Here is a 109,509-nt window from a genome sequence, read left to right on the forward strand (position 1 = left end):
GAGCGGCGCTTCCAGAGCAGGAAGAAGGTCTCCTGCACGACGTCCTCCGCCTGGTCGGCTTGGACGAGGAAGCTCCCCGCGGCCCGGTGGACCGCGCGGCCGTGCATCCGGAAGAGAGCATCCAGCGCCGAGGGGTCGCCGCTGCGAAGACGATCCACCAGCGTCAGCTCAGCAGCACCGACCACCGACATCACCCCCCTCAGTAGTGAATGCCCCCAGAGCACGGTTTCGTCTCAGACTTCAGGGAGCGATTGCAGACGACTCGGCGATACGTCCGGGCTCCTCCCCTGAGGGGAGGCCCGGTCGCCCACGGGCGGCGTTGCATTCGCTGAGCGGGCGTGTTCGACTGAACCGACATCAACGATCGGAGATCACGATGTCCGAAGCACTGCTCATCATGGCCTTCGGCCTCGTCATCGCGGTCGGCTTCACTCTGGGACTCCTCCGACGCTTCCGAGAAGCCGTGGCTCCCGCCGGCGCCGCAGCCAGTGTCCTCCGCGACGTGTATGCGGGCCGTGGAACCCAGGAGCGCTCAGCAGACGAGTTCGCTGGCGACCCGAGCACGTCCATCACTCTCGACGGCCCCGACCCCCTCCGCACCTTCGGCCTGGACCCGGCGTCGCGCATCGAGCACCAGTAGAGGCGCAACGGTGGGAGCTGCCTTCAGGACATGGCTGCGCGAGAACGAATCGACCTGCTGACCACGACCGGAGCGGTTCTCGCTCCCCTCGGAGTGATCGTGGCCGTCGTGTTCCTCTTCCAGCCGTGGCGCACCTGCGCCGACGACGACGTGGCCGCGGCCTGCGCGATGCACCCCGCGGACGCGACGGTGATGGCACTCGGAGCCGTCGCGGCGATCGTCGGAGTGCTGCTCCTCTGGATCGGCGCTCACCGCGGGCACCGGTGAGCCGATGATCGATGATCAGGCGAGACGGCCGATGCGCTCGTTCCGGCTCGAACCGATAAGCGACAACGGTCGCACCGCAGTCACGGCAGGGTGAAGACACGAACGTCCGCTCGCGCTGACGCTCACCACTCACAGACCGTCCCGGCCGAGCGACCCCTGCAGGAGACGATGCCCGCTCGAGCGGGACACGTTCTCGACTGATTCCCTCTTCGTGTCGTCAGTTCGGGGTCCTGCTGGACATGTACAGAGTGAAGGCCAGTCGAGCACCCAGGAGCAGATCATGACGACCGAACCTCACGACGCCGCCAGCGATCGGGCGATGAAGGCGCTCCTCGACGAATCGGTGCCACCGACTCCACTGGCGGATGCAGTCCCCGACGACGCCCTTCGAGAGATGGTCCGCGGGGCGGAGCGGGAGACACGACGCGGCCGGCGGCCAGTCACGCCTCGTGCCGCCGTGATCGGCACCGTCGTCGCTCTCACGCTGGGCGGCGCGGGTGCGGCCGCGGCGACGACGCTCTCCGGGTGGGAGCCGTGGGTGACGAATCCGGACTCCGTCGTCCACTTCACGCTGCCCAGCGGAAGAGAATGCGAGTTCCGCAGCGTCGCCAGGGAAGGCGACCCGGAGGACGTCAAGGAGGCGCAGGACGTGCTTCGCACCACCGATGTGCTCGCCCTCGCGGACATCGACGGCGAGCTGGCCCGGATCGTCGCTCGGGACGTGACCGTCCGCGGCGACGACGGCGACACCGTGGTGCCCGCGACCGAGTTGTACTCGGGAGACGAGCTGTACCGCCAAGCGGTGGTGGGCGCGATCATCAACGTCGTCTGGGACGAGCTCGAAGACCGAGGAGTGGTCGATCCCGTCACCGGATCAGATCTCTCCTTCGGAAGCCAAGACGACTGCGCAAAATTCACCCAGGCGAACCTCACCCAGTGAGCCGCCGCGACACGCAAGCCGATCGCATCGTGGCCATCCTCGACGCCACAGCCCGTGACCTTCTGAACTACCTCGAACGCCGAGTCGGCACCGATGACGCTGCCGATGCGCTCTCCGAGACGATGACGATCGCGTGGCGCCGGTCGTCGTCCATGCCCTTGCCGGACGAGGACGCCCGCCTGTGGCTGTTCGGGGTAGCGCGGAACGTCGCGCTGAACACCAGTAGGACGCGCAGGCGCCAAGACCTCCTCGCCGAGAAGCTTCGCGGCATCGTCGACCCCATCGGCGTGATCGGAGAACCTTCCGACGTCGTCCTCGACGTTCGAGCAGCGCTGAGCAAACTCACTCCGGAGCTGGCAGAGGTCGTGCGACTCGTGCACTGGGAGGGCTTCTCTCTCAGCGAGGCGGCCCAGATCCTCTCCGTCCCACCGTCCACGGCACGCAGTCGATACCAGAAGGCGAAGCGCGAACTCGGTGACCTGCTGTCCCCGCTGCCCTCGGAACAGGCACTCGGATCTGGAGAGATACGCCGGGTGTGACGCGTGAGGCGATTGCCTTTCGGGACAGACGACGCATCGTCGACGTTCCCCGGACATGCAGGGGTCTGGTCGCGTTGGAACTGCTCAGCGCGTAGCAGCACCGGCGCGAGCGTGCTTTGCTCAGCCGAACGGAGCGCGCCGCTCCACCCGCCGGGAGTCCACATGCCTCGCACCATCTCACTGCTCTTCCAGAGACAGACGGGATCATTGCGCACCCGGCGTTTCGCGAAGGCAGAATCGAGTTGTGTCCACTCACCGAAGCCATGGTCTCTCGAAGGTCCTGCGCATCACCGCACTGACGGTGGCAGCCGGAGCGAGCCTGTGGCTCCTCGGGGACTACGCGGGCAGGTGGCCGGACCGGGTGCCCTCCGCCGGCGCACCGACCGCCGCACCGACTTTCTCCCCCGCGGGCGCGGTGTACCGATACGGCTACTGGGGTGGACTGAAGAATCCGACCTCGAGCCGGCCGATTCAGTGGCTGGAGGACGGGAGCACCTTCACGATGACCACGGGCGGGAGCGGTCAGTGCCTGAACGAACCCGTCGCTCTCGAGGTCGTCGCGCCCGACCACCTACGGATCGAGTCGAAGCTGCAGGAGGACCCGCAGGAGGAGGGGTGCTCGGAGAGCTACGTACTCGCCAGCTATGTCCTCGATACACCCGCCGGACTCGACCCGACCCACATCGTGAAAGTAGAGCGAACTCAGGCGGGCCGAGCCGGGAGCTCGAGTGTCTACGTCGCCCCTCTGCCCTGACCCCAGCCTTCGCGTCCGTCAGACCATCCCCTTTCGGGACGGTCGGCCTGCGCTGTTACGGCTTGCTCGCCGAGCCTCAATCACGGCGTCAGTCGAAGATGTCCGGCAAGTTACCGGTGTCGCCCCACCGGCCGATGAGAGCACCTGTCTTCGCATCGATGACGAAAATCATCCAGTCGAGGGGAACCGCGATGGCGCCGAAGCTGTTGCGGATCTCGCCGGTGACACCGACGAGCCAGAGATCGTCGGCGGAGGGGCTGTCCGACGGCGGAGAGAAGCCAGCGAGCAGTCCTTCGCTGCCATACGCCTCCTCCGAGGTGGTCCTGACGGCATCGGTGCTCGTGGCGACTTCGATGGACGCTTCGTCCTGGAGGGCGAGGGCGATCGCGGCATCAGCCGACTCCACCGGCGCCCTTTCGGCACCGGGAGCACCGGGCTCGAGCGACGGCGTTTCGGTTGGTGCGGATGCTTCCCCGCTGTGCAGCGTGCCAGGAGCGATCGTCGCCACGACTTCGCTCGGAAGGGTGACCGTGCTGGGCGTCGCACTGGGCACTGCCGGGGGTGCGGCCAGTGCGATACCCGCGCCGGTGACGGTCGCTCCAAGAAGCACCAACGAGGCCAGAACGAGGACTGCCTGCTTGCGTTGCATGGTTGATCCGATCGTCATCAGGGCATCGCCGGCCCGGGCTCACAGGACACTGCGGACTCGACGCTCTGGCATCCACCCGACAGCGCTCCTCAGTATCGACCCCGGCATCTCGGTAGACCATCCCCATACGGGACGACCCGGGCCTAGTTCAAGCGCCGCGAAGCATCGATCGAACGGCCTCGATCGTGAACCCCATCGTGACGGCGAGCTCGTGCTCGTTGGCACCGAGAAGAGCAGCGGAGCATGCAGCGGAGACGACTCTCTCCCTCCCCCCGGATCCCGAGGGCCGACTCCGAAGAAGTGCACTCTCCTCCGACGCGCGCACGAGAGCTGCCTCCGCTTCGCTGCACAGAAGGCTCGGCGGCTCGTTGAAATCGATTCGCCACCCTCGAGCGGACGGCTCAGTGGGTTCATCCATGTCCCGAAGCTACCCAACGTCGACGTCGAGCACCCGTCGCCCCTCCACTCGCGTTCAGCGCCCCCAACATGCTGTGGGCCCCCTGCTCACGTGGGCAGGTCAGAGGAGAGATCGAGGCCCTCTGAGGTGGCCCCACCCGAACGAGCTCTCCGCAACAGGCGTGTGAAGGAGCACCAGGCGGACCAGAGCACCCGGAGTCAGGACCGGAGCCGCCGCGGAGGGGTGCGGCGGACCGACTTCGAGTCGCTTGCGCGGACGTGTTCGCGGCTCCTCCGTTCGAGGCCTCGAGAAGGGCGTATGGTCCGGCCATGACCGCACTCATCAGCACGGCGCCGACGACCGGATCCCCGATGACACGCCTCCCGGTGGCACCTCGACCGCGCACCGCCGTGCCGGTCGTCCCCGCGGACGATCTGCGGGAGGAGGCGGCTCGCCACACGCGGTTCTGGGCCTCGTACGACGCCGCACCCGGGTCGGTCACCGCCTGGGCCGACGCCGCTCTGTCGACGTGGCGGCGCCCCACCCCGGCCCCCCGGTCGCCCGCCCGCGAGGGTCTCGACCAGTGGGACGAGGAGGGCGGGTACGACCCCGCCTGACCCCCGATGCCACCGACACGCGCCGCCCTCGACTCGCGCGGCGCGCGTCGGTGACGCCTCGACACCACCGCCGGGGGCGCGGTGGTCGAGTGCTGTCGATCTCCGCGGTCCGGGCGCCCCGCTCGGACCGAGCGGAACTCCCGGCGGTCACTCCCCGCTGGTCTGAACGCTCGCCACGCCGTCGCAGGTCGCCGTCATCGCCGCGACGACCGCGGGGTCGTCCTGCGCGAGGTCGTCGCCGCCGCTCGTGACGGCGCCGTTGGTCGCGGTGCGCCCGTCGGCCGAGAGCTCCACCTGCGTCGAGGTGATGCTGTAGCGCCCATCGGCGTCCCGCGCGGCGAGGACGCCGGAGATCGAGTGGTAGCCGTCGGCGTCGGCCGTGCCGCAGGTGACGCCCGTGCCGGCGTCGCCGAACCCGGCGAGCACGAATCGGTACGGCTCCCCGTCGACGCCGACCGGCGTCACGAACGCGCAGTCGGTGAAGGCGAAGAGCGCGGCGGTCCTGCCGTCGCTGAGGACGGTGGCCGCGAGGGTCGGGCTCACCGCGACCGTCCAGCCGCTGTGGGTCGCCGGGCCCGCCAGCGTGTCCTGCTGCAGGAAGGTCGCGCCCGAGGCGGTGCGGATGCCGTAGTCGAAGCCGCCGTCCTCGTCGTAGAACGCCTGGTCCGCCCGGCCGTCGCCGTCGACGTCGCCGATCTCCGCCGTCGTGACGCCGGCCGGGACGGGGGTGTCGTTCGGGTTGCAGCCGGCCGAGGACGCGGGCGGTGCGGACGACGGTGCGGACGCGGAAGGGCTCGCCGGTGCGGCCGTCGCGCTGGACGCAGCCGTCGACGTGGACGCCGAGGGCGCCATCGACGCCTGCGTCTCCTGAGCCGTGCCCGTCGAGCAGCCCGTCACGCCGGCGAGTCCGCCGATCACCGCGACGGAGAGCACGAGCAGACGGGGCATGAACGGACGGGTCTTCCTGCTTGCCGAACGAACCATGATGACCTCCTCCATCACGATAGGACTGCCGGGCCGCTGGCGCCTCCCCGGGTTGTGCCTCACGGTCTCCCGGCGCCGGCTCAGCGCCCCGGCAGGGTGTCGAGCGCCCGGGACCGGGCGGCGAGGAGCTCGGCGTAGGTGCCGTCCCGCTCGGCCCAGCGCAGTCGCTGCGCGGCCCGGACGACGATCTCGTCCGGGGTCGGCTCCTGCGTCAGCAGCTCGAGGACCTCGTCGAGGTAGGCGTCGAGGGGCAGGGCCGCCGGGTTGACCGCCTCCTGACCCGCGGTCGCGACGGCCGGCGGGACGAGCTCGGTCACCCGGACGCCCGTGCCGGCGAGCTGCGCCCGCAGCGACTCGGTGTACGCGTGGACGCCCGCCTTCGACGCGCCGTAGCTGGGCATCAGCGGGAACGGCAGGAAGGCGATCCCCGAGGACACCGTGACGATGTCGCCGCCGCCCCGGCCGAGGAGGTGCGGGGTGAAGGCGTCGACGGCGCGGATCGTGCCGAGCAGGTTGACGGCGACGGTCCGCTCCGCGGTGGCGAAGTGGGCGGGGTCGCGGAGGTCCTCCTGGAGCAGGACCCCGGACATGGTGACGACCGTGTCGAGGCCGGGATGCGCCGCCAGCACCTCGTCCCTGGCGCGGGTCACGGAGTCGGTGTCGGTGACGTCGATCCGGACGGTCCCGAGGTCCTCGACCCGGTCGGTGTCGCGTCCGCCGACGACGACGGTGCTGCCGGCGGCGGCGAACCGGCGGGCGAGGCCGAGGCCGATGCCCGAGGTGCCGCCGATGACGAGGACGGTGCGGTCGGTGATGTCCATGGTGTCTCCTCCTGGGGGAACGGGTCCGCGGTGAACGGCTCGGCTCGATGGTCGCCGCCGGCGCCGGGGGCAGCCAGGTCCCGGCGGATCCGGGGAGTGGCAGGGCCTCTCTCCGCGCGCGACGGGGTGGGTATCGTCGGCCCCATGGATGTCGACGCACCGGCGAACGCGCTCGGCGAGTACCTGCAGGCCCGGCGCGCGCTCGTCGCTCCCGAGCGGGTGGGCCTGCCGTCGGGGACGCGGCGGCGGGTGCCGGGCCTTCGCCGGGAGGAGGTCGCCCTCCTCGCCGGCATCAGCGCCGACTACTACGTCCGCCTCGAGCGCGGCCGCGACGACAACCCCTCCGCGCAGGTGCTCGAGGCCATCGCCCGCGTCCTGCAGCTGGACGACGTCGAGACCGCCTGGCTGCACGACCTCGCCGCGCCGAAGCCCCGCGTGCGGCGGCGCGCGCGGCCGGCGGAGCAGGTCCCCGCGCGGCTGCACCACCTCCTCGCCGCACTCGAGGTCCCCGCGTTCGTCGAGGGCCGCTACTTCGACGTCCTCGCCTCGAACCGGGCGGCCGTGTCGCTCTCACCGCGACTCGCTCCCGGCCACAACCGCCTGCGGTCGCTGCTGCTCGATCCGGAGGAGCGCCTCTTCCACCGCGACTGGGAGACAGCGGTCGAGTCGTTCGTCGGCGTCGCCCGGCAGACCCTCGGCCAGGACGCGAGCGACCCCCGCGCGGTCGAGCTCGTCGGCGAGCTGTCCCTCGCCAGCGCCCGCTTCCGCACCCTCTGGGCCCGGCACGACGTCCGCCCGCTCCGCGGCGGCACCGCGACGATCGACCACCCCCGCGTCGGTCCCCTCGACCTGCACCGCGAGAAGCTGCCGGTCGACGGGCTCGTCCTGGTCATCTACTACCCCGACGAGCAGGGCGACAGCGCGGACCGCCTCCGCCTGCTCGCGGCCTGGGACGGCAGCACATCCGAGTCCGCCCTCGGGGCGCGCGACTGACGGTCCCCGGGACGATGTCAGAGCCGCGGCGCCCGCGGGGACGATGCCGGAGTCACGGTCCTCGGCGGACGGTCCCCCTCGGGTTCCGGGTCGTCGGTGAGGCGCAGCCCGCCCGGGGCGTAGGAGTCCGCGATCCAGCGCCGCACCCAGGCCTGGTTGAGGACGACGCGATCGGCACTGGCGTACCGGAAACGGAGCGCGCTGGCGGGATGCAGCCAGATCGAGGTGCGACCGCTGCCCACGGCCGGCAGGTCCTTCCAGGAGAGGTAGAAGCTCTCGCCCCGGCCGAGCTTGGTGCCGATGACGACCTGGAGGTGACCGAGGAGGCGGTCCTCGAAGTCCACGTCGAGCCGCGAGTCGTAGACGAGTCGTCCCATGGGGATCCTGACGTCGGGTGCATCCGGAATGGATGCCGTGGCCACGCGAAAGGGGTCCGGATGGGGTCGGAACGGAGGCTACGCCCGAACGGGCCGGAATCCTCACGCTTCGTCGATATCGGTGCGACATCCCGCTCCTGGCTCCCCCGAGCGCTTCCCAGAGCGACTCGGGAGGTCTAGGTTGCAGACACACGGGGTTCCGGATCCGAATCGGAGGCCGTGAGGAGAGGGCTCACTGTCCTGGCGGCGCCGCCTCTGCGCGGGTTCCCGTCGGCTGCGCGCACTCCGGCGTGACCGACGGGCGCCGCAGTGCGGAGCCGGCCCGACCTGCGCGGCCGCCCGGAGCGCCTCGCTCCGCAGGACGAGCGGCGGTCGGCTACCTCCTGCTCGCCGGTCCGGCAACCCCGTCGCCGCTCGGGCGTCGGATCGCCGACCATGGAACGGTGCAGCAGCTGAGCAACTCCCTCCGGAGCTCCTTCCCGGCCGGCGGCGGAGACCGCCGTGACTGAGCCGGGCCCCTTCCTGTCCTGGGTCGGCGCGCTCGAGGAGGTGGGCGACGACGACGTGCCGGTCCTGCAGGCGGTCGGCTTCCTCAGCGTGAGCCTGCGCCTGAGCGCGGACGCGGCGTTCGCCGCTCTGCGCGACGAGGCCCGAGCGCTGACCCTCGACCTGCGGGAGGTCGCTTCCGAGGTGATCACCTTCCGCCGGACCATCCCTGCACCCGAATGAGGGGTCGGCCCCCGGCACTTCTGTCCGCAAGCGGACATGTCCGCTAGAGGATCTTGCCGCGGGCACTCCCCCACTGCGACACTCGCCCCGATGAGCACACACGGCGTCCGCGACCCCCGCCCCTCCGACGTCGCGAGGCGCACCGTGCTCGGGGCGGCCTGGTCGACCCCGGTCGTCGCGGTCGCGACGGCCGCGCCGATGGCCGCGGCGAGCACAGCCGGGCTCACGGCCCGCCTGTCCTGGGACGGCCCGAGGGGCGTCCAGACGGAGTCGTCCCTCCTGTTCCTCACCCTGGAGTCGCCCCCGCGCGGCACTCCGGTCGTCCGCGGGACCGGCACTCTCACCCTGACCGTCCTCGAGCAGTACGCCTTCTCCCCGGCGAAGTCGGTCGTCGCGCCGGCGGGGTGGACGGTGATCAACGACAACGGCCGGACGATCACGATCCTCGCCCCCGACGGCGTGAGCGCGGGGACCAAGGGCTTCAACGTCGAGTGGGGTGAGCTGTCCGGCAACTGGACCACCACGGCCACCTGGACCGAGAGCGAGGTCACCGGCTCCGTCTCGTCGACCATCGAGGTCGGGCCGCGGGGCTTCCCCGTGCTCGAGTGGCTGACGAACCCCGCCGTCTTCGGCGGGACGTCGACGCTCCGGCTGCTGGTGCCCGCCGACTGCTACGCCATCGGCTACCCCGGGCTCCTGCTGATCCCCGCCGAGTTCTTCGACGCGTCGACGATCGCCCTGCCCGCGGGCTGGACCGTCGTCGACGAGGACAGCGCCGCGTTCGCGTACCTCACCGGTCCGACCGTCGCCGGTGCGGCCGACTTCGCCTTCACGTTCGGCCCGGGCTCGACCACGACCAGCCCGGTCGTGCAGTGGATCTCCCCGATGGCACCGGGGACGACGCCGATCCAGCCCCGCCCGCCCCTCCGGCTCACGCCCGCCTGACGCGGCGCCGCCGGCGTGCGGCTGCCGGCCGGTCTCGATACGCGCCTGCGGCGCTACTCGACCAGCATGCAGAGGGCTCCGCCTCCGCCTGCTGCGGTGCACCGCTCCGCCGGCTAGGCCGGGTTCGACTTCAGCAGCCGGGTCACCGAGATCATCGCGCCACCCACCACTGCGGGGATCCCGCCGCCGGGGTGCACCGATGCTCCGACCCGCCACAGCCACGGCCGCAGGCGGTCCTGGTAGGCGGGCCGGTGGAAGGGCCCGCTCTGCCAGGAGGGCCGCGCCGCGCCGTAGAGCGCGCCGTGCGGTTCGCCGCCCTCGCCGTAGTACTGCGGATCGAGCACCGTCTGCTCGTCGAGGAGGTCGGTGAGGAGCCCGTCGAGCCCCATCGCCCGCGAGACGCGCTCGACCTCGCGCCGCACGAAGGGGTGCTCGGCGGTGTACCGGCCGCCGTCGGCGGGCGCGGTGAGCAGGACGCCGAGGGTGCTGTGCGGATTCGGGTACACCTCGCCCGCGCGGTACTGGTTGACGAAGACCATGGTGTCCGCCGGCTCGTCGCCCGCCTCGAGGCTGCGGTGCAGCGCGGCGGGCCGGGTCGGCAGCACCACGCTGTGCGTCGCGATGCTCGCCGGCAGCTCCTCCCGCAGCACGCCGTACAGCGCGATCGCCGAGCAGGAGAGGGTGCGGGGGCGCAGGCGGGGCAGCGCCGGGATCCGCGACGGACCCGTCAGCGCCTCGAGCCGGTCGGCGTCCAGGGCGCTGACGACGAGGTCGGCCGGATAGCGCCCGGTATCCGTGGTGACCGACCCGCGCTCGATGCGGACGACCGCCTCGCCGGTGCGCACCTCGACGCCGGCCGCCTCGGCCAGCCGGCTCAGCGCCAGCACGATCTCGTACACGCCGCCGCGGGGCACCCAGGCCCCGGTCTCGGCCATGATCGCCGGCATGCTCGCGTAGAGGGCGGGGGTGCGCGCGGGAGAGACGCCCGCGTTGAGGGTGTGGATCGCGATGATCTCGCGCAGCCCCTCCGGCAGCCAGGGCAGGCCGTCGAGGTAGGCGCGCGTGGTGAGCCGCGAGCCGTAGACGGCCAGCAGCCGGCGCAGCGCCGGGAGCGCGGCCCGGTCGAGCGGGTCGGCGAGCAGCAGCTCGGTCACGTCGTCGGCGAGGGGCGCGTGCAGCTCGGAGAAGCGCCGCCAGGCCGGGTACCAGGGGTGATCCGGCGCGACCGGCAGGGCGGTCTCCTCGCCGTCGTAGTAGTAGCGGCCCACCTCGGGCATCCGCACCAGGTCGAGCCGGCCGGCGTCCCGGACGCGCTCGGGGGCGCGCTCGCCGTCGCCGAGGCGCCGCAGCAGCTCGTCCCACACCGCCGGGAACGTCACGAGGGACGGTCCGGTGTCGATGCGGTCCTCGCCCAGCTGGAGGCGGCGGCTCTTGCCGCCGAGCTCGGCGGAGGCCTCCAGCAGGGTGACCCGGTGGCCGGCGTGCGCGAGCAGCGCGGCCGCGGTGAGCCCGCCGATCCCGCCGCCGACGACGACGACGCGGCTCATGCGGAGCCTCCCAGCACGATCGAGACCAGCAGCAGGACCCCGGTGAAGGAGCCCGCGATGTACGGGAAGGCGACCGACAGGCGGTAGAGCCGGTGACCGGTCTCCGGCGTCGGGTGGCGCAGCAGGCGCACGACGAGGACGCCGGCGATCAGGAGGTTGACCGCGGCGACGGGCACGCTCACCAGGGCGAACAGCACCGTGGAGACCATCCACCAGGCTCCGCTCCACAGGGCCGTCCCGCGCGCCCCGAGCCGCACCGCGGTGGTGGTGATGCCCGCGTCGCGGTCCTCCACGATGTCCTGCACCGCGTCGAAGGCGTGCTTGGCCACACTCCAGGCCATCAGCCCGAGGGCGGCCGGCCAGACCGGCGACACCTCGAAGGCGGCGGGCACGATGACCAGCGGCAGCGCGTAGGCCGCGTTGCTCAGCGAGTCGAGGAAGGGCCGCGCCTTGAAGCGCAGCGGCGGTGCGGAGTAGAAGACGAAGACGCCGGCGTAGAGCAGGATCGCGGCGTTCGCGAGCGGCGGCAGCGCGAGGAGGAAGTAGACCAGGAACGGGACGTTGGTCGCCGCGACGGCCCAGGTGATCAGCCGCACCTCGGACTGCCGGATCCTGGCGCCCTCGATCGAGCCCTTGCGGGGGTTGGACGCGTCCGTGTCCTGGTCGTAGACGTCGTTGACGCCGTAGATCAGCAGATTGAACGGCAGGGTGAGCCACAGGATGATCGGCAGGGCCCGCAGGTCGAACAGCGCGCCGGTGAGCCACACGGCGACGAGGCCGGAGCCGATGGTGTTGATCCAGAGCACCGGGCGCGAGATGTGCACGAGGCGGCGCACGACCGCGCCGATCGCGAGCGGTGCGGTGCTCGCCGTCCGCTCACTGCGATCAGTCACCCGCCCGAGGCTACCGGCCCCCTCGACGCGGGGTGATGACTTGCGGGCCACACTGGGGGGATGCGTATGATGCTCGCCACCGCCGGCACCCGGGGCGATGTGGAGCCGTTCGCGGCCCTCGCCCGGAAGGCCGTCGCCCGCGGTCACGAGGTCCTGCTGGCCCTGCCCGACGACGCTGACGCCCCCGAGGGCGTGGACACCGTGGCCCTCGGGCTGGACGCTCGGCGGGTGCTCTCCCCCGCCGGCCGCACCCCGTGGGCGCTCGCGAACCACCTGCGCCGGGAGGTGCGCCCCGCGATGCGGCGGATGCTCGCCAGCGCGGTGCGGGAGACGATCGCCTTCGAGCCCGACGTGGTGGTCCACCATCCGCTGATCCTCAGCGCGCCGATGGCGGCGGACGCGCTCGGCGTGCCTCGCGTGCTCGTGGAGTTCGCGCCGGTGGCCACTCCGAGCGAGCGGTTCCCCGCCGCCGGCGGTCCCACGGCCACCCGCGACCTGGGCGCCTACAACCGGCACACCTACGCCGTGCCGCGCAGCGCCGCCCGGCTCTTCGAGGCCGACGTGGCCCGTGCCGCCAGCGAGCTGCCGGGCGGTCGTCGTCCGGAGCACCGGTCGCCGTCGCGCGCGACGCTCATGGCGGTGAGCCCCGCGCTGCTGCCGCGTCCCGACGACTGGCCGGAGCGGGTGCATCAGACGGGGGCGTGGTTCGCGGAGTCGGCCGCGTCTCCCGACCCGGTGGTCTCCGAGTTCCTGGCCGGCGGACCCTTCCTCGTCGCGTCGTTCGGCTCGATGCCGACCGGAGACGCCTCGCTTCGCGGGGACGCGATCGTCACGGCCGCCCGCGCCCACGGCCTGCGGGTGCTGCTCGTCACCGGGTGGGGCGGACTCGCGCTGCCGGCCGAGTGCCGTGGCCCGGACGTGCTGGCGGTGCGGTCGGCGCCGTTCGACGCGGTCCTGCCGGGCGCCGCGCTCGCCGTGCACCACGGCGGGGCCGGCACCTCGCACGCCGTCGCCCGGGCCGGCGTGCCCGCCGTCGTCGTGCCCGTCACCGCCGACCAGCCGTTCTGGGCCGCCCAGCTGCACCGGCAGGGTCTCGCCGCCGCACCGGTCCCGCTGCGCCGCCTCTCGGCCGGAACCCTCGTGCCCGCGATGACCGACGCCCTGTCGCGCCGGGAGCGCGCTGCCGAGGTGGGCCGTCTCCTGCGGAGCGAGCACGGGGTCCAGCGGGCGGTCGAGGTGCTCGAGGCGCTCTGACTCAAGGCGGCCCGGTCGAGGACCGCGCGGAGGATCGGCTCGTGGACAGCGACAAGACCGAGGGCGATTCTCGGTGACCTGAGTGAAGACGACGGCGCGGGTCCGCCCGGAAGAATGGACGCGTGGATCAGGACAGCGTCAGCATCTCCTCCGAGCTCGCCCAGGTGTCGTCGCACTGGACGCCCCGGGTCGTCGGGCAGGTGAACGACCAGTACGTGAAGGTGGCCCGGCTCCTCGGCGAGCTCGTCTGGCACTCGCACGACGAGGAGGACGAGATGTTCCTCGTCGTCTCGGGCCGACTGCGCATCCAACTCGAGGACCGGCCCGACGTGCATCTCGCTCCCGGGGAGTTCTTCGTCGTCCCGCGCGGCGTGCGGCACAATCCCGTGGCCGAGGAGGAGGTCGAGATCGTGCTGATCGAGACCGTCACTACCGCACACACCGGCGACGTCGTCGTCGCCGGCACCGTGCCGATCGCCGCGCAGCTGAGCGGCTCCTCCCAGCCCGGGACCTGACCGCTCACTCGACGCGGGCGGAGCGGCTCGGCGGCGGTCCCTTCCCAGGACGGTCGCCGTCGGACCGCTCACGCTCCGTGTGCGCCGGATCCGCGCGGCGAAGGCCGACCCCCGGGGACGCGGCCGGGCAGGCGTCCGTCGGGCTCCACCCCGGCAGGGCCGGCCCGGGCTGCTCGCTCGAAGCGGGCGCCCCCCCCTGCTCGACGCCGTATTCCGATCGCCGGGACTCCGCCCGGGTGTACTCTCTCCTCATCTGAGGTAAAAAGCAGTCCGCGCTCGTCCGCGGTCTGTGCGCACACGCGGCATCGAGTGATCCGCCACTTCTTCCCCGTGAAGGAGTGCGCCCATGGTGATCGACGCCCCCGATCCGCCCCGCGAGGCACGGCCCCACGCCGCCTGCGCGAGGACCGGATCGCCCTCACCGGCCGGTCGGCCGCGCCCCTGCTCGGGATGCTCGACAGCTCGATCCTCACCGTCGCCCTGCCCACCCTCGGCCGCGACCTGCACGCGTCGACCGCGGGCCTCCAGCCGGTGACCGGCGCCTCCTCGGTCGAGACCGGCGGCCGCCGTCCTCGCGGGGACCGGCTTCGTGATCCGTCAGCGCACCGCCCGACCTCCTCCGCTTCCAGGACGCGATCACCGTCGCCGCCCCGACCCTCGCTCTCGCCGCCGCGGTGCTCGTCGCCGCCGGCGCCCTCCGTTCCCGCACCACCTCGACCCAGGAGACCACCGATGTCCGACACCCTCACGCCGCCGCCCTTCGACCCCGAGCTCGCGACCTTCCTCGACCGGCTGCAGGAGCGCGGACCCTTCACCCTGACCACGGCGATGCTCCCGCGCATGCGCGAGCTGGAGACGACGGAGCAGGAGCTCGACGACGCACTGCGCGCCCGCGGCCTCGAACGGCGCACCGTCACCGTCCCCGGGCACGACGGTGATCCGATCGACCTCGGCATCCTCCGGCGCGCCGGTCGCACCGGCACCGCCCCCTGCTTCTTCACCATCCACGGCGGCGGCATGATGTTCGGCCACTACCTCGGGAACCTCGACTCCTACGACGACTGGCTGCTCACCCACGACGTCGTCCTCGTCACCGTCGACTACCGCCTCGCCCCCGAGCACCCCGATCCCTACCCCGTGGAGGACTGCTACGCCGGTCTCGTCTGGACCGCCGAGCACGCCGACGCACTGGGCGTCGACCCCGACCGCATCGTCCTGGTCGGCCAGAGCGCCGGTGGCGGACTCGCCGCGGGCACCGCCCTGCTCGCGCGCGACCGCCGGGGACCGTCGATCCTGGCCCAGATCCTGATCTCCCCGATGCTCGACGACAGCGATTCGACCGTCTCGACGAGGCAGATCGACGGGATCGGCGTCGCCGACCGAGCCATGACCCGGTTCGGCTGGGACGCCTACCTCGGCGCCCGGCGCGGCGGCGAGGACGTCTCCGTCTACGCCGCGCCTGCACGAGCCGGCGATCTGTCCGGACTCCCCCAGGCCTACCTCGACTGCGGCAGCGCCGAGGTTTTCCGGGACGAGACGGTCGCCTACGCGAGCCGCCTCTGGGAAGCCGGAGTCCAGGCGGAGCTCCACGTCTGGCCCGGAGCGTTCCACGGCTTCACCAGCATGATGCGCGGCGCCGAGCTGTCCCGCGCCGCCGTCACCGCGCTGGCCCGGTGGACGACCCGCCTCCTGGAGGGACGACCGTGAGCGGCGAGCGGGCGGGGCGCTGAGCGGTTCGCGCGCCGCCCGTCCGCCGGGTCGGGCCGCGTCCCGCAGCGCGCGCCCGTCCTCCGCGGGGACTGCGACCTCAGGGGGAGGCTCGCGCCGAGCCCCGCGGCTACCGTGAAGGGATGGCTTCGAACGAGAATCCCGCCTCGCCGGTCGCGGTCTGGTACTTCGTGGGGGCGACGTTCGTCGCCGCCCTGCCGATGATCCTGTTCCCAGATCTGCCCTGGCCGCTGCGCCTGTGCAGCATCGCGCTCGCCCTCGCGCTGATCGCGGGCGGCGGCGCGCAGCTGCGCCGCGAGAAGCGCGGCGCCGACCGCGGCGTCGACCAGCCGCCCGAGGCGTAGCGCCGGCTTCCGCAGCAGTTGAGCGCCGCCGCGCGGAGCTTCTCGGGGTCGAGAGCGTCGACTCCCTCGTCCCGGACCCTCTCGACCCCCCTGTCCGAGACGACCGGGGCGGGGCGGATGATGGTCGGGTGAACCGCACCGATCGTCTCTACGGGCTCGTCGAGGAGCTGCGAGCGGTCTCGCCGCGGCCGCGGAGCGCACGCCGCCTCGCCGAGCGGTTCGAGGTGTCCGTGCGGACCATCGAGCGGGACCTGTCCGCGCTGCAGCAGTCCGGACTGCCGATCTGGGCGGAGCCGGGCCGGACGGGCGGCTACGTCATCGACGCGTCCGCGACCCTCGGCCCGGCGGGATTCACACTCGACGAGGCCCTCGCCGTGCTGATCGGCCTCAGCGCGCTGGAGCGCAGTCCCTTCCGGCACGCAGCCCGGACCGCTGCCCGGAAGACGCTCGCGGTCCTGCCGGACGGGGAGGCCGCCCGTGTCGGCGCGGTCGCCTCGCGGGTGCACTTCCTCGAGAGCGAGGAGGAAGCGGTCGTTCCGGCGGAGTTCGCGACGGCCCTCCGAGCGGATCGGGTCGTCCGGCTCCGCTACCGGGACAGCAGCGGTGCGGAGTCCGTGCGCGAGGTCGAACCGCTGGGCTCGATCGGGAAGGAGGAGCACTGGTACCTGATCGCCTGGTGCCGGCTGCGCGAGGGGGTCCGCGCGTTCCGCGGCGACCGCATGCTGTCGGTCGAGGTGACCGAGGAGCGGACCCCGCAGCGCACCCTCCGAGCCGAGGACCTCGCGCTCCAGTACGGACGGCTGCGGTCCGTCCTCGACGGCTGATCCGGCGCGCGGATCTCCCGGAGACGCCGACGATCGCCGGAAACACCGACAGGACGGTGTCGCGACGACCGACGAGCCTGGTGCGACGGCCTCACCCTCACCGGCCTCACCCTCACCACTGAAGGAGCTCCATGTCGTTCACCTCCCTCCGCATCGTCACCGACGACCTCGAAGGCCTCGTCGCCTTCTACGAGAAGGTCATCGGCCGGCCAGCCGAGCGCCCGGCGCCGGTCTTCGCGCAGTTCACCGGAGCGGGCGCGACCCTCGCCATCGCTCACACCGCGACGGTCGGGATGCTCCACGGCGCCGTCGCCCCTGCGTCGAACCACTCCGTCCTGCTCGAGTTCGAGGTGGCCGACGTGGACCGCGCCTTCACCGAGCTCGGACCCGGGAGCGAGGACGTGGTGCTCGCGCCGACCACCATGCCGTGGGGCAACCGCTCCGCCCTCGTCCGCGACCCGGACGGCAACGTCGTCAATCTGTTCAGCAGGCCCGCCCGCCCCGGACCTCCTCCGACGCCCTCTTCCGGACATGACCGCTAGCGCCGGAATCGAACCTCGAGGCGCGCATTCTCCGCGCCTCGACGACCGACCACTCATCGGACGCCGGAAGCATGGACGCGCCCGCCGCCCGAGACCGCAGACGAACAGGACAGTGGAAGCGGCGACGTGACGGAAGGATCCGTGTCCGTATCAGCAGTTCACCGGGTGGCGGGGCGGCGGCCGGCCTCACCCTTCAGGAGGCGTTCCGCCGCACTCTCGACACGACACCGATGGCCTACCTCCGGCGGCAGCGGCTCGAGCGGGTCCGCGAGGAACTGCTCGTCGCCGCGCCGGGAGCTGTCAGCGTGACCGAGGTGGCCACTCGATGGGGGTTCATCCACCTCAGCCGATTCGCCGCCGGCTATCGCGCAGCGTTCTCCGAGAACCCCTCCGACACCCTCCGCTCGCAGCGCGCGTCGAGCAGAGGCCGACGTCACAGCATGGGCAGCCGGCGCGGTCGCGGGCCGCGGGGGAACGCGGCGTCGATCCGGTCGAGTTCGGCGGTGCTGAGCTTCAGCGCGCCCGCCCCTGCATTGTCGGCGGCGTGCGCGGCGGTGGAGGCCTTGGGGATGGCGAAGACGGCCGGCCGGCGCACGAGGAAACGCAGTGCGACCTGCCGGACGCTCGCACCGTGCTCCGCCGCGATCTGCTCCAGCACGCGGCCCCCCGGCGTCCGCGGATCGGGGAAGCGGTCGTGACCGAAGGGACTGTACGCGACGACGGCGACGCCCTGCCGCTCGCACCACGGGAGCACGGCGTGCTCGATCGCGCGCTCCTCGAGGTGGTACAGCACCTGATTGCAGGCGAGGTGTCCTTCCCCGCCCGACCGCCAGGCCTCCTCCAGATCGTCGACATCGAAGTTGCTCACGCCCCAGGACCGGATCTTGCCCTGCTCGCGCAGCTGCTCGAAGCCGGCGAACGTCTCCTCCAGGGGGTGCGAGCCGCGCCAGTGCAGGAGGTAGCAGTCCAGCGTGTCGGTGCCCAACCGCGTCAGCGTGCGCTCGCACGCCGCCACCACTCCGGCACGCGAGGCGTTGCTCGGGAGCACCTTCGAGACGAGGAAGACCTCGTCCCGCCGGCCGTTGATCGCCGCACCGACCACCGGCTCGGCGTCGCCGTACATCTCGGCGGTGTCGATGTGCGTCATGCCGCTGTCGATCCCGTGACGCAGCGCGGCCACGGCGGTCGGGCGGTGGGCATCGTCGATGTACCAGGTGCCCTGCCCGATCACGGAGACCTCCGACGGAGGGCGGCCGAAGGGGCGGTGCTCCATGAGCGTCGTCCTGCCGCGCCTACGCGGGCTGCTTCTCGGCGACGACATCGACCTCTTCGACGGTGGGCTCCCCGAACAGGACCCCGGTGTTCTCGCCGAGCGCTCGGCCGACCTCGCCCGACAGGTGCGCCTGGCGCCCGGAGTCGTCGGGGAACGCGTCGAAGATGCCGAACGACGTGGGTCCGAACTCCAGCGCGAACCACCGGACCGTCTTCGGCTCCCCTTCCACGATCGTCAGCCCCTGGTTCAGGAACGCCCGCAGGTCGTCCGCCTTGCCGGGCATCGCCTCCAGACGGACGAGGAGTGCCTTGCTCACCTGGGTTGCCATCATCGGTCTCCCTTGCTCATTCGGGTCGCCATCATCGGTCTCCCTTGCTGGTCGGCGCAACCGGCACTGGATCACGTCCACCCGGTGACGGAACCGCCCCTGCTCCTCGGATGGAGCTGGGGGCGGTTCTCCGAGGGTCAGGGTCGGAAGACCGCCCGCACGCACCCGTCGGTCTTCTCCTTGAACATGGCATAGCCGGCGGGGCCGTCCTCGAGCGGCAGGACGTGCGTGGCGAGGTGCTCGGTGACGATCTCGTCCCGCGCCATCCTCTCGAGGAGCATCGGGATGTACCGGTGCCCGTGCTGCTGAGCGGACCGGAGCGTGAGGCCCTTGTTCATCACCGCCCCCAGGGGGAACTTGTCGACGAAGCCGCCGAAGACGCCCAGCACGAAGACGCTGCCGCCCTTGCGCGCGGCGAAGATCGCCTCACGCACGGCGGTGGGCCTGTCCGTCTGCAGCCGCAGCTGCTGCTTCAGCTGGTCGTAGGCGAAGTCGGGTCCGTCGCGGTGCGCCTCCATGCCGACCGCCTCGATGCACACGTCGGGACCGCGTCCGCCCGTCAGCTCGCGGAGCTCGGCCGTCACCTCGCTGGTCTCGTAGTTCATGGTCTCCGCGCCGATGACCTGCTCGACCTGGGTCAGCCGCTCCTGGAAGCGGTCGATCACGATGACGCGCTCGGCGCCGAGCAGCAGCGACGCGCGCGCCGCCATCTGCCCGACACCGCCGGCGCCCCAGACCGCGACGGTGTCTCCGGGCCGGACGCCGCCGAGGTCCGCTCCCATCCATCCGGTCGGAGCGGCGTCGGAGGCGAAGAGCGCCCGCTGGTCACTGATCCCGTCGGGAACGGGGAAGGCGCCCTGGTCCGCGTACGGCACGCGGATGTACTCGGCGTGGCTGCCGGCCCACCCGCCCAGCGCGTGGGAGTAGCCGTAGTAGCCGCCGGGCGCCTGCCCCCAGAGCATCTCGGGGATCCCCGCGTTCGGGTTGCCGTTGTCGCACAGGGAGTAGAGCTCGTTGCGGCAGTACCAGCACTTCCCGCAGCTGATGAACGAGCAGACCACGACACGGTCGCCGACCCGGTGCTTCGTGACGGCGGATCCGACCTCGACGATCTCGCCGATGAACTCGTGCCCGAGCACGTCGCCCGCTCGCATGGTCGGGACGTACCCGCCGAGCAGGTGGAGATCCGAGCCGCAGCTCGTGCTCAGGGTCACCTTGACGATCGCGTCCTGAGCGTTGAGGATCCCGGGATCCTCGACGGTCTCGACCGAGAGCTCGTTCACTCCGGTCCAGCACAGAGCCTTCACAGCACACCCTCGCCCTTCGCCTCGTCCTCTGCCTTGTCGACCGCGCCACCGAGCAGGGTGCGCGGTCGTTCTCCGTGCGGTCTCGGGGTCGCCCGCAGGACCTCACCCGTCTCGAAGATCTGCTTGGCGTCGCGCAGAGCCGCGCGCAGCGCCTTGCCCGGGTCGTCGCCCACCCCGGCATCGGCACCCTCGCGGACCCGGGCGTGCACCTCGAAGCCCTTGTCCCCGGGGGCCGGATCGATCCGGATCTCGAGCAACTCCGCCAGACGCGCCAGCGGCTCGGGATACCCGCCGACGGCGAAGTCTTCGGCGTCGCCCAGCACGGTGACGGCCTTCCACCCCTGGGGATGCGCTCCGTCCCCGTCCGACTCGCGCTCCTTCTTCACCAGGGTGCGGGCGACCAATCCCGCTGCGACGCTCACGACACCGACTCCGACTGCCGCAGCCGCTCTTCCGGCCATGATCACGCCGCCTTTCCGGGCTTGAGGACGACCTTGGTCCAGCCGTCGTCGCGGTTGTCGAAGTGCTCGTACGCGTCCGGTGCCTGCTCGAGCGGCAGCTCGTGACTGACGAGGAACGACGGCGTCGCCTTGCCCGCGGCGATCAGGTCGCGGAGCCGGCGGTTGTACTTCTTGACGGGCGCCTGCCCGGTTCCCATGGTCTGGCCCTTGAACCAGTGCAGGCCGATGTCGAAGGCGATCCGCCCCTCCTTCGCTAGCTCGTCGGGGCCGCCGGGATCCTGCGGCACGAAGACGCCGACGGTGCCGATCCGCCCGGTGAAGCGCACCGACTGGACCAGGCGGTTCAGCGTGAGGTTCGGCTGCTCGTCGCCGTCGGGGTCGTGCGCCTGATAGCCGACGCACTCGCAGCCGTTGTCGGCGCCGAGCCCCATCGTGTGCTCCAGCACAGCCTCCACGGGATCGACCTTCGAGTCGTCGATCGCGATCGCGCCGAGGGACTCCGCCAGTCGAAGACGATCCGGATGCCGATCCACGACCATGACTCGGCTCGCACCCTTGATGGTGGCGGACAGCGCGGCCATCAGGCCGACGGGGCCGGCACCGTAGATCACGGTCTGGTCCCCCGGCTTCACCCCCGCCATCTCCGTCGCGTGGTAGCCGGTCGGGAAGATGTCGGCCAGCATCACGTAGTCGGCGGACTTCTCCTCCGCGTCCTCTCCCAGGCGGAGGCAGTTGAAATCGCCCCAGGGCACCCGCAGCAGCTCGGCCTGGCCGCCGGCCCACGGTCCCATGTCGGCGAATCCGTAGGCCGCACCGGCCCACTCGGGGACGGGCTGAGCGGTGAGGCAGTAGTTGGTCAGCCCGCGCTCGCAGTTCTTGCAGTGCCCGCACGCCACGTTGAACGGCAGGACGACGTGGTCCCCCACCGCGACCTTGTCGACGCCGTCGCCGACCTCGATCACCTCGCCCATGTTCTCGTGACCGAACCACCGCCCCGTCTCGAAGCTGGTGCGCCCCTCGTACATGTGCAGGTCGGACCCGCAGATGTTCGTGGTCGTGATGCGCACCAGCACGTCGGTGGAGCGCTCGATCCGCGCATCCGGGACGTCTCTCACCGCGACCGTGCGCGGCCCCTCGTAGACGACTGCTCTCATGCTCGTTTCCCTCCCGTGCGCGACGTGCTCTCGAACGCTCCGCGGCCCGGTCGACCGCGACACGCCCATGTCACGCCCTGCGGAGAGGGGAGCACCATCGGCAGACCTGCCGATGCGGTCTTCCGCAGAGGGGGTGCCCTTGAAGGGGCTCCTGGTGGTACCCCAGTAGCAACGGTCTTCGGACAATCCCTTCGTTTGCCCTGCCCCCGGTCCTGAGGTGGTCGAGTCCCGTGTCACGCACTGCTGCGCTCCAGCTCGCCGAGACGGCCGCGCGCCCCGGCCCGGTCCGCGAGCGTGCTCAGGCGATGCTGGACGAGCTGCACCACCACCTCCCCTTCGACGGCGCGTGGCTGGCGCTGGCCGAGCCGAACGGCACGGGGTACCGCTCGGTCGCGAGCACCGACCTCGACGAGTCCTGCGTCCGCTACCTCAGCGGTCCGCAGATGGCGCACGACATCGAGAGGACCGGTGCCGATCGCGAACGGCCCCCCACCAGCCTGTCGGACGTCCCCTACTCGCCGCGGGACCTGCAGACCTGGGCGGAGTGCCTGCTCCCCGCGGGATTCCACGAGACCCTGTCCGTCGCCCTGTTCGAGGACGGGGGCCGGCACGTGGGCTTCATGACGGTGCTGTTCCGGAGTGCGGAACCGCCGTCGTCGGCGATCCGCCGACGCCTCGCTCGACTCCTGCCGACGCTCACCTCGGGAATCGACCCCGTCCGCTCGCTCGCCGCGTCGGCCTCGGTCGTCGGCGGAGCCGGAGCAGGCGTGGTCCTCCTCCCCGACCACGGCGTCACCTCCCTTCCGGGCCTCTCCGCGGACGAGCTGCTCACCGCCGATTCGGCTCTGATCGACGCCGCGAGGGAGGCCCTCGCCGAAGGGCAGAACTACGCCTCGTTCCTCTGGCCCCGCGGACGCCGGAAGTCGCCGGACGGCTACGTGCGGGTGACGGTGCTGGCCTGCGAGAGAGAACTGGCCGCAGTGACCCGCGGAGTCGTCGTGCTCTCCCCCGCGACACGCCTGCGGGGCCTGACACCGCGGGAGCTCGAGGTGCTGGGCCACGTGATCGAGGGGTGCTCCAATCTCGAGATCGCCCGGGCGCTGAGAGTCGCTCCCCGCACGGTCGCCGCTCACCTCGAGCACATCCTGGTCAAGCTGGACGCCACGTCGCGCACGCTCGCCGCCGTCCGCGCCGAGCGCGCCGGCCTCTACGTCCCCCTCTCGCGAGCCCGGCGGGGGTGAGCTTCGCGCAAGGCATCACTGCGATGCGCGACCGGACGACGAACCACCGTTCAGAAAGGAACCGTCATGTCCCACCTGTCCGTCAAGGCCGGTGTCGCCGCACTCGTCGGGGCAGCCGTCGCGGCGATCACCGCGCTCCTCGGTGTCCCCGATCTGTCGCCTCTGCTCGGCTGGGCGATCGCCGCGGCGGTGTTCCTCGTCTGGGCCTGGTCGACGGCGTGGCCGGCCGACCCCGAGCGCACCCGCGACCTCGCCCGCCACGAGGACCGGTCCCGGAAGCTGGTCGACTCGCTCATCATCGCCGCCACCTTCCTCAGCCTCGTCCTCGTGGTCATCGCACTCCTCCGCAGCCAGCAGAAGGACCCCGTCGGATCCGCGGCCGCGATCCTCGCGGTCGTCGGGGTCGTCGCGGCCTGGGCGCTCATCAACACCGTCTACGCCTTCAAGTACGCGCGCATGTACTACCTCGACGACCGCCACCGCTTCGACTTCGACCAGGACGAGGACCCGTCCTACAGCGACTTCGCCTACACCGCCTTCTCGATCGGCATGGCCTACAGCGCGAGCAACATCACCCAGTCCTCCACCCCCTCACGCCGCATCGCCCTCGCCCACGCCCTGCTGTCCTACTTCTTCGGCACCTTCGTCGTCGCCGTCGCCATCAACCTGATCACCGGCCTCACCCAGGGAGGGTGAGGAGCGCGGTGTTCGAGGTCGAGAAGGAGCGACGGTCGGCCGCGGACCGAGACCGAGGCCTCGACCTCCGGTCCCTCGGCCGGCCGGCGGTCACCGGGTCGGAGGAGTGCGAGATGCCGGGTGCCCCGCGTTCGTGACCATCATGACGCCGCGCCGCCGCGTCCTCTCCCTCACCACCGAGACGCGAAGCGGGTTCGCCGCTCCTGGGAGAGATCACCTGGTCCGTAGGGGGAAGAGCGTGCTGATCGAGCAGCCCGCGCAGCGGACGCATCCCTTCCATGTTGATCGAGTAGCCCGCGCAGCGGGCGTATCGAGATCCACCACCGTCAGAACGCGAGTCTGCAGACCCGCCCTGCTGATGACGTCGGGTCTCGATACGCCCCTGCGGGGCTACTCGACCAGCATGGGCGGGGCGGGGTCGCCGCCCCACCCCGCTCAGCCGAGCAGGTCGAGGCCGCCCTCGGTCACGACGGCCCGCACCTCGGTCAGGTAGCGCCGGGCCTGCTCGGTGAGGGGGATGGCGGAGTGCCCGATCCAGCCGATCTCGATGCGCTCGTCGACGTCGAGCGGGACCGCGACGATGGCCGGGTCGAGGTCGTCGCTGATGATCCCGGTCGAGATGGTGTAGCCGTCGAGGCCGATCATCAGATTGAAGATCGTCGCCCGGTCGGACACCCGGATCTCCCGGTCGCTCGACAGCGTGGACAGGATCTCCTCGGCGAAGTAGAAGGAGTTGTCCGCCCCCTGGTCGAAGGTGAGCCGCGGCAGATCGGCGAGATCGGCGAGGGTCACGCGCTCGCGCGAGGCCAGCGGGTTCCTCCGCGAGACGAAGATGTGCGGCAGGGCGAGGAAGAGGGGATGGAAGGCGAGCCCCGCGTCCTTGAGGATCTTGTCGATGACGTCCCGGTTGAAGTCGTTCCGGTAGAGGATCCCCAGCTCGCTGCGGAGAGTGCGGACGTCCTCGATGATGTCGCGGGTGCGGGTCTCGCGCAGCGAGAACTCGTACTTCTCCCCCTCCGTGCCCCGAACCATCCGCACGAAGGCGTCGACGGCGAACGAGTAGTGCTGGGTGGAGACCCCGAGCAGGCGACGCGACGGCGGACGCCCCAGGTAGCGCTGCTCGAGGAGCGCCACCTGCTCGATGACCTGCCGGGCGTAGCCGAGGAACTCGGTCCCCTCGGTGGTGAGCGTGACCCCGCGCGCGACGCGGACGAGGAGGGCGCGTCCCACCCGGGTCTCGAGGTCCTTCATCGCCGCGGACATGGTCGGCTGGGCGACGTAGAGCAGGTCGGCGGCGGCGGAGATCGACCCCTCGGAGGCGACCTCGACGAAGTAGTGCAGCTGCTGGAGCGAGATCCCGCCCGTTCGACGTGCCATAGGTCGGGACTATACCTCGGCATAGTCGCGCCGGATTCTTCGATGCCTCCCGGTGACGGGCACTCTGGTCCCGCACGCTTCCACCAGGGCCGGTGCGGCCTGCTGATCATCGGATTGGGCGCTCATGGCGAACGACGTCACCTTCAGGATCACCACGACCTGCTTCGACGAGCACTACTCGCCGTCGTCGAGCTCCCGGGCCACCACGAACTTCGCCAACCTCGCCCGGGGCGAGCACCGCCGGCAGAACCTCCGCAACGCCCTGACGATGATCGACCGCCGGTTCAACGACCTCGCCCACTGGGACAACCCCGGCGGGGACCGCTACGCCGTCGAGCTCGAGATCGTCTCGGTCGAGGTGCGGTTCCCCGCCGAGGAGGCGGTCCGCGACTTCCCTCTCCTCGAGGTCCTCGACGTCACGATCTGCGACACGCTGACCGGCGTGCGCCACCGCGGGATCGTCGGCAACAACTTCTCCTCCTACGTCCGCGACTTCGACTTCAGCGTGCGGCTGCCGGCCGCGAACAAGGGGGCGGCGGAGTTCACCGTTCCGGACGACTTCGGCGATCTGCACGGCGCCCTGTTCCAGAGCTTCCTCGACTCCGACGCCTATCGGGAGCGCTTCTCCGCGCCGCCCGTCATCTGCATCAGCGTGTCGACGAGCAGGACCTACCACCGGACCTCGAACCACCACCCGGTCCTCGGCGTCGAGTACCGGCAGGACGAGCGGTCCCTGACCGACGAGTACTTCGGCCGGATGGGACTGCAGGTCCGGTACTTCCTGGCCCCCGGCTCCGTCGCGCCGCTCGCGTACTACTTCCGCGGCGACCTGCTCAACGACCACTCGAACCTCCAGCTGGCCGGCACGATCAGCACGATGGAGACGTTCCAGAAGATCTACCGCCCGGAGATCTACAACACGAACTCCGCCGCGGCGGACGTCTTCCGGCCGAGCCTCCAGCAGCAGGACTACTCGCGGACGCAGATCGACTACGACCGTGCCGAGCGCGATCGGCTCGCCGTCGAGCAGGGCGCGTACACGGCGGAGCACTTCATCGAGCCGCACCGGGAGCTGCTGGACGCCTGGGTGTCGAAGCACCGGACCCCCGCCCGCTGATCAGAGAAGGATCGCCACCCGTGAACACTCTCCTGCCCACCTCCATCGCCGGCAGCCTGCCCAAGCCCTCCTGGCTCGCCGAGCCGGAGACCCTCTGGTCCCCCTGGAAGCTCGAGGGCGACGAGCTGGTCGAGGGCAAGCAGGACGCCCTGCGCATCGCCGCCCACGAGCAGCACCGGCGCGGCATCGACATCATCAGCGACGGCGAGCAGACCCGGCAGCACTTCGTCACGACCTTCATCGAGCACCTCGCCGGAGTGGACCACGTGAACCGCGAGACCGTGCGGATCCGGGACCGGTACGACGCGAGCGTGCCGACCGTCGTCGGCGCCGTGAGCCGCGAGCGGCCCGTGTTCGTCGACGACGCGGCGTTCCTCCGCCGGCACACGTCGCAGCCGATCAAGTGGGCGCTCCCCGGTCCGATGACCATGATCGACACCCTCGCCGACCGCTACTACGGGAGCCGGGAGGAGCTGGCGTGGGAGTTCGCGGCGATCCTCAACCAGGAGGCGCGGGAGCTCGAGGCCGCCGGCGTCGACATCGTCCAGTTCGACGAGCCGGCCTTCAACGTCTTCCACGACGACGTGCGGGACTGGGGGGTCGCGGTCCTGGAGCGGGCGGCGGAGGGGCTGCGCGCCCAGACGGCCGTGCACATCTGCTTCGGCTACGGGATCAAGGCCAACACCGACTGGAAGCAGACCCTCGGGCCGGAGTGGCGCCAGTACGAGACGTCGTTCCCGCTGCTGCAGCGCTCCACGATCGACATCGTGTCGCTGGAGTGCCACCACTCCCGCGTCCCGATGGAGCTTATCGAGCTCCTCCGCGGCAAGAAGGTCATGCTCGGCGCGATCGACGTGGCGAGCGAGACCGTCGAGACCCCGGAGGAGGTCGCCGACACCCTCCGCAAGGCACTCCGTTTCGTCGACGCGGCGGACCTCCTGCCGAGCTCGAACTGCGGCCTGGCTCCCCTGCCGCGCGGGGTCGCCCTCGGGAAGCTGAGCGCGCTGACCGCCGGTGCCGCGATCGTCCGCGCGGAGCTCGCCGGCTCGGCGGCCTGACCGCCGGCGCCTCGAAGGGGAGGAGCGACCCGGGCGGTGACTCAGCGGGCGATCTTCTCCTCGAGGACGGTGCGCTCCGCCGCGTTGGTGCAGAGCGCGAGCGCCCGCGTCCACTCGGCGCGCGCGTCGGCGGTGCGACCGAGCCGGGCGAGCAGCTCTCCGCGCACAGCGGGGAGGAGGTGGCTGCCGGCCAGGCCGCCGCCGGCCTCGAGGGCGTCGACGAGGGCGAGCGCGTCCCGGGGTCCGGTCGCCATCGCGACGGCGACCGCCCGGTTGAGCTCGATGATCGGCGAGGGCGTCAGCCGGCCGAGCGCCTCGTAGAGGACCACGATCCGCCGCCAGTCGGTCTCCGCGACCGACGGGGCGACCGCATGGCACTCCGCGATCGACGCCTGGAGACCGAAGGCACCGAGACCGCGCGGCGAGACGGCCTGAGCGAGAGCGGCGCGCCCGCGCCGGATCGCGCTCCGATCCCAGAGCCGCCGATCCTGGTCCTCGAGCAGGATCGCGCGCCCGTCCGCCCCGAGCCGGGCGGGGAACCGGGCGGCGGTGAGCTCGAGCAGGGCGAGGAGCGCGAGCACCTCGGGCTCGGGTGCGAGGGCGACCAGTCCCCGCGCGAGGCGCCGGGCCTCGTCGGCGAGGTCGGTGCGCATCCAGTCGTCCCCGGCGGTGGCGGACGAGCCCTCCGTGAAGATCAGGTAGACCACCTGCAGCACCGAGCCCAGTCGGGCGGGGCGCTCCTCCGCGTCGGGGACGGCGAACGGGATCCGGGCGGCGGAGAGGGTCTTCTTCGCCCTCGTGATCCGGGCCTGGATCGTCGCCACCGGAACGAGGAACGCCTGCGCGATCTCCGTCGTGGTGAGCCCGCCGACCAGCCGCAGCGTCAGCGCGATCCGGGCCTCCTTCGCCAGCAGCGGATGGCAGGCCGTGAACATCAGCGCGAGCACGTCGTCCTCGATGGCGTCGGGATCGAAGAGCGCATCCGGACCCGGGCCCGCCTCGTCGAGATCGCGGGCGAGCAGCGCGTACCGCGCGTCGCGCGCCCCGCGCCGGCGGAAGGCGTCGATCGCGCGGCGCCGGCCCGTGGTCAGCAGCCAGCCGACGGGCTCCGCCGGCACGCCGCCGACCGCCCAGGAGACGAGCGCTTCCGCGACCGCCTCCTGGGCGAGATCCTCGGCGAGGTCGACGTCGCCGGTGTAGCGGGCGAGGGCGCCGACGATGCGGGCGGACTCCATCCGCCAGACCGTCTCGACGGCGGCCCTCGCGTCAGAGCTGGCCGGTCTGCTCACGCCAGGCGCGCTCCCGCTGCACGTACTCGTTGTCCTGCGGGAACTCGTCGATCGAGGGGATCCGGCGGATCTCGGCCTTGCCGCCGCCGGTCATCGGCGCGCGCTTGGCCCACTCGACCGCCTCCTGGATCGAGGCGACGTCGAGGACGTAGTAGCCGTTGAACAGCTCCTTCGTCTCCCCGTAGGGCCCGTCCGTGACGACCGGGGTCTCGCCGCTGAAGTCGACGACGACCCCCTGGCTCGGGTCGTCCAGCCCCTCCGCGGCCAGAAGCACTCCGGCCCGGATCAGCTCGTCGTTGAAGCGGCCCATCGACTCCAGCATCTGGCTGAAATCGGTGTTCATCATCGCGGCCAGCGACTCGTCGGTCGCGCGCCAGATCAGCATGTACTTCGGCATCAGGGGATTCCCGTCTCTCGGTGATGGAAGGAGCGTCTCGCGACCTTCTCACCTCGAGGTCGAACGGCGCGATCCCGGATCGACACCCGGCCCGAAGAAAGTCCGGCCGGTCCTTCCGTGGTGTCGATTCTCGAGGGTCAGCGGCCGCCGCGCATGCCGCCACCTCCGGCGGCGGCCGTGCCCGCGGTGACGGTGGCGAGGGTCGTGCCGTCGGCGGTGAGGGTGTAGCTCTCGCCGGAGGTGATCTCCGGGCCGGCGTAGACGACGCCCGCTATCGTCTTCGACGTCGTGAACGTCGTGACGGTGGTGCCGTCCGCGTCGGTGATCGTCACATCGGTGCCCGCGGGGAGGGTGCTGCTGAGGGCGGAGGAGATCCAGCCCTCGGTCGAGGACGCGTCGGGCGAGACCATCATCCCGGCGCTGCCGGTGGCGAGCACCTCTCCGCCGGTGACGACGAGGGTGCCGTTGACGTCGAGTGCGCCGTTGCCGCTCTGCTCGGGGCCGTTCACGACGAGACTGCCGCCGCTGATCGTCGCACTGCCGTTCGAGTCGAAGCCGTCGCCCTCGGCATCGATGGTGACCGTGCCGCCGCTGAGGGTGATCACGGAGCCGTCGTCGCCCTCGCCGCCCATGCCTCCGCCGGGGCCGCCCGTCGTGCCGGTCGCGTCCCCGTCGGAGTCCGTGCCGGTTCCGCCGGAGGCGTTCAGGCCGTCGTCGCTGGAGACCACGGAGACGTCGCCGTCGGTGATCCGGATGTCGGCGCTCTCGATCCCCTCGACCGAGTCGGTCACGGCGATGTCGGCTCCATCGAGGAGCAGGGCCGAATCGGCGTGGACGCCGTCGTCGCCGGTGGCGAGCGTCAGGGTTCCGGCGGTGGTGTGCACCCAGGTGTCGGAGTGCACGGCGTCGTCGGCGGAGTCGATGGTCACGTCGCCGCCCTCGAGGTCGACGATGATCCCGGCCTTGAGACCCTTGGCGGAGGCGTCGGTCGCGAGCTGCGCGCCGCTCCCGCCTCCCGCGGTGAGGTTCAGGGTGCCCCCGGTGACGACGATGTCCGTGACGGCGACGACGGCGTCGCCCTGCGCGTCGACGGTGATGTCGCCGCCGGTGATCGAGACGAAGCCCGCGGTGGCGTCCTCCTCGTTGTCGGAGGTGAGTCCGTCGCCGCCGGCGGTGACGGCGAGGGTGCCGCCCCGGACGACGAGGTAGTCCTTGCCGCGGATGCCGTCGTCGACCGCATCGACGGTGATGGTGCCGGAGAGGATGACGAGGCCGTCCTTGCCGGTGATGCCGTCGTTGCCGTTGCCGTGCACCTCGAGCGAGCCCTCGCCCGTGACGGTGAGGTCGGCGGCGCTGTAGAGCGCGGCGTTCGACTCGGCGTCCTCGGCGTAGGAGGCGGTGTCGCTGAGGGTGTTCGTCGATCCGGTGGCGAGTTCGACGACGACGTCGGAGGCGGCGGTGACCGTGATCGCGGAACCGGTGGAGCTCGTGATGTCGACGCCGTCGAGCACGAGTCGCACGGTTCCTTCGGCGGTGGTGTCCACCACGACCTGGCCGTCAGTGAGGGTGCCGCTGAGGACGTAGGTGCCGGCGTCGGTGATGGTGACGGTCGAGCCGTCGACGCGCACGGCGTCCCCGTCTGCCGCGACGCTGTCGCCGGAGAGGGTGATGCTCGTCGAGGCGGCGTCGGCGGCCTGGTCGGTGGCGTGCACGGCGGTGTTCGCCGCGAGGATCTGCGTGGCGGTGGAGTCGAGGGAGGTGCCGACGGCCTCGACGGTGGTGCCCGCCTCCGCGTCGTCGGTGCTCGTGCCGGTGGGGGCGGTGGAGCTCGAGTCGGTCGCGGTGCCGAAGGCGGAGCCGGCGACCGCGGCGGCGCTGCAGCCGGTGAGGAGAGCGCCGGTGAGACCCAGGACGGCGAGGACGGACAGCGGGCGGGAGTGGTTGTTCATGGTGGTCCTATCGGGGAGAGACGACTCGGGCGGGGGCCCGGTCGAAATGACGGTCGAGGGTGCGGGTCCACTTGTTGGCGGGGAGCCCGGAGTGGAACGCGGCCATCCCGGTCCCGTACTTCGAGAGCGAGCCGGGGCGGTGGCCTTCGGCCCAGAGCGCCCGGTCGACCTCGGACGGGCGGGAGGCCGACTTGGTCTCGACGACGACCACGGCCGGTCGATCCAGCACTCGGGCCGGTGCACTGCGCAGCCGCCAGACGAGGCGGGTGTCGATCGTGGCGCGGGTGGCGGATCCAGGGAGGAAGAGCGTCGTCCGGGCGTACTCGGTGGACAGCACCGGGGCGAGTTCTCGGGAGTCCAGGGCGATTCCCGTCGCGGCGAGGGTCTCGTCGATGTAGGCGAGTCCCTCCGTGGTGAGCTCGTCGCGACGTCCGGCCGGGTGGTCGATCCGCTCCTTGACGGTGCTGCTGCGGGATCCGCGCGTCTTCACCTCGAGGTAGCTCGTCGCGGAGTCCAGATAGGAGCGGGTGCGGATCTTGAAGCGCCGCCGGCGGCCGCGCACGGCGAGGTGGTAGCTGTCCAGCTGCGGGGTGTCGAAGTAGACCGATTCGTAGTCGCAGTCGCGGCGCCCGCCGATCTCGAGCACGCGCGTGCTGTCGTCCAGCCGGGCGAGCACGGCGTCCAGGCTGCCGGCGGGAATCAGGTACTTGCGGTCGATGCGGGTCTGCAGCGACGCCTGACCGACGAGCTCGGGAAGGCTGATCGCTTCGAGCGACTGCAGACGCGACGTCGTCACGGCGGTCATCGCGAGACCGGGACGCCGACGGCGGAGGTGGCCGGGGCGAGCTCGTCGTGCTGCCCGCCGCGGATGCGGCGCTCCGCGACGTCGAAGCGGACGTCGACCTGCGTGGTGTCGTTGACGAGATCGAGCTGACGGACCTGCACCGAGCGGATGCGGCCGCCGAGCAGCGCGGCCAGGTGAGCGGTCAGGGCGCCCTCGTCGGTGAAGGCGCTGTCCAGAGTGATCGTCTGCTGACGGGTGCGCGGGAACAGCCGCGGGTGGTCGGCGATGAACAGGACCGCGATGATCAGCGCGATCAGACCGACCGTCAGCGCGGACGGCGCGGTGCCCAGGCCGCTGATGAGGCCGATGGCCAGAGCGGAGAAGTAGTAGGCGACCTCGTGCTGCTCGATCTCGTCCGAGCGCAGACGGATGATCGAGAGGACCCCGAAGAGGCCCAGCCCGAGTCCCGCTCCGACCGTGCTGGAGGCCAGGACCAGCGAGACGGCGAGGACGCCGACGTTCACGCCGAGGAACGCGGCGACGAGGTCCCGCCGGCGATGGCGGGGGAAGTAGATCCCGAACGTCAGCAAAGCGATGGCGACGAGGTCGATGGCGACGGTGGCGAATGCGAGCACGAGAACTCCTGAAGACGGGCCGACCCGAGGTCGGCGAGCGAGGTGTCCCCATTCAGCCGCCGCGTCCTTTGCGCTTCCTATGACCCGTCTATGACGCTCGCCTGCATCGTCGGGCGGGCGCTGATCGCCGCGCGGAGCCGGTCGGAGACCAGCAGGTCTCCCCCGGTGCCGCAGGCGAGGACGTCCACGTCCCAGCGGGAGAGGACGCGGTCGAGGGTCGGCTCGCCGCCGGCGAGGACCGCGGTGGCGAGGACGTCGGCGGTGAGGATGTCACCCGCGAGGACGGTGACCTGGCGGAAGCGCACCCCGTCCGCGTCGTGCGGGCGCCGCCAGACGTGCTCCCCGCGCTCCGCGGTACCCGACGTCGCGACGGCGCGCCGGTCGCCGGCGATCGGGACGGCGCACAGGAGCGATCGGCGGTCGTCGGGGTCGACGATCCCGATCCGGACCGGATCGGCGTGGGTGTTGGCGTCGACGGCGCGGGATCCGAGGACGTCGCCCCCGACGGTCAGGAGCCACGGCGCGTCGCCGCCGCGCTCCAGCAGCCTGCCCGCCGCCGCGATCGCGCGGGCCTTGACCGTGCCGGCGAGGTCGAGCACGCCGTCCGGGCGGTGCGGGGTGAAGGCGCCGTCGGTGGCGGTCCGCCACTCGAGGGCCTCGGCGTAGGCGTCGCGCATCTCCGCGCTCGCGTCGGCGAGGCGGAGGCGGCCGTCGGCGATCCTGCTCGCCTCCGACTCCGGCCGGTACAGGCTGAACCGCTCGTCCGCGGACCGGAAGACCGCCCGGATCGCCGCCAGCGGCGCCTCGGCCTCGGCCCGGAGGCTCGCGACCGTTCCCATCGTGGGGAAGGTCGAGATCACAGGCCGGCCTGATCGATCGCGGACTGCAGCGAGTCGAGGTAGGCGTCGCTGGTGTAGGTCGCGCCGCTGACCGAGGCGACGTCGGCGCTCTGGGCGGCGAGGACCTCGCTGCGCAGGATCGGTGCGGCACGGTTCGAGATCGAGACCGACCGGTTCTCCTTGTCCGTCAGCTGCAGCGCGGTCACGTCCGTGATCGCGCCACCGGCGACGGTGATCGCGACCTGCACGTCGCCGTAGCGGGTCGAGACGGCGGTCCCCGTGTAGGTGCCGTCCGTTCCGCCGGTGCTGTCGGTGCCGCCGGTGCTGTCGGTGCTGTCGGTGCCGCCGCTGCTGTCGGTTCCTCCGGTGCCGGCGGGCGCCGAGGGCGTCGACGGGGTGGAGCTCGGCGTCGGCACCTCGAACGTGCTCGAGCCGCTCGAGCCGCTCGAGGAGGTCGGAACCGGAGTCGGAGTCGAGACGGCCGGCGCTGCGGCCTCCGGCGCCGGTCCGGCGGGAGTGCTCCCCGCGGCGCCGAGGTCCCAGCCGATGACGAGGACGGCCGTGGACGCGAGGACGCTCGCGAGGGCGGCGCGTGTCCTCACCAGCTGAATCTCTCGACGTGGATCCGGTGCTCGGGGAGGCCCGCGCTGCGGGCGTCACGGAGGACGAGCTCGGTCCAGGCATCCGGTCCGCAGACGTAGAGGTCGGAGTCGAGCAGCCTCGGGAACACCGAGGTCAGCGTGACGCCTCGCGAGAGAGCCTCGGCGGACAGCCAGGTGTCGCTGCCGGACGGGCGATGCCCCTGCATCCAGTAGAGCGTGCCGCCCCCGCGGCGCACGAGCTCGCCCGTCTCGTCCCAGAGGCGGTCCTGCGCGTGGTCCGCCCCGCGCAGGAGGACGGTGGCCTCGCCCGGCTGCAGGGCACTGTGCTCGAGGAGTGCGCGCGCGGGGGTGATGCCGATGCCCGCGGCGACGACGGCGAGGAGTGGAGCGGTGCGCGCCGTGTCGGTGAAGATCCCGTAGGGGCCCTCGATCGACACGGCCGTGCCCGGCCGCAGTCGAGCGAGGCGTGCGGTGCCGGCGCCCAGCACGCGGACGGTGATCCGGGCGGTGCGGTCGGTGGGGACGGCGGAGAAGGAGACGGGGTGGGCGTGCCACCAGGTGCCGGCGCTCCAGAACCGCCAGATCGCGTACTGACCGCCGACGGCGCCGAGGGAGCGCATCCGTCGCCCGGTCAGGTGCAGCGAGAACACCCCGGGTGCGATCGTCTCGACCGCCTCGACCCGGATGCGGTGGCGGACGGTGCGCACGACGGGCACGGCGAATCGGAACCACGCGACGGAGCCGAACGCCGCGACGTAGAGGGCGATCCAGTAGGCGCGCTGCACGGACCCCTCGGCGAGGACCTGACCGGCGGAGAGCTGATGGGGCACCGCGACGAGCACGGCCGCGTAGCTGAGGAGGTGGATCGCGTGCCACGCCTCGTAGGCGAACCGGCGGCGGACCGCGACCAGCGAGGTGACCACGACGAGCAGCAGCAGCGCGGTCGCGAGCAGGGCGAGCAGCAGGTCGCTGCCGGAGTAGAGGGCGAGGCTCTCCTGCACGAGGTCGAGACCGTCCGTCATCGCGTAGCCGACCGTGAGGAGCAGGCCGTGACCGAGGATCAGCAGGAGGGCGGGCTTGCCGAGCCGCCGGTGCAGCGCCGTCGCGACGTCTTGACCGAAGGTGCGATCGATCCACGGGATGCGCGCGGCGAGGACCAGCATCAGCAGGAGCAGGTCCGTCCCCACCAGCCCGGCGACGATCCCCGCCGCCGAGAGCGCGGTCGGAAGGTCGGTCACGGCCTCGGGACCACCGGAGGCGAGGAACAGCGCGATCGCGACGGCGACCGAGACGACGCACGCGGTCACCAGCGCATCGGCCGAGCGCCTCCGCCGCCGGAGGGCCCGGCGGCGGCGCTCACCCGAAGAGACGTCCACCCCCGGGCCGCCCGCCGCTGCGGGCGCCGGTCGAACTGTTCGCAGCACCGTGCTCATCGCATCGACCTTCCCTGAGCGTCACCCTTCGCGGGGTCCCCGCCGGGAGATCAGGATCGGCGACGACGCTATGCACTCCCGATGAGCCCGCCATGGCCTGCATCGGAGTCGGCCCGCGCCCGGGCCGGCGCCGCAGCGCGCCGACGCTGAGGTTCTCCGCGATGCCGGTGCCGGCGACCTCGACGACGGTCTGCCAGGCGGGGAGGAGGTCGTCGTTCGCCGTGTCGACCGTCAGTGCCGCGCCTGCCATTCCTGCCTCAAGTCCGCCAGTGCCCGCAACCCGCCGCTGCGCTCGCGGGTGTCCGAGCCGGCTGCGAGATCCGCGGCGATGACCGCCACGGGCATCACATCACCGTCGTAGTCGAAGGGGAGAGTGTTGGCGTAGATCGTGTCGCCCCCGGAAGGCGACACGACCATGAAGCTCTTCCGGGCGTAGTCCTCGACGCTCCCCTGTCGCGTGTACCCGCACACCCGCCGAGCATCATCCATGAGGCCGACGTTCAGAGCGCTGCCGGCGGCGCGGCCGGTCGCGATCAGGCCGGCGGCCGCCTTGGCCGGGTTGGCCGCCGTGAAGGAGTAGGCGCGCGTCCGACCGGCGACCGCGCGCGCGATCTCGTCGGGAGTCATCTCTCGGATGCGCCCTCTCACGCGGGAGCGGGTGCTGGGCTGGAGCCAGGTCGCCCCGAGACCGCTCAACTCCCACAGCAGCCCCCAGGCGGTCGCCGGATCCATCGTGCGGCCCTTGCCGCGGCGAGCACTGGCCTCATAGCGGACGACCGCGTCACTGTGGGCCAGCCACACGCCCGACGAGAGTCGACGGCCACCGATGGACCCGGAAGCCACGAGGTCCGTGGCGTGGCGCCGCGAGATCTCGAGGCGCGCGGCGAGCTCGGATGTCGTCAATTCGGCCATTGCAGATAACCTCCCGTCGAGGAACTCTTCTGGCATGCAGCGGTGACGGCAATCCGGCGCTGCACGCGACGACGCTCAGCGCGATCCCGTCCCCCACCGTCGCTCACCTGCCCGCGCGCCTTCACGGACATCCGGTCGAGCCGGACGAAGCGGATCAGCGCGCGTGCGCCGTCGCCAGCTCCCCCCAGTGGGTCGTGGCGCGCAGCGACAGCGCGCCGCGCTTCATCGTCCACACCGGCCCCTTGCGGATCCCGGCGAGCCCGAGGCCGACGGCGGAGCGGCCGTGGCGCTTGGTCACGGCGTCGATCGTCGCGCCGAGGCCCTTGCTGTCGAACGCGGTGTCGAACACCTCGAGGAGGGCGTGCGAGTCCCGCGGCGACAGGTTCGTCAGGATCACGCCGGCCCGCACGTAGCGCGCGCCCTCCCGCAGCCGCGGCCGCAGCGTCCCGATCGCGGCCTTGACGATCGCCACCGGGTCGTCGGTGGGGACGGGGAAGCCGGCCAGTCCGCCCGCGGACTCGTACGGCGCGTCCGCGAACGGCGACGTCGACGCGAAGACGCTCATCGTCTTCGTCACCGACCCCTGCGCGCGCAGCCGGTGCGCGGCGCGCTGCGCGTAGACGGAGAGCACCTGCTCCATGTCGGCGATCGTCGTCACCGGAGTGGCGAACGAGCGCGAGAAGATCAGCTGGTCCCGGACGGTCCGCGCCGCCTCGAGCGGGATGCAGTCGACCCCGCGCAGCTCGTAGACGGAGCGCCGCAGCACCACCGAGAACTTCTTCCGGATCAACGCCGGGTCGGCATCGCGCAGGTCCCGGATCGTGTGGATGGACAGCTCCGCGAGGCGCTTCCCGGTGCGGCCGGCCACTCCCCACAGCTCGGTGACGTGCTGCGACGCCATCAGCGCGTCGAGCTGCGCCGGCGTGTACCAGTCGGTGTCGCAGACCCCGCCCAGGCGCGGGTGCTTCTTCGCGCCGCCCTTGTTGACGAACTTCGCGAGCGTCTTGCTCGGCCCGAAGCCGACGCAGACAGGCAGCCCGACGTTCTTCGCGACGGCCGCCCGCATCGCCCGCCCGATCCGCGCCCGCTCCGCCACGTCGCCGTCGACGCCGAGGAAGCTCTCGTCGATCGAGTACACCTCCTGCCAGGCCGAGTAGCGGCCCAGCAGCTCCATCACCCGCGCGGAGAGCTCCCCGTACAGCTCGTAGTTGCTGGAGCGGGCGATCACCTCCGGGAGGCGCCCCGAGCGGATGAGCGGCTCGACCGTGAACCACGGCGTCCCGTTCTCGATGCCGAGCTTCTTCACCTCGTCCGAACGGGCGACCACGCAGCCGTCGTTGTTCGAGAGGACGACGACCGGCCGCCCCTGCAGCTTCGGGTCGAACAGCCGCTCGCAGCTGACGTAGAAGCTGTTCACGTCGACCAGGCCGATGCGCCGCTCAGAGCGCACGGTGCAGCCGGTGCAGACAGACGGTGACGACGCCCCAGATCTGGAGGTCGCTCAGCTCCGCGACGAGGATCGGCGGGTAGTCCGGGTTCTCCGCGCGCAGCACCACTCCCCCGGGGCTCAGCTCGAGCCGCTTGACGGTCAGCTCACCGTCGAGGATCGCGATCACGACGCTGCCGTGCGTCGGGGTCAGCGAGCGATCGACCACCAGCTCGTCGCCGTCGCTGATGCCGGCGCCGGTCATGCTCTCGCCCGAGACGCGGACGATGAACGTCGAGGTCTTGTCCCGGATCAGGTGGTCGTTGAGGTCGAGGGAGCCGTCGAAGTAGTCCTGCGCGGGCGACGGGAAGCCCGCCGCCACCGCATCGGCGGGGACGAGGAGGGAGACGGCCACGGCGTCCCGGGCAGGGGTCGCGATGCGGTCCACCACGGTCACGCTCATTCTCGGCCCTCCTCACGGGATCGAACATGTGTTCGAACATGTCCGAGTGTAGGTCGACCCCACCGACATCGGCACCGGAGGCTCCTCGCTCGCGGCCGCCTCCGATGCGCGAGGATCGGACCCGTGGATGCGGAGCGGGTTCTCGGAGACGGTCGTGCCGACGGGGTGTGGTGCCGGCTCGGCGAGCCGCTGACGGTGGCGCAGATCGCGCGCGGCGGACCCGCCTGGCTCTGCCTGGACGCGCAGCACGGCGCCTTCGACGACGCCGCGGTGCTCGCGAGCATGCGCGCGCTGGCGACCGTGAGCGAGCGTCCGCCCGTCGCCGTCCGCGTCGCCGGGCTCTCGGACCCGCTGATCGGGCGGGCGCTCGACGCCGGAGCGGACATCGTCGTCGTCCCGATGATCGAGTCGGTCGAGGACGCGGCCTCGGCGGTCCTCGCCGCGCACTACCCGCCGCTCGGCCGGCGCAGCTGGGGTCCGATGACCGACCTCTGGGGCGCCGCGCCCCCGTCGGCCGCCGAGGCGCGGCCGGCCCTCTGGCTGATGATCGAGACGCAGGCCGGCCTGGACGCGGTCGAGGAGATCCTCGCGGTGCCGGGGGTCGCCGGCGTCTTCGTCGGCCCGTTCGACCTCGCGATCGGACTCGGCCGGGAGCTGCCCGAGCTGCTCGCCGCGGACGGACCCGGGGACCCGCTGCCGAGGATCGCCGCGGCCGCCAGGAGCGCGGGCATCGTCGCCGGTGCCTACGCGGGCGACCCGGAGCGCGCCCGGCAGCTGCGCGCGCTCGGCTTCCCGCGGGTCGCCGTCGCGACCGACCAGTCGCTGATCGCGCTCGGCACGGCGGCGGCGCTCGGTGCGGACGGCTCCGGCTGCTGAGCCTCCGAGGGATGCGACGACGGCGATGACGACGACTCCGGGGTGACCGCGAGTCCGAGGCCGCGCCGCTCGCCCTCTCGCCCGTCGGATCTCGGACTCCTGGCCGCACACCTCGGCGCTCGGCCGGGACGTGCTCGCCTCCGTGCAGGCGCTGCGGCGCTGAGGCGCGGGCGTGAGCGGACGCCGCAGCGGGCACGACGTCAGCAGCCGGTCTACGGCGATCGACGTCGGGGGCAGGGACCGATCGTCCGATCCCGCGGAGACGCTGCTGGCGTACTCGCGGGGCACCCATCGGCCACCGAGCAGGTCGCTGCCCGCCAGGGCACATTCGGAGGACTGCTACCAGCGGCCGGCGATCCGCTATTTCGATACGACGAGCTGAACCACGCGTTCGAGCGGACGGTACAGCTGGTCGGCTGACGGCGGCGTCCTGCGTTCAGACGATCCGCTCCCCCGCTAGGTCGGGATCGGAACGCATCTGTGACTCGGGGGTGACGAGCACCTCAGCTCGGGTGCGCGCCCTTGACTTCTGATCCGCCGTCGAAGTGTCCCGAAAACCGCCCCGTCACCGGGCGATTCATCGGGCGGGTCCTACGGGACGCTTCCGCCCGCGCCGATGCGGGGTGCATCTCGCTTTCCGGAGTGATGCAGTGAGCGCCCGGCTATCGGACACCAGCGTGAGCCTGACGCGGCCAATGTCAGACTGTCTCGGTCCGAATCAGCTCACGCGAGATTTCCTAGGGAGACCGGCCATGACAGACACTCTCGATGCGCGACTGGACAGGATCTTCGCCGCCCGGAACCGGGAGGACATGCGTCCCACGATCGACGCTCTTCGCCCCCTCTACGACGAGCACCCCGAGAATCCCCGAGTCGTCTACGAGGTCGGCGGCGCGTACGACACGGCGGGAGAGGAAGCGACCGCTCTCGGTTTCTATGAGCGGGCGATGGAACTGGGGCTGAGCGGAGACATCCGCCGCCGCTGCTACCTCCAGTACGGCAGCACCCTCCGCAATCTCGGCAAAATCGAGGAATCTCGAGCATTGTTCGCACGCGCGCGAGACGAGTTCCCGGAGTCCGTCTCCCTCGGAGTGTTCGAGTCCCTGACACTCCACGCCGCCGGCCAGGTGAACACCGCGCTCGCCAGCCTGCTCACCCTCCTGGCCGACCACGTCGACGCGACCGAGCTCGACCGGTACAAGCCGGCGATGCGAGGCAACGCCGAGTACCTCACGTCACTCGACGCGCACTCTAACTGAGCGTCCCCGACGCCCTGATCGAATTCGGAGTCATCGCCGCCCTCGTCCGATGACGGATCCACTGGATGTCTCGCCAACGATCCCCGTCCGGAACTGGTCGAGGCCTGTCGTGGCCGAACTGGCCGCTCTCGGTAGTGTGTGGCGATCGAGCAGCAGGAACGTCCCGCTGGGGAGGTGTGCGCGGTGGAGCTGCTGAATGTGCTGGTACTGCTCGTCGTCGCGGCGGGTGCCGCCTGTCAGGTGCTCTCCGGTGTCGGCTTTGCTCTGGTCTGCACCCCTTTCCTCGTCCTCACGGTCGGTCACGATCAAGGCGTGCGAACCGTTCTCGCGATGTCGATCCTGCTCAACATCGTCATCCTGCTCCGGTCGTTTCGGCAGGTGCGCCTCGGAGACGCGTTCCGCCTCCTGCTGCCCGCGGCGGTGCTGGTCGTACCGGCGATCACTCTCGCGAACACTGTCCGAACACCTTTTCTCTCCGCCTTGGCCGGGGCTGTCATCCTCCTCGCGACGGCCCTGATAGTTGCGGGGCGCGCACTCCCCTGGCTCGAGGGGACGCGGGGAGCTGTCATCGCCGGGGCAACGAGCGGCGTGTTCAACGTCCTCGCAGCCGCCAGCGGGCCGCCCGTTGCGCTCTTCGCTGCTCAACGTCGATGGCCTCCGATCGTTGCCACTGCGACGTTGCAGGCTTTCGCACTCCCTCTCAACGTCGTCACTCTTGCGCTTCTACGGCCGATCTCGAGCGACGCCGCAGGACTGGGATGGGCACTGACCGGGCTCGTTCTCGGAACCGTCATCGCCTCTTTCTTCTCAACTCGGGTTCCCCCTCGTGCGGTCCGTTCCGTCACCCTGTCGATCGCAGGACTCGGAGGAGCAACGCTGCTCATCACCGGGCTCATGACGATCGCCTGATTCCGACCAGCTGCCAATTCTCACCGATGAGACGAATGCTGGGTGGGGCTGGTTGGATTCGGCCCGCAACCTGACCGCGCCGGAGTCCGGTAGGGGATCTCCTTGCGGGACGGGTGCGATGAGCCGGATGTGCGGATTGAGAGGAACTGGGTATTGCCAGGCCTTGCGACACAAGGCATAGTGTGTCCATGGCGACCGACACCGAGAAGATCCTCACGAACCTCCGAAAGGGGGTTCTGGAGTTCTGCGTCCTCGCGGCGATCTCCGGCGAGCCGAAGTACGGGCGGGATCTCGCGCACACGCTCAGCGAGCAAGGGATGCTCGCCGGCGAAGGCACCCTCTATCCCCTTCTCTCACGACTCCGCGATACGGGCTTCGTGTCGACCGAGCTGACCGAGTCGAGTCAGGGACGACAGAGGCGCTACTACTCCCTCGCTCCCGCGGGTCGCGCCCGGCTCGAGGAGTTCCGCTCGGCCTGGGCGCCGTTCCGGACCACCGTCGACACCCTCTTGGAGACGCACTGATGACCACCACACAGGCCCCTCAGACCCGCCGCCCGTACCAGGCCCAGTTGCGGCGCGAGCTGGCCGTGCTGCCGCGGCGATCACGCCGCAGCCTCCTCCAAGAGGCCTCCGAGCACGCTGCCGACACAGCCGACACAGCCGACCATCCCGGAATCGACAGCTCCTTCGGCGATCCCGTCATGATCGCTCGGACCGCGCTGGAACAGCAGGACACGAACGCTCGACACCCAAGCCGACCCAGTCCACTCATGCCCTCGAAGCTCCTGCAGCTCGTCGCCGCCGTCCTTGCAAGCCCGCTCGCAGTGATCGCCGTGATCGACCTCCTCGCCCGAGACTCCTCCGTCGACTCCTTCAGCGACTCCGGCCCGGATCTGGTGCGGATCCTGCTCTGGGCTCTTCTCGCACTGCCGCCCCTCTTCGCTCGGTGGACGACGTGGTGGAGGACCTCGGTCGCCTGCACGACGCTGTACGCCTGCTACCTCACAATCGCTCTAATCGTCTTCCTCGGAGGATGGAACGTGCCGAGCGCCGGGATCGTCTTCCTGATCAGCGGACCGCTCGCCATCAGTCACGCGCTCGCGCTCGCCCTCTCACTCATCGCTCTCTTCCGAGCCCCCAGGGCCCTCCGCCTCCGCTGACCACCTCGCGTCCACGTACCCGGCAGCCGCTCAACGGACCTGACGCGATGAACGATCGCCATACGGGACGGCGTAGCGAGAACTCTGCATCGCAGAGTAGATTGCTCTACATCGCAGAGTGATCGGAGCAGCATGTCATTGACGCGCACCCCCTGGAAGAACGAGTCCGGGCTGCCCGACGGGTATCTTCGCTGCCGCTCATCATCTCCGGCGTCGGGGTCATCGCGGCCGGACTGGTGCCCCTCGTCGGGCCGAGGCTGTTCTTCGTGAGCTTCCTGGTTCCTGCCGTCACGAGCATCGTTCTCTGGGCCGCGTTGAAAGCGGCTGCCGGTCGTGCGGGTGTGGGGATGGGGCGGGAGCGGATCGGGCTTGTCACCGCGATCATCGCCGCGGTCTCGGTTCTGACTCTCTTGATCACGATGTTCGCCGGTCCAGCCTTCCTCGTCGGAGTGCTCCTGTTCGTGGTCGGTTGGCGACTCGAGAACCGTCTTCAGTGGATCGCCGGCCTCGCGATAGCGATAGCGTCCCCTCTCCTCAGCTACAGCTTCATGCAGAACGCTGCCTACGGATTCGGCTTGATCCCGGTCGACTCCTACCGCTTCACTCCTCTGTCCGTCGATGACGTCGTACTCGCGGCCATCGGCCTCGCCCTCACCCTGATGGGTATCCGCGCCTTCCGGCAGGAGACGGCACGTGTCCGCAATACCAGGCGCTGAGGAGTCGGCTGACGACGAGTTCGCGTCCCTGGACGATGCGGTCCACCAGCGGACACGTCTCGCGATTCTGACCATCCTTCACGAGGCCGGCGAAGCCGATTTCCGCTTCCTACGCACCACCCTCGACCTGACTGACGGGAACCTCGGGCGGCACCTCGAAGTCCTGCTCGGCGCCGGCTACATCACCACGCGGCGGGGGTACGACGGGCGCCGGGCGAAGAACTGGGTGGCTCTCACCCCTCAGGGTGCCGCCGCCCTCCGTATCGAGATCGAGGCGCTACGAGCGATCGTCGCGCGTGTCGATCGCGACCGTAAGTAACGCGGATCAAGCCCGCGACGATGGGAGAAGTGACATGACCGCTGTAAGTACGCAGACCACCAACACGTCGACGGGCGGTACCGCTCCGCGCAGCTACCTCCGCTCGGTGCTGCTGGGTGCTCTCGGCATGATCGTGGTGCCGGTGCTCATCGTGCTCGCGACGACCTCGTGGTCCTCCCCCGGCCCGGAGGATCACGTGCGGATGGCGCTGGCCTCAGTCGTCGCCGCATGCGTGTCGGTGGTCGGATCTTGGTGGCTCGCGTTCGACCGGCGCAGCGCCGGAGCACCGGGCCGCACCTGGTTCTGGGGCATTGCGTGCCTCTTCACCCTCGCCGCGGTGTCGACTATCAACACCGCTGCGGAGCGACTCGAAGGCCTGATCACCAGCTGAACGAGTCGAGACGGTCTCGATGACCTGAGCAAGCTCCGGACGCGACTGCACGATTCGCCTCTTCGCGTAGCTGGCGGCCGGGTGTGGTCAAGCGGATCCCGAGGAGTACGAGCCCCGCCGTCACCGCGGCTGCGCCGAAGGCGACGGCGGCAGTGGCGCCCACCGACCCTGAGGTGAGCGAGCCGATGAGGGTCAGTGCCGCGCCCACTATCAGGAGGACGGCTGTGTACGCGTTGCCGAGCGTGCGAGTGGTCATGCCCGGAATGTAGTGCCGAGCGTTGCGCGCGAGAATCACGGCTCGCTGAGCGTCTGCGCTCGGTTCGCGAAACTGTCTGAGGCTTCGCATTACGACGGAGCGTTGTCCGGACATGTCCACAGTGAAGGGCAATCGCTGAGGGGGAACGACATGGATGACATCGATGAGCTGGTGCGTCGAGCTGCACCGCCGGCGTTGGGATCGGATCCGGGGAACGCAGCGCAGGCGCGTGCGATCGCGCGAGCCGTCGCGGACGAGCGCCGTCCGCGACGCTTCCGGCTGCGGTCCGGTCTCGGAGTCGCGGTCCTGAGCATCGGGCTCGTGGGCGTCGGAACGACAGCTGCGGTCGCCGGGCCGGCTCTGCTGAGCTGGGTCGGCTGGGCTCCGGATGCTGCCGTGCAACGCACCTTCGAGCTCAACGCAGGAAGCGACGTCGGTCTCTGCGCCGTCGTCGCGCGCGTGGTCCCCGAGTACGGCGGACAACTCTCGGACGCTGAGGTGAACGAACGCACCGAGCAGGCGCGCGAGTTCCTGGCCGGCTTCGACTGGTCTCCCCTCGTGGCGGCGATCACCGCCCAGGACATCGAAGCCGGACTGGTCGAGGAACAGGCCGAACGGCAAGCGTTGAAGGATCGCATCACGGCCGAGGGCGGGAACCCGGGAGACGTTCCCGACGCAGATCGGGGGATCGTCGCGAGCACGCTCATGAGCGACGAGATGTCCCGCGTCTTCGAGGAGGCGGGCCACCTGGCCGGCGGGGTGTCTCTCGAGATGGCTGGCCAGTGCGGCGCTGGAGGTGCCGAGTGATGGGCAGGAGGCGCCGCGATCACCGGGAGGCGACTCTCGAAGGTCTGCACGACGCCAACGCAGCCGACCTCCTCAGCTACTTCGGCCGGCGCGTCAGCGTCCCGGCCGACGCCGCCGATCTGCTCAGCGAAACATTCGTCGTCGCCTGGCGACGCATCGACCATCTGCCCTCCGACCCGGAGCAGGCGCGAATGTGGCTGTTCGGAGTCGCCCGCCGACTCCTCGCGAACGCAGCCCGCGGAACGCTCCGACACGCTGACCTGACCCTCAAGCTGCGTCAGCACCTCGAAACCCAGCCCATCGAATCGACCGATACCGCAACCCTCGACGTGCAGGACGCACTCGACCAGCTGCCACCCGACCAGAGCGAGCTCGTGCGTCTGATCCTCTGGGACGGCTTCGCCCTCCCCCAAGCCGCCGCGATTCTCGGGGTCAGCACCTCGACTGCACACGGCCGACACCAACGCGCACGCAACAGGCTCCGAGAACTCCTCTGCCCCGACACGGCTCAGACGGTTGCGACCGCGCCGCGGCCCGGGACGAGGACGGCGTGAAATGTGAGGTGGGCGCGGTAGCCGGCCGAACAACGACTCCGCGCGGGACAGGCTCGCCCCTCGTGAATCGATAGTGCAGACGACCGTGGGCATCTCGATGTTCACGGTCGTCTGCACGACTGCCGTCGCATCGCGAAAGTTGTGCAGGTGACTACGAAAAACGACATATGCCGAGACGCCGTCTTCGGCGGCCGGACGACGACCCCTCATCGGACGCCCGCAGCGGCGGCCATGGCCGGTACGGTGACCGCATGAACGACGACGAAGAACGTCACAACCTGGTGGCACTCACCGAGATCCTCAACGGCTACATCAGAGCGATCGAGAACCCCGAGAAGCTGTTTCAGGTGTGCGCGAACGTCTCGGGAGGTCGCGACGACGAGAGGGCAGCCGTCGCCGCGGCATTCGAGGTCAGCGACGTGGTGGCCAATGCGATTCTTGACTTGCAAGTGAGGCGCTTCACGCCGAGGTCGATCGAGCAGATGCGGAACGAACTGGCCGACTACAACCGTCGACTAGCCGAACTCAACCGACCGTAGGCGATCCCCATACGGGACGAGCCGCCGGCGTGGCCGGTGTAGAAGTCACGCCGACCTCAGGAAGCGTTGATGTCTCCGTGGATCGTCAGGAACCAGGCCGTGTCGCCGTCCGCGTTTGACGCGGTGGCCTCGACAGTCGAAATCGGCTTCTCGCCGAGCGACGCCGGGTCGATCTCGTGCGGGCCATCGGCACAGTCGATCGCCTCGAGGGTCGTCGTCGTCCTCGTCGTCGGGCCTCCTGCCGTGGACAGCGATCCGATCTCGAGATCGATCACTCCGTCGCCGAGACATTCAAAGGTGATCGCTGTCGGCAGGGCGGGTCGCGCGAGAGTTGCTTCGACGTGGCCACCATCATCGTCGGCGTTAGCGTTCAGCGAGAGAATCGCAACAACGTCACGGTCCGTTTCCACATCCGCTTGGCGCTCTGCACGCCACTGAGTGATGCGAGGGTCCTCCCCAGATATCGGGGCGCAGCCTGCGAGAGACGCCACGAGAACAAGACCAACTACTGCGCTGACGGGACGGTGCCTCATCGCTACACAGTAGGGGCAGGCGATCGCAGATGGACGAACTTCTGACCCGATCGCGAGATAGTGAAGCTCAGCGCTGAACAACCTCGCCTCTGTGCCCACGTCGATCGGATCTGTGCCTTGCGGTCCCACTCTCCCCGCTGTCGCGTTCAGCACTACGGATCCTTGGCGGAACCGTGCCGGTGAACGATCCCCCTACGGGACGCCAGAAGCGATGAGAGTGAGGCGGAGCGCGCGACGGCTTGGCCATGCGCTCGCTACGCTCACGGAATGTTCGGCCTCTCGCGTTGGCGCCCGCGAGCTGACGCTCGCCGTTCGCGCCGCGCTCGGTTCCGCTCCCTACTCGCTGAGGCCTGTAGCGCGTGCTCTCACCCCTGGGTGGAGCACCTCGCGGATGCCGGACCGGCCGGCGGTCACGTCTGCTCGGAGTGCGTCTACGAGCTCGAGCACGGGTTCAGCCACGGGCCGACCTGTCACCGACCGGTTCCGATCGACGTGTTGAGTCGCGCTGACGCCGCCGCCGCGACAACAGCGCGGGGCGGCAACGAGCGACTGGTCGGAGGAGGTCGGATGCGAGACGGTGCAGAAGACCGCGATGACCCTTCGATCCCGACCCTGCGCGAAACGACAGCCGCTCTCCTCTTCGGGCTGGTCCAGCCCCGAGACGTGATCGCTCTGGCAGCGGATCTCGTGGCAGCAGGGAGCGACAGCGAGTCCCTTGTCGCTCTCGCGTCCCTCTACTCCAGCGCCACTCCCGCCGATGTCTTCGACCTCAGCTCGGCGGCACTCATCGAAGCGGGCGCGCGGCCATTGGATCGGGACGGTGAGGAGATCCCGCTTCTCGCGCTGCGCGTCGCGTGCCGTCGTTTCCTCACCGGCGACTGGGATCTCCGCGCCTTCTCCTCCTGGGTGCACGACCGGATCGGGCACGACGGACCGGCAGCTGCACAGTTGCTTGTCGAGGTCGATGACCAGCTCGGCGCGCGAGGCATCGGAGCCGGTACCCGATACCGCCAGAAGGTCGCTCGACTCGCCGTCGCCTTCCTCGCAGACACAGAAGGACCGGCGAGCGAGGACCACTAACGAATCCGTTCGGTGCACGATCCCCATTCGGAATGAGGGAGCTCGCGCTTTTCGCTCCGGCGATGAGCAGGCGAAGTAGGGTGAGCGAAACGCAACGGGGGACGCGATGGGCCACGAACGACCGACCTACAGATTCAGGATCAGTGCGGTCGCGGTCGCGCTCATGGCCTTTCCTCTTCTCGCCGGGTGCGCGCAGCAGGACACCAGCGTCTACGACGACCCGACCGTGTACTCGGACTACGACAGGGCGCAGCAGGAGCAGGACGTGCTCCCCTCGCTTGGCAGCGTCGGAGACAAGCTCGATCCCGACTCGATCCGGTTCGCTGGTTCGGTCGAGGGCTACGACTTCTACCTCGCCTTACCTCGCGAGGGAGCGGGGCATTGCGTCATCGTCAATGAGGGTGACGAGCCGGCGAGCGGCTGCGGCGAGAAGCTGTCGAAGCAGAACGACTGGACGGTGCAGATCCACCCCGATGACGCCGTGCCGGATGAAGCAACCGGCGAGGGCTGGACCCAGCTAGGCAAGAACCTGTCGGTCCGCGCGAGCTGACGACGGGAACGCTCTCGCACTTGACCACAGCCCCTGGCCGAGAGCAGCAGCCCGACGACTTTGCGACCCGATGAACGATCCCCTACCGGACGCCCGCTGGACCAGCCCTACACGAGACGACCGCACCTTGCCGCTGAGCAACGGAGGCCCAGGCGCTGGGTATTCCAAGCTGCGGTCATGGCACCTGAGCTCGGGACCGGTCAAGACGACGCGAACAAGTACCAGCCGTCGGATAAGCGGCGGACGTGGCGGTCTTGGTGGACCGTCTTGGCATTGAGCTGCGCCGCGGTCGCGTGCCCGCTGATCGGGTTTGCGCTCGGAGAGCCGGCGCGTGACTGGGTCAGGTTTGTAGGCTTGCTTCTGCTGTTCGCCGCGATCATGCTCGGTGGGTGGCTGGCGAACGAGGCGCGGCCGCGAAATTAGCGACCGGCCAACGATCCCCCTACGGGACGCACCGAGTGTCTTCGTCTCCGCGAGAACAGGCCGGTGTCGAAGCAGAAGAAGATCCGGAAAGTACTGCTCACCGCGCGCGCGGAAGACTCGGCCGTCAGGATCCAGCGAGGCTGGAAGCGGGCCGAAACGATCGAAGGGTTCGTCGTAGGAGTCGGTCGCAAATGGACGCTCATCGCAACAACGACGACAGGGGGCTTCTTCGACGGCTACGCCACGATCCGCCTGACCGACATCACCCGCGCGCGACCCTACGACTCCTGGGAGCACCGCTTCTTCCAAACACTGCCCGAATGGCCGCCGCGACCACCCGCCGGCAGGTCTGCAATCGATCTGGACACCACGTCGGGCATGCTGGCGACCTTCCTCGAGCCGGGCGTCCTTCTCTCCATCGAACGCAGGAAGAAGCACGCGATGTGGGTCGGCGTACCGAATGAGCTCACACGCAACTGGTTCTACCTCTGGGAGGTCGATGCGAACGCCGTGTGGGACCCCGCACCGCGGGGCTACAGACCCCGAACCGTCACCCTGGTCCGGACCGGCCACCTCTACCTCCAGGGACTGGCCGTGGTCGCCGACAGTCCCCCGTCCGAAGATCTCCCGCACCACTGGACGGCCCGCTCGAAAGCATCGCGCCGAGAGAACCGAACGGCGACGCACTGAGCCATGGCCTGCCGGTCGCTCACCAGGCGAGCCGGTGGTCGTCCTCGAAGACCGCGCCGGTCGGGCCGTCGGCGGGCAGGGTGGCCAGGCGGACGGCGACCGCCGCGCCTTCGTCCGGCGTCCTGCTGCCGCGGAAGTCGTTGAAGTCAGTGGCGACGTGACCCGGGGCCGCGCCGTTGATCTTCAGCGTCGTGGCGGCGAACTCGCGGGCGTAGTGCACGGTCAGCGCGTTGAGGGCGGTCTTCGAGCTGGAGTAGGCCATGGAGGGCTGCCCCACCCAGGCGCCCTCCTCGCCGAGCGAGCCGCGCTTGCTCGTGACGTTCACCACCCGCGCATCCTCCACTCGGGTGAGGAGCGGCAGGAACGCCGTCATCATCCGCACGACGGCGAAGACGTTGACCTCGTACACGCTCCTGATGTCGTCGACCGTCTCCTCGGTCGGCGTCGGCAGGTGATCCATCGGGTGGAAGGTGAGCGTGTTGACGCCGGCATTGTTCACCAGCACGTCGAGATGCCCGAACTCCTCCGCGACGCGCGCCGCGAGGGCATCGACGTGGTCCTGCCGGGTGACGTCGAGAAGGACGGGCCGGACGTCGCCGTCGAGGGTCCCCGCCGCGTCCCGGCCGGCGTCGACGCTCCTCGCTCCGAGCAGGACGGTGAACCCCTGCCGTGCGAGGCCGCGCGCGATGGCCAGGCCGATGCCCTTGTTGCCGCCGGTGACGAGGGCGAGCTTCGTCGCAGAAATTCTAAGTGTTGTCATGTCAACACTCTGCGCTCCGCCCGTTGTCGTGTCAACACCGGCACCGTAGGCTGGGCGGATGACCGCACCGCTGAGCGAGCAGGACCAACTTCTCTGGCATGCGTGGAAGATCGCAGCGGACCAGGTCCGGCAGCGCGTCGCCGAGGAGATCAAGACCGGCACGGGTCTCTCCGACCCGGACTTCGGTATCCTGACGCGCCTGGTCGAGCTCGGCGGCGGGGAGCTCCGCCAGAGCGACCTCGCCACCTCGATGCAGTGGCACCGCAGCCGGCTCTCGCACCAACTGACCCGCATGGAGCAGCGCGGTCTGCTCGGTCGTCGGAGCGCGGACGCCGGCGTTCACGTGCAGATCACCGATGAGGGGCGGGATGTCGTCCGCGCTGCCCGGCCGATCCACGCCGCCGCTGTCCGCAGGCACCTCGTCGATCGCACTGACGGCATCGATCGCGCGACCCTGATGCAGGTGCTCGAGCGGCTCGCGCAGGGCTCCTCGCCGTCCCGATGAGGAATCCCCTCACGGGACAAGCGCGCCGGCTTGGACCGGGGTGACACGTTCTCATCGGACTCGCTTCGCCCACCGCTCGACTCGACAGACGCGCGGCCCTGAGCTCGCTGGTCAGAGGTCTCGCCGGGCGGTGAGTGGCTCGGAGCCGATGACCTCCAGCAAGGCGAGGTTCTCGGCGTCGCGTGAGCCCGCCGGCGCGGTGTAGAGCACGAGGTGCTGGTCGCGTTCGGTGATGGCGAGGGAGTCGCAGTCGACGGTGATCGCCCCCACCGGTGTGCGGCGGAACGTCTTCCGCAGGGGTGGCGGCGTCTGGACGTCGTGCCGTTTCCAGAGCCGTGCGAACTCGGCGCTGCCGGTCCGGAGGTCGTCGATCAGTTCCGCGACGACGGGGTCCGAGGGGTACGTGGCGTGAGCGTTGCGGAGCTGCGTGACGACGCCCTCTTGGAATGCGATCTCGTCCGAGATTCCGTAGATCGCTTCCGGTGGCTGCTCTGCGGCGAGGAAGGTCTTCCTCGCGAGGTTGCGGTCGCGCGGCGGCAGCAGCGAGAAGTCCTCCATGAGGGCTGCTGCGAGCTCGTTCCACGCGAGCACCTCGAAGGTGGCGGACAGGACGATGCCGGCGGTGTGCGGGAGTCGTTCGAGGAGCGCGAGAACGCTCGGTCGAACGTCGCGACGGTGCAAGCCCGACGGGGTCGGAGCGGTGCCGGCGAGCCGGTGCAGGTGGTCGGACTCCTCGGACGTGAGACGGAGAGCACCTGCGATACCACCGAGGACGACGTCCGAGGGTCGAGGAGCGCGGCCCTGTTCGAGACGGGCGTAGTACTCGGTGGAGATGTGCGCGAGAACGGCGATCTCCTCCCGGCGCAGTCCCGGTGTTCTGCGGCGTGGTCCCGACGGTAATCCGACGTCCTCCGGCCGAAGACGCTCGCGGCGACTTCGGAGGAACGCTGCAAGCTCACCCTTGTCCATGCTCCCCAGTGTGCGCCTGAGCCGGCGATGGATCCTCGTACCGTTTGTGCCTGGATGCGGATTCTTCGGGCGGCGACGGTGTTCGTATGACACACACCAACGAATCCACACCGATCGGCCTGCTGACCGGCAAAGTCGTCTTCATCACCGGAGCCAGCCGTGGCATCGGCGCCGCAGCGGCTCGCCTCTTCGCCGGCGAGGGTGCCGCTGTCGTGCTGGCGGCCCGCAACACGAAAGCGCTCGGCTCGATCGTCGACGAGATCCGCGGTCAGGGCGGCACGGCTGATGCCGTCGCCATGGACCTCGCTGACCGGGCGAGCATCCGCGCCGCCGTGGACCACGTCGAGGAGCTCCACGGACGCCTCGACGGCGCCTTCAACAACGGCGGTGTGAACCAGCAGAACGTCGGTCCCCTCGACACCACTTCCGACGACGACATCGACGAGCAGTTCGCGGTCAACTTCCGTGCTCACTGGGTCGCGATGCTTGCCGAAGTAGCCCTCATGAGGAAGTCCGGAGGAGGTGCGATCGTCAACACCTCCAGCATCGGCAGCCGCCGCGCCGTTCCGCCCCTGCCCGCCTACGGGGCGATGAAGCGAGCACTGAACAGCATCACCGAGACCGCGGCCGTGACCTGGGCCGGGGAAGGCATCCGCGTCAACGGCATCACGCCAGGGGGAACCGCAACCGAAATGATGGACGAGTGGGAGAAGAAGACGCCGGGCATCATCGACGCGAACAACGCAGCCAGCCCCCTCGGCCGCATGGCGACCGCCCTCGAAGTCGCCGAAGTCGCCGGTTTCCTCCTGAGCGACCGAGCCTCGGCCGTGACGGGCGCCATTGTGCCCGTCGACGGCGGCGCCGGCGCCTGAGGCAGGGGGAACGCACATGACCGACACAACCACCGCCGGCCTCGCTCGCGCGAGAGGACTGACTGAGGGTTACCCATGCAACGGACGAAGCGTCAGAACCTCTGGCTCGCGCTCATCGTGCTGTACGTGCTGGGCAGCGTCGCCGCCATGATCGGCCTCATCCCCATCGCGCTCGGCTACGACGAGCCGATCTTCAAGGCGACGTGGTGGGTGCTGCTGCTCCTCTGCTTCGCAGCAAGCCTCGGTCACCGACTCAACGAGATATTCGGGTTCGCGTCTCGCCGGAAGCGACAGGGGCGACCCGCGAGCGGTTTCGAGCAGCTGCGTGGGTACTTCTTCGGCTACCCGTCCGCAGAAGACGACGCCGCGGAGCAGGCGCCTGATGCCGACGGATCGGCGATGTCTGGCCGACGTCACTGATACCGCGCCGCCGACCGATCCCCTCTTGGGACGCGGTTGCTCGACCGTCATCTTCCCTGCACGCCCGGAGATGACGGTCTGCTCGTAACGTTAAGGGATGAAGGATCGTTGGCTGTTGGTGACGGGGGTCGCGGTGACCGCACTCGTCTGCGCTGCCGCGACATGGTTCCCCCGGTCATCGCCGCCGCCTCAGTTCTCCGTTTCGGGCGTCGTCGTCAATGAGGCTGGTGAGCCGATGGGTCGATGCCTCCTCGATTCCTTGACGGGAGAGGAGTCGGGTATGTTCACCCGCCGGGACGGCACGTTCCCATGGCCGTTTCGAGTCTTCGGATTCCGGGAGTACGACGTGGGAGCCACGTGCGAAGGCGGCAAGGTAGCCAGCGACACCGTTTTCGTCACCGGAGACATGTACATTCGCCTCGTCGCGAGGTGAGCCGCGGCCAGCTTTCCCTCTTGAAGTCAGCATTGCGGAGCGAGAGGCCTCCACTCACCCTCGAGCCGCGCCAGTCGCGCACGGCCTGTAAGGGACCGAAATCACAGACCGAGCGTGACCGACTCGACGCGTCCGGTCACCGATCCCCCTACGGGACGAAGGAGACGGGTCCGATTGACGCCGATCAGTTTGCGGGTCGTTCGTCCCAGACACCGTCGTAGGGCGTGATCGTCTTCATGAACTCTGCGCTTCCCCACGCCGGATCGCCGGGGATCAGAACAAGGGTCGCCTCGTCGCGCAGCATTGGATCTCCGTTCGGGTAGGGCGCTCCGCTGGTGCAGCTCGCTGGCGTCGACACGACGTCGAGGACGTCACCTACCGCTGCCTCCCCGCCGAAGACCTGGGTGACGGTCGCGCGGTGAAGCGACGCCTCTTCGCCGTACATCGTCACTGTCGTCTCAGTCGGCTCGAGCTCGGCTCGCACTATGAAGTCGTGTGAGCCAGCGGCCTCCTCCAGAGAGTCGTACGCCCTCCAGTCCAGGCAGGCCGGCTCACTGAACTCCGACACGAAGTCAGAAGTGCACCCTGCCATCGCACTCGTGACCAGGAGCAGGCCAGCACAACGCAGCACGGCGGCCTTCATCGTTCCTCCTCTGCGCGGCATACCCAACACCGATCAGCCTAGGTCGGAGCGGAAAGGACTATAGGGCTGCACAGCGCGCAGACCTGCACGGGGACGACCCCGCCTCTATCGGTTCCGGCAATCAAGCCGCGAAGCACCCGGAGCACCATCCCCAGACGGTACGACGATCGATCGACCCTCCGACCAGCGCGCCCGAGCGCGAATTGCATGTCAGCGGCCGCGAGCATCAACGATCTGATGACGTTCACGGTACTCACGATGCAGGCGGCGGCGAGCAGTGGTTCACTGACCCGCATGATGCAGGGACGGCGAAGACGAGTGACATCCATTCTCGTCGTTGCCGCCATCGCGCTCAGCGCCGGCGGCTGCACCGGAATCACGTCGAGCTCGGCCGGATCCTGTGCCGTCAAGGTGATCGAACTCCAGGAGTCGTCCCTCCACCCCGGCGGAGTCGTCCACCTCAGCGCCGACTTCATCTGGGAGACCTGCGAGGACACCGGAGGCACGAGCCGCGCCGCTTCAGATGTCACTGTCACCATCACCCCCTCCGCGAGCGGCGAGGAGATACTGCTCGGTCGACCGATCCCTCAGGGCGAACGGTCGACGGTCGACGCGTCCTTCGACCTCCCCGCCGATCTCCCTACCGGCCCTGCCGTGCTTGCCCTGCGCACACAGAGCAGTGACCCGATCTACGTCGAACTACCGATTGGGATCACGCGATGAGTTCCCCTGTTCATCTGCGTGCGCAGCGGATCGTGTGGGGGTCGTTTCTTCTCGTGGTGGGGCTGCTCTTCGGCGCAGGACAGATCTGGGTGAGCCAGTACCAGGGAGCGACCTACAAGTGCATGGTGGATGGGCCTTTCTCGCCGGACGCGGAGGTCTCGGAACGTTCCGGCATCGTGGTGGGTTCCGCGGCGCTGTGGCCGCTCGGTCGCGCGTGCGCGTGGGCGCGCGCCGATGGTGAAGGGACCGTCACGACTTACTCCGGGCGCTGGCCACGCACGCTTGCGGCTCTGGGCCTGACACTCGGCGGGCTCGCACTCGCCGTCGCGCCGGCGAAGCGGCGAGGGCAACCCGACCCACACTCGTCTCACTGATCGATCCGCTGACGGGACGCATGCTGTCCGAACTCACATGAGTAGATGATGCGGTGAGTACTTGGGTCCACATCGCATCGGGCCGGTACGGTGACCGCATGGACGACGACACCGAACGTCAGAGCCTTGTGACGAGTATCGAGATCCTCAACGCCTGCATCAGAGCTGTCGAGAACCCCGAGAAGCTGTTTCGGGTGTGCGCGAACGTCTCGGGAGGTCGCGACGACGAGAGGGCGGCCGTCGCCGCGGCATTCGAGGTCAGCGACGTGGTGGCCGGTGCGATTCTCGACATGCAGGTGAGGCGCTTCATGCCGAGGTCGATCGAGCAGATGCGGAACGAGCTGGCCCGCTATGCCCGTCGACTTGCCGAACTCGACAGTCCGTAGGCCGACGTCGCCGCAGCACTCGCCACGTCCGCGAACGACTGACCACGCGTCCGGATGACCATCCGCTTATGGGACGGACTTCGGGTTGAACCCGTCGTCCTGCCTTGAGGTCAGACCGCGGCTTCTTGCCGTCGCGTAGCCTCATGGTGCAGTCAACCAAGGGGGACCTGATGAAGCGCGCCATCGTCATTACTGCGAGCGTTCTCGGGCTGAGCATCGCCGCACTACTCCTGGTGATCGCCTACGTGTCGGTAGGACGAAGCTTCGGCCAGGAATGGAGCAGCCTCGACGGCCCGCAACCCGTCTGGCCGGCCGTCGTCGGCTTCGGATCGATGAACCTGGCCGCACTCAGCGGAGCCACTCTTGCTGTCCTCGTCCTCGTCGTCGTCGGACGCGAGTTCAGCCGAGGACGGAACGCGAAGAGTCGGCGCTGACCCTCTCTCAACCATCCGCTATCGGACGGTCGGAACAGGAGGTCGCGCCGGTCGACCTACTATCGGGATGTGACCCACGATCTGCTTCTGCCTGAGCACGTCTCGCACTACACGAGCATCGCCGGGCTGATCGGGATCATGAAGTCGTCAGCGCTCTGGGCCACTCATATCACGCAGCTGAACGACCCGAACGAGAATCAGACGGCCGTCGGCGTGCTGGAAAAGGTACATGCGATCGACGAGCAGCTGTACGTGCAGACATACAAGGTGCGAGACAGGGATGACCTGTTCGTCAGTTCACTCAGCGCCGCACAGGACCACCTCGGGATGTGACGCCCTTACAACTCTCGAATCGAGATCGTCTTCAATACCGAGCGGCTGGTCGCGACGGTCGAGGAGCTGAACCGCGACGTCGGTGCCCGCTTCGCACAGACAAGCTACGAGGAGATCGACCTCGAAGAACGGCTCAGCACGCTCCTGGCACCCGACAGCACCGACCCCGCAGGCCCCTACCAGGTGGCGATCCTGGCGGCAAGCCATAAGAGCGCCCACTGGTCCGACGAGAAGGAGTACAGGTTCGTTGGCCTCGTGCACTCGCACGATGGAGGCCGCGAGGCGGCCCGAGTGCAGTTCCGGGAAGGGGAGGTGGGCCTCTCCCCCTACATCGAGTTGCTTCTCTCACCACGGGGCCCGAACGGACAGCCGCTCAACCCACTGCCCTTCGATCTGATCAGCGAGATCCGTGTCGGTCCGAAGGGTGATCAGAACGCCCTCGTCCGGGCCCTCGAGGTCGTAGCGAACCAGCACCTGAGCCCCGAGGGCGACTCCTGGCCGATCACCCGATCAGAGCAGAGCTACCGCTAGGACTGAGAAATAGAGGTGGTCTCGTGAAGGAGGTAGCGACGACACCACCCACTGTCACGACGATTAGTCGAGAACTCACTGCCAGCCCGTCCCCATTCACCTCGGGTTCACAGCGCCGGCTCCCGACCGCGGGCACTACTACGGCCGACCACGGCCGCTAGCGGATCCCCATACGGAACACCCGGCTGCGCAGAGAGCAGCTGAGTACGATCGGGCCATGCAGCGCACAGTAGGCGGAGTCCTCATCGAGGTCACCCACGCGAAAACCGGTGACGCGACTCCGACATCCGACGGTCCGATCCAGATGTGGACGATCGCCCTCTCCGGAGTAGGCATCGATCACACTGCGACTGTCGGTGTCGCCGGCACTTCCATGGAGCCGAACGATGACGTGTTCGCCACTGTTCTCGACGTGGCCGTGGTGCAGTACGACTCCGTGTCCGAGGACACGGACCCGCTCGCGACCTCTGCGATCCGCGAGTGGAAGCAAGACCACGCGACCGAACTCCAGGAGCTCGTGAAGACGCTTCGAGCGACCAGCAGCTAGCACCCTCGCGACGCACTCGGCTCCGGACCGCTCATGGCTCACCACAGGCCGACGGTCGAACGAGAGCCACCGGCTGAACCGGTTGGCGATCCCACACAAAACATTCCGCCAGCGTGTTGGCGAGCCGCAGGTCCCGCCGTCCAGGGAAGCGAATAGAGAACGTATTTCGCGGAGTCGTTAGCCTTTGTCCTGCACGCTAGCGGCATGACTACTGTCCCCGATGTCGACCATGTCGTTCGCGAGGAGCTGCGCGAACTCCTTGACAGGCCCGTGCGCGACTACCTATCCGTTCTCACCGAGAGGGCCGCGAAGCAGCGCCTTCGGCGCACATCTTGTGCGAGCTGACCGTGACCAGTCGAACGAGGCTCGACCGCCATCTCCTCGCAGTAGCATCCGGCGCGGTCGGCGTCGTCGCCGCCCTCTCGCTGACGTCTTGCGGGTACGGCTGCCATGAAATCGGCTACACCAACGAGCTTCGCGTGACGGCGGCAGGTGCGCGATCCGTTGATGTCGCCGACATCCGGCTGTGTGCGGATGAGATCTGCGCCTATCCCTCCGTCGATGCAGCCCCCGCAACCGGACGCTCCTACTGGGTCGTCCACAACACCTCCGGTCTGTGGATATACGCCTTCGGTGACCACCACCCCGACACAGTGCACCTCACACTCCTCGACAACGCAGGCCGCGCCCTCGACGAACAGGACCACGACATCGACTGGAACCTCGTCGACGAACCAAATGGCCCGGGATGCGGCTGGCGCGCCGACCCCTATGACCTCACCGTCAGCCTCTGAGAGCGGCAGGGACAACACAACCCACGCTCATCTCACTGATCGATCCCCATACGGGACGCGCCTCCGGTCGGGATCGGTGTAACGCTGCGAGGACCTGCGGACACTAGTAGATGTGGGGATCATCAGGACGGACGAAGCCGCCGCCTGGGCGCGTGCGTCCTCCGGTGACGGTGCGGCGTTCGCGTCGATCTTCGACGAGCACCGCGCTCGGGTATTCCGGCACGCGTACCGACTCCTTGTCGATACGACCGATGCGGAGGACGCGGCAGCGGTCGCGTTCCTCGAGCTGTGGGGTCGGCGCCGCAACGTCGAGCTCGTCAACGGATCCGTCCTCCCTTGGTTACTCGTGACCGTCACCAACACCGCCCGCAACCTCAGCCGCGGCCGCGGCCGGTACCGCGCCCTCCTCACCTCGCTCCCCCACGGCGAACATCAGTCCTCCGCGGAGGACGCTGCGCTGCAAGACGTGATCGATGACCGGCGCCTCTCCGAAGCACTCGGACGCCTCTCGCCGGCGGACCTGCACCTCGTGACGCTCGTGATGATCGAGGGCTACAGCCCCACCGACGCCGCGCCCCTCCTCGGGCTCAGCGCCGGCGCCACCCGGACCAGGCTGCATCGGGCCCGCGCGGCGCTGCGCGATCAGCTCGGGCATCCGACCCTCAGCCTCTACGTCCAGTCGACGCTAGGAGATCCGTCATGACCGCCTCGCAGATGAGCGACAAATTCACCACCGCCTTCCGGCGCGCGCTGATCGAGCACGTCGAGACCCCCTCCCGCTCCCGCCGACACCGATGGCTGCTGGGAGGCGGAATCGGCGCGGTCGCGCTATTCGCCGGTACCGCCACAGCCGCCGCCACCGGCCTGCTCCCCCTGCCTGGCGCCGCGGTCGTCACCCCCGTCAGCGTGTCCGCAGCCGGGACCTACACCGGCACCGCGACCCTCCAGCTCGGACCCGCCCCGGACGGCGCGACAGGGCTGACCGTCTCGCTCAACTGCCTCACCCCGGGCACCTTCACGCTCACCGGAGGATCGAGTCTCACCTGCTCCGCCAACGACTTCCTCCGACCAGAGCAGGTGCCGGGCTTCGACTCCTTCTTCACGCCCCTCACCGCCGCCCCCGATGGAGAGTTCACCGTCACCGCGTCCGCAGGCAGTGGATGGCGGGCGATCGTCGCCTACGCCACGTCCGAGACGACCGCGTGGGCGGAGAACGCCGCCGGCCAGAGCTACGGCGTCACCAACGAGAACGGTGATCCGGACCTCATCGCCGTCGTCGCGAACAACGGCACGCAGGGCTACGTGCATCGCGGCGACCTCGAAGACGCCGACGGCACCACCGCTCAACGCTCCTTCACCACACCCGAGGACGCCCTCGAATGGCAGGAGCAGAACAAGGGGATCACCCACACCATCCCCGTCTACGAATCGGACGGCACCACCCTCGTGGGCGAGTTCGACGTCGGATGATCGCGGCGTCCAGACGACCATCCTTCTCCGGGACGCGCCCGTAGCCTGTGGGCATGCGGCCGCTGAGGAGACGACTGCCCGGCTGGGCGCTCGTGCTCCTGTCGATCCCGCTCGGTCTCGCCTCGATCGCACTCGGATGGACCTTCGACGGGATCGATCCCTTCAGCGTTCAGTGCTCGCGAGGAACGTTCCCTGAGGCGGCCGATCTGTCCGACGAGTCCGTCCGCATCACCGGCGATCCGACTCTTCTACCCTTGGGTGTGGACTGCACGTACGACGCCGACCACGACGACATCGGCCCGCAGATGATTCACCACTACGACTTCCCCGCGACGGTCGGCCTGCTCGTGAGCGTCCTCGCCTTCGGCGGAGGCGGGGCCCTCGTCCTCGTCCGCGACTAGCGACCATCAGCGCCCGCCGGACGATCCCCATGTGGGACGCCGCGGTCGAGCGCGGCCGGCTGAGCGGCGGCTCCTCTCAGTCGGCAGACTGTGCTGGTGTCCTCTCCGAAGAAGATCCGAGCACTGCTGACCACCGCTCAGCGTGACCAGACGCACATCACCGTCCGTTTCACGTTCGGGAACCGCGAGACGATCGACGGGTTCGTCGTCGGTCTGGGCAGGAAGTGGGCACTTCTCGCAGTGACGATGACCGGCGGCTTCTTCGACGGGTACGCCGCCGTCCGCCTCGCGGAGATCGCACGAGCTCGACCCAACCGGTTCTGGGAAGCACGATTCTCACGAACCCGACCGGAGTGGCCCCCTCACCCGCCCACCGATCGCCCCGCGATCGACCTGGACACCACCTCGGGGCTGCTGGCCACCTTCCTCGACCCGGGCACCCTGGTCAGCATCGAACGCCGCAAGAAGTACAGCGCGATGTGGGTGGGCGTCCCCTTCCTGCTCACTCGCAACTGGCTCTCCCTCTGGGAAGTCGATGCGCAGGCCGTCTGGGACAAACGGCCGCTTGGCTACCGACCCCGAACCATCGCCCTCGTCCGGACCGGCGACCACTACCTCAGAGGACTCGCGGCCGTCGTCGGCGATCGACCTCCCGAGGACCTGCCGTACGACTGGGCCGCACGCTCGAAGCACGCACGACGCCAGCCGTGACGGCAGACCGCCGATGACCGCCCAGCCATCCCCTTTCGGGACGCACCATCAGCGGAACTCGACGCTGCTCAGGATCAGCGGATGAGGGCGGCGGCGGAGAGGTCGGTGCCGCAGCAGCGGAGCAGCAGCGGAGCGGCAGCGGAGCGGAGTCGTCACGCGACCGGCTGTCCGGCGATCCAGACGGCGACCGGCCGGCTCAGGACGGAGACGTCGCTCACGGGGTCGCCGTCGACGAGGAGCAGGTCCGCGCGTCGGCCGACGGCGACGACTCCCCGGTCGGCGAGGCCGAGCGCGGAAGCGGCTCCGCTCGTCGCGGCGCGGACCGCGTCGACAGCGGAGAGACCGGCCTGACGGAGGAGGCCGAGCTCGGTATGCAGGGACGCGCCGTGCGGGACGGGGGCGAACGGGCTCTCATTGGCGTCGGTACCGGCGACGATCCGGACGCCCGCGGCGTGCATCCGGCGCACGCTCTCGACGGCGTTGCCGATCGCCGAGTCGGCGCGGTCGCCGAGGCGGGCGCGGGCCATGACCTGCATCATCACCAGGGTCGGCGACGCGATCGTCCCCTGCGCGAGCATCCTCGCGGCGGTCTCCTCCGGCAGCGGCCGATCGAGGGGCGCGTGGGTGAGGACGTCCACGCCGGCGTCGAGACCGCGTGAGAACGCGTTCGCGGTCACGACGTGCGCCACGGTCGTCCAGCCGCGGCGGTGGGCGCCTTCGACGAGAGCGGTGATCGTCGGGACGTCGAGGGCGGGGACGTCGGTCGCGTCCGGGTCCTCGATGATGATCTTGATCAGGTCGGAGCCGTTGTCGCTCCGCCAAGTGAGGAATCGCTCGGCGTCCGCCGCGCCGGTGACCGCGCTCTCCTCGGGGTTCCCCATCAGCGCGATCTGAGTGCTGCCCGGCGCCGAGGCGGCCGAGCCGGCGCTCCGCAGCGACGGGGCACCCCGCAGCATCCGCTGCTCGGCGACGAGGCTGTCGGGATGCGTGCCGAGGTCGATCATCGTCGTCACGCCCGCGCGGGCAGCGGACTCGAGCGCGCCGCGCGAGCCGAGGTGGACATGCGTGTCGATCAGCCCGGGCACGAGGAACCGGCCCGCCCCGTCGATGACGTCGCCGCGCGCGACCCCGCTGCCCGAGCGGCGGATGCCGCGGATCGTGCGGTCGAACTCGACGTCCACCGCTCCCCCGGGAAGCGAGGGGTCGAGAGCGGCGAGGCGGACATCGACGAGAGTGACGGTCATGAGGGGTGCTCCTTCGATTCGAGGACGGTCAGCGGCTCTGGACGGGCAGCTGGAGGAAAGAGGCGTGCTCGCCGCCGGTGTGGACGATGTGCTGCCCGGCGTTCGCACCGACGTACTCGCGGATGCCGGGCATGAGGGTGCCCATCAGGTTGCGCGAGCTGATGACGAAGCGCAGCTGCTCCCCCGGGTGGAAGAGCAGGCCGAGCGGCAGCAGATCGATCTCGACCTCGGCGATCTCGCCGTCGGCGAGCTTCTCGACGCGGTCGAAGGCGTGCGCGGGGACGTCGTCGGTCGTGAGCGCCGGGTCCAGGCGGCGGGCCGAGACGCGCAGGCGTCCGTCGGAGCCCTTGTAGCGGAGGATCGTGGCGCCGTGGTCGGTGAGGTCGTGCGCCCGGGCGGTGCGGTTCGCCACAGTGAACGCCTGCAGCGGGGTGCCGTGCGCGTCGAGCTTCTGCACGAGGACGAAGAGGTCGAGGTCGTCGGAACCGCGCGCCTCGACGAACAGGTGCGCCTTCGGGTAGCCGACGAGCACCGTCTCCTCGTCGAACCGGGTCAGGAACGATACGGCGCTGGGGTTCGCGTCGACCGTGTACGCGGCCTCGACCGGAGCAGAGGGCGCGGTCGCCGTCAGCACGCGGGCTGCGCCGTCGAGGTAGTACCGCGTCGGCACGACGTCCGCGGGCGGGAACGACTCCGCCTCGAAGCCGACACGGTCGCCGCCCTCGAGGTCGAGGAGGGAGTAGCGGACCCGGGGCGTGTGCTCCCAGCCCGAGTCCTCGCCGCGGAGGTAGTGGTCGAAGAAGCGGCGCAGATCCTCGACGTTGGCCTCGTCGTAGTAGTCGGGCCACTCCTGCGTGTTGTGGATGCGCAGCCACTTCTCCTCGGACGCGATCCGGCGCCAGGCGCGGAAGGTGCCGGCGGTGTGCAGGGTGTTGGAGTAGCTGGCGACGACGTAGGCGGGGACGGTGATCCTCTCGAACGCGGGGATCTTCTGCTCCCACAGCTCGTCGACGAGGGGGTGCGCCTCCGCCTCGGCCAGGACGTCCTCCTTGCGGTTCCTGCCGAAGAAGCTGCCGTCCTGCAGCTGCCGCGCGAAGCCGGTGTCGGGCATTCCGCCGCGGAAGACGAGGTCGCGGTAGACGTCGCTGACGCCCTCCCACGGGTTGATCGCCGCCAGGTGCGGCGGCTGCTCGGCCGCGGTGAACCACTGCGAGACCGCGAGGTAGGACGTGCCGGACATGCCGACCTTGCCCGTGCACCACTCCTGCTCGGCGAGCCACTCGATCAGGTCGTGGCAGTCGCGGCCCTCCTGGCGATCCCAGAGCACGCTGTCGCCCTCGGAGTCGACCACGCCGCGCACGTCCGGGTTGCAGATCGCATAGCCGCGGGCGCACCAGTACGCCGGGTCCGGGCCCTCGAACTTCTCCAGCCCGGAGACGATGCCGTTGTCGAGGCCGACCAGCCCGAAGACTCCCATCACGCTGGGCGAGCTGCCCTGACCCTTCCCGTAGGGACTCCACGCGACGATCACCGGGACCGGCTCCGAGCCGACCGGGCGGAACACGTCGACGTGGATCGTCACTCCATCGCGCAGCGTCACAGCGACGTCCTTCTCGAGCACGACGTCGACCGGCAGCTCCCGGAACGGCGGGGCGAGGCGGAAGCCTGCCTCCAGGACGCGGGCACCGGGCTCGAACGCGGTGAGCACTCCGCTGCGCACGGCGGGCAGCGGGTGGGAGGCGGTGTAGATCTTCTCGGTCATGGCGTGCTCCAGGTTCTGGCGATCGTGCGGTGAGTCCTCCGTGGGCTCGCGTCGGGCCGAGCGTACGTCCGATCGGTCACGAACTCAACAGGCGTTGAGATTCTGGGCACGGCGAGGTAGCGTCGGAGCATGAACGAGACTCCGCGGTCGGCACGCCCCGGTCGACGCCCCGGCTCCGCCACCACGAGGGGCGCCGTGCTGACGGCGGCTCGGGCGAGCTTCGCCGCCGACGGCTACGCCGGAACGACCATCCGCCGGATCGCGACGGATGCCGGAGTCGACCCGTCCCAGGTCATGCAGTTCTTCGGCTCGAAGGACGAGCTGTTCGCCGCGGTGATGGCGGTCCCCGCCTCCGCGCTGCACCGCTTCGACACCGCCTTCGACGGCGCCGACGAGCACCTCGGCGAGCGGGTCGTCCGCGCCTACCTCGAAGCCTTCGAGGGCGACGACGCGGAGTCGGAGCCGCTGATGGCGATGCTCCGCGGCGCCGTCACGAACGCGCAGGCGAGCGAGACCCTGCGGGACTTCATCCAGTCCCGGCTCACCCACGGCACGGCCGGCCGGGGCGAGGACGCGACGCTCCGCGCCGGCCTCGCCGCCTCGATGCTGATCGGCGTCGTCGTCGGCCGCCGCGTCGTCGGCGTGCCGGCCCTGCTCGCCGCAGATCTCGACCGGATCTTCGCCACTCTCGGACCAGTCATCCAGCAGCTGCTCGCCCGGGAGGCGACGACGGTGTGACACTGACGCCTTCCCCGGCTCGCAAGCGTCCCGCTCTCCCGTCCCCCTCAGGGACGAACCAACGGAGCTTCGTCGAATCATTTTCGAGTCTTGTGTATATCGATACGTCGCAGTATCGTTTTCACTCATGACCTCCTCCCCGCGTCGCCAGCCTGGTCGAAAGCTCGACCGCTCTCGGGACGGCGTGATCCTGGACGCGGCACTCGCCGTCATGGCCGAGGTCGGGTACGAGGCGGCGACAGTGGATGCCGTTGCGGCTCGTGCTGGTGCGGCTCGCGCGACCGTCTACCGTCGCTGGCCGACGAAGACGGCCCTCGCTGCAGCGGCTGTCGCTCACCTCACCGCGGCTGATGCCGGGAGCACCGACCTGCCGGATCTCGGGAGCCTCCGCGACGACCTCCTGGCCACGACCGTGACGATGTCCGAGGCGGAACAGCAGCTCCGCATCGATGTGATGAGCACCCTCGCGGACGCCGGCCGCACGGACCCTGCTCTGGCGAGCCTGACCGCGTCGGCCAGCGCTGATCCCTGGGTCGAGGTGAGTCGATCGCTCCTGCGCCGTGCCATCGACCGCGGGGAGTTCCCCCCTGGCGACATCGACACGCTGGCGATGGTCATCCCCACGATGTGCGTGCACCGCACCGCCGTCCAGCGCACACCGGTCACCCGCGAATTCGTCGCCGACCTCATCGACCACGTCGTCGTCCCCGCGCTGCGCGGACGTCGGTGATTCCCACCCCGACATCCCCCAGGAGCCCACCATGACCGTTTCCGTCACCCCGCACCTGAACTTCCGCGGTCAGGCCCGGGAGGCGCTCGCCTTCTACCGATCGGTCTTCGGAGGCGACGTCGCACTCGCCACGTATGCGGACACGCATCAGGTCGACGACCCCGCTCAGGCCGACGCTGTCTCGTTCGGTCGGCTCACCGCGCCCAACGGCTTCAGCATCATGGCCTACGACGTCCAGACGGCGAAGCCGTACGACGCCGGCCGGAACCCCTTCTACCTCACCCTGCACGGCGACGATCAGGCCGAGATCAGCGAGCAGTGGCGGCGCCTCGCCGACGGGGGAACCGTGCTGACCGACTTGGGACCGAGCCCGTTCGCTCCCCTGTACGGCATGCTTACCGACATGTTCGGCACGACCTGGATCATCGGCTGCGACTGACCCTCCCGCGATCGCTCCGAGCCCCTGGGTCCACCGAGCCGGCCCGGCGTGACGCGGACATCTCGATCACTGCCACAGGGTGAGGACGTCGGATGAGACCAGTGCACGTCTCCAGCGCGCAGCGCCGGCGCCTCCTCGTGCGTCGGCATCTTCTCGATCGGTCCGGCACGTCTCCTCGGCACGTCACGAATGCACTCGTCGCCGTGCATGCGACCGACCCCGCGACCCCGTACCTCTCGATCCTCGCCCGGACGACGGGCGTCACCCTCGAGGACATCGCGGCGGAGATGTACGAGCGACGACTGCTGGTGCGGTGGCTCGCGATGCGCCGCACCGTGTTCCTGCTGGACCGCGACCTCGTACCGGACGTGCACGCCGCCGTGAGCGCGCCCCTCGCCGACGTCCTGCGGCGCCGCCTCGTGACGACACTGGAGAAGAATCAGGCTCTACCGGACGTCCCGGACGTCGCCGCGTGGGTCCGCAGCGTCGAGAAGGACGTCCGGGCGGGTCTCCGCGAGATCGGTGACGCGACCGGCGCGCAGCTGAGCGCTGCGGTGCCGGGCCTGAAGACACCGATTCCGCCTCGGCTTCCGTCCGACACGAAGCAGACGGTCACGAGCAGTCTCCTCGCCCTGATGAGCGCCGCCGGAGAGATCGTCCGGGGCACCCCCGTCGGTGCGTGGACGACGCGACAGCATCGGTGGCAGGCCGTCGAGGCCTGGTGGGAGGACGGCGTACCCCCTCGGGACGCCCTCGAGGCTCGGACGCGGATCGCCCGACGGTGGCTGCAGTCGTACGGGCCGGCGACGGTGGACGACCTGCAGTGGTGGACCGGGTGGACGAAGACTGCGACCCGCGCGACCCTGACCGCTCTCGCCGTCGTCGACACCGACCTCGACGGCATTGACGGCATCGACCTGCCTCATCGACACGATGCTCCGGATGACATCGAGGCGACGGAGCCCGTCGCGGCGCTTCTCCCGTCTCTCGACTCGACAGCCATGGGATGGAGACACCGCCACTGGTACAGCCCAGCCGACACCGCCGGCCTCTACGACAGCCGAGGCAACGTCGGCCCGACGATCTGGTGGGACGGCCGCATCGTCGGCGTGTGGGCCTCGACCCCCGGCGGCGTCCGGACCCGGCTCCTCGAAGACCTCGGCGCGGACGGTGCGGACGCGATCGGCACGGCCGCAGCCGACCTCGAACAGACCCTGGGCGACACCGTCGTCACACCCTCCATCCGCGCTCCCCTCGAGCACGACCTCTCGCAGCACTGAAGAGCCGAGTGAGGCACGTCGCGATCCTCGTACGGGACAGCCGGGCGACGAGGACGTCCCGCACATCGACCAGCACCAGTCAGAGCCCTGCACCGGGCCGAGCCGGGCGAGCTCGATGGCGAAGGCAGACGTTCGCCACCGACGGCCGGTCGGTTCTACGCTGGCGTCATGGGCGAGCAGCAGGTCGCACTGGTCACCGGGACCTCGAGCGGCATCGGGCGCGCCGTCGCCGAGCGCCTGCGCAGCGACGGCTGGCGAGTGTTCGGCGGGCAGCGCCGGACGGATCCGAGTGATGAGGACTCGCTTCCTCTCGACGTCACGGACGACGACAGCGTCCGCGCCGCCATCCGCACGCTCATCGGCAGGACCGGCCGCCTCGACGCGCTCGTGAACAACGCTGGTGTGGACACGGCCGGGGCGATCGAGGAGACCACCGTCGCCGAGGCGGAGGCGCTCTTCGCGACGAACTTCTTCGGGGTGCACCGAGTGACCCGCGAAGTCCTCCCCCACCTGCGCAGCAACGGTGCGGGCCGCATCGTGGTCATCGGGTCGCTGTCCGGGATCGTCCCCGTGCCCTTCGACGCGTTCTACACCGCATCGAAGCACGCGCTCGAAGGCTGGATCGAGGCTCTGCAGCTGGAGGTCGGGCCGTTCGGGATCCACTGCACGATCATCGAGCCGGGGTTCATCCGCACCGACCTGCGCGCGGGCAAATCCGCGGTCGCCGCCCGCCTCGACGCCTACGACCGAGCGCGACGACGCGTCGAAGCAGCGTTCGACGACGACGTCGCCGCCGGCGCCGCTCCTTCGACCGTCGCCGACGCCGTCGCCCAGGTCCTCCTGTCGTCCCGGCCCCCACTCCACAAGCTCGTCGGAGCTGACGCACGACGCGTCGCCGCGCTGCACACCCTCCTGCCCAGGAAGCTCTTCCTCGACGGAATGCGCAAGCGCTACCGCACCTGATCGGCGTCGACGGGCCACGGGCCGGTCGACCATCCCCTCACGGACGATGCTCGAGGTCGCCCCGAAGGGGGGCGCGGGACGCTTCAGCAGCGACGGCCGGCGCCTGAGCCGGAGCTCCTGCTCGGATCTGCACGAGGGTGAGGTCGAGGAGCGGCGTCGGGACGCTCAGCTCCCGCGCTCGGCGAGCGAGGTCGCCGAGCAGGTGCTCGGCCTCGGTGGGCAGGCCGGCGACGAGGTCGCGGTAGAGCGAGGTCGTGAAGGCGGACCCCTCCTCGGTGAGGATCGCGAGGGACTGCTCGTGCGCCGCGGCGGACACCGGCAGGCCTGCCGCGTCGGCGACGGTCTCCGCCTCCTCGATCGCGTCGAGGATCCACGGGAGAGCGCCCGCCTCGAGGGCCGGGCCGATCGCGCTGCGGAAGAGGCAGGTGACGACGCCCGCTGCGGCGATGAAGACCCACTTCTCCCACAGTGCGGAGAGCACGTCATCGGACACCCGCAGGTCGATACCGGGGACGTCGAGCGCCTCGGCCACGTGAGCCGGCACCGGTGCGTCCGTCAGCGAGCCGATCGTGAGCACCGAGAGCCCGGTCATCTGGCGGACCGCGCCGCCGTCGAGAGTCGCGACGATCTTGGCCGAGCCGCCGAGCACTCGCCCGGGGAACTCGGTCTGCAGCAGGTCGATGTGAGCCATGCCGTTGAGGATCGGCAGCACGAGCGTCTTCGCGGTGACCCAGGCACGGACATCGGCGACGGCGTCCTCCAGCGCCGACGCCTTGACCGTCACGAGCACCAGATCGAAGACGGGCGCCTCCTCCCCCACGACCAGTGTCGTCACGTCGAGGGTGCGATCCTCCGAAGGCGCGACGAAGCGGAGTCCGTCTCTCCGCAGCGACTCGGCCCTGCCGGCACGCACCAGGTAGGTGACGTCGCGGCCGGCTTCCTGGAGGCGGGTCCCGAACGCACCACCGGTCGCGCCCGCTCCGACGATGAGAATCCGCACGGCGATGCCCTTCTGTCGCGACCACGAGTCCTCCGAGAGTAGGACGTCGCCGCCACCCCGCTCGACCGTCCCCCTCCGTCCTCCGGTGGGCGAGGCGGGCTTTTCGGGGGGTAGCGGCACGCTCGGCGCGGTCCCTAATTTTGCCAGTGCGGTGTGCTCGTCAGGGAACGCCGGCCGGTCCGGCGAGTTCTCGCGCGGCCCACGACGGCGAATCCGCGCCGTCTCTATCGAAGGACTCTGCCGTGCGTTCCCGTTCTGCTCTCGCCCTCTCCCTCCTCGCGGGAGGCGTCCTCGCGGTCGCCGCGCCCAGCGCGTCCTACGCGGCGTCGAGCACGTCGAGCATCCCCGTCTCGGCGAGGATCGCCAGCAGCGCGACCCTGAGCGCGTCTCCGCTCGATTTCGGCAACTACGCCGGTGCCGCCGTCAACGCGACCTCCACGATCACGGTGACCTCGACGAACGGGACGATGTACTCCGTCGCTGTCGGAAACGGCACCAACTCCCAGGACCCGTCCGGACGCCGTCTCAACTCGGGGGCTGGCGCGTCCACGCTCATGTATCAGGTGTACACGGACTCGGCCAGAACGAACGTCTGGGGCTCCTCTGCGGGTGGCGTCGTCCAGCAAGTGGGCACCGGGTCCGCGCAGACGCTGACCGTCTACGGGACGATCCCGGCGGGACAGAACTCGCCGGTCGGCAGCTACTCCGACACTCTGACGGCGACCGTCACCTACTGACGGTGAGGCGCAGGATCCTCGTCGCGGTCCTTCTCGCAGTCGTCGCGGTCGCTCTGATCGCGGTCGTGCTCGGCCGTGGCGAGGCCGTCGTCCCTGATGTGAGCGACGGTGCTGCGCCGACCGGCGGCGGAGCGGGAGCGATCTCGGTCTCGCCCGTGCGGAGCGTCGTGCCTGCCGAGACCCCGGACGTGACGCTCGCGTACACGATCGGGAACGTCGGCGACGCGGAGAAGACCTACAAGGCGTCGGCCGCCGAGCTCGACTCCAGCGGTCGACCGATCAGCGCTGCGACCGGCGATGCGGGCGCGTGGGTCTCGTTCGATCAGCAGCGGGTCACGGTGTCCGCCGGCGCCTCGGCTCCCGTAGCGGTGCGCATCGAGGCGCCGGCCGACCGCGGTGCGGAAGAGCGCCGGGTCGGCGTGACCTTCGCCGAAGTCGTCGACTCGAGCGAGGGTTCTGTGGGAATGGCGACCGCGATCACCACCTCCGTCTACGTACAGGGCACCGGCACTCCTTCCCGTAGCGCCCGGGTCGAGGGCCTGACGGTGCCGAGCTTCGCGACCGGTTCGTTCCCCGTCACCGCCACCCTGATCAACGACGGCAACGTCACCGTGGTCCCCGGCGCCACGGACGGCGGAGTCGCCGGGACGATCAGCGACGGCGGGCAGCCGTTCGTCATTGCGGGGAACCCCGTCCGGCCCGCCTCCAGCGGCGTGCTCACAGGCACCGTGGAGGCACCGCCTCCCCTCTGCTGGTGCCAGGTCCGCGTCAGCGTCGCGGACGGCAACGACGGCGTCTCCTCGGTCGATGCTCGCGTGCTCGTCACGCCCGCATGGCTTCCCGGGGCCCTGACTGTCCTGGCTGCTCTCCTGGTCATCGCGGCGCTTCTCCGCGCCCGCTCGAAACGACGCGGAACGGACTAGAGAGCGGCAGACCGATCGTGGTGGCGCTCGCGTTCCGGACCTCGAGCGCGCAGCCGTCACCGGCTGGCAGTCGCTGCACTGCTCACCGGAGAGGTCGTTTTCATCGTCGCTCCTGCGGCAACAGAAGCGCGCCAACGCAGCGTCCGGACAGCCGTCCCGTCATCCGAGGTGCCGGCACCCGTGGACAGCGGACCCGGTCACCGGTCAGCGGGCAGGAACGGCCCGCCGTACTCGCGGATGTGCGCGATCCTCCCGTCGCGGAGGGTGAGAACGGAGATGTACCGTCGGCGCTGCGCTCCCGGCATGTCGGCGCGGACGAGGACGCCGACGTACTCGCAGACCAGGACATCGGGTCGATCGGTCGGCAGGACGCTGGTGAAGTCGACCCGCTCGAAGCGCAGGAAGCCCGCGAGACCGGCGACCATGCGCTCGATCGCGGGCCGGCCGACGATCGGCGCGCTGTCGCCGTCGCCGTCGAACGGCACCTCGATCGTCCCGTCCTCGCAGAAGAGGTCGGGGAAGGTCCTCGGAACGGTGGTGAACCGTCCTCGTGGAGGACCCCGTCGAGTCGGAGCGCTCGCTGTCAAGCATCCGATCCGCTCTTGCCGGGCGTCCGCGATCGCTGTTCTCTGAGTCCGGAAACTCACCCGCCGGCCGGACCGCGGACCGGCTCCGCACCCGGGCGGCTCGACGAGGCCGCTGCCACGACCGATCGAGGAGCACCCTATGACCGACCCCGCCCCCGCCATGGACCCGGCGTCCGACACCGAGATCCGAAACCTCGTCGCGCGGTTCGGCCTGGCGTGCACCAAGCACGACACCCCCGCGTTCCGCGCGCTCTGGGCGGAGGAGGGCACCTGGCGCATCGGCGAGCCCTTCGCGCAGGAGGCGACCGGGCCGGACGCCTGCGTCGAGATGCTCGACCGGCTCTGGCAGGGCAACGACTACTTCCTGCAGTTCACGACTCAGGGGCCGATCGACATCGACGGCGACGAGGCGCACTCCGAGTCCCTCTGCCAGGAGTTCGCCCGCGGCCCCGAGCGCTACTACCGCACCAACGGCATCTGGACCGACCGCCTCGTCCGCCGCGACGGCCGCTGGCTCTTCGCCGAGCGCAGCTACCGGTGCCTGTGGCTCGACCTCTCCCCGTTCAGCGGGGACGTCTTCCCGCTCCAGGGCGACTGACGACGAACGGGCGGAGACACGGAGACACGGAGACGTCGCGGCTCCGTGATCCCCTGGCGATGCTCCGGTCCCGCGGGTCGCGCAGCCGAAGCGGCCCGGGCACATGCGCGCCGTCGGGCCGCTTCATCGTGGTGGTGGAGCAGGTGCTCAGAAGCCGCCCGCGGGGCGCACCCGGTAGTGCTCCTCGAGTGCGGTGACCTCGTCCGGGGTGAGGTCCACCCGCAGCGACGAGTTCCGCACCTGGTGGGGAGGGCACACCGTCCGCACCCACACCTCCGGCACCAAGCGCCTCCACCACCCCGACGTCGGAGAGATGACCGTCGCCTACGAGTCGCTCCCCGTCCCGTCCGCCGCCGGCCTGCACCTGGCCGTCTACCTCACCGACCCCGGCAGCGCGTCGGCCGACGCCCTCGACATCCTCCGCAGCGTCGCCGCGACACCCCTCCCGCGCGAGGCCGTGCCTCATGCGTCCTGATTCACGGCGACGTCCGGGTATCCGCCCCCTCACGGGACAGTGTCGTCCCTACTCGCATCAGGGTCTGCTGCCCGACGGGACGGACGCCGGTCAGCTCGGCGCCGAGGTGGTGCATGAGTCCCTGCCGGTCGAAGCTGCGCCGGATGCGGGCGTCGAGGGCGGGGTCGTTCGATTCGTGCGTCACGGTGTCGTCCTCAGAAGGTGTGCTCGGCGGCGGGGAAGGTGCTCGCGGCGACGTCGGCCGCGAAGTCGCGGGCGGCGGTGTGCAGGGCGCCGTGCAGGTCGGCGTACTGCTTGACGAAGCGCGGGAGGCGCCCGGTGCGAAGTCCCGCCATGTCCTGCCAGACCAGGACCTGCGCGTCGCACTCGACGCCGGCGCCGATCCCGACGACCGGGATGGAGACGGCCCGGGTGATCGCCGCGGCGACGTCGCCGGGGACCATTTCGACCAGCAGCGCGAAGGCGCCCGCGGCTTCGAACGCGCGCGCGACGGCGATCAGGCGCTCGGCGTCTCCGCCGCGACCCTGGACGCGGTAGCCGCCGAGGACGTGCTCGGACTGCGGGGTGAAGCCGATGTGCGCCATGACAGGGATGCCGGAGCCGACGAGCTTCTCGACCTGCGGGACCATCTCGCTCCCGCCCTCGAGCTTCACCGCGTGCGCGCCGCCCTCCTTCAGGAACCGCACCGCGGTGTGGAACGCCTGCTCCGGCGAGCCCTGGTACGACCCGAACGGCAGGTCCGCGAGCACGAGCGAGCGGGTCGCGGCGCGGGCGACCGCGCGCACGAGGGGCAGCAGCTCGTCCACCGTGATCGGCAGCGACGTCTCGTTCCCCAGCACGTTGTTCGACGCGGAGTCCCCGACGAGCAGCACGGGGATCCCGGCGTCGTCGAAGATCGCGGCCGTGTACATGTCGTAGGCGGTCAGCATCGCCCACTTCTCGCCGCGCTCCTTCATCCCGCGCAGGTGCGGGATCCGCACGCGCGGTCGGGGTGCCGTCGCGGGCTCGGGCGCGGAGGTGTAGGGGGCGGGCTGTTCAGGCATCGGTGGTCCTTCGCGGGTCAGGTGAGGGAGGTGGTGAAGTGCGCGATCTGCTCGACGAGCAGGAACAGGCCGATGCCGATCATCGCCGCTCCCGACACCCGCGAGACGACGCGGGCCGCCGCCGGCCGAGTGGAGAGAACGGCTCGAGCGCCGAAGCCGACGCCGAGATAGACGACGGCGCAGGTCGCGATGTGCAGCGCCGCGAGGAGCACGATCTGCACGACCAGCGGCAGCGGCGCGCCGGGCCTCGTGAACTGCGGCAGCAGCGCGAGGAAGAGCAGGAACACCTTCGGATTCAGGCCGCTGATCCCGAAGCCGCGCAGCAGCCACCGGCTCCGCCGGACGGGCGCGAGCTCGTCGTCCGCGCGCGGTACCGGCGGACGGCGCAGCGTCCCGACGCCCAGCCACAGCAGGTAGCCCGCGCCGGCGATCGTCAGGACCGTCAGCGCGCCCGGGAGAGCAGCGAGCAGCGCGCCGACTCCCGCGGCGACGATCGCGGCGTGCACGGTGTGCCCGAGCAGCAGACCGGCGACGGCGGCCGGGACGACGCGGCCGCGCAGACCCGCCGCGATCGCGAACGCCCAGTCCGCACCCGGCGTGAGCGCGAGAGCGATCGACACCAGCCAGAACGCTCCGACAGCCTCCACCGGCACGATCCACGCTCCACTCCGGCCGCGCTCCACGCCGCCAGCACGCAAGAGTAGGGAGGATCCGGCGCGAAGTGCTTGCGAATACTGCGCGGGAGACGCCCCGATCGGGAAGAATCGTCGCCATGGACGCCGTGGACAGGAAGATCCTTGCCGAGCTGCAGGCGAACGGGCGGATCTCGCTCACCGACCTCGCTGCGCGAGTGACGCTGAGCGTCTCCCCCTGCCACCGCCGCGTCCGCGCGCTCGAGCAGGCCGGCGTCATCACCGGATACCGCGCCCGGCTCGATCACGCCGCCCTCGGCCTCGGCTTCCAGGCCCTCATCTTCGTCACGATGCGCTCCAGCGACCGCGACACTCTGCACGCCTTCGAGAGCGCCGTCAGCGAGCAGCCGAACATCCTCGACGCGCAGCGCCTCTTCGGGAAGCCCGACTACCTCCTGCGCGTCGCCGCCCGCGACCTCCCCGCGTTCCAGCAGTTCTACGACGACCAGCTCGCCGCCCTCCCGGGCGTGCAGCTCCTCACCTCCACCCTCGTGATGAAGAACGTGATCGAGGACCGCACGCTCCCGCTCTGATCACGCAGGTCCGATCCGCGCCATTTCAAGGACCGGTTGACGACCCCTACCGAACTGATTCATGCCGCGGTGATCGCGAAGAGCCCGCCGATCCCGACGGCGTAGAGGACCAGGACGATCAACGAGTCCACCCCCATGCCGGCGATGCGGCGCGAGGGTCGGAAGATCAGGCCGACGACGTAGACGAGGGTCAGCAGCGCGGCGAGCGCCGTGAGGTAGATGTCCGACGAGCCGGCCTGCGGCAGGACCGCATTCCCGGAGAGCACGGTCGCGACCAGGAAGAGGACGGGCAGGAATGCGTTCCCGCCGAAGATGTCGCTGATGGCGAGGTTGTCGTCACCCTGCTTGATCGCCTGCAGTCCGGTCGAGATCTCGGGAAGGGAGGTGGCCAGTGCGAGGACCGTTGCTCCGAACAGGACTCCCGACAGGCCGAGCTGCGAGGACGCGGCGTCGCCCGTGCGCTCGAGGACGACGCCGGCGATCAGAGTCGCGAGGGCCGAGACGGAGAAGACGATCGCCGCCTTCCGGGTGCTCATCGACTGCTTCTTCGTATCGCTGGAGCGGGGCGGTGTCGCGTCGGGCGCGCGACCGTCCTCGTGCCACAGGAGGTGGTGGCCGGCGCGCTGCACGAGCAGCAGGCCCACCACCCACAGCGCTGCGATCAGCACCACATCGGGTGTCAGGCGCAGCACCTCCAGACCGGAGGGCAGCTGACTGCCGGCGATGACCACGGCGAGCACCGCGACGACCACCAGGCCCTCGAGCACGAGCGTCAGCGACGCCGCGCGGTAGGTGAGCGGCTTCACGCCCTTCCCCCGCTTGCCGAAGACGTCGAGCACGACGAGCACGACCGTCTGGAGAGCGATCCCGCCGAGGATGTTGCCGACGGCCACGTCGAGGTTCCCCGAGAGCGCCGCGGACACGGTGATCGCGATCTCCGGCAGGTTCGTGGCCACAGCGAGGACGATCAGCCCGCCCAGAGCGCTGCCGAGGTGGAGGCGCGCGTCCAGCACATCCGTCGCCTTCGAGAGCTGGATCCCTGCCACCCAGACCACGGCCGCAGCGGCGAGGAAGATCACGACGAGCACGAGAAGAGGAAGACCATCCATCCCGCCAGTGAACCGCTTCGACGACGACCTCGAGAGCCCTTGCGCATTCGTCCGCTGCTCTTCGACACCCGCGCCCAGCCGATCGGCGACGCACTGCAGAAGTGGGCGAGCACCGTCGCCGGCGTCGCCCGCGTCGTCGACAACGACGACAGCCCCGCCCTGCTGCGCAGCGAGGCCGAGCGCACCGCCGCCGTCTCCCTCCTCGACACCTTCCCCCACATCCCCCTCGCCGTCTCGACCCCGATCGCCATGCCCTCCGGCGCCACCCTCCGCGCCGCGATCGAGCACCTGCACGCCCACGCCCACCTCCCCCTCGCCATCGACGACGTCGCGACCGCCGCCGGCGTCAGCGTCCGCGGGATTCACGCCCTCTTCCGACGCGAACTCGACGTCACCCCGCTCGACTACCTCCGCCGCATCCGCCTCGACCGCGTCCACGCCGAGCTGCGCACCCTCGAACCCGGCACCACCACCGTCGGCGAGATCGCCGGCCGCTGGGGCTTCACGCACCTCGGCCGCTTCTCCGCCCACTACGCCCGCCGCTTCGGCGAATACCCCAGGAACACCCTCTCCGCCGACTGAACCCAGCGCCGATCACACGCCGACTCCTCACCCTCCGCCTTCATGACCGGTAGACCATCTCCTACTGGGACGCTGCCTGCTCTCCCGCAACTGCGCGGCGACCGGCGTCCGCTTGATGGCGATACAGCGACGCACGACTCCACCCGACGAGACGAGCAGCGTCTTCAGCAGTGCGCCCACGTGCTCGCGCGTCCGCGGCATTCGCGAGCTTGTCCGCGACCACCGCAGGATCCGACAGAGGACGGCCGAAGCGCGTTCCGCTCGCACGCGCGGCGGCGATGCCGGCGTTCACTCGCTCGACGATGAGCTCCCGCTCGTACTCCGCGAGCGTAGCGAGCATGTTCAGCATCAGCCGGCCCGTCGACGTCGACGGGTCAATGCCGTCCGAGATCGACCGCACCTGCACCCCTCGCTCACGCAACAGATTCACCGTGTCGAGAACGTCGATCAGTGACCGGCCGAGACGATCCACTCGCCAGACGACGACAGTATCCCCGTCCTCGGCGTACTCGAGTAGAATCTTCATCCCGCGCCGAGCAAGATCGACCTCACCGCCGCACTGGCTGCCGCCGACGTCTCGGCGGCAGCCAGGCTCGACGCCCACATCGCCAAGCTCTGGGACTCGAAAATCGACCCCGACGCGACCCGCTCCCTCTTGAGGGAACTCGCCACCGAGCTAGCTGACGTCCGAGCGCGTTTGAATGCCGCGCTGAGCCCCGCCTGGTGGACGGAGGCCAGCTCCGACGCGATCCTCCAGGCGTACGAAGACGCGCGGGTGTGGACGCGCAGCAATCCCGACTGCGACGAGCTCACAGGACTCTTCGTTCAAGTGGTCCACAGTCGCACCTAGCAGCCGCCTCTCTCATCGACGTCGACCCGCCTGAGATCCCGATCCTCCGCCAGTGTGGGTGCGACACGAACTGGCGCTAGAACACCGCCACGCAGTGCCGCGATGCACAGATTCTCGCGGCGCTCGGTGGCGCATCTCCATGTACCGGTGGACGATCCCCATACGGGATGGGCGGGCAGCCTCCCATACCGTCACTAACGTGACGTTTTGACAGCATGATGACATACCGTGGTCGGATGCACCCTCCGCAGCTCACTGAGCACGACCCGCCCTTCCAGGATCTGGTGCTCAGCGTCCTCCACCTCAGCAACGTCCTCTCCGCATCCGGGGATCGCCTCGTCGCTGATCTCGGGTTGACCTCGGCGCGCTGGCAGATCCTCGGCGCCCTCGCCGCGGGTGCGCCGCGGCCGGTCGCCTGGCTCGCCCGCGACCTCGACGTCTCCCGGCAGAACGTCCAGCGGATCGTGAACGACCTCGAACGCGACGGCTTCGTGGCCTTCCAGCCCAACCCGCACCACCGGCGCGCGCAGCTCGTCACCCTGACGCCGGAGGGCGAGACCGTGCTCGCCGCCGCCGCCGCCCGCGCCGCGCCCTGGGCGGGGAACGCCGCCGCAGGGCTCGATCCGGCCGCCGTCGACACCGCCCGACGCGTGCTCCACGCGATCGGCACCGCGGTCCAGGCCCACGACACAGACTCCCGCCCGAAGGACGCATCATGAACGACCGACCGGACCTCCCGCCCCTGCTCAAGTACGGCAACGCTGCGGTGAAGCTCCTGAACCGACTCGGCGTCCCGGCCGGGCCGCCGAGGATCCTCACCGTCCGCGGACGCGTCAGCGGACAACCGCGTTCCACGCCCGTCTCGATCGTCACTCTCGAGGGCGCCCGCTACGTCGTCGCCGGGCGGCGGATGGAGTGGGTGAAGAACGTCCGCGCGGCGGGCGAGGGCGAGATACAGCGCGGCCGGCGACGAGAGAGGGTGGCCTTCACGGAGCTCCCCGAGGAGCAGCGCGGCGCCGTCCTCCGCGCGTACTGGCATCAGCACAGCCAGGGACGAAAAGTCGCCGCGCGCATCTTCGAGGCCGGCGGGAACGCGGGCCCCGACGACTTCGCCGCGGCCGCCCCGCGCTGCGCCGTGTTCCAGCTCACGGTGGTCCAGCTCGATCGCTGACCCGAGAACCGCCTCGCCACTCCGTACCGGTCGACGATCCCCACAAGGCACGCTCTGGAGGGACGCCCGCCGCCTGTAGCTTGTGGACATGCGTCCACTGAGGAGACGACTACCGGGCTGGGCGCTCGTGCTCCTGTCGGTCCCGCTCGGTCTCGCCTCGATAGCCCTCGGATGGACCTTCGACGGGATCGATCCCTTCAACGTGCAATGCTCGCGAGGACCGTTCCCCGAGGCGGGCGATCTCTCCGTCGAGTCCGTCCGCATCACCGGCGATCCGACGCTCCTGCCCCTGGGGGTGAACTGCGCCTACGACGCCGACGGCGATGACATCGGCCCGCAGACGGTCCATCACTACGACTTCCCTGCGACGGTCGGCCTCGTCGTGAGCGTCCTCGCCTTCGGCGGCGGCGGTGCCCTCGTCCTCGTCCGCGACTTGGGGCCATCAGCGCCCGCCAGACCATCCCCTTGCGGGACGCCACCTCACGTCGGCTCGTCGCGCGGGCGCCCTCATGCCAGGATCGGGCCATGGGGATCAGCAGAATCGGAATCACGCTCTCGATCTCGGCTCTAGCCGGCGTACTCGTGCTCTCCGGCTGCACCGCGGACGAGACCGCCGGCGCCGAATCGTCGACAGTTGCTGTCGAATCGTCGGGCGTGGATTCGGCAGGCACGCCGGGTCCGGCCGCGTCGGACGACCCTCAGCTCAGTGCATTCGAGCAGCAGCTCCCCCTGAGGGGCGACTTCGTCAATCAGCAGACCGAGACGACAGGATCGGTCCTGATCGAGCGCCGCGCGGACGGATCGACCTGGGCGACCGTCACCGGATTCTCGACCGGTGACGCCTCTGATCTGAGGCTGGAGCTCAAGGAGGGCGCGCTCGAGCAGGACGGCTCGGGCGCCTGGGTCGACACTGCCGGCTACTCCTTCGACATCGGTCCCCTGGACCCGGAACAGCCGGACCAGGAGATCGCGATACAGGGAGCACACACCATGCCGGCGATCAGAACCCTCACCGCCATGAACTACGAAGGCCCCGATTACCCGTCCTTCGGGTCCGTCTCCCTGGAGAGGTAGCTCATCGCGCGCTCGTCGACGCCGAGACGGAGCGCGGCTTCGGAGGACATCGCAAAGCAGGCGAAGGGATGAGCCGGTGACACGACCGCGATCAGACGCGAGAACGGTCCGCGCGAGGATCCGTCTCCGTCCGACCAGCGACGGCGGCCGGCAGGCGCCCATCGGTCTCGACGGACGGTATCGACCTCATGCGGTCGTCGTCGGCGGCGACGGAGCGCCTCTCGGCGTGATCGTGCGCAGCAGCGAGGCTGCGGAAGTCGAACCCGGCGAGACGAGCGAAGTGATCCTTCAGCTTCTGTACGACATCGACTACAGCTCCCTCAGCGCCGGAGCGGACTTCACCATCGTTGAAGGCACCGAGGCCGTGGGCGACGGACGAGTCCTGTGAAACAGCCGCCTGAGGAGGCCGCCGTGCTCGGGAGGCACGGTCGAGCGTTCCGCCTGATGACGCCCGAGCAGGAACCCCGTACCGAACGGCCGGCGCATCGGTCCTCAGCGCAGCGGTAGCGGTAACCGCGATCCGGCGCTTGCGTCGGAGATCTGGCCGCAACTGCTCGATCAGCGCGCTGCGGGGCCTCGGCCACCGCCGTGGTGGCGAGACTGCGGGTGACGATCGGTCACTCCTGAAGAAGGGCCGTGTCGACCAGCGGTTCTCCGAAGGCGGTGCGGGATTTGTCGACGTCGAGCGTGCGCGGCTCCCCTTCACTCCGGTCGCGCAGGCGCTGCCGGGGTGTCGTCTGCTGCGATTCGCCGTCGGCGCCGCCCCGTCGGCAACGCCGTCGCCGGCTCGCCTGCGGTCGTCCCGCCCGCAGCAGGCTCATCCCCCGAAGCCCGCTGTCTAGGGTCGAGTCATGGACTCCGTCTGGCCCGCCGTCGTCGCCCTGCTCGGGGGATCCGTGCTCGCGGTCGTCGGCCTGGTGCCGTGGGCGGCGCTGCAGTACCGGCGGCGCGGCGAGCTGGGGCTCGGGCCGGCGATCCTGGCCTTCCTCACCGTCGTCTACGCGCTCGCGCTCGTCACCTACACGCTGCTGCCGCTGCCGGACGCGAGCACGGTGGAGGCGCTGTGCCGCACCCCGTCGTCGCCGCAGCTGCGGCCCTTCACCTTCCTCGCCGACATCGCGAAGGAGGGCGGGCTGAGCGGACCGCTCTCGATCGTGACGAACCGGGCGTCGGCGCAGGTGGTCTTCAACGTGATCCTCTTCGTGCCGCTGGGGATGCTCGTGCGCCAGGTGGTCCTGCGGGGCCGGCTCGCGGCGGGCGTGGTCGCGGGCGGTCTCGCCGGGCTGGCGGTGTCGCTGCTGATCGAGTTCACCCAGCTCACGGGCGACTGGTTCCTCTTCCCCTGCGCCTACCGCCTCTTCGACGTCGACGACCTGCTGGCGAACACTGCGGGCGCGCTGCTCGGCACGGTGCTCGCTCCGGTGCTCGTGCTGCTCACCGGACGCCGCGCCGACCGCGACGCGGGGCACCCGCGGCCGGTGACCCTGCGGCGCCGGCTGTTCGGGATGCTCTGCGACGCGCTCGTGCTGACCCTGGTGTCGGGGACGCTGGCGTCGGTGACCGCGCTCGGCCTCGCGCTCCTCGAGCCGGGCGTGCCGCCGGGGCTCGCGCCGCTGGTGCTGGGCGTCCTCGCCTTCGTGGCGCCGGCGCTCCAGCTCGTGCTCGTGCTGCGCACCAGGCGGACGATCGGCGAGGCGGTCGTCCGCCTGACGCCGTCGACGCCGCCGGCGCTGTGGCAGCGGCTGGTCCGCTGGGCGCTGGGGTCCGGCGGCTGGGCGGCCGCGCTCGCCTCCCCGCTGCCCGGCTCCGGGACCGGCGCGACGCTGCTCGTCCTGGCAGCGCTCGTCGGGGTGCTCGCCACCCGGGACCGCCGCGGCTTCGCGAGCGCGGTGGTAAGGCTGCGGGTGATCGACGACCGGGCGGCACCTGCCGAGAACGCCGCGGACGCGATCGACTCCCGCTGACCAGGACGTCCGCACATCTCGCTGGAGTGACGTTATAGTGAGAAACGCGAAGTGTCACTGGATCGCCACGAGCGATCCGTCTCCCTCCGCACCCACCACCTCTCGACTCCTGGGGACGCCTCCGTGACCGCCACTGCCACCCGCGCCGCGACCTCCCCGGCGCCCGCCGCCGTGAGTCCGTCGGGATGAGCGGCGGCGACGACCAGAAGGCGGCCTCCCGCCCCTACGACGCCCGTCGGCGGCGCGAGCGCGGCGACACCGATCGCGCGCAGACCCGGGCGCGGATCCTCGACGCCGCCGCGGGACTGTTCCTCACCCAGGGCTATGCGGGGACGACGATCTCGCAGCTGGCCCGCGCGGCCGGAACCTCCGTGCAGACCATCTACCTCGCGATCGGCGGCAAGGCCGACGTGCTCCGCGCGCTCACGGCGGCGATGACGACCGGGGAGGACTCCGAGGCGGGCGTCACCGACCAGGACTGGGTCGCGGCGGTCGCGGCGGAGTCCGATCCCGAGCGGCAGCTGCGGCAGCTCGCCCACCACTCCGTCGCCCTGGCGCAGCGGGCCGCGCCGCTCTGGAACGTGATGGCCGCCGCCGCGCAGGACGACCCCGCCCTCAGCGAGGACCTGGCCCGGCAGAGCGCCGGCCGCCTCGCCGACCAGCAGGCGTTCGCCCGGCTCGTGCGCGGTCCGCTGCGCGACGACATGACCCCGGAGCAGGCGGGCGACATCCTGTACGCCCTCGCCAGCCCGCAGCTCTGGAACCTGCTCGCCCTCGACCGCGGCTGGAGCGCCGAGCAGCTCGAGCGGTTCCTCGGCGACGCGCTCACCCGCCTGCTCCTCCCGCCACGCGCCGAGAGCCCCGCGCACCTCCCCGAAGACCCCGAGCACCACCCCGAACCGACCTGACCGAGGAGCCGTCGTGGCCACCATCCTGCTCTGCAGCACTCCCCTCTACGGCCATCTCGCACCGCTGCTCGCCCTCGGCAGGCATCTCGCCGAGCGCGGGCACCACGTCATCGTGCTGACCGGCTCCGCCTTCGAGGAGCGCGTGCACGACGCCGGCCTGCACCACGAGGCGCTGACCGGTCGAGCCGACTTCGACGAGCGCGACGAGGCGAGCTTCCTGCCCGATCTGCACCGGCACCGCGGCCTCGCGCTCTCGCGGTACCAGGTCGAGCAGACCTTCGTGGCGACCCTGCCGGAGCAGCACCGCGCCGTCCGGGCGATCCTCGACCGGGAGCGGATCGACACCGTCCTGACCGACTCCTTCTTCGCCGGGATCCTGCCGCTGCTCGAGGCGGACCCGGCCTCGCGCCCGCCGATCCTCGGCGTCGGCATCGGCCCGCTGGTCCAGGTCAGCCGCGACGTCGCCCCGTTCAACACAGCGCTGCCGCCCTCCGCCACGCCGCTCGGGCGGCTGCGGAACCGCGCGCTGAACCTGCTCGTGGCCCGCTTCCTCTTCGCGAAGACCCAGCGGCTCGCGGAGCGGCTGGTGCAGGAGGCGGCAGGCGTGCCGCTCCGCACCTTCGTCCTGGACTTCACCGCGGCGTTCGACCGCTTCGTGCAGCTGGGCCCGGCGGAGTTCGAGTACCCCCGCTCGGACCTCAGCCCGAACGTGGTCTTCGCCGGACCGATTCCGAGCGCCCCCTCTCCGGCCGCCCTGCCCGACTGGTGGGCCGACCTGCACGACGGCCGCCCGGTGGTGCACGTCACCCAGGGCACCCTCGACAACCACGACCTCGGGAAGGTCGTCCGCCCCACCCTCGAGGCGCTCGCGCACGAGGAGGTGCTCGTCGTCGTCAGCACCGGCCGCGCGCCGCTCGCCTCGCTCGGCCCGCTGCCGGCGAACGCCCGCGCCGCGGAGTTCCTGCCCTACGAGCAGCTGCTGCCGCTGACCTCCGTGATGGTCACCAACGGCGGCTTCGGCGGCACCCTCCTCGCCCTCCGCCACGGCGTCCCGCTGGTCGTCGCCGGCGCCGCCGAGGACAAGCCCGAGGTCGCCGCCCGCGTCGCGCACTTCGGCGTCGGCGTCGACCTGCGGACCGGGCGTCCCTCCGCCGAGGCGCTCGGCACGGCGATCCGCGCCGTCCTGCGCGACCCCGCCTACCGCGCGCGAGCCGTCGAGATGGCGGCGGCCATCGCCCGATGCTCCCCGCTGGCCACGATCGACGACGAGCTGAGCCGCCTCCTGCGGGGGGAGCGGAGGAGCTGAGAGCGCTCCCGGGCGACCGGCCCCCGCCTGACCCCCGAGGGGGATCACGACCGACGCCGGCGCCTCCCCCGCCGCTAGCCTGGGGCCGTCGGCTCCGCACCGGGCCGGCTCGAGGGGGGTACTCGTGGACGTTCAGCGGACGGCATCGGCCTGGCGGCGGTTCTGGGAGCGCGGCGGGGGCTGGCGGGCGCTGTTGCTGGCGGCCGTCTACTACGGCCTCTACGAGCTGATCGGCTACCTCCTCGGCTTCGTGGTCGGCGACACCGGCAGTCCCCTCCGCGGCGAGGAGGGATCCGCGACGGACGTCTTCTTCTCGATCGGGCTGCCGATCCTGCTCGCGAGCGTGCTCCTGGTGCTCTTCGCGCTCTCCCTCGGCTGGCTGCGCGAGCTGTTCGCCCCGCAGCGGATCCGCGGTCGCGGCTGGATGTGGATCGGGGTCGCCGTCGTCCTCGCGATCAACGTGTCCGCCCTGCTCGATCTCGACTACGCCGGCGCGGGCGGCGCGCTCATCGCCTCCTGGCTGCTGACCGGCCTGTTCGTCGGCTTCGCCGAGGAGACGCTCACCCGCGGCTTCGTCGTGAACCTGATGAGAAAGCGCGGCCACGGCGAGATCCGCGTCGCGCTGGTCTCGGCCGGGATCTTCGCGGCTCTGCACATCGGCAACGTCTTCACCAGCGACCAGGGCGTCGCCGTCACCGCGCTCCAGGTCGCCTACACCTTCGGCTTCGGCATCGTGATGTACCTGGCGCTCCGGGTGACCGGCAGCCTGCTCGGGCCGATCCTGCTGCACGCCTCCACCGATCCCACGCTCTTCCTGCACGGCGCGCACCCTGCCGGCACGATCGCCGGTCTCCTGCCCGCCCTCAGCACCTTCCTCGTCATCGCGACGGGGCTGGTCCTGCTGCTCGTCCTCGTCCTCGGCGAGCGCCGTCGGACCCGGAGCGCCGTCTCGGGGGGAGCACTCGCATGACCGCGAGCACCGATCAGCGCCCGGTCCCGCGCACGATCCCGGTCGGGATCGCGGCCGCCGTCCTCTACGTGCTGATCGCGGCCGGCGTCGGCACCCTGCTCGATCCGCTCGCCGGCGGTGACGACACTCTCGACTTCGTGATCGGGACCTGGCTGCCCGTCGGCGTCCTGATCGTGATCGGGCTGCTGTTCGCGCGGCGTGCGGGCTGGCTGCGGGAGGCGTGGACGGCGCCGTCGCCGTTCACCGAGCGGCGGCGCTGGTGGCTGCTCGCGATCCCCGTCGTGCTCGCCGTCCAGACCGTGCAGCTCCTGCTCGCCGTGCCGTGGGCGGAGCGGGCGCTGCCGATGGTCCTCGTCTACCTGGTCGGCTGCCTGCTGATCGGCTTCGGCGAGGAGCTCTACTTCCGCGGTCTCTTCCGGGTCGCCGTCCGCGGGCACCACGGCGAGCTGGCCGCGCTGCTGATCACCTCGATCGCGTTCGGCCTCGGGCACGTCGCCGGCTACCTCCTCAACGGCGTCCCGCTGCCCGCGACCGCGGTCGCCGTGGCCTTCCTCGCCATGGACGGCGCGATCTTCTACGGCGCCCTGCGCGCGACGGGGACGCTGTGGGTGCCGATCCTGCTGCACGGCCTCGGCGACTTCGCCCGCTTCCTGCAGCAGGGCGGCGACGACCAGTCGGCCGCCCCCGAGGTCAGCGGCGACGCGTTCACCGCGCTCGTCGAGTACATCCTGATCGGCCTCTCGATCGCGCTGGTGGTCAGCGTCGCCAGGAGCGGCCGTCGCGAGCGGAAGGCGAGGAGGGCCGCCGCCGTCCCGGAGTGACGCGGCGTCCGGGGCTCCCGACGGCAGGCGCCCGGGCCGCGGTCGTAGGGAACCCGTGAGGTTCCGCCGTCGACCCGTATGGGAACCGTGAGCGCCGCCGAGCGGCGGGCCGCGGAGGTGTCTAGTGAGTGCTCGTGCCAGCTCTGGCACGTGCCCGCGGATCCGCGGTCACGATCCGCCTCCGGATGGAGTCCTCCCGTGCTCGACCTCGTCTCCGTGATCGGCGTCCTCGCCGTCTTCACCCTCCTCGGCGTCCTCGCCAAGGGGGTCGAGAAGCTGAGCCCCCGGGCCGGCGTCGCCGACCCCCGCGACGCGCGGAAGGGAGGGGACCGGCCGTGATCGTCCTCGACACCCTCGCCGCGGTCCTCGCGATCGCCGCGATCGGCTACCTCGTCGTCGCCCTCGTGAAGCCGGAGCGCTTCTGATGGCCGCCTTCCTCGCGATCCTGCAGGTCGCCTCCGCCGCCCTGATCCTCGTGCTGCTGCACCGCCCGCTGGGCGACTACATGGCGCACCTCTACTCCTCGCCGAAGGACCTCGCCGTCGAGCGCGGCTTCTACCGCCTCATCGGCGTGGACGCCCGCGCCGAGCAGAGCTGGCAGGCCTACCTGCGCGGCGTCCTCGCGTTCTCGCTCGTCAGCGTGCTGCTGCTCTACGCGATCCAGCGGGCGCAGGCCGTGCTGCCGTACTCGCTCGGCTTCCCGGCGATCCCGGAGGGGCTGTCCTTCAACACGGCGATCTCGTTCGTGACCAACACGAACTGGCAGTCGTACTCCCCCGACGTGACGATGGGCTACTCCGTCCAGCTGATCGGCCTCGCCGTGCAGAACTTCGTCTCGGCCGCGGTCGGCATCGCCGTCGCGATCGCCCTCGTCCGCGGCTTCGCCCGGCGCGGCAGCGGCACGATCGGCAACTTCTGGGTCGACCTCACCCGCGGCCTCCTCCGGCTGCTCCTGCCCCTGGCCGTGCTCAGCGCGGTCCTGCTCCTGGCCGGCGGCGTGATCCAGAACGTCACCGGATTCACCGACGTCACCACGGTCACCGGCGCCACGCAGAGCATCCCGGGCGGCCCGGTCGCCTCGCAGGAGGCGATCAAGATGCTCGGCACCAACGGCGGCGGCTTCTTCAACGCCAACTCGGCGCACCCCTTCGAGAACCCCACCGCCTGGACCAGCCTGCTGCAGGTGGTCCTCATGCTCGCGATCCCGTTCTCCCTCCCCCGCACCTTCGGGCGGATGGTCGGCGACGCGAAGCAGGGCTCCGCGATCCTCGCGGCGATGGCCACGATCTTCCTCGTCTCCCTCACCGCGCTCACGCTCCTGGAGCTCGGCGGGAGCGGCGGCGCCCCGCAGGCCGCCGGCGGCGCGATGGAGGGCAAGGAGACCCGGTTCGGGATCGCCGGGTCGACGCTCTTCGGCGCGACCAGCACCCTCACCTCCACCGGCGCGGTCAACTCGATGCACGACTCCTACACCGCCCTCGGCGGGATGCTGCCGATGCTGAACATGATGCTCGGCGAGGTCGCCCCCGGCGGCGTCGGCTCCGGCCTCTACGGGATGCTCGTGCTCGCGGTCCTCGCGGTCTTCATCGGCGGGCTGCTCGTCGGCCGGACGCCGGAGTACCTGGGCAAGAAGCTCGGCCCGCTCGAGATCAAGCTCGCCAGCATCTACATCCTCATCACGCCGACCCTGGTGCTCGCGGGCACCGCGCTCAGCTTCGCGATCCCCGCGGTGCGGGCCGACGTCGAGGGCACGTCGATCTGGAATCCCGGCCTGCACGGCCTCTCCGAGGTGCTCTACGCCTTCACCTCCGCGGCCAACAACAACGGCTCGGCCTTCGCCGGACTCACCGCGAACACCCCGTGGTTCAACGCGGCCCTCGGAGTCGCGATGCTGCTCGGCCGGTTCCTGCCGATCGTGATGGTGCTCGCCCTCGCCGGCTCGCTGGCCCGGCAGGGCGCCGCACCGGCGACCGCGGGGACGCTCCCCACCCACCGGCCGCAGTTCGTCGGCCTCCTCGTGGGCGTCACCGCCATCGTGACCGCCCTCACCTACTTCCCCGTGCTCGCACTCGGACCCCTCGCAGAAGGACTGCAGTCATGACCGCCACTCTCGATCGACCCGCCGCCTCCCCCTCCCCCGAGAAGACCCCGCGGCGCGGCGCCTCCGCGTTCAGTCCCGAGCAGGTCCTCGCCGCGGTGCCCGGCGCGCTCCGCAAGCTCGACCCGCGCCTGATGGTGCGGAACCCGGTGATGTTCCTGGTCGAGGTCGGCGCCGCGCTGACCACGGTCCTCGCGATCGCCGAGCCGTTCCTCGGCGGCGCGCAGGAGTCCGGCGGCTCCCCCGTCCCCGGCTCCTTCACCTGGGGCATCGCGCTCTGGCTCTGGGCGACCGTCGTCTTCGCCAACCTCGCCGAGTCGGTCGCCGAGGGCCGCGGCAAGGCGCAGGCCGACAGCCTCCGGCAGACCCGCACCAGCACGATGGCCCGCCGCCTGCTGGAGTACCGCGCCGGCGACGGCGCCGCGGCCCACGGCCAAGTGCGCGAGGTCTCCTCCGCCGACCTGCAGCTCGGCGACCACGTCGTCGTCGAGGCGGGCGACCTGGTCCCCGGCGACGGCGACATCGTCTGGGGCATCGCCTCGGTCGACGAGTCGGCGATCACCGGCGAGTCGGCCCCCGTGGTCCGCGAGTCCGGCGGCGACCGCAGCGCCGTCACCGGCGGCACCCGGGTGCTCTCCGACCGGATCGTGGTGCGGATCACCTCGAAGCCCGGCGAGACCTTCGTCGACCGGATGATCGGCCTGGTCGAGGGCGCCTCGCGCCAGAAGACGCCGAACGAGATCGCGCTGAACATCCTGCTCGCGAGCCTCTCGATCGTCTTCCTCGTCGTCACCCTGACCCTCAACCCGATCGCCTCCTACGCCGCCGCCCCCGTCAGCGTCCCGGTGCTGGTCGCCCTGCTGGTCTGCCTCATCCCGACCACCATCGGTGCCCTGCTCTCCGCGATCGGCATCGCCGGCATGGACCGGCTCGTGCAGCGCAACGTGCTCGCGATGTCCGGCCGCGCGGTCGAGGCCGCCGGCGACGTCACCACGCTGCTGCTCGACAAGACCGGCACCATCACCTACGGCAACCGCCGCGCCACCGAGTTCGTCCCCGTCGGCGGGACCGGCGAGGACGAGCTGATCCGCGCCGCCGCCTCCTCCTCCCTCAGCGACCCGACGCCCGAGGGGAAGTCGATCGTCGACCTCGCCGCCGCCCGCGGGATCCGCGAGGAGGCGCTCGCGAGCGAGGTCCTCTCCGCCGAGATCGTGCCCTTCACCGCGCAGACCCGGATGAGCGGCCTCGACCTGCCCGACGGCGCGATGATCCGCAAGGGCGCCGGCTCGGCCGTCACCGCCTGGCTCGCGGACGGCGGCCCCCTCGCCGCCGCCGCGGAGCTCGAGGCGCAGGTGCACCGCGTCTCCGAGAGCGGCGGCACCCCGCTGGTCGTCGCGGTGAAGGACGCGAGCGGCACAGGCCGGATCCTCGGCGTCGTCCACCTCAAGGACGTCGTCAAGGAGGGGCTCAAGGAGCGCTTCGCCGACCTGCGCGCGATGGGCATCCGCACGGTGATGATCACCGGCGACAACCCGCTCACCGCGAAGGCGATCGCCGCGGAGGCCGGCGTCGACGACTACCTCGCCGAGGCCACCCCCGAGCAGAAGCTCGAGTACATCCGCCGCGAGCAGGAGGGCGGCAACCTCGTCGCGATGACCGGCGACGGCACCAACGACGCCCCGGCGCTCGCGCAGGCCGACGTCGGGGTCGCGATGAACACCGGCACGTCGGCGGCGAAGGAGGCCGGCAACATGGTCGACCTCGACTCCGACCCGACCAAGCTGATCGACATCGTCCGGATCGGCAAGCAGCTGCTGATCACCCGCGGAGCGCTGACCACCTTCTCGATCGCCAACGACATCGCGAAGTACTTCGCGATCATCCCCGCGATGTTCACCGGGGTCTTCCCCGGCCTCGCCGTGCTGAACGTGATGCAGCTGCACTCGCCGTCCTCGGCGATCCTCTCGGCGATCGTCTTCAACGCACTGGTCATCATCGCCCTGATCCCGCTCGCCCTCCGCGGCGTGGCCTACCGCGCGCTCAGCGCCTCGAAGGTCCTCAGCCGCAACCTCCTCGTCTACGGGCTCGGCGGGGTGATCGCGCCGTTCGTCGGCATCAAGCTGATCGACCTCGTCGTCTCCCTCCTCCCCGGCTTCTAGCCGGACCCCGCAGTCCTCGGCGCTCCCAGCACTCCCAGCACTCCTCACCACGACTCACCAGGAAGCAGACCATCCCATGACCACCCCCCGCACCGGGCTCCGGCAGTACGGAGTCGCCCTCCGCGCCCTCCTCGTGCTCACCGTCGCCCTCGGCGTCCTCTACCCCCTCGCGATCACCGGCCTCGGCCAGGTCGCCTTCGCCCGCCAGGCGAACGGCTCCCTGCTCACCGAGAGCGGCGAGACCGTCGGCTCCAGCCTCATCGGCCAGTCCTTCACCGACGCCGACGGGAACCCGCTGCCCGAGTGGTTCCAGTCCCGACCCTCCGCCGCGGGCGACGGCTACGACGCGAGCGCCTCCAGCGGCTCCAACCTCGGCCCCGAGAACGAGGACCTCATCGCCGCGATCCAGGAGCGCCGCGCCGCGATCGCCGCGTTCGACGGCGTCGACCCGGCCGCCGTCCCCGCCGACGCCCTCACCGCCTCCGCCTCGGGTCTGGACCCGCAGATCAGCCCGGCCTACGCCGCGATCCAGGTGGCCCGCGTCGCCGCCGCCCGCGGGCTCACCGAGGAGGACGTCCGCGCCCTCGTCGCCGAGCACACCCGGGCGCGCGACCTCGGGTTCCTCGGCGACGAGACCGTGAACGTCCTCGAGCTCAACCTCGCCCTCGCGGCGCAGGCGAGCTGAGGCGGCGATGAGGACGGGGCGGCTCCGGGTGCTGCTGGGCGCCGCCCCGGGCGTCGGCAAGACCTACGAGATGCTCGAGGAGGGCCGGCGCCTGCGGAGCGAGGGCCGCGACGTCGTCGTCGCCTTCGTCGAGACCCACGGCCGCGCCGCGACCGCCGCGATGGTCACCGGGCTCGAGGTCGTCCCGCGGACCGCCCTCGAGCACCGCGGCGTGCGGCTCGACGAACTGGACCTCGACGCCGTCCTCGCCCGGCGCCCCGGGATCGCCCTCGTCGACGAGCTCGCGCACACCAACGCGCCCGGCTCGGCCCACGAGAAGCGCTGGCAGGACGTCCGGACCCTCCTGGACGCCGGGATCGACGTCGTCTCCACCGTCAACATCCAGCACATCGAATCGCTCAACGACGTCGTCCAGCAGATCACCGGAGTCCCGCAGCGCGAGACGATCCCCGACGCGATCCTGCGCGGCGCCGACCAGATCGAGGTCGTCGACCTCGCCCCGCAGGCCCTCCGCGACCGCCTCGCGGCCGGCCGCGTCTACCCGTCCGAGCGGATCGACGCCGCCCTGTCCAACTACTTCCGGCTCGGCAACCTCACGGCGCTGCGCGAGCTCGCGCTGCTGTGGCTGGCCGACGAGGTCGACTCGGCGCTGAACGGCTACCGCGTCGAGCACGGCATCGACAGCACCTGGGAGGCGCGCGAGCGCGTCGTCGTCACCCTCACCGGCGGACCCGAGGGCGAGACCCTGCTCCGCCGCGGCGCCCGCATCGCCGCCCGCTCCTCCGGCGGCGAGCTGCTCGCCGTGCACGTCACCAGCCAGGACGGCCTGCGCGCCGCCCGCCCGGAGGTGCTCGCCGAGCAGCGCGCCCTCGTCGACACCCTGGGCGGCAGCTACCACCAGATCGTCGGCGAGGACGTCCCCCGCGCCCTCGTCGAGTTCGCCCGCTCCGTCAACGCCACCCAGCTCGTCCTCGGCGTCAGCCGGCGGAGCAGGCTCGCCGCCGCGCTCACCGGCCCCGGCATCGGCGCGACGGTCATCCGCGAGTCCGGGACGATCGACGTCCACATCGTCACCCACGCCTCGGCGGGCCGCTCCCCGGCGCTGCCCCGGCTCGGCGGGGCGCTGACGCTGAAGCGGCGCGTCCTCGGCCTGCTGCTCGCGCTCGTCGGCGGGCCGCTGCTCACCTGGCTGCTCGCCGCCTTCCGGAGCGACGAGTCGATCACCAGCGACGTCCTCGCCTACCAGGTCCTCGTCGTCCTGGTCGCGCTCGCCGGCGGCCTCGGTCCGGCACTGTTCGCCGCCGTGCTGTCCGGGCTCACCCTCGACTTCTTCTTCGTCGACCCGCTCTACACCGTCACCGTCGACGAACCGCTGCACGCCCTCGCCCTCCTGCTCTACATCGCCAACGCGATCCTGGTCAGCGCCGTCGTGGACCGCGCCGCCCGCCGCGCCCGCACCGCCCGCCGGGCCGGCGCCGAGGCCGAGCTGCTCGCCACCATCGCCGGCGGCGTCATCCGCGGCCAGGACGCCCTGCAGGCGATCCTCGAGCGCGCCCGCGAGGCCTTCGGGCTGACCGGCGTCCGCCTGCTCCGCGGCTCCGAGCTCGTCGGTGCCGACGGCGAGCCCGGCGGCGAGCACGAGATCGTCCCCGTCGGCCGCACCGCCGTCCTCGAGCTGCACGGCCGCCCCGTCGGCGCGGGCGAGCGGCGCCTGCTCTCCGTCGTCGTCGCCCAGCTCGACGCCGCCCTCGAGCACGAGGACCTCAGCGAGACGGCGAGCGGCCTCGCTCCCCTCGCCGAGACCGACCGGGTGCGCAGCGCCCTGCTCTCCGCCGTCAGCCACGACCTGCGCCGGCCGCTCGCCGCCGCGACCGCCGCGATCAGCGGACTGCGCTCCACCGACATCGCCTGGAGCGCCGCGGACCGCGCGGAGCTGCTCGCCACCGCCGACGAGAGCCTCGGCACCCTCGCGGACCTCGTCACGAACCTCCTCGACGTCACCCGGCTGCAGGCCGGGGTGCTCGCGGTCTCCCTGGCGCCCGTCGACCCTTCGGACGTCGTCCTCCCCGCGATCGACGAGCTCGGCCTCGGACCGGCGGAGCTCGACCTCGATCTCGACCTCGACCTGCCGCCGGCGCTCGCCGACGCCGGCCTGCTCCAGCGCGTGGTGGTGAACCTGCTCGCCAACGCCGTCCGGCACTCCCCGGCCGACCGGCGCGTGCGGATCTCGACCAGCGGCTTCGGCGGCACGCTCCAGATCCGGGTCGCCGACCACGGACCGGGCATCGCCCCCGAGCGCCGGGCCGACGTCTTCGTCCCGTTCCAGCGCCTCGGCGACACCGACAACACCACCGGCCTCGGCCTCGGCCTCGCCCTGTCCAAGGGCTTCACCGAGGGGATGGGCGGCACCCTCGACACGGAGGACACCCCCGGCGGCGGGCTGACCATGGTCGTCACCCTCCCGCTCGCGCCGCCGCCGACCGCACCCGCATCCGCACCGATGCCCACACCGACGCCCCGGGAGGGACACCGATGAGGGTCCTCCTCGCCGACGACGACGCGCAGCTGCTGCGCGCCCTCCGGATCACCCTCGGCGCCCGCGGCTACGAGGTCGTCACGGCCGAGAACGGCACCAGCGCCCTCGCGCTCGCCGCCGAGCGGCGTCCCGACCTCGTCGTGCTCGACCTCGGCCTGCCCGGGCTCGACGGCCTCGATGTGATCCGCGGACTGCGCGGCTGGAGCACCGCGCCGATCCTCGTCGTCTCCGGGCGCACCGGCGCCGCCGACACGATCGACGCCCTCGACGCGGGCGCCGACGACTACGTCACCAAGCCCTTCGCGATGGACGAGCTGCTCGCCCGCCTCCGCGCCCTCACCCGGCGGCTCGGCACGCAGGAGACCGGCTCGCTGGTCGCCCTCGGCGACCACGTCGTCGACCTCACCGCGCGGGCCGTCACCCGGCGCACCGGCGACGGCCCGATCGCGGTCCGGCTCACCCCCACCGAGTGGCGGGTGCTGGAGCTGCTCGTCCGGAACCCCGGCCGGCTCGTCAACCGGCAGACCCTCCTGCACGAGATCTGGGGACCGAGCCACAGCACGGACACCGGCTACCTCCGCCTCTACCTCGCCCAGCTGCGGAAGAAGCTCGAGCCCGAGCCGGCTCGCCCCCGCTACCTGCTCACCGAATCGGGGATGGGCTACCGCTTCGTCCCCGGCGACGGCCCGGACTCCGGCTGAGCACGTGCGGCGGTGTCAGTGCGGCGGTGTCAGTGCGGCGCGATCGGCGAGACGCCCACGCGGACCGCACCGCCCGAGGCGCGCCGGATCCCCTCGTCGAGATCCGCCAGCGCCACCGTCTCGCCGACCAGGCCGGCGAACGGCCACGCCTGCCAGCGGTCGACGAGGTACGCCGAGGCCGCGGCGAGGTGCTCGGGCGTGTAGTTGTGCACGCCCCGCACGGTCAGCAGCCCGCGCACCACGCGCTCCGGGTCCAGCGGCACCGGCTCGGTCGGGAAGACGCTGCCGACCAGGACGACCACGCCGCCGACCGCGGCACGGGCGAGCGCCGAGCCGACGGCCGCCCGCGCACCGGACGCCTCGAGGACCACGTCGAACTCGCCGCCCTCCTCCTCCGGTCGCCGCGCTCGGGCGCCGAAGCGCTCGGCGAGCGCGCGGCGAGCGGGATCCGGCTCGACGAGGGTGACGACCGCCCCGCGGTCCGTCGTCATCGCCGCCGCGGTGAGCCCGATCAGGCCCGCGCCGCTGATCAGCACGTCGGCCCCGGCGAGCGGACGGACGGCCTCGGCGGCGGCGAGCGCGGCCCAGGCGGTGGCGGTCCCGCAGGACGCGGGTGCCAGGACGGCGGCCGGCACATCCTCGGGCAGCCGGATGATCGGCGTGCCCGCGACGACGTGCGCATGGGTCGCGAAGCCGCCGGACAGCGCCCAGGCGTCGCTCATCCGCTCGTGGCCGTACTTGCGCAGCGACCGGCACTTCTGCGGCAGCCCGCCCGCGCAGCGGTCGCAGGATCCGCAGCTCGCGGCGATCGACCACAGCACGCGGTCGCCGACGGCGAGGAGCGAGCCGTCGAGCGCGCGGGGCCCGCCGGTGCCGAGCTCGACGACGCGACCGAGCTGCTCGTGCCCGAGGACGAGCGGCGCGGGAGCGCTCCGGTCGCCGTGCACGGTGTGCACGTCCGAGCCGCAGATCGTCGCCAGCTCGATCTCGACCAGCACGTCGCCCGGCGCGAGCCGGACCGTGACGAACGCGACCGCCTCGTGCGGGCGGTCCGGTGCCAGCCAGACCATGGCGGTGGCGGAGGGCCGCAGCTCGACGCGCCGCGACTCCGGATCGATGCGCGGCGGCGCGGTCGCCGTCCTCATCGCAGTGACAGCGTGCGCAGCGCGGTGACGTCCTCGATCACGGCGTGCGCGCCGGCCGCGCTCAGGCGGTTGCGGTCGTGCGCTCCGCTCAGCACGCCCACCACGAGCCCGGCGCCCGCGCGCAGTCCCGAGAGGACGTCGCTGGCCGTGTCGCCGACCACCGCGACGGCGCTCATCGCGCTGACCCGCGCGCGCAGAGCGGCGGTCAGGACGAGGTCGGGCGCGGGGCGGCCCCGGCCGGCGTCGGCCGGCGAGAGGGCGATCCCGACGAGGTCGCGCCAGCCGAGCGCGTCGAGGATCGCGTCGCGGGTGACGGGAGCGAAGCCGGTGGTCAGCGCCACGGCGACCCCCGCGGCGCGCAGCTCGCGCAGCAGCTCCTCGGCACCGGGGATCGGCGCGGCGGCGCCCTCGAGGATCAGCTCGGCGTAGGCGTCCTCGAACGCGGCGGTCGCCCGCTCCGCGGCGGCGACGTCGCCCCCGGCGAGGTGCGTGAACACGTCGATCTTCGACTGCCCCATCGTCTCGCGCACGTAGTCGAGCGCCTCGGCCCACGGCAGGCGGTCGGCGACGCCGGTGCGCTCGGCCGCGCGCTGGAACGCCTGCTCGACGACCCCGTCGTCGGTGACGGTGGTGCCCGCCATGTCCAGGACGACGAGCTCGATGCCGGCGAGGGCCGGGCCGGGACCGGCGGTGCCGAGGGGAGCGGGAGCGGGGATCGTGCTGGTCATCAGCGGCCTTCCGAGGAGACGAGGAGGGATGCGGTGCTGTCGAAGCGGTCCGCGAGGGTGGTCTCGGCGAGACCGAGCCCGGTGGTCATGCCGATGCCCGTGGTGACGGTGCGCACGAGGACGCCCGGGATCGGCTCGGCGACGAGGAACTCGTCGCGCCCGCTGGCGTAGACGCCCTGCCAGCGCTCCAGCACCCGCGGCGCCGCCCCGAACAGGCGGGCGGTCTCCTCGAGGAGGAGCTCCGCGGTCGCCTCGGACTGGAACGGCTCCGGCGTGATCGAGCGGTGGTGGGAGTCGCCGACGACGACGCTCCCGTCGGGCAGCTGCGTGTACATCTGGTTGAGGTCGATCGCCGCGAGGTCCGGCCGCTCGGCGTGCAGCCGGGCCCGCACCGCGGCGGCCTCGGGCAGGCGCGCGAAGCCGCTGTAGCGCACGAGCGACCAGCCCGTCAGCAGCGGCGCGGCCAGCGGAGCGCGCAGCGGCAGCTCCACGCGGAGCATGTCGAGGGAGCAGCGGACGACGTCGTGCGCCTCGGCGAGCTCGGGGAGGAGCTGATCGAGGTCGTGGTTGACCGCGACGACGATCGTGTCGGCGAGGATCGCGCCCCGGCTGGTCTCCACGACGCCCTCGGCGACCCGCCCGACGGCCGTGCGCATCCGGAACTCGACGCCGAGCTCGGCGAGGTGCCGGACGATCGCGGCCGCGGCCGTGCGCGGATCCGCCTGCAGGTCGTAGGGCAGCACCGCTCCCCCGACGACGACCGCGGGGTCGACCGGGGTCACCGCCGCGGTCTGCCGCGCGTCGAGCAGCTCGATCTCGGGGCCGTCGCCGAAGCCGAACGGCGCCTGCGCGGCCGCCGACTCCAGCAGCGCGAGCTCGTCGGCGTGGCGCGCGACGATGTGCGTGCCGCGGCGGCGGAGCGCGAAGCCCGCATCCCGCGAGAGCCGCAGCCACGCCTCCCGGGCCGCGAGCCCGTAGCGCAGCGCCTCGCCCGCCTGCGGGGTGAAGCAGAGGTGACCGAAGTTGCGGACGGTCGAGCCCATCGGCGCGGCGGTGCGATCGAGCACCACGACACTCAGCCCCCGGCGGACGGCGGCGTAGGCCGCGCCGAGACCGACGATCCCGGAGCCGACGACGGCGACGTCGTACCGGGCGCTCATCGGAGCACCTTCCGCAGCCACATCGCCAGGCCCTCGACGACGAGCACGGTCACCAGGATCATCAGGACGATCGCGGTCACGGTCGCGTAGTTCGAGCCCTGCGCGGCGTTCAGCAGGTAGTAGCCGATCCCGCCGCCGCCGACGATGCCCAGCAGGGTCGCCGCGCGGATGTTGGTGTCGAGCAGGTAGAAGATGTGGCCGAGCATCGCGCGCGCCCCCTGGGGCAGCGTCGCTCCGGCGTAGACCTGCAGCCGGGTGGCGCCGGTCGCGACGAGGGCGCGCTCCGGTCCGGAGTCGACCTCCTCCAGCGAGTCGGCGATCAGCTTGCCGAGCAGCCCGACCCCGCCGACCGCGAGGGCGATCGTGCCGGCCTGGGTGCCGAGCCCCGAGACGACGATCAGCAGGATGGCGAGGATCAGCTCGGGCACGCCGCGGACCGCGACCAGCAGCAGCCGGAAGCCGCTGCGGGCGCCGCGGGTCGGGGCGACGTTGCGGGCGGCGAGCGAGCCGATCAGCACCGACGCGACGACGGTGAGCAGCGCCGCCGCGAGAGCGATGGCGATCGTCTCGCGCATGGCCTCGACCATCGTGCCGGCGTCGTAGCTGCCGAACGACGGCGGCCAGAACTGCGCCGCAACGGCGGGGACGCGGCCCCAGAAGGTGAGCGCGTCACTCCAGGTGATGTCGCTGACGACGACGCCCGCGACGATCACGAGGGCCGTGACGACGCCGGCGAGGGCGTTGCGCAGGCGCGTCGGCGTCCACGGCCGGCGCAGGGCCGACTCCGGGGTCGACCGCGGCATCGTGGTAGCCGGTCGCCCCGCGGTGCCGCTCGCGCGGTCGCCGCGGAACCGGCGCGCCAGCGCGCCGACCGGGCCGGAGTCCGACGCGCCGGCCCCGGACGCTCCGCGGCCGAGCATCGCCGCGCGCACCGAGCTCGAGACGATCTCCATCGCCACGCAGAGCGCGAAGATCACCAGCGCGATGCCGATGCCCCGCCCGTACTGCAGCGACTTGAAGGCGTAGGACATCTCGAGCCCGAGGCCCGCGACGCCGACGTAGCCGAGGATCACCGAGCCGCGCAGGTTGATGTCGTTGCGGTGCAGCACCGTCGCGACCCAGGACGGCAGCACCTGGGGTAGCACGCCCGAGGTGAACTCCTGCAGCCTCGTGCCGCCGGCGGCGCGGATCGCCAGGCGCGGTCCCTCGTCGATCTGCTCGATCGCGTCGGCGAACAGCTTCGAGATCATGCCGACGGAGTGCAGGCCGATCGCGAGGATGCCGGGCAGCGAGCCGAGCGAGAACATCAGCACGAAGACCATCGCGAGGACGACGTCCGGGATCGCGCGGGCCAGCACGCCGAGGAAGCGCGCGACACCCCGGGCCGCGTGGCCGGGCGTGGTGTTGGCCGCCGCGAGGTACGCCAGCGGCACCGACAGCACCGCGGCGAGCAGCGTGCCCGTGAGCACCAGCCCGAGGGTCTGCGCGGTGAGCGCGAGCAGCTCGGCCGGCTCGGGGAAGCTGATCGCGCCGACCCGGCCGAGGAAGCGCTCGGCGTTCGAGAGCGACTGCAGCATCCGCGGCACCGAGATGTCGACCTCGATCAGCGCGGCGACGGCGAGCCCCGCGAGGGCGAGCAGGGTCAGGACCGCGGCGATCCGCTCCGGGGAGCGCCGCGGCCGCGGAGCGCGCGCGGCGACGGCCGGGTCCGGGCGGCGCGCGGTGCGCGGCGGCAGCACGGCCGTCATCGGGTGGCCTCCGGTGTGAGCAGCTCGTTCTGCACGGCCTCGAGCTCCGAGGTCGTCGTGGCCACGCGGCCGTAGATCTCCATGACCTCGGCCTTGGACAGCCCCGCCGCGGGAGTGTCGAGGACGACCGCGCCGTGCCGGAGGCCGACGATCCGGTCGGCCCAGGAGATGGCGAGGTCCACCTGGTGCAGGCTGCAGAGCACGGTGAGCCCCTCCTCCGCGGCGATCTCGCGGATCAGTCCCATGACCTGATCGCTCGACTCGGGGTCCAGGGAGGCGACGGGCTCGTCCGCCAGGAGGATCGAGGGGTTCTGCATCAGGGCGCGCGCGATCGCGACGCGCTGCTGCTGCCCGCCCGAGAGGGTGTCGGCGCGCTGGTAGGCGCGCTCGAGCAGGCCGACCCGCTCGAGGTGCTGCAGCGCGCGCAGCTTCTTCGCCTTCGGGTAGCTCCAGAGGCCCAGCCTGGGGCCACGCAGCTCCGCGAGCGCCCCGGTCAGCACGTTCTCGAGCACCGTCAGCGACGGCACGAGCTCGAACTGCTGGAAGATGAAGCCCACCTTCCCGCGGAGCGTGCGCAGCCGACCGCCCCGCAGCGCGGGCACGTCCTCGCCGAGCACGCGGACCGCGCCGCTCGTCGGCGCCTCGAGGGCGTCGACGTGGCGCAGCAGGGTGGACTTGCCCGACCCGGAGAGCCCGAGCAGGACGACGATCTCCCCGCGGCGCACGGTGAGCGACACCGCGTCGAGCGCGGTCGTCGCGCCGAAGCGCTTGGTGAGGTCGGTGATCTCGACCACGGCGTCGGCCGCGGGAGGGGAGGAAGTCGTCATCGGAGTCTCCAGGTCGGGTCGGTCGGTTCAGCGCTCGACGGCGGGGCGCCGGGTCAGGCCTGGCACTGCGTGGCGTCGGTCGCCTCGCAGATCTCGCGGATCTGGTCGTAGTACGCGTCGTCGACCGGCTTGGTCTCGTAGAAGACGCTGCGGAAGCCGTCGCTGTCGGCCGACTCGACGCCCGCGGCGATGATGTCGTCGATGGTGACGTCGGAGAGGATGTCCTTCAGCTGCTGCTTCAAGTCGTCCGGGAGGGCGTCCGACTCGACGATCGGCGCGCCGGGGACCATGGTCCGCTCGATCACGGTGACGGCGTCGGACTTCTCGACCTCGCTGTCCTCCGCGAAGCCGGCCTCGCACTCGACGTTCTCACCGACCTTCTGCACCGACACGTCGTGCTTGCCGGCGAACACCGGCGTGATGTCGGTCTCGGGGTCCAGGCCCGCCTCGATCAGGTTGTAGCTCGGGAAGAGGTAGCCGGAGGTGGAGGACGGGTCGACGAAGCAGACCTTCTTGCCCTTCATGTCGGCGATCGAGGCGATGTCGCTGCCGTTGGGGACGATGGCCTCGGAGTAGTAGCCGGGCTCCTGCCCCTCGGAGGTCACGATCGAGGAGATCGGGGTGAGCTCGGCGCCGTTGTTCGTGGCGGTGACGTAGGTGAAGCCGGAGAAGCTGGCGACGTCGATCTGCCCGGCGATGGCCGCCTCGATCAGCGCCGCGTAGTCGGTCGACTCGTGGTACTCGACGGTCTTGCCGGTCTCCTGCGCGATGTAGTCCATCAGCGGCTGGTAGTTGGTCTCGGTGTCGACGGAGTCGGGGACGACGCCGAAGACGAGGGTGCTCGAGTCGACGGCGAAGCCGCCCTCGGCGTCGCCGGCGGCGGTCGAGCCGGCCGACGCGGTGCCGGAGCAGCCGGCCAGGAGCGCGAGGGCGCCGGCGGCGGCCAGCGCGGTGAGGGCCGATCGGGAGAAGGGGGTCAGGCGGGCGCGGGTCTGCATGATGGCCTTTCGGGCGGAGGGCGTCGAGGGGGACGACTGGAACTCTGCCGCACCGGGTGCCTACGTATGTACCTATCTCGCCACTGTTCACGACGTGTTCACCCATCTCGCGCGGCCGCCGCCCGCGATACCCGGTTCGGCGGCGGGGCCGGTGGCGCTCCGCTCAGAAACGCCCCCTCCGCCCAGTAAGGTGCCTACGTGGCTGATGTGATGTACAAGGCGATCGCCGACGACCTGCGTCAGTCGATCGCGAGCGGCCTGCTGGCCCCCGGCGACGAGGTCCCGACCGAGGGCGAGCTCGCCGCGAAGTGGAAGACGTCGCGCGGCCCGATCCGCAACGCCCTGGCGGCGCTGCGCAGCGAGGGCCTGATCGAGACCACCCGCGGTCGCCCGAGCCGGGTCATCGAGCGCAAGGCCCAGCAGGCCGTCGACGTCTCGATCCCCTTCACCCGCTGGGCGCGGACGATGGGCGCGCGGCCCGGGGCGCTCACCCAGCAGGTCTCGCTCCGGCGCTCGGACGCCGACCAGGCCGCCCTGCTCGGCATCGAGCCGGGCGAGCTCGTCGTCGACGTCCTCCGGCTGCGCTCGCTGGACGACCGGCCGACGATGCTCGAGCGGCTGACCTTCATCGAGCCGGCCGGCCGCAACCTCTTCGACGTCGACCTCGACACGGTCTCGATCACCGAGTTCCTCGACTCGCGCGGCTGGAAGTCGGCCGAGGTCGACCACGAGATCGACGCCGTGGCCGCGGACGAGACCGACGCGCAGCTGCTCGAGCTCGCACCCGGCTCCCCCGTGCTCCGCCTGCACCGCATCACCCGCGACGCCGACGGCCGGACCTTCGAGGCCTCCGACGACCGCTACCGCAGCGACATCGTCCGCTTCACGGTCTCGGCGACCGGCCGGCGCCGCGACGGCGCCCACTTCATCCGCCCCGTCGGTCTCTGATCCGCGCCGTCGGGCCCTGATCCGCGCCCCGGCCTCCGCTCCGCGCCCTCAGACCGAGAGCAGCACGATCCCGCCGGCCACCACCAGCGAGGCCGCGATCCGCCGCACCGCCGAGCCCTCGCGGAGCACCAGCGCGCCGAAGAGCGACACCAGGACCACGCTCATCTCGCGCATCGGCGCGACCAGGGCGACCGGCGCGAGCGTCACCGCCTGCAGCACCAGGATGTAGGAGAGCGGCGAGAGCACCCCGAACGCCAGAACCCGCGGCCAGTGCTGCCGGAGGACGGGCAGCAGCTCCGCCCGCCGCCGGCGCAGCGGCACGAGGTAGACCACGATCTCGACCAGCGTGCAGCCGACCATGAACGCCACCGGCGACAGCCCCCAGGTCCGGAGGGCGTGCGCGTCCCAGATCGTGTACACCGCGATCGCGACGCCGGTGAGGACACCGAAGAGGATGCCCGGATCGACGAGGCGGCGCCCCGAGGGGGCCTGCGCGGTCGGCCGGTCGATCAGCCCGGTGGCGATCACCCCGGTCACCACGACGGCGACGCCGAGCACCGCCACCGGCGAGATCCGCTCCCCGAGCAGCAGCACCGCCAGCCCGGCGCTGAGCGCGGGACCCGTCCCCCGGGCGGTCGCGTAGACCGTCGACAGCCGGCCCCGGGCGTAGCCCGCCTGCAGGACGACCATGTACCCGACGTGCAGCAGCCCCGAGACGCCCGCGCCGAGCAGCAGTCCGCGCGGCAGATCGTCGCCCGAGCCGAGCCCTCCCGTGAAGGGGACGAGCGGTCCCCAGACCAGCGTGCTCGCGACCGCCCCCCACCAGAGGAAGGGCAACCCGATGCCGCTGACCCGGTGCGCGACGACGTTCCACGCCGCATGGCAGAGCGCCGCGGTCAGCACGAGGGCGAGGACGAAGGCAGACATGTTCGGGACCTTTCCGCGCGCGCCGACGCGCGCCGCAGCGGTCCTCCAGGCTTCTGTCCCTTGAGATGACGGGCTCCGATGGCGGAGATCCGTGGCGCCGCTCGAACCAGCCGGACGACGTGTCGTCCCGGAACCCTAGGCGCTATCGGGACGACGGTACCGCACGCGCGGCGGCCCCTCGTCGCTGTCGCGGAATCGTTCACCCGGCCTCGTCCGCGCCCGTCCCGCCCGCCGCGCCCGGGGTGAACAGCCGCTGAACGTGTCTGCATATCCTCGCCATCGGCTTCCAGATAGGTACAGACGTGGGCAGTCTGGCGGCGCGCGGTCGTCTCCGCGCTCCACCTCGTCCCCTCTGGAGTCGTCGATGTCCCTGCCCCTCCGCGCCCTCGGCGCCGCCTGCGTCTCGGCGGAGATCGGCGGCCTCCTGCTCGCCGCGCCGTCCGCCTCCGCCGCCGGCACCACCTACAACGGCCTGCCCTCCGGCACCCGCACCGCGAAGACCCTCGTCGTCGGCATCGACGGCGCCTCCTTCGACCAGCTCGACGCGGCCGACATGCCCGCGCTCGACTCCCTCCGCGCCGAGGGACTCACCTCGACCTCGAACCTCTACGCCGCGCCGATGTCCGGCACCGTGTCCGGGCCCGGCTGGTCGACCATCGCCACCGGCGCCTGGCCCGACCAGCACGGAGTCGTCGACAACGCCTTCACCGCCCCGCGCTTCGGGCAGTACCCGGACTACCTCAGCCGCATCGAGGCCGCCGACCCCTCCCGCTCGAGCCTGGTCGTCGCCACTTGGTCCCCCGTCGCCGAGACGATCTTCGGCTCGGCCGTCGACGTCCGCCGCACCGGCGGCGGCGACGCGCAGACCACCGCCACCGCCGTCGACTACCTGGCGAACGGCAACCCCGACAACACCTTCGTCCACCTCGACGAGGTCGACGGCGCCGGCCACTCGGTCGGCACGAACGGGGCCGCCTACGCCACGGCCCTCGCCCGCGCCGACGCCCAGCTGGGCGAGATGATCGCCGCCGTCCGCGCCCGCCCGAGCTACGCGAGCGAGCAGTGGACGATCCTGGTCACCGCGGACCACGGCCACACCCCCACCGGCGGGCACGGCGGGAACAGCCTCGCCGAGCGGAAGGTCTTCGTCATCGCGTCCGGCCCCGGCATCGCCGCGGGCTCCACGCGGAACGACGTGAAGATCGTCGACATCGCCCCCACCGTCCTCGCCGTCAACGGCCTCGCGAACGACCCCGCCTGGACCCTCGACGGCATCGCCCTCGGCACGCCGTCGAGCGACGCCTTCGACACGCTGCGGCCCGCCCTGCAGCCACGCCTCGACGAGACGCGACCGGCGGCCGGACTGCTCGGCTGGACCCGCACCGCGCCCCAGGGCTGGCGGATCGACGACTCGGCGATGCCCGCCGGAGGCGTGCGGGAGTGGTCGGGCTGGTCCTTCGCGACCGACTCGTTCTTCACGAGCGTCGAGCCCGGCCAGAAGCGCGAGACCAACGTCCGCGCCCGCGACGTCTTCGCGGTCGCGGACTCCGACGAGTGGGACGACAGGACGCACGCCGCGGGGCAGTTCGACTCCACCCTGATCAGCCCGGCGTACCCCTTGAACGGCAGCGCCACCGCGACCCTCTCCTACGCCACCGACTACGTCATCGACGGACCGCAGAGCGCCGTCGTCTCGGTCTCCTTCGACGGAGCCGCCCCCGTCGCGGTGAAGAACTACACCGCGAACACGAACGCGAACGAGTCGCTCCGGATCGACGTCCCGGCCGGCGCTCGCACCGCCGAGTTCCGGTTCCGCTACACCGGCCAGAACAGCGCCTTCTGGACGCTCGACCAGGTCGCCCTCACCCAGGCCGCCGCCCCCGCGGTCGCCGTCACGGCCAGCGCGTCGACCCGCTGCCTCGCCGGCAGGGCCGTCGTCACCGTCCAGGCGCGCAACGACGACGCGGTGCCCGTCGCGCTGACGGCCGCCTCGGCCTTCGGGACGAAGACCTTCGCTCCGCTCGCCCCGGGCCGGACCACCTCGCACGCGTTCAGCACCCGTGCGGTCTCGATCCCCGCCGGAGCGGTCGAGGTCGTCGGGACCGCCACGGTCGACGGCGCCCCCGCGACCACGACCGTGCGCGCCCCGTACTCCGCCACCACCTGCAACTGACCCGCCCGACCCGAGGAGACCCCGCCATGAGAAGACCCGCCCTCGCCGCCCGCTGCGCGGCCGTAGCCGCAGGCGCCCTGCTGCTGACCGCCGTCGCCTCCGCGGCCGCCGCCGACGACGTCCTCGACGACCGGAGCGTCGACATCGGCGTCTCGATCGCCGAGCCCACCGCGCCCGGGGTGCTCGCGATGACCGTCGCCGCCGGCTCGACCGCCCTGACCGAGGACGGCTCGACCGAGCTCGTCCGCCGGTTCACCGGCGCCCTGCCGACGGTGACCGTCACCGACACGCGGAGCCCGGAGGAGATCCCCGCCGGAGCCGGCTGGTACGTGCTCGGCTCCGCGTCCGCCTTCACCGCGCCCGACGGGCAGGAGCCGATCGGCGCCGACCACCTCGGCTGGACTCCCCGCCTCCTGGACGGCGGCGACTCCGGTCTCGTCACCGAGGGCGATCCGGTCGACACGGTGCTGGACGAGGGGGACGACGCGGTCGGCCTCGTCGATCAGGAGCTGCTCGCCCTGGCCCTCGACTCCGGCGCGGTCGCGGAGGAGGGCGCGTGGACCGCCTCCGCGGACCTCGTCCTGAGCACCGAGCCCGACGTCGCCGCCGGCGACTACTCCGGCTCGCTGACCCTCTCCCTCTTCGAGTGAGACCCGGTGGGCGCAGGCGTCACGCGCCTGCGCCCACCGCGGTCGGCCGAGCGCCGGCGCGGCAGTCGTGCGTCGGCCCTCGCAATCGATACAGCACTCCGTGTACTGTGGCCGCGTGACCGACACCGCGACCGTGACCGTGACCCACTCCGCCGCCCTCGCGCGCCTGGGCTCCGCTCTGGCGGACGAGACCCGGGCGCGGATCCTGCTCGCGCTGCGCGAGGCGCCGGCCGTCCCCTCCGATCTGTCTGACGCGCTCGGCGTGTCCCGGCAGGTGATGTCGAACCAGCTCGCCTGCCTGCGCGGCTGCGGACTCGTCGAGGCCGTCAAGGACGGCCGCTACACCTGGTACCGCCTGGCGGAGACCCGGCTGGCCGGCGCGCTCGACGACCTGCTGCGCCTGGTGCTGGTGGTCGATCCGGACTGCTGCTCCGGCGAGAGCTGCCACTGCGCATGAATGCCCTCCCGCTCCGCGCGCCGCTCGCCCCGGCCCGCCGCCGCGTCCTGCAGCGGCGCATCCGCTGGATCGTCGCGGCGACCATCGGCTACAACGTCGTCGAGGCGATCGTCGCCCTCGCGGCCGGGACGGTCGCGTCCTCCGCAGCGCTCGTCGGCTTCGGACTCGACTCCGTCGTCGAGGTGCTCTCGGCGGCCGCCGTGGCCTGGCAGTTCTCCGGCCGCGATCCGCACGCCCGCGAGCGCACGGCGCTGCGGGTGATCGCCCTGTCCTTCTTCGGCCTGGCCGCCTTCGTCGCGGTCGACTCCGCCCGCGCCCTGCTCGGCTTCTCCGAGGCGCAGCACTCCCCCGTCGGCATCGTGCTCGCGGCGGTGAGCCTGCTCGTGATGCCGGCCTTCTCCCTGGTCGAGCGCCGCACCGGCCTGGAGCTCGGCTCCGCCTCCGCCGTGGCCGACTCGAAGCAGACCCTGCTCTGCTCCTCCCTCTCCGCCGCCGTCCTCGTCGGCCTGCTGCTCAACAGCACCCTCGGCTGGACCTGGGCCGACCCGGTCGCCGGTCTCGTCATCGCCGCCTTCGCCGTCCGTGAGGGCCTCGAGGCGTGGCGGGGCGACGCCTGCAAGCAGCCGGTCGCCGCCCTCACCGCCGAGAACAGCCCCTCCTGCACCTGCTGCTGACCACCCCCGCGCGTCGTCCTGCTGATCGAGCAGCCCGCCCAGCGGGCGCATCGAGCGAAGGGGGCGCTTCCGGCGCCAGCGCAGGGCGGGGAAAAGACCGACGTCCTCGGGGTGGGAGGGTCTCGATACGCCCCTTCGGGGCTACTCGACCAGCATGTGGGCGGGCGTTTCTTCCACGGAGAGCCACCCCGGCGAGGACATCTGCCGCACAACACCCGACGCACTCGCCCGCGCCCGCATTCATGCTGATCGAGTAGCCCGCGCAGCGGGCGTATCGAGATCCACCCCGGCAAGGACCGGGGCCGCAGCACACCCGCCGCACCACCCGCGCAGGTCCGCCCCGTGGCTTCCTCCACATCCGGCGGTCGGCGCTGAGAACGTCCATATCTCCGCGGATCCGGCCGACTCCCGCCCGTCGCCGGTGCGACCATGACCGTGGGAGGCCCTGATGCGTGACGCGGTGCTGGTCGTGGAAGACGACGTCGAGATGGGGGAGCTCCTCGTGCGAGGTCTCACCGGCGACGGCTACGACGTCGACCTGTTCCCCGACGGCGTCGGTGCGCTGAACGCGGCGCGCGGCACCGAGTACGCGGCGGCCGTCCTGGACGTGATGCTTCCCGGCATGAGCGGCTTCGAGATCTGCCGGCACCTGCGCGCGACCGGCGCCACGCTCCCGGTGATCATGCTCACCGCCCGCGACGCGCTGCAGGACCGGGTCTTCGGCCTCGATGCCGGCGCCGACGACTACCTCGCGAAGCCGTTCCACTTCGAGGAGCTCTCCGCCCGCCTGCGGGCGATGATCCGCCGCGAGCGCCTGACGAACCGCGCCCCGGTCCTGCTCGGCGATCTCCGGGTGGACCCCTACACGCACACCGCCTCCGTCGACGGGTCCGTGCTGCCGTTGAGCCCGAAGGAGTTCGGGGTGCTCCGCGCGCTCGCGGCGCGGGCCGGCGAGTTCGTGCCGCGGGAGGAGATCCTGCTCGAGGTCTGGGGTTCCGCGGAGTTCGTCGATCACAACATCGCGGAGCAGTACATCAGCTACCTCCGCCGCAAGCTCGCCGCTGGTGGCGCGTCGGTCGAGATCGTCACCCGTCGGGGCGCGGGCTATCGCCTCGGGGTGAAGTCGTGAGCTGGCGGTCGCTGTCGATCCGCGTGCGGATCACGGTGTCGAGCCTGCTGGTCGCGATGCTGTTCTTCGGGATCGTCGCGATCGTCGTGCGCGAGCAGCTCGATCACATCCTCGACGCCTCCACGATCGAGCTGGTCCGCTCGGGAGCGTCGCAGGCGCTGATCGAGGAGAGTCGCGACACCGCCGAGGCGGTGGTGGGCGGTGTCAGCACCACCCTGCTGATCGCCCTGGCGATCCTGTTCGTCGCGTTCGCCGCCACCTCCTGGCTCCTCGTCGGCCTCGCGCTGCGCCCCGTCGGCCGGATGCGCGCGATCGCCGACCGGCTGCGCCGCGGCCGCTCCACCGAGCTGCTCCCCGTCGGGCCGGCCCGCGACGAGCTCTCCGACCTCGCCTCGACGCTGAACGCGCTGATCGCGGATCTGCGGGAGTCCGCGGACCGGGAGCGGCGGCTCGTCGCCGATGCGAGCCACGAGCTGCGCACCCCGCTCGCCGCCCTGCGCACCCGCCTCGAGCTCGCCGAGCGCGTCCGCGACGATCCGGCGGCGCTCTACGCCGACGTCGTCGACGCGCGCCGCTCGATCGACCGCCTCCAGTCGCTGACCGACGGGCTGCTGATCCTGTCGAGGATCGACGCCGGCACCGTCGCCGGGGACGCCTCCTCGGCGGCCCTGCGCGAGGAGGTCGCCGACAGCGTCGACCGCGCCCGGATGCTCGCCCGCGACCGGGAGCTCGCGATCGACTTCGTCGCCCCCGCCTCGGTCGCTGCAGCCCGCTACCCGGTCTCCCCGACCGACTTCGGCCGGATCCTGGACAACCTGCTCGCGAACGCCGTCACCGCGACGCCCGACGGCGGCAGCGTCACCGCGACCCTCGTCGAGCGCGCCGAGGAGATCGTCCTCTCCGTCGACGACGACGGCCCGGGCGTCCCCGATGCGTTCCTCGCCGTCGCGACCGACCGCTTCACCCGCCCCGACGCCGCCCGCTCCCGCGAGGGCGGTGCCGGCCTCGGGCTCGCGATCGTCGCCGGCCTCAGCCGGGCCGCCGGCGGACAGCTCACGATCCGCAACCTCGCCCCCCACGGCCTCGGTGTCGAGATCCGACTCCCCACGACGCATCCCGACCACACCCCTCCCAAGGAGAACCGATGATCGACCCCCAATCCCTCCTCGACGGCGCCGGCCCCTGGGCGATCGCCCTGGTCTGCCTGATCGCCTTCGTCGAGACGGGCCTGCTGATCGGGTTCTTCCTCCCCGGCGACACCCTCCTCTTCTTCACCGGAGTGTTCGTCGCGACCGGCGTGATCTCCCTCCCGGTGCCGCTGGTGATCCTGATGGTCGCCGTGTCCGCATTCCTGGGCGATCAGCTCGGGTTCGTCATCGGCCGCGAGACCGGCCCGCGGATCTTCGAGCGCAAGGACAGCGGCCTGTTCAGCCGCTCGAGCGTCGCCCGCACCCAGAAGTTCTTCGACCGCTTCGGCGGCTGGGCGGTCACCATCGCCCGCTTCGTCCCGGTCGTGCGCACCTTCGCCCCCGTCGCGGCCGGCGTCGGGAAGATGCACTACGCCCACTTCGTCGGCTTCAACGCCCTCGGCGCGGCCGTCTGGTCCACCGGCGTCATCCTGCTCGGCTTCTTCCTCGGGCAGATCCCCGGCGTCGCGGACTTCGTCGGGAAGTACATCGACATCGTCCTCGTCGGCATCGTCGTGATCAGCCTCGCCGGCATCGCGCTCACCTACTGGCGGCAGAAGAACCGCGCCCGCCGCGACGCCTGAGCACTGCTGGACCGCGACGCGAGAAGGAGACCCTCGATCCCGCGCGTCGGGTCTCTGCTCGCCGCGTTCGACCCGGCGCTGATATCGTCTGCCTTCCGTGCAGGAACGCAGGAGGTGGTACCCGTGAACGGATCGACGTGGGTGCTCCTCCGAGGAGTCACGGTCGGGCGATAGATCGTCCGGGAGCGCCGCCTCCGAGCAGCACTCCCGAAAGGCACGACCATGCACATCCTCACCGCACGCACCCTCGACGAGGGTGTCCTCGAGCGCGAGTTCACCCTCACCGACTTCTCCGGCATCCTCTGGACGCCGCCCGCCGCCTCCGCCACCGCGCCCGTCCCGCTGATCCTCCTCGGCCAGCCCGGCGGGCTCGGGATGCGGCGCATGCGTCCCCGACTCCTCGCGCGAGCACTCGACGCCGCGGGCCACGGCTTCGCCACCGTCGCGATCGAGATGCCCGGGGCCGGCGACCGCACCCCGCTGCCCGGCGCCGAACAGGCTCGAGCAGACCTCCGCCGGGCACTCTCCAGCGGCCGCCTGCCGGGGACGGACGTCGTCGACCGGCTGATCCTCCCCCTCGTCGATCGGGCGGTACCGGAGTGGCAGTTGACACTCGACGAGGTTCTCGGTCGTCCCGAGATCGCGGGGAAGGTCGGATTCTCGGGCGGCGTGATCGCCGTCGGCACCCGCCTCGCTGCCCTCGATCCGCGCATCGCTGCGGCCGGGCTCTTCGCCGGGAGCTACTTGCCCCGCATCACGATGGAGGAGGCGCGGCGGGTCACCGTCCCGCTCCACGTCCTCCTGCAGTGGGACGACGAGGGAAACGACCGCGCAGCAGCCCTGGCTCTCTTCGACGCCTTCGCCTCCCCCGAGAAGACCCTCTCCGCGAACACCGGCAGCCACACCGGCGTCCCGCACTTCGCGGCCGAGGACGCGGCCCGGTTCTTCGCCCGCCACCTCGGCCCGGTCGCCGGCTGAGGCGGCCGGTCCGCGCGTCAGAGCGCCGACGTGCCGGCGCGCGGTCTCCGGCCGAGAGCGATCACAGCGACCAGGAGGAGGAACACCGCCAGGGCTGCGAGCGTGACC

At 71.1% G+C, this 109,509-nt stretch carries 128 protein-coding genes and 1 pseudogene (1 of these 129 only partly in view); 85 read left to right on the forward strand and 44 right to left on the reverse strand.

All coding sequences use genetic code 11. From position 1 onward, the window contains the following. Positions 1-376: 376 nt before the first annotated feature. The 4 genes from EDF43_RS07120 to EDF43_RS22295 all read left to right on the forward strand — a co-directional run bounded on the left by EDF43_RS07120 (position 377) and on the right by EDF43_RS22295 (position 2,386). Complete coding sequence (locus tag EDF43_RS07120; RefSeq protein WP_132436098.1) at positions 377-640, forward strand: hypothetical protein; 264 nt, start codon at positions 377-379, stop codon at positions 638-640. A 30-nt stretch (positions 641-670) separates the two neighbouring features. Continuing rightward, on the forward strand, positions 671-907 hold the full coding sequence (locus tag EDF43_RS07125) for a hypothetical protein (RefSeq protein WP_132436099.1): 237 nt from the start codon (positions 671-673) through the stop codon (positions 905-907). A 280-nt stretch (positions 908-1,187) separates the two neighbouring features. Beyond that, positions 1,188-1,847 (forward strand): hypothetical protein, encoded by a 660-nt coding sequence (locus EDF43_RS22290; protein ID WP_243646247.1) that lies wholly within the window; start codon positions 1,188-1,190, stop codon positions 1,845-1,847. Next, the gene (locus EDF43_RS22295) at positions 1,844-2,386 is read left to right on the forward strand and encodes an RNA polymerase sigma factor (protein WP_243581857.1); all 543 of its coding nucleotides are present in this window, start codon (positions 1,844-1,846) and stop codon (positions 2,384-2,386) included. Before EDF43_RS22290 ends, EDF43_RS22295 begins: the two co-directional genes overlap by 4 nt. Before the next feature lie 842 nt (positions 2,387-3,228). Here the strand turns inward: EDF43_RS22295 and EDF43_RS07135 are convergent. Then, a complete protein-coding gene (locus tag EDF43_RS07135; protein ID WP_165909042.1) occupies positions 3,229-3,807 on the reverse strand; it encodes a hypothetical protein in 579 nt (192 codons plus the stop codon). A 708-nt stretch (positions 3,808-4,515) separates the two neighbouring features. Between EDF43_RS07135 and EDF43_RS07140 the strand changes: the two genes are divergently transcribed. Beyond that, positions 4,516-4,803, forward strand: a complete 288-nt coding sequence (locus EDF43_RS07140) for a hypothetical protein (RefSeq protein ID WP_132436102.1) — start codon at positions 4,516-4,518, stop codon at positions 4,801-4,803. Between the two features lie 147 nt (positions 4,804-4,950). On the opposite strand, the gene EDF43_RS07145 is transcribed toward EDF43_RS07140, so the two are convergent. Both EDF43_RS07145 and EDF43_RS07150 read right to left on the reverse strand, forming a co-directional pair. Further along, positions 4,951-5,787 (reverse strand): hypothetical protein, encoded by an 837-nt coding sequence (locus EDF43_RS07145; RefSeq protein WP_165909043.1) that lies wholly within the window; start codon positions 5,785-5,787, stop codon positions 4,951-4,953. An 80-nt stretch (positions 5,788-5,867) separates the two neighbouring features. Beyond that, complete coding sequence (locus EDF43_RS07150) at positions 5,868-6,608, reverse strand: SDR family NAD(P)-dependent oxidoreductase (protein WP_132436104.1); 741 nt, start codon at positions 6,606-6,608, stop codon at positions 5,868-5,870. Positions 6,609-6,752: 144 nt separating this feature from the next. Between EDF43_RS07150 and EDF43_RS07155 the strand changes: the two genes are divergently transcribed. Next, positions 6,753-7,601, forward strand: coding sequence for a helix-turn-helix transcriptional regulator (locus tag EDF43_RS07155; protein ID WP_132436105.1), 849 nt, complete (start codon positions 6,753-6,755; stop codon positions 7,599-7,601). Between the two features lie 17 nt (positions 7,602-7,618). On the opposite strand, the gene EDF43_RS07160 is transcribed toward EDF43_RS07155, so the two are convergent. After that, a complete protein-coding gene (locus EDF43_RS07160; RefSeq protein WP_132436106.1) occupies positions 7,619-7,978 on the reverse strand; it encodes an ATP-dependent DNA ligase in 360 nt (119 codons plus the stop codon). Positions 7,979-8,479: 501 nt separating this feature from the next. On the opposite strand from EDF43_RS07160, the gene EDF43_RS07165 reads away from it, so the two are divergent. Both EDF43_RS07165 and EDF43_RS07170 read left to right on the forward strand, forming a co-directional pair. Next, positions 8,480-8,707 (forward strand): ANTAR domain-containing protein, encoded by a 228-nt coding sequence (locus EDF43_RS07165; protein WP_132436107.1) that lies wholly within the window; start codon positions 8,480-8,482, stop codon positions 8,705-8,707. 90 nt (positions 8,708-8,797) lie between these two features. Next, a complete protein-coding gene (locus EDF43_RS07170) occupies positions 8,798-9,652 on the forward strand; it encodes a hypothetical protein (protein WP_132436108.1) in 855 nt (284 codons plus the stop codon). A 113-nt stretch (positions 9,653-9,765) separates the two neighbouring features. On the opposite strand, the gene EDF43_RS07175 is transcribed toward EDF43_RS07170, so the two are convergent. Together EDF43_RS07175 and EDF43_RS07180 are read right to left on the reverse strand one after the other, a co-directional pair. Then, a complete protein-coding gene (locus EDF43_RS07175; RefSeq protein ID WP_132436109.1) occupies positions 9,766-11,199 on the reverse strand; it encodes an FAD-dependent oxidoreductase in 1,434 nt (477 codons plus the stop codon). Continuing rightward, positions 11,196-12,092, reverse strand: coding sequence for a UbiA family prenyltransferase (locus tag EDF43_RS07180; protein ID WP_132436110.1), 897 nt, complete (start codon positions 12,090-12,092; stop codon positions 11,196-11,198). Before EDF43_RS07180 ends, EDF43_RS07175 begins: the two co-directional genes overlap by 4 nt. A gap of 69 nt (positions 12,093-12,161) precedes the next feature. Here EDF43_RS07180 and EDF43_RS07185 point away from each other — a divergent pair, with 69 nt between their 5' ends. From EDF43_RS07185 to EDF43_RS22505, 7 genes and pseudogenes are all read left to right on the forward strand, one after another. After that, positions 12,162-13,346, forward strand: coding sequence for a glycosyltransferase (locus tag EDF43_RS07185; protein ID WP_243646248.1), 1,185 nt, complete (start codon positions 12,162-12,164; stop codon positions 13,344-13,346). A gap of 122 nt (positions 13,347-13,468) precedes the next feature. Continuing rightward, complete coding sequence (locus tag EDF43_RS07190; RefSeq protein WP_165909044.1) at positions 13,469-13,861, forward strand: cupin domain-containing protein; 393 nt, start codon at positions 13,469-13,471, stop codon at positions 13,859-13,861. Between the two features lie 732 nt (positions 13,862-14,593). Continuing rightward, positions 14,594-15,568, forward strand: a complete 975-nt coding sequence (locus EDF43_RS07195; RefSeq protein WP_132436112.1) for an alpha/beta hydrolase — start codon at positions 14,594-14,596, stop codon at positions 15,566-15,568. 143 nt (positions 15,569-15,711) lie between these two features. Beyond that, complete coding sequence (locus tag EDF43_RS07200) at positions 15,712-15,933, forward strand: hypothetical protein (RefSeq protein WP_132436113.1); 222 nt, start codon at positions 15,712-15,714, stop codon at positions 15,931-15,933. A gap of 128 nt (positions 15,934-16,061) precedes the next feature. Next, positions 16,062-16,757, forward strand: coding sequence for a WYL domain-containing protein (locus EDF43_RS07205; RefSeq protein WP_132436114.1), 696 nt, complete (start codon positions 16,062-16,064; stop codon positions 16,755-16,757). A 131-nt stretch (positions 16,758-16,888) separates the two neighbouring features. Beyond that, on the forward strand, positions 16,889-17,299 hold the full coding sequence (locus EDF43_RS07210) for a VOC family protein (protein WP_123735643.1): 411 nt from the start codon (positions 16,889-16,891) through the stop codon (positions 17,297-17,299). Between the two features lie 71 nt (positions 17,300-17,370). After that, positions 17,371-17,691 (forward strand): annotated as a pseudogene (locus EDF43_RS22505) (helix-turn-helix domain-containing protein); the annotation flags it as partial. A gap of 41 nt (positions 17,692-17,732) precedes the next feature. On the opposite strand, the gene EDF43_RS07220 reads toward EDF43_RS22505, so the two are convergent. The 5 genes from EDF43_RS07220 to EDF43_RS07240 all read right to left on the reverse strand — a co-directional run bounded on the left by EDF43_RS07220 (position 17,733) and on the right by EDF43_RS07240 (position 21,822). Beyond that, on the reverse strand, positions 17,733-18,572 hold the full coding sequence (locus EDF43_RS07220; RefSeq protein WP_132436115.1) for an aldo/keto reductase: 840 nt from the start codon (positions 18,570-18,572) through the stop codon (positions 17,733-17,735). A gap of 19 nt (positions 18,573-18,591) precedes the next feature. Further along, a complete protein-coding gene (locus EDF43_RS07225) occupies positions 18,592-18,855 on the reverse strand; it encodes an antibiotic biosynthesis monooxygenase (RefSeq protein WP_347812541.1) in 264 nt (87 codons plus the stop codon). Between the two features lie 182 nt (positions 18,856-19,037). Continuing rightward, positions 19,038-20,207, reverse strand: a complete 1,170-nt coding sequence (locus EDF43_RS07230) for a zinc-dependent alcohol dehydrogenase (RefSeq protein WP_132436116.1) — start codon at positions 20,205-20,207, stop codon at positions 19,038-19,040. Further along, positions 20,204-20,611 carry a hypothetical protein gene (locus tag EDF43_RS07235; protein ID WP_132436117.1) on the reverse strand — a complete coding sequence of 136 codons (408 nt, stop codon included), beginning with the start codon at positions 20,609-20,611 and terminating at the stop codon, positions 20,204-20,206. The genes EDF43_RS07230 and EDF43_RS07235 overlap by 4 nt, the downstream gene beginning before the upstream one ends. A gap of 59 nt (positions 20,612-20,670) precedes the next feature. Then, the gene (locus EDF43_RS07240) at positions 20,671-21,822 is read right to left on the reverse strand and encodes a glutathione-independent formaldehyde dehydrogenase (protein ID WP_132436118.1); all 1,152 of its coding nucleotides are present in this window, start codon (positions 21,820-21,822) and stop codon (positions 20,671-20,673) included. A 230-nt stretch (positions 21,823-22,052) separates the two neighbouring features. On the opposite strand from EDF43_RS07240, the gene EDF43_RS07245 reads away from it, so the two are divergent. Then, positions 22,053-23,063: a LuxR C-terminal-related transcriptional regulator gene (locus EDF43_RS07245; RefSeq protein ID WP_132436119.1), complete on the forward strand. Its 1,011-nt coding sequence runs from the start codon at positions 22,053-22,055 to the stop codon at positions 23,061-23,063. A gap of 66 nt (positions 23,064-23,129) precedes the next feature. After that, positions 23,130-23,759 carry a DUF1345 domain-containing protein gene (locus EDF43_RS07250; RefSeq protein ID WP_132436120.1) on the forward strand — a complete coding sequence of 210 codons (630 nt, stop codon included), beginning with the start codon at positions 23,130-23,132 and terminating at the stop codon, positions 23,757-23,759. Between the two features lie 435 nt (positions 23,760-24,194). On the opposite strand, the gene EDF43_RS07255 is transcribed toward EDF43_RS07250, so the two are convergent. Next, entirely contained in the window at positions 24,195-25,136 is a 942-nt protein-coding gene (locus tag EDF43_RS07255; RefSeq protein ID WP_132436121.1) for a LysR family transcriptional regulator, read from the reverse strand. A 124-nt stretch (positions 25,137-25,260) separates the two neighbouring features. Here EDF43_RS07255 and EDF43_RS07260 point away from each other — a divergent pair, with 124 nt between their 5' ends. Next, entirely contained in the window at positions 25,261-26,253 is a 993-nt protein-coding gene (locus tag EDF43_RS07260; RefSeq protein ID WP_132436122.1) for a putative oxygenase MesX, read from the forward strand. A gap of 20 nt (positions 26,254-26,273) precedes the next feature. After that, positions 26,274-27,311: a methionine synthase gene (locus EDF43_RS07265; protein WP_132436123.1), complete on the forward strand. Its 1,038-nt coding sequence runs from the start codon at positions 26,274-26,276 to the stop codon at positions 27,309-27,311. Positions 27,312-27,352: 41 nt separating this feature from the next. On the opposite strand, the gene EDF43_RS07270 is transcribed toward EDF43_RS07265, so the two are convergent. From EDF43_RS07270 to umuD, 11 genes are all read right to left on the reverse strand, one after another. Continuing rightward, entirely contained in the window at positions 27,353-28,546 is a 1,194-nt protein-coding gene (locus tag EDF43_RS07270; protein WP_132436124.1) for a DUF6596 domain-containing protein, read from the reverse strand. A gap of 31 nt (positions 28,547-28,577) precedes the next feature. Then, positions 28,578-28,997, reverse strand: coding sequence for a YciI family protein (locus EDF43_RS07275; protein ID WP_123704001.1), 420 nt, complete (start codon positions 28,995-28,997; stop codon positions 28,578-28,580). Positions 28,998-29,134: 137 nt separating this feature from the next. Continuing rightward, positions 29,135-30,946, reverse strand: a complete 1,812-nt coding sequence (locus EDF43_RS07280; RefSeq protein ID WP_132436125.1) for a carbohydrate-binding domain-containing protein — start codon at positions 30,944-30,946, stop codon at positions 29,135-29,137. A gap of 7 nt (positions 30,947-30,953) precedes the next feature. Continuing rightward, on the reverse strand, positions 30,954-31,742 hold the full coding sequence (locus EDF43_RS07285; RefSeq protein ID WP_243646250.1) for a polyphosphate polymerase domain-containing protein: 789 nt from the start codon (positions 31,740-31,742) through the stop codon (positions 30,954-30,956). Positions 31,743-31,747: 5 nt separating this feature from the next. Then, positions 31,748-32,365, reverse strand: coding sequence for a DUF4956 domain-containing protein (locus EDF43_RS07290; protein ID WP_132436127.1), 618 nt, complete (start codon positions 32,363-32,365; stop codon positions 31,748-31,750). 77 nt (positions 32,366-32,442) lie between these two features. After that, on the reverse strand, positions 32,443-33,225 hold the full coding sequence (locus tag EDF43_RS07295; protein WP_243646251.1) for an FAD:protein FMN transferase: 783 nt from the start codon (positions 33,223-33,225) through the stop codon (positions 32,443-32,445). Then, positions 33,222-33,806 carry an FMN-binding protein gene (locus EDF43_RS07300; protein WP_132436128.1) on the reverse strand — a complete coding sequence of 195 codons (585 nt, stop codon included), beginning with the start codon at positions 33,804-33,806 and terminating at the stop codon, positions 33,222-33,224. Before EDF43_RS07300 ends, EDF43_RS07295 begins: the two co-directional genes overlap by 4 nt. Then, a complete protein-coding gene (locus tag EDF43_RS07305) occupies positions 33,803-35,113 on the reverse strand; it encodes a ferric reductase-like transmembrane domain-containing protein (RefSeq protein ID WP_243646252.1) in 1,311 nt (436 codons plus the stop codon). The genes EDF43_RS07300 and EDF43_RS07305 overlap by 4 nt, the downstream gene beginning before the upstream one ends. A 357-nt stretch (positions 35,114-35,470) precedes the next feature. Next, on the reverse strand, positions 35,471-36,151 hold the full coding sequence (locus EDF43_RS07310; protein WP_132436130.1) for a hypothetical protein: 681 nt from the start codon (positions 36,149-36,151) through the stop codon (positions 35,471-35,473). Between the two features lie 154 nt (positions 36,152-36,305). Continuing rightward, positions 36,306-37,601 (reverse strand): Y-family DNA polymerase, encoded by a 1,296-nt coding sequence (locus EDF43_RS07315; RefSeq protein WP_132436131.1) that lies wholly within the window; start codon positions 37,599-37,601, stop codon positions 36,306-36,308. Beyond that, positions 37,591-38,040 carry a translesion error-prone DNA polymerase V autoproteolytic subunit gene (gene umuD, locus EDF43_RS07320; protein ID WP_123446383.1) on the reverse strand — a complete coding sequence of 150 codons (450 nt, stop codon included), beginning with the start codon at positions 38,038-38,040 and terminating at the stop codon, positions 37,591-37,593. The genes EDF43_RS07315 and umuD overlap by 11 nt, the downstream gene beginning before the upstream one ends. 123 nt (positions 38,041-38,163) lie before the next feature. Here umuD and EDF43_RS07325 point away from each other — a divergent pair, with 123 nt between their 5' ends. The 11 genes from EDF43_RS07325 to EDF43_RS07380 all read left to right on the forward strand — a co-directional run bounded on the left by EDF43_RS07325 (position 38,164) and on the right by EDF43_RS07380 (position 45,828). After that, complete coding sequence (locus EDF43_RS07325) at positions 38,164-38,916, forward strand: aldolase/citrate lyase family protein (protein WP_165909045.1); 753 nt, start codon at positions 38,164-38,166, stop codon at positions 38,914-38,916. 695 nt (positions 38,917-39,611) lie between these two features. Continuing rightward, complete coding sequence (locus tag EDF43_RS07330; protein WP_347812537.1) at positions 39,612-40,175, forward strand: tetratricopeptide repeat protein; 564 nt, start codon at positions 39,612-39,614, stop codon at positions 40,173-40,175. Positions 40,176-40,313: 138 nt separating this feature from the next. Beyond that, positions 40,314-41,084, forward strand: a complete 771-nt coding sequence (locus tag EDF43_RS07335) for a sulfite exporter TauE/SafE family protein (RefSeq protein WP_123735662.1) — start codon at positions 40,314-40,316, stop codon at positions 41,082-41,084. 188 nt (positions 41,085-41,272) lie between these two features. Further along, positions 41,273-41,608 carry a PadR family transcriptional regulator gene (locus tag EDF43_RS07340; protein ID WP_104338373.1) on the forward strand — a complete coding sequence of 112 codons (336 nt, stop codon included), beginning with the start codon at positions 41,273-41,275 and terminating at the stop codon, positions 41,606-41,608. A gap of 248 nt (positions 41,609-41,856) precedes the next feature. Further along, on the forward strand, positions 41,857-42,246 hold the full coding sequence (locus tag EDF43_RS07345) for a hypothetical protein (protein WP_132436133.1): 390 nt from the start codon (positions 41,857-41,859) through the stop codon (positions 42,244-42,246). Between the two features lie 266 nt (positions 42,247-42,512). Continuing rightward, positions 42,513-42,962 (forward strand): hypothetical protein, encoded by a 450-nt coding sequence (locus EDF43_RS07350; RefSeq protein ID WP_132436134.1) that lies wholly within the window; start codon positions 42,513-42,515, stop codon positions 42,960-42,962. Further along, positions 42,940-43,281: a transcriptional regulator gene (locus EDF43_RS07355; RefSeq protein WP_243646253.1), complete on the forward strand. Its 342-nt coding sequence runs from the start codon at positions 42,940-42,942 to the stop codon at positions 43,279-43,281. The genes EDF43_RS07350 and EDF43_RS07355 overlap by 23 nt, the downstream gene beginning before the upstream one ends. A 34-nt stretch (positions 43,282-43,315) precedes the next feature. Beyond that, the gene (locus EDF43_RS07360; protein WP_132436135.1) at positions 43,316-43,672 is read left to right on the forward strand and encodes a hypothetical protein; all 357 of its coding nucleotides are present in this window, start codon (positions 43,316-43,318) and stop codon (positions 43,670-43,672) included. Positions 43,673-44,078: 406 nt separating this feature from the next. Beyond that, a complete protein-coding gene (locus EDF43_RS07370; RefSeq protein WP_132436137.1) occupies positions 44,079-44,735 on the forward strand; it encodes a hypothetical protein in 657 nt (218 codons plus the stop codon). Next, positions 44,735-45,289, forward strand: a complete 555-nt coding sequence (locus tag EDF43_RS07375) for a sigma-70 family RNA polymerase sigma factor (RefSeq protein WP_132436138.1) — start codon at positions 44,735-44,737, stop codon at positions 45,287-45,289. Before EDF43_RS07370 ends, EDF43_RS07375 begins: the two co-directional genes overlap by 1 nt. Positions 45,290-45,540: 251 nt before the next feature. Beyond that, positions 45,541-45,828, forward strand: coding sequence for a hypothetical protein (locus EDF43_RS07380; RefSeq protein ID WP_132436139.1), 288 nt, complete (start codon positions 45,541-45,543; stop codon positions 45,826-45,828). A gap of 56 nt (positions 45,829-45,884) precedes the next feature. Here the strand turns inward: EDF43_RS07380 and EDF43_RS07385 are convergent, their stop codons facing one another. Beyond that, a complete protein-coding gene (locus EDF43_RS07385) occupies positions 45,885-46,238 on the reverse strand; it encodes a hypothetical protein (protein ID WP_104345938.1) in 354 nt (117 codons plus the stop codon). A 690-nt stretch (positions 46,239-46,928) separates the two neighbouring features. On the opposite strand from EDF43_RS07385, the gene EDF43_RS07390 reads away from it, so the two are divergent. From EDF43_RS07390 to EDF43_RS07400, 3 genes are all read left to right on the forward strand, one after another. Next, positions 46,929-47,441 (forward strand): hypothetical protein, encoded by a 513-nt coding sequence (locus EDF43_RS07390; RefSeq protein ID WP_123735670.1) that lies wholly within the window; start codon positions 46,929-46,931, stop codon positions 47,439-47,441. 106 nt (positions 47,442-47,547) lie between these two features. Next, positions 47,548-47,991, forward strand: coding sequence for a hypothetical protein (locus EDF43_RS07395; RefSeq protein WP_123735671.1), 444 nt, complete (start codon positions 47,548-47,550; stop codon positions 47,989-47,991). Between the two features lie 486 nt (positions 47,992-48,477). Beyond that, positions 48,478-49,104 carry a hypothetical protein gene (locus EDF43_RS07400; RefSeq protein ID WP_123735673.1) on the forward strand — a complete coding sequence of 209 codons (627 nt, stop codon included), beginning with the start codon at positions 48,478-48,480 and terminating at the stop codon, positions 49,102-49,104. Between the two features lie 19 nt (positions 49,105-49,123). Here EDF43_RS07400 and EDF43_RS07405 read toward each other — a convergent pair whose 3' ends face one another. Beyond that, positions 49,124-49,864, reverse strand: a complete 741-nt coding sequence (locus tag EDF43_RS07405; RefSeq protein WP_132436140.1) for an SDR family NAD(P)-dependent oxidoreductase — start codon at positions 49,862-49,864, stop codon at positions 49,124-49,126. A gap of 58 nt (positions 49,865-49,922) precedes the next feature. Here EDF43_RS07405 and EDF43_RS07410 point away from each other — a divergent pair, with 58 nt between their 5' ends. Continuing rightward, positions 49,923-50,369 (forward strand): MarR family transcriptional regulator, encoded by a 447-nt coding sequence (locus EDF43_RS07410; RefSeq protein WP_132436141.1) that lies wholly within the window; start codon positions 49,923-49,925, stop codon positions 50,367-50,369. A gap of 111 nt (positions 50,370-50,480) precedes the next feature. On the opposite strand, the gene EDF43_RS07415 is transcribed toward EDF43_RS07410, so the two are convergent. Beyond that, positions 50,481-51,431 (reverse strand): helix-turn-helix transcriptional regulator, encoded by a 951-nt coding sequence (locus EDF43_RS07415; protein ID WP_243646254.1) that lies wholly within the window; start codon positions 51,429-51,431, stop codon positions 50,481-50,483. On the opposite strand from EDF43_RS07415, the gene EDF43_RS07420 reads away from it, so the two are divergent. The 3 genes from EDF43_RS07420 to EDF43_RS07430 all read left to right on the forward strand — a co-directional run bounded on the left by EDF43_RS07420 (position 51,425) and on the right by EDF43_RS07430 (position 53,063). Next, positions 51,425-52,210, forward strand: a complete 786-nt coding sequence (locus tag EDF43_RS07420) for an SDR family oxidoreductase (protein WP_132436142.1) — start codon at positions 51,425-51,427, stop codon at positions 52,208-52,210. The genes EDF43_RS07415 and EDF43_RS07420 overlap by 7 nt on opposite strands. Positions 52,211-52,285: 75 nt before the next feature. Next, on the forward strand, positions 52,286-52,630 hold the full coding sequence (locus EDF43_RS07425; protein ID WP_132436143.1) for a hypothetical protein: 345 nt from the start codon (positions 52,286-52,288) through the stop codon (positions 52,628-52,630). A gap of 133 nt (positions 52,631-52,763) precedes the next feature. Next, positions 52,764-53,063 (forward strand): hypothetical protein, encoded by a 300-nt coding sequence (locus EDF43_RS07430; protein ID WP_165909046.1) that lies wholly within the window; start codon positions 52,764-52,766, stop codon positions 53,061-53,063. 184 nt (positions 53,064-53,247) lie between these two features. Here the strand turns inward: EDF43_RS07430 and EDF43_RS07435 are convergent, their stop codons facing one another. After that, positions 53,248-53,706, reverse strand: a complete 459-nt coding sequence (locus EDF43_RS07435; RefSeq protein ID WP_132436145.1) for a hypothetical protein — start codon at positions 53,704-53,706, stop codon at positions 53,248-53,250. A 237-nt stretch (positions 53,707-53,943) separates the two neighbouring features. On the opposite strand from EDF43_RS07435, the gene EDF43_RS07440 reads away from it, so the two are divergent. The 12 genes from EDF43_RS07440 (at position 53,944) to EDF43_RS07495 (ending at position 60,410) form a co-directional block, all read left to right on the forward strand. Then, positions 53,944-54,429, forward strand: coding sequence for a hypothetical protein (locus tag EDF43_RS07440; protein WP_132436146.1), 486 nt, complete (start codon positions 53,944-53,946; stop codon positions 54,427-54,429). Then, complete coding sequence (locus EDF43_RS07445) at positions 54,426-54,803, forward strand: hypothetical protein (protein WP_123735681.1); 378 nt, start codon at positions 54,426-54,428, stop codon at positions 54,801-54,803. The genes EDF43_RS07440 and EDF43_RS07445 overlap by 4 nt, the downstream gene beginning before the upstream one ends. A 98-nt stretch (positions 54,804-54,901) precedes the next feature. After that, the gene (locus tag EDF43_RS07450; protein WP_132436147.1) at positions 54,902-55,189 is read left to right on the forward strand and encodes a hypothetical protein; all 288 of its coding nucleotides are present in this window, start codon (positions 54,902-54,904) and stop codon (positions 55,187-55,189) included. A gap of 170 nt (positions 55,190-55,359) precedes the next feature. Further along, entirely contained in the window at positions 55,360-55,623 is a 264-nt protein-coding gene (locus EDF43_RS07455) for a hypothetical protein (protein ID WP_132962486.1), read from the forward strand. Between the two features lie 69 nt (positions 55,624-55,692). Continuing rightward, positions 55,693-55,956: a hypothetical protein gene (locus EDF43_RS07460; protein ID WP_132436149.1), complete on the forward strand. Its 264-nt coding sequence runs from the start codon at positions 55,693-55,695 to the stop codon at positions 55,954-55,956. Between the two features lie 183 nt (positions 55,957-56,139). Next, a complete protein-coding gene (locus EDF43_RS07465; protein WP_132436150.1) occupies positions 56,140-56,487 on the forward strand; it encodes a hypothetical protein in 348 nt (115 codons plus the stop codon). A gap of 217 nt (positions 56,488-56,704) precedes the next feature. Next, on the forward strand, positions 56,705-57,034 hold the full coding sequence (locus EDF43_RS07470) for a hypothetical protein (protein ID WP_132436151.1): 330 nt from the start codon (positions 56,705-56,707) through the stop codon (positions 57,032-57,034). 347 nt (positions 57,035-57,381) lie between these two features. Beyond that, complete coding sequence (locus tag EDF43_RS07475; protein ID WP_132436152.1) at positions 57,382-57,828, forward strand: hypothetical protein; 447 nt, start codon at positions 57,382-57,384, stop codon at positions 57,826-57,828. Positions 57,829-57,940: 112 nt separating this feature from the next. Then, on the forward strand, positions 57,941-58,531 hold the full coding sequence (locus EDF43_RS07480) for an RNA polymerase sigma factor (protein ID WP_243646255.1): 591 nt from the start codon (positions 57,941-57,943) through the stop codon (positions 58,529-58,531). After that, on the forward strand, positions 58,528-59,298 hold the full coding sequence (locus EDF43_RS07485) for a peptidase M56 family protein (protein ID WP_132436154.1): 771 nt from the start codon (positions 58,528-58,530) through the stop codon (positions 59,296-59,298). The genes EDF43_RS07480 and EDF43_RS07485 overlap by 4 nt, the downstream gene beginning before the upstream one ends. 53 nt (positions 59,299-59,351) lie before the next feature. Beyond that, complete coding sequence (locus tag EDF43_RS07490; RefSeq protein ID WP_132436155.1) at positions 59,352-59,699, forward strand: hypothetical protein; 348 nt, start codon at positions 59,352-59,354, stop codon at positions 59,697-59,699. 96 nt (positions 59,700-59,795) lie between these two features. Beyond that, positions 59,796-60,410 (forward strand): hypothetical protein, encoded by a 615-nt coding sequence (locus EDF43_RS07495; RefSeq protein WP_132436156.1) that lies wholly within the window; start codon positions 59,796-59,798, stop codon positions 60,408-60,410. A gap of 152 nt (positions 60,411-60,562) precedes the next feature. On the opposite strand, the gene EDF43_RS07500 is transcribed toward EDF43_RS07495, so the two are convergent. Together EDF43_RS07500 and EDF43_RS07505 are read right to left on the reverse strand one after the other, a co-directional pair. After that, the gene (locus tag EDF43_RS07500) at positions 60,563-61,654 is read right to left on the reverse strand and encodes an amidohydrolase family protein (RefSeq protein ID WP_132436157.1); all 1,092 of its coding nucleotides are present in this window, start codon (positions 61,652-61,654) and stop codon (positions 60,563-60,565) included. A 28-nt stretch (positions 61,655-61,682) separates the two neighbouring features. Further along, positions 61,683-63,416, reverse strand: a complete 1,734-nt coding sequence (locus EDF43_RS07505) for a CocE/NonD family hydrolase (protein ID WP_132436158.1) — start codon at positions 63,414-63,416, stop codon at positions 61,683-61,685. A gap of 129 nt (positions 63,417-63,545) precedes the next feature. Here EDF43_RS07505 and EDF43_RS07510 point away from each other — a divergent pair, with 129 nt between their 5' ends. The 5 genes from EDF43_RS07510 to EDF43_RS07530 all read left to right on the forward strand — a co-directional run bounded on the left by EDF43_RS07510 (position 63,546) and on the right by EDF43_RS07530 (position 67,566). Next, positions 63,546-64,154 (forward strand): TetR/AcrR family transcriptional regulator, encoded by a 609-nt coding sequence (locus EDF43_RS07510; RefSeq protein ID WP_132436159.1) that lies wholly within the window; start codon positions 63,546-63,548, stop codon positions 64,152-64,154. 127 nt (positions 64,155-64,281) lie between these two features. Further along, entirely contained in the window at positions 64,282-64,884 is a 603-nt protein-coding gene (locus EDF43_RS07515; RefSeq protein ID WP_132436160.1) for a TetR/AcrR family transcriptional regulator, read from the forward strand. Positions 64,885-64,915: 31 nt separating this feature from the next. Next, the gene (locus EDF43_RS07520) at positions 64,916-65,323 is read left to right on the forward strand and encodes a VOC family protein (protein ID WP_123735693.1); all 408 of its coding nucleotides are present in this window, start codon (positions 64,916-64,918) and stop codon (positions 65,321-65,323) included. Positions 65,324-65,526: 203 nt separating this feature from the next. Next, entirely contained in the window at positions 65,527-66,603 is a 1,077-nt protein-coding gene (locus EDF43_RS07525) for a winged helix DNA-binding domain-containing protein (RefSeq protein ID WP_165909047.1), read from the forward strand. A 168-nt stretch (positions 66,604-66,771) separates the two neighbouring features. Then, positions 66,772-67,566 (forward strand): SDR family NAD(P)-dependent oxidoreductase, encoded by a 795-nt coding sequence (locus EDF43_RS07530; protein WP_132436162.1) that lies wholly within the window; start codon positions 66,772-66,774, stop codon positions 67,564-67,566. A gap of 37 nt (positions 67,567-67,603) precedes the next feature. Here the strand turns inward: EDF43_RS07530 and EDF43_RS07535 are convergent, their stop codons facing one another. After that, positions 67,604-68,566 (reverse strand): 2-dehydropantoate 2-reductase, encoded by a 963-nt coding sequence (locus EDF43_RS07535; protein ID WP_132436163.1) that lies wholly within the window; start codon positions 68,564-68,566, stop codon positions 67,604-67,606. 242 nt (positions 68,567-68,808) lie between these two features. Between EDF43_RS07535 and EDF43_RS07540 the strand changes: the two genes are divergently transcribed. Continuing rightward, on the forward strand, positions 68,809-69,303 hold the full coding sequence (locus EDF43_RS07540) for a spore coat U domain-containing protein (protein WP_165909048.1): 495 nt from the start codon (positions 68,809-68,811) through the stop codon (positions 69,301-69,303). 2 nt (positions 69,304-69,305) lie between these two features. After that, positions 69,306-70,226: a hypothetical protein gene (locus EDF43_RS07545; protein WP_123735698.1), complete on the forward strand. Its 921-nt coding sequence runs from the start codon at positions 69,306-69,308 to the stop codon at positions 70,224-70,226. A gap of 197 nt (positions 70,227-70,423) precedes the next feature. Here the strand turns inward: EDF43_RS07545 and EDF43_RS07550 are convergent, their stop codons facing one another. Beyond that, positions 70,424-70,711, reverse strand: a complete 288-nt coding sequence (locus tag EDF43_RS07550; protein WP_132436164.1) for a hypothetical protein — start codon at positions 70,709-70,711, stop codon at positions 70,424-70,426. A 241-nt stretch (positions 70,712-70,952) separates the two neighbouring features. Here EDF43_RS07550 and EDF43_RS07555 point away from each other — a divergent pair, with 241 nt between their 5' ends. Both EDF43_RS07555 and EDF43_RS07560 read left to right on the forward strand, forming a co-directional pair. Next, positions 70,953-71,411, forward strand: coding sequence for a nuclear transport factor 2 family protein (locus tag EDF43_RS07555; protein ID WP_123735700.1), 459 nt, complete (start codon positions 70,953-70,955; stop codon positions 71,409-71,411). Between the two features lie 208 nt (positions 71,412-71,619). After that, positions 71,620-71,886 carry a hypothetical protein gene (locus EDF43_RS07560; protein WP_132436165.1) on the forward strand — a complete coding sequence of 89 codons (267 nt, stop codon included), beginning with the start codon at positions 71,620-71,622 and terminating at the stop codon, positions 71,884-71,886. Between the two features lies 1 nt (position 71,887). Here the strand turns inward: EDF43_RS07560 and EDF43_RS07565 are convergent, their stop codons facing one another. Genes EDF43_RS07565 through EDF43_RS07575 form a run of 3 tightly spaced genes read right to left on the reverse strand, consistent with a single transcriptional unit; the run spans position 71,888 to position 73,576 of the window. Then, the gene (locus EDF43_RS07565) at positions 71,888-72,070 is read right to left on the reverse strand and encodes a hypothetical protein (protein ID WP_132436166.1); all 183 of its coding nucleotides are present in this window, start codon (positions 72,068-72,070) and stop codon (positions 71,888-71,890) included. Positions 72,071-72,080: 10 nt separating this feature from the next. Next, positions 72,081-72,929: a 3-methyl-2-oxobutanoate hydroxymethyltransferase gene (panB, locus tag EDF43_RS07570; RefSeq protein ID WP_132436167.1), complete on the reverse strand. Its 849-nt coding sequence runs from the start codon at positions 72,927-72,929 to the stop codon at positions 72,081-72,083. Positions 72,930-72,946: 17 nt separating this feature from the next. Further along, entirely contained in the window at positions 72,947-73,576 is a 630-nt protein-coding gene (locus EDF43_RS07575) for a LysE family translocator (RefSeq protein ID WP_347812538.1), read from the reverse strand. Between the two features lie 125 nt (positions 73,577-73,701). Here EDF43_RS07575 and EDF43_RS07580 point away from each other — a divergent pair, with 125 nt between their 5' ends. Then, positions 73,702-74,154 (forward strand): Lrp/AsnC family transcriptional regulator, encoded by a 453-nt coding sequence (locus EDF43_RS07580; protein ID WP_132436169.1) that lies wholly within the window; start codon positions 73,702-73,704, stop codon positions 74,152-74,154. A gap of 59 nt (positions 74,155-74,213) precedes the next feature. Here the strand turns inward: EDF43_RS07580 and EDF43_RS07585 are convergent, their stop codons facing one another. Next, positions 74,214-75,263 carry a sodium:calcium antiporter gene (locus tag EDF43_RS07585; protein ID WP_132436170.1) on the reverse strand — a complete coding sequence of 350 codons (1,050 nt, stop codon included), beginning with the start codon at positions 75,261-75,263 and terminating at the stop codon, positions 74,214-74,216. 39 nt (positions 75,264-75,302) lie between these two features. On the opposite strand from EDF43_RS07585, the gene EDF43_RS07590 reads away from it, so the two are divergent. Next, positions 75,303-75,845, forward strand: a complete 543-nt coding sequence (locus EDF43_RS07590) for a helix-turn-helix transcriptional regulator (RefSeq protein WP_132436171.1) — start codon at positions 75,303-75,305, stop codon at positions 75,843-75,845. A gap of 61 nt (positions 75,846-75,906) precedes the next feature. Here EDF43_RS07590 and EDF43_RS07595 read toward each other — a convergent pair whose 3' ends face one another. After that, complete coding sequence (locus tag EDF43_RS07595; protein WP_243646256.1) at positions 75,907-76,449, reverse strand: recombinase family protein; 543 nt, start codon at positions 76,447-76,449, stop codon at positions 75,907-75,909. A gap of 482 nt (positions 76,450-76,931) precedes the next feature. Between EDF43_RS07595 and EDF43_RS07600 the strand changes: the two genes are divergently transcribed. From EDF43_RS07600 to EDF43_RS07670, 16 genes are all read left to right on the forward strand, one after another. Continuing rightward, complete coding sequence (locus tag EDF43_RS07600; RefSeq protein WP_123735707.1) at positions 76,932-77,414, forward strand: MarR family winged helix-turn-helix transcriptional regulator; 483 nt, start codon at positions 76,932-76,934, stop codon at positions 77,412-77,414. Beyond that, positions 77,411-77,866 carry a nitroreductase family deazaflavin-dependent oxidoreductase gene (locus EDF43_RS07605; RefSeq protein ID WP_132436172.1) on the forward strand — a complete coding sequence of 152 codons (456 nt, stop codon included), beginning with the start codon at positions 77,411-77,413 and terminating at the stop codon, positions 77,864-77,866. The genes EDF43_RS07600 and EDF43_RS07605 overlap by 4 nt, the downstream gene beginning before the upstream one ends. Positions 77,867-78,391: 525 nt before the next feature. Further along, positions 78,392-78,940, forward strand: a complete 549-nt coding sequence (locus EDF43_RS07610) for a hypothetical protein (protein ID WP_132436173.1) — start codon at positions 78,392-78,394, stop codon at positions 78,938-78,940. A 226-nt stretch (positions 78,941-79,166) separates the two neighbouring features. Next, a complete protein-coding gene (locus EDF43_RS21745; RefSeq protein WP_165909049.1) occupies positions 79,167-79,328 on the forward strand; it encodes a hypothetical protein in 162 nt (53 codons plus the stop codon). A gap of 463 nt (positions 79,329-79,791) precedes the next feature. Further along, complete coding sequence (locus tag EDF43_RS07620) at positions 79,792-80,904, forward strand: VanZ family protein (protein WP_132436174.1); 1,113 nt, start codon at positions 79,792-79,794, stop codon at positions 80,902-80,904. Positions 80,905-81,089: 185 nt separating this feature from the next. Further along, positions 81,090-81,812, forward strand: a complete 723-nt coding sequence (locus EDF43_RS07625; RefSeq protein ID WP_132436175.1) for a TetR/AcrR family transcriptional regulator — start codon at positions 81,090-81,092, stop codon at positions 81,810-81,812. Between the two features lie 13 nt (positions 81,813-81,825). Next, positions 81,826-83,118 carry a glycosyltransferase gene (locus EDF43_RS07630; RefSeq protein WP_132436176.1) on the forward strand — a complete coding sequence of 431 codons (1,293 nt, stop codon included), beginning with the start codon at positions 81,826-81,828 and terminating at the stop codon, positions 83,116-83,118. A gap of 124 nt (positions 83,119-83,242) precedes the next feature. After that, a complete protein-coding gene (locus EDF43_RS07635) occupies positions 83,243-84,088 on the forward strand; it encodes a CPBP family intramembrane glutamic endopeptidase (protein ID WP_132436177.1) in 846 nt (281 codons plus the stop codon). After that, positions 84,085-84,909, forward strand: a complete 825-nt coding sequence (locus EDF43_RS07640) for a type II CAAX endopeptidase family protein (RefSeq protein WP_132436178.1) — start codon at positions 84,085-84,087, stop codon at positions 84,907-84,909. Before EDF43_RS07635 ends, EDF43_RS07640 begins: the two co-directional genes overlap by 4 nt. Before the next feature lie 198 nt (positions 84,910-85,107). Further along, positions 85,108-85,248, forward strand: coding sequence for a hypothetical protein (locus EDF43_RS21750; protein WP_165909050.1), 141 nt, complete (start codon positions 85,108-85,110; stop codon positions 85,246-85,248). Beyond that, on the forward strand, positions 85,245-85,334 hold the full coding sequence (locus EDF43_RS07645; RefSeq protein ID WP_123446358.1) for a potassium-transporting ATPase subunit F: 90 nt from the start codon (positions 85,245-85,247) through the stop codon (positions 85,332-85,334). Before EDF43_RS21750 ends, EDF43_RS07645 begins: the two co-directional genes overlap by 4 nt. Continuing rightward, complete coding sequence (gene kdpA / locus EDF43_RS07650) at positions 85,334-87,010, forward strand: potassium-transporting ATPase subunit KdpA (protein WP_123735718.1); 1,677 nt, start codon at positions 85,334-85,336, stop codon at positions 87,008-87,010. The genes EDF43_RS07645 and kdpA overlap by 1 nt, the downstream gene beginning before the upstream one ends. After that, positions 87,007-89,166 (forward strand): potassium-transporting ATPase subunit KdpB, encoded by a 2,160-nt coding sequence (kdpB, locus tag EDF43_RS07655; RefSeq protein ID WP_132436179.1) that lies wholly within the window; start codon positions 87,007-87,009, stop codon positions 89,164-89,166. The genes kdpA and kdpB overlap by 4 nt, the downstream gene beginning before the upstream one ends. Positions 89,167-89,242: 76 nt before the next feature. After that, entirely contained in the window at positions 89,243-89,851 is a 609-nt protein-coding gene (gene kdpC / locus EDF43_RS07660; protein WP_132436180.1) for a potassium-transporting ATPase subunit KdpC, read from the forward strand. Between the two features lie 7 nt (positions 89,852-89,858). After that, positions 89,859-92,387: an ATP-binding protein gene (locus EDF43_RS07665; RefSeq protein ID WP_132436181.1), complete on the forward strand. Its 2,529-nt coding sequence runs from the start codon at positions 89,859-89,861 to the stop codon at positions 92,385-92,387. Further along, positions 92,384-93,088 (forward strand): response regulator, encoded by a 705-nt coding sequence (locus EDF43_RS07670; RefSeq protein ID WP_132436182.1) that lies wholly within the window; start codon positions 92,384-92,386, stop codon positions 93,086-93,088. Before EDF43_RS07665 ends, EDF43_RS07670 begins: the two co-directional genes overlap by 4 nt. Positions 93,089-93,117: 29 nt before the next feature. Here the strand turns inward: EDF43_RS07670 and EDF43_RS07675 are convergent, their stop codons facing one another. The 6 genes from EDF43_RS07675 to EDF43_RS07700 are packed head-to-tail and all read right to left on the reverse strand — an operon-like array spanning position 93,118 to position 99,694. Further along, positions 93,118-94,233 (reverse strand): alcohol dehydrogenase catalytic domain-containing protein, encoded by a 1,116-nt coding sequence (locus tag EDF43_RS07675; RefSeq protein ID WP_132436183.1) that lies wholly within the window; start codon positions 94,231-94,233, stop codon positions 93,118-93,120. Further along, the gene (locus tag EDF43_RS07680) at positions 94,230-94,961 is read right to left on the reverse strand and encodes an HAD-IA family hydrolase (protein WP_132436184.1); all 732 of its coding nucleotides are present in this window, start codon (positions 94,959-94,961) and stop codon (positions 94,230-94,232) included. The genes EDF43_RS07675 and EDF43_RS07680 overlap by 4 nt, the downstream gene beginning before the upstream one ends. After that, a complete protein-coding gene (locus EDF43_RS07685) occupies positions 94,961-96,121 on the reverse strand; it encodes a TIGR03364 family FAD-dependent oxidoreductase (RefSeq protein ID WP_132436185.1) in 1,161 nt (386 codons plus the stop codon). Before EDF43_RS07685 ends, EDF43_RS07680 begins: the two co-directional genes overlap by 1 nt. Beyond that, entirely contained in the window at positions 96,118-97,869 is a 1,752-nt protein-coding gene (locus tag EDF43_RS07690; protein ID WP_132436186.1) for an ABC transporter permease subunit, read from the reverse strand. The genes EDF43_RS07685 and EDF43_RS07690 overlap by 4 nt, the downstream gene beginning before the upstream one ends. Continuing rightward, positions 97,866-98,696 (reverse strand): phosphonate ABC transporter ATP-binding protein, encoded by an 831-nt coding sequence (gene phnC, locus EDF43_RS07695; protein WP_123733147.1) that lies wholly within the window; start codon positions 98,694-98,696, stop codon positions 97,866-97,868. Before phnC ends, EDF43_RS07690 begins: the two co-directional genes overlap by 4 nt. Before the next feature lie 53 nt (positions 98,697-98,749). Then, positions 98,750-99,694 carry a phosphate/phosphite/phosphonate ABC transporter substrate-binding protein gene (locus tag EDF43_RS07700; protein ID WP_123704162.1) on the reverse strand — a complete coding sequence of 315 codons (945 nt, stop codon included), beginning with the start codon at positions 99,692-99,694 and terminating at the stop codon, positions 98,750-98,752. A 198-nt stretch (positions 99,695-99,892) separates the two neighbouring features. Between EDF43_RS07700 and EDF43_RS07705 the strand changes: the two genes are divergently transcribed. Next, positions 99,893-100,642, forward strand: coding sequence for a GntR family transcriptional regulator (locus EDF43_RS07705; protein ID WP_243582754.1), 750 nt, complete (start codon positions 99,893-99,895; stop codon positions 100,640-100,642). 48 nt (positions 100,643-100,690) lie between these two features. On the opposite strand, the gene EDF43_RS07710 is transcribed toward EDF43_RS07705, so the two are convergent. Next, positions 100,691-101,569 (reverse strand): EamA family transporter, encoded by an 879-nt coding sequence (locus EDF43_RS07710; protein ID WP_123733145.1) that lies wholly within the window; start codon positions 101,567-101,569, stop codon positions 100,691-100,693. Positions 101,570-101,933: 364 nt separating this feature from the next. Between EDF43_RS07710 and EDF43_RS07715 the strand changes: the two genes are divergently transcribed. From EDF43_RS07715 to EDF43_RS07750, 8 genes are all read left to right on the forward strand, one after another. Further along, entirely contained in the window at positions 101,934-103,742 is a 1,809-nt protein-coding gene (locus tag EDF43_RS07715; RefSeq protein ID WP_132436187.1) for an alkaline phosphatase family protein, read from the forward strand. A gap of 26 nt (positions 103,743-103,768) precedes the next feature. Further along, positions 103,769-104,392: a hypothetical protein gene (locus EDF43_RS07720; protein WP_132436188.1), complete on the forward strand. Its 624-nt coding sequence runs from the start codon at positions 103,769-103,771 to the stop codon at positions 104,390-104,392. A gap of 115 nt (positions 104,393-104,507) precedes the next feature. Next, complete coding sequence (locus EDF43_RS07725; protein WP_132436189.1) at positions 104,508-104,849, forward strand: metalloregulator ArsR/SmtB family transcription factor; 342 nt, start codon at positions 104,508-104,510, stop codon at positions 104,847-104,849. Next, the gene (locus EDF43_RS07730; protein ID WP_132436190.1) at positions 104,846-105,523 is read left to right on the forward strand and encodes a cation transporter; all 678 of its coding nucleotides are present in this window, start codon (positions 104,846-104,848) and stop codon (positions 105,521-105,523) included. Before EDF43_RS07725 ends, EDF43_RS07730 begins: the two co-directional genes overlap by 4 nt. A gap of 448 nt (positions 105,524-105,971) precedes the next feature. After that, entirely contained in the window at positions 105,972-106,652 is a 681-nt protein-coding gene (locus EDF43_RS07735; protein WP_132436191.1) for a response regulator transcription factor, read from the forward strand. Continuing rightward, entirely contained in the window at positions 106,649-107,800 is a 1,152-nt protein-coding gene (locus EDF43_RS07740; protein WP_243646257.1) for a HAMP domain-containing sensor histidine kinase, read from the forward strand. The genes EDF43_RS07735 and EDF43_RS07740 overlap by 4 nt, the downstream gene beginning before the upstream one ends. Further along, entirely contained in the window at positions 107,797-108,423 is a 627-nt protein-coding gene (locus tag EDF43_RS07745; RefSeq protein WP_132436192.1) for a VTT domain-containing protein, read from the forward strand. The genes EDF43_RS07740 and EDF43_RS07745 overlap by 4 nt, the downstream gene beginning before the upstream one ends. A 222-nt stretch (positions 108,424-108,645) precedes the next feature. Continuing rightward, positions 108,646-109,401 carry an alpha/beta hydrolase gene (locus EDF43_RS07750; RefSeq protein WP_132436193.1) on the forward strand — a complete coding sequence of 252 codons (756 nt, stop codon included), beginning with the start codon at positions 108,646-108,648 and terminating at the stop codon, positions 109,399-109,401. Between the two features lie 17 nt (positions 109,402-109,418). Here the strand turns inward: EDF43_RS07750 and EDF43_RS07755 are convergent, their stop codons facing one another. After that, a protein-coding gene (locus tag EDF43_RS07755) for a hypothetical protein (RefSeq protein WP_132436194.1) crosses the window boundary here: on the reverse strand, positions 109,419-109,509 show its 3' portion. The gene runs 725 nt beyond the window's last position; only the last 91 of its 816 coding nucleotides appear in the window; the start codon falls outside the window, past its right edge — the gene reads right to left on this strand; the stop codon is at positions 109,419-109,421.

The sequence above is a fragment of the Rathayibacter sp. PhB179 genome (assembly GCF_004345345.1).
GTDB lineage: Bacteria > Actinomycetota > Actinomycetes > Actinomycetales > Microbacteriaceae > Rathayibacter > Rathayibacter festucae.

Bases quoted from the DNA above. Each gene is read 5' to 3' on its own strand.
- EDF43_RS07120 (WP_132436098.1), top strand. From the start codon at position 377: ATGTCCGAAGCACTGCTCATCATGGCCTTCGGCCTCGTCATCGCGGTC.
- EDF43_RS07125 (WP_132436099.1), top strand. From the start codon at position 671: ATGGCTGCGCGAGAACGAATCGACCTGCTGACCACGACCGGAGCGGTT.
- EDF43_RS22290 (WP_243646247.1), top strand. From the start codon at position 1,188: ATGACGACCGAACCTCACGACGCCGCCAGCGATCGGGCGATGAAGGCG.
- EDF43_RS07135 (WP_165909042.1), bottom strand. From the start codon at position 3,807: ATGACGATCGGATCAACCATGCAACGCAAGCAGGCAGTCCTCGTTCTG.
- EDF43_RS07140 (WP_132436102.1), top strand. From the start codon at position 4,516: ATGACCGCACTCATCAGCACGGCGCCGACGACCGGATCCCCGATGACA.
- EDF43_RS07145 (WP_165909043.1), bottom strand. From the start codon at position 5,787: ATGGTTCGTTCGGCAAGCAGGAAGACCCGTCCGTTCATGCCCCGTCTG.
- EDF43_RS07150 (WP_132436104.1), bottom strand. From the start codon at position 6,608: ATGGACATCACCGACCGCACCGTCCTCGTCATCGGCGGCACCTCGGGC.
- EDF43_RS07155 (WP_132436105.1), top strand. From the start codon at position 6,753: ATGGATGTCGACGCACCGGCGAACGCGCTCGGCGAGTACCTGCAGGCC.
- EDF43_RS07160 (WP_132436106.1), bottom strand. From the start codon at position 7,978: ATGGGACGACTCGTCTACGACTCGCGGCTCGACGTGGACTTCGAGGAC.
- EDF43_RS07170 (WP_132436108.1), top strand. From the start codon at position 8,798: ATGAGCACACACGGCGTCCGCGACCCCCGCCCCTCCGACGTCGCGAGG.
- EDF43_RS07175 (WP_132436109.1), bottom strand. From the start codon at position 11,199: ATGAGCCGCGTCGTCGTCGTCGGCGGCGGGATCGGCGGGCTCACCGCG.
- EDF43_RS07185 (WP_243646248.1), top strand. From the start codon at position 12,162: ATGCTCGCCACCGCCGGCACCCGGGGCGATGTGGAGCCGTTCGCGGCC.
- EDF43_RS07195 (WP_132436112.1), top strand. From the start codon at position 14,594: ATGTCCGACACCCTCACGCCGCCGCCCTTCGACCCCGAGCTCGCGACC.
- EDF43_RS07200 (WP_132436113.1), top strand. From the start codon at position 15,712: ATGGCTTCGAACGAGAATCCCGCCTCGCCGGTCGCGGTCTGGTACTTC.
- EDF43_RS07210 (WP_123735643.1), top strand. From the start codon at position 16,889: ATGTCGTTCACCTCCCTCCGCATCGTCACCGACGACCTCGAAGGCCTC.
- EDF43_RS07220 (WP_132436115.1), bottom strand. From the start codon at position 18,572: ATGGAGCACCGCCCCTTCGGCCGCCCTCCGTCGGAGGTCTCCGTGATC.
- EDF43_RS07225 (WP_347812541.1), bottom strand. From the start codon at position 18,855: ATGCCCGGCAAGGCGGACGACCTGCGGGCGTTCCTGAACCAGGGGCTG.
- EDF43_RS07240 (WP_132436118.1), bottom strand. From the start codon at position 21,822: ATGAGAGCAGTCGTCTACGAGGGGCCGCGCACGGTCGCGGTGAGAGAC.
- EDF43_RS07250 (WP_132436120.1), top strand. From the start codon at position 23,130: ATGTCCCACCTGTCCGTCAAGGCCGGTGTCGCCGCACTCGTCGGGGCA.
- EDF43_RS07255 (WP_132436121.1), bottom strand. From the start codon at position 25,136: ATGGCACGTCGAACGGGCGGGATCTCGCTCCAGCAGCTGCACTACTTC.
- EDF43_RS07260 (WP_132436122.1), top strand. From the start codon at position 25,261: ATGGCGAACGACGTCACCTTCAGGATCACCACGACCTGCTTCGACGAG.
- EDF43_RS07270 (WP_132436124.1), bottom strand. From the start codon at position 28,546: ATGGAGTCCGCCCGCATCGTCGGCGCCCTCGCCCGCTACACCGGCGAC.
- EDF43_RS07275 (WP_123704001.1), bottom strand. From the start codon at position 28,997: ATGCCGAAGTACATGCTGATCTGGCGCGCGACCGACGAGTCGCTGGCC.
- EDF43_RS07280 (WP_132436125.1), bottom strand. From the start codon at position 30,946: ATGAACAACCACTCCCGCCCGCTGTCCGTCCTCGCCGTCCTGGGTCTC.
- EDF43_RS07310 (WP_132436130.1), bottom strand. From the start codon at position 36,151: ATGGCCGAATTGACGACATCCGAGCTCGCCGCGCGCCTCGAGATCTCG.
- umuD (WP_123446383.1), bottom strand. From the start codon at position 38,040: ATGAGCGTGACCGTGGTGGACCGCATCGCGACCCCTGCCCGGGACGCC.
- EDF43_RS07330 (WP_347812537.1), top strand. From the start codon at position 39,612: ATGTCAGACTGTCTCGGTCCGAATCAGCTCACGCGAGATTTCCTAGGG.
- EDF43_RS07340 (WP_104338373.1), top strand. From the start codon at position 41,273: ATGGCGACCGACACCGAGAAGATCCTCACGAACCTCCGAAAGGGGGTT.
- EDF43_RS07345 (WP_132436133.1), top strand. From the start codon at position 41,857: ATGCCCTCGAAGCTCCTGCAGCTCGTCGCCGCCGTCCTTGCAAGCCCG.
- EDF43_RS07360 (WP_132436135.1), top strand. From the start codon at position 43,316: ATGACCGCTGTAAGTACGCAGACCACCAACACGTCGACGGGCGGTACC.
- EDF43_RS07370 (WP_132436137.1), top strand. From the start codon at position 44,079: ATGGATGACATCGATGAGCTGGTGCGTCGAGCTGCACCGCCGGCGTTG.
- EDF43_RS07375 (WP_132436138.1), top strand. From the start codon at position 44,735: ATGGGCAGGAGGCGCCGCGATCACCGGGAGGCGACTCTCGAAGGTCTG.
- EDF43_RS07380 (WP_132436139.1), top strand. From the start codon at position 45,541: ATGAACGACGACGAAGAACGTCACAACCTGGTGGCACTCACCGAGATC.
- EDF43_RS07390 (WP_123735670.1), top strand. From the start codon at position 46,929: ATGCGAGACGGTGCAGAAGACCGCGATGACCCTTCGATCCCGACCCTG.
- EDF43_RS07395 (WP_123735671.1), top strand. From the start codon at position 47,548: ATGGGCCACGAACGACCGACCTACAGATTCAGGATCAGTGCGGTCGCG.
- EDF43_RS07405 (WP_132436140.1), bottom strand. From the start codon at position 49,864: ATGACAACACTTAGAATTTCTGCGACGAAGCTCGCCCTCGTCACCGGC.
- EDF43_RS07410 (WP_132436141.1), top strand. From the start codon at position 49,923: ATGACCGCACCGCTGAGCGAGCAGGACCAACTTCTCTGGCATGCGTGG.
- EDF43_RS07420 (WP_132436142.1), top strand. From the start codon at position 51,425: ATGACACACACCAACGAATCCACACCGATCGGCCTGCTGACCGGCAAA.
- EDF43_RS07425 (WP_132436143.1), top strand. From the start codon at position 52,286: ATGCAACGGACGAAGCGTCAGAACCTCTGGCTCGCGCTCATCGTGCTG.
- EDF43_RS07435 (WP_132436145.1), bottom strand. From the start codon at position 53,706: ATGAAGGCCGCCGTGCTGCGTTGTGCTGGCCTGCTCCTGGTCACGAGT.
- EDF43_RS07440 (WP_132436146.1), top strand. From the start codon at position 53,944: ATGACGTTCACGGTACTCACGATGCAGGCGGCGGCGAGCAGTGGTTCA.
- EDF43_RS07445 (WP_123735681.1), top strand. From the start codon at position 54,426: ATGAGTTCCCCTGTTCATCTGCGTGCGCAGCGGATCGTGTGGGGGTCG.
- EDF43_RS07450 (WP_132436147.1), top strand. From the start codon at position 54,902: ATGGACGACGACACCGAACGTCAGAGCCTTGTGACGAGTATCGAGATC.
- EDF43_RS07455 (WP_132962486.1), top strand. From the start codon at position 55,360: ATGAAGCGCGCCATCGTCATTACTGCGAGCGTTCTCGGGCTGAGCATC.
- EDF43_RS07470 (WP_132436151.1), top strand. From the start codon at position 56,705: ATGCAGCGCACAGTAGGCGGAGTCCTCATCGAGGTCACCCACGCGAAA.
- EDF43_RS07485 (WP_132436154.1), top strand. From the start codon at position 58,528: ATGACCGCCTCGCAGATGAGCGACAAATTCACCACCGCCTTCCGGCGC.
- EDF43_RS07490 (WP_132436155.1), top strand. From the start codon at position 59,352: ATGCGGCCGCTGAGGAGACGACTGCCCGGCTGGGCGCTCGTGCTCCTG.
- EDF43_RS07500 (WP_132436157.1), bottom strand. From the start codon at position 61,654: ATGACCGTCACTCTCGTCGATGTCCGCCTCGCCGCTCTCGACCCCTCG.
- EDF43_RS07505 (WP_132436158.1), bottom strand. From the start codon at position 63,416: ATGACCGAGAAGATCTACACCGCCTCCCACCCGCTGCCCGCCGTGCGC.
- EDF43_RS07510 (WP_132436159.1), top strand. From the start codon at position 63,546: ATGAACGAGACTCCGCGGTCGGCACGCCCCGGTCGACGCCCCGGCTCC.
- EDF43_RS07515 (WP_132436160.1), top strand. From the start codon at position 64,282: ATGACCTCCTCCCCGCGTCGCCAGCCTGGTCGAAAGCTCGACCGCTCT.
- EDF43_RS07520 (WP_123735693.1), top strand. From the start codon at position 64,916: ATGACCGTTTCCGTCACCCCGCACCTGAACTTCCGCGGTCAGGCCCGG.
- EDF43_RS07530 (WP_132436162.1), top strand. From the start codon at position 66,772: ATGGGCGAGCAGCAGGTCGCACTGGTCACCGGGACCTCGAGCGGCATC.
- EDF43_RS07555 (WP_123735700.1), top strand. From the start codon at position 70,953: ATGACCGACCCCGCCCCCGCCATGGACCCGGCGTCCGACACCGAGATC.
- panB (WP_132436167.1), bottom strand. From the start codon at position 72,929: ATGCCTGAACAGCCCGCCCCCTACACCTCCGCGCCCGAGCCCGCGACG.
- EDF43_RS07580 (WP_132436169.1), top strand. From the start codon at position 73,702: ATGGACGCCGTGGACAGGAAGATCCTTGCCGAGCTGCAGGCGAACGGG.
- EDF43_RS07585 (WP_132436170.1), bottom strand. From the start codon at position 75,263: ATGGATGGTCTTCCTCTTCTCGTGCTCGTCGTGATCTTCCTCGCCGCT.
- EDF43_RS07600 (WP_123735707.1), top strand. From the start codon at position 76,932: ATGCACCCTCCGCAGCTCACTGAGCACGACCCGCCCTTCCAGGATCTG.
- EDF43_RS07605 (WP_132436172.1), top strand. From the start codon at position 77,411: ATGAACGACCGACCGGACCTCCCGCCCCTGCTCAAGTACGGCAACGCT.
- EDF43_RS07610 (WP_132436173.1), top strand. From the start codon at position 78,392: ATGGGGATCAGCAGAATCGGAATCACGCTCTCGATCTCGGCTCTAGCC.
- EDF43_RS07620 (WP_132436174.1), top strand. From the start codon at position 79,792: ATGGACTCCGTCTGGCCCGCCGTCGTCGCCCTGCTCGGGGGATCCGTG.
- EDF43_RS07625 (WP_132436175.1), top strand. From the start codon at position 81,090: ATGAGCGGCGGCGACGACCAGAAGGCGGCCTCCCGCCCCTACGACGCC.
- EDF43_RS07640 (WP_132436178.1), top strand. From the start codon at position 84,085: ATGACCGCGAGCACCGATCAGCGCCCGGTCCCGCGCACGATCCCGGTC.
- kdpA (WP_123735718.1), top strand. From the start codon at position 85,334: ATGGCCGCCTTCCTCGCGATCCTGCAGGTCGCCTCCGCCGCCCTGATC.
- kdpB (WP_132436179.1), top strand. From the start codon at position 87,007: ATGACCGCCACTCTCGATCGACCCGCCGCCTCCCCCTCCCCCGAGAAG.
- kdpC (WP_132436180.1), top strand. From the start codon at position 89,243: ATGACCACCCCCCGCACCGGGCTCCGGCAGTACGGAGTCGCCCTCCGC.
- EDF43_RS07665 (WP_132436181.1), top strand. From the start codon at position 89,859: ATGAGGACGGGGCGGCTCCGGGTGCTGCTGGGCGCCGCCCCGGGCGTC.
- EDF43_RS07670 (WP_132436182.1), top strand. From the start codon at position 92,384: ATGAGGGTCCTCCTCGCCGACGACGACGCGCAGCTGCTGCGCGCCCTC.
- EDF43_RS07675 (WP_132436183.1), bottom strand. From the start codon at position 94,233: ATGAGGACGGCGACCGCGCCGCCGCGCATCGATCCGGAGTCGCGGCGC.
- EDF43_RS07680 (WP_132436184.1), bottom strand. From the start codon at position 94,961: ATGACCAGCACGATCCCCGCTCCCGCTCCCCTCGGCACCGCCGGTCCC.
- EDF43_RS07685 (WP_132436185.1), bottom strand. From the start codon at position 96,121: ATGAGCGCCCGGTACGACGTCGCCGTCGTCGGCTCCGGGATCGTCGGT.
- EDF43_RS07690 (WP_132436186.1), bottom strand. From the start codon at position 97,869: ATGACGGCCGTGCTGCCGCCGCGCACCGCGCGCCGCCCGGACCCGGCC.
- phnC (WP_123733147.1), bottom strand. From the start codon at position 98,696: ATGACGACTTCCTCCCCTCCCGCGGCCGACGCCGTGGTCGAGATCACC.
- EDF43_RS07700 (WP_123704162.1), bottom strand. From the start codon at position 99,694: ATGCAGACCCGCGCCCGCCTGACCCCCTTCTCCCGATCGGCCCTCACC.
- EDF43_RS07710 (WP_123733145.1), bottom strand. From the start codon at position 101,569: ATGTCTGCCTTCGTCCTCGCCCTCGTGCTGACCGCGGCGCTCTGCCAT.
- EDF43_RS07715 (WP_132436187.1), top strand. From the start codon at position 101,934: ATGTCCCTGCCCCTCCGCGCCCTCGGCGCCGCCTGCGTCTCGGCGGAG.
- EDF43_RS07720 (WP_132436188.1), top strand. From the start codon at position 103,769: ATGAGAAGACCCGCCCTCGCCGCCCGCTGCGCGGCCGTAGCCGCAGGC.
- EDF43_RS07730 (WP_132436190.1), top strand. From the start codon at position 104,846: ATGAATGCCCTCCCGCTCCGCGCGCCGCTCGCCCCGGCCCGCCGCCGC.
- EDF43_RS07735 (WP_132436191.1), top strand. From the start codon at position 105,972: ATGCGTGACGCGGTGCTGGTCGTGGAAGACGACGTCGAGATGGGGGAG.
- EDF43_RS07745 (WP_132436192.1), top strand. From the start codon at position 107,797: ATGATCGACCCCCAATCCCTCCTCGACGGCGCCGGCCCCTGGGCGATC.
- EDF43_RS07750 (WP_132436193.1), top strand. From the start codon at position 108,646: ATGCACATCCTCACCGCACGCACCCTCGACGAGGGTGTCCTCGAGCGC.